General features: G+C 73.2%; 106 protein-coding genes, 1 pseudogene and 2 riboswitches (1 of these 109 cut by a window edge). Of the genes and pseudogenes, 55 read left to right on the forward strand and 52 right to left on the reverse strand.

What is annotated here, in order from left to right; genetic code table 11:
* The first annotated feature begins 116 nt into the window (after window positions 1-116).
* The 10 genes from clsA to JT723_RS25045 all read left to right on the forward strand — a co-directional run bounded on the left by clsA (window position 117) and on the right by JT723_RS25045 (window position 10053).
* A complete protein-coding gene (gene clsA, locus JT723_RS25000) occupies window positions 117-725 on the forward strand; it encodes a cardiolipin synthase ClsA (RefSeq protein ID WP_205047034.1) in 609 nt (202 codons plus the stop codon).
* Between the two features lie 23 nt (window positions 726-748).
* Window positions 749-3244, forward strand: a complete 2496-nt coding sequence (locus tag JT723_RS25005) for a mannose-1-phosphate guanyltransferase (protein WP_205047035.1) — start codon at window positions 749-751, stop codon at window positions 3242-3244.
* A gap of 119 nt (window positions 3245-3363) precedes the next feature.
* Complete coding sequence (locus tag JT723_RS25010; RefSeq protein ID WP_205047036.1) at window positions 3364-4305, forward strand: DUF881 domain-containing protein; 942 nt, start codon at window positions 3364-3366, stop codon at window positions 4303-4305.
* Window positions 4305-4637 (forward strand): small basic family protein, encoded by a 333-nt coding sequence (locus JT723_RS25015; protein ID WP_033175851.1) that lies wholly within the window; start codon window positions 4305-4307, stop codon window positions 4635-4637. Before JT723_RS25010 ends, JT723_RS25015 begins: the two co-directional genes overlap by 1 nt.
* Window positions 4638-4644: 7 nt before the next feature.
* Window positions 4645-5529, forward strand: a complete 885-nt coding sequence (locus tag JT723_RS25020) for a DUF881 domain-containing protein (RefSeq protein WP_205047037.1) — start codon at window positions 4645-4647, stop codon at window positions 5527-5529.
* A gap of 64 nt (window positions 5530-5593) precedes the next feature.
* Complete coding sequence (locus JT723_RS36510; protein ID WP_205047148.1) at window positions 5594-6418, forward strand: double zinc ribbon and FHA domain-containing protein; 825 nt, start codon at window positions 5594-5596, stop codon at window positions 6416-6418.
* Window positions 6419-6464: 46 nt separating this feature from the next.
* Window positions 6465-7211: a transcriptional regulator FtsR gene (gene ftsR / locus JT723_RS25030; protein WP_205047038.1), complete on the forward strand. Its 747-nt coding sequence runs from the start codon at window positions 6465-6467 to the stop codon at window positions 7209-7211.
* A gap of 91 nt (window positions 7212-7302) precedes the next feature.
* A complete protein-coding gene (locus JT723_RS25035; RefSeq protein ID WP_031518684.1) occupies window positions 7303-7776 on the forward strand; it encodes a bifunctional nuclease family protein in 474 nt (157 codons plus the stop codon).
* A gap of 209 nt (window positions 7777-7985) precedes the next feature.
* Window positions 7986-8603: a MerR family transcriptional regulator gene (locus JT723_RS25040; RefSeq protein WP_205047039.1), complete on the forward strand. Its 618-nt coding sequence runs from the start codon at window positions 7986-7988 to the stop codon at window positions 8601-8603.
* Window positions 8604-8673: 70 nt separating this feature from the next.
* Window positions 8674-10053 (forward strand): DNA polymerase IV, encoded by a 1380-nt coding sequence (locus tag JT723_RS25045; RefSeq protein ID WP_205047040.1) that lies wholly within the window; start codon window positions 8674-8676, stop codon window positions 10051-10053.
* A gap of 63 nt (window positions 10054-10116) precedes the next feature.
* Here JT723_RS25045 and JT723_RS25050 read toward each other — a convergent pair whose 3' ends face one another.
* Window positions 10117-10512 carry a PRC-barrel domain-containing protein gene (locus tag JT723_RS25050; RefSeq protein WP_205047041.1) on the reverse strand — a complete coding sequence of 132 codons (396 nt, stop codon included), beginning with the start codon at window positions 10510-10512 and terminating at the stop codon, window positions 10117-10119.
* Window positions 10513-10634: 122 nt separating this feature from the next.
* Window positions 10635-10744, forward strand: a riboswitch (glycine riboswitch).
* Window positions 10745-10866, forward strand: a riboswitch (glycine riboswitch). It begins immediately after the preceding riboswitch.
* 60 nt (window positions 10867-10926) lie between these two features.
* On the opposite strand from JT723_RS25050, the gene gcvP reads away from it, so the two are divergent.
* Entirely contained in the window at window positions 10927-13827 is a 2901-nt protein-coding gene (gcvP, locus tag JT723_RS25055) for an aminomethyl-transferring glycine dehydrogenase (RefSeq protein WP_205047042.1), read from the forward strand.
* Between the two features lie 105 nt (window positions 13828-13932).
* Here the strand turns inward: gcvP and JT723_RS25060 are convergent, their stop codons facing one another.
* Complete coding sequence (locus tag JT723_RS25060) at window positions 13933-14139, reverse strand: DUF5999 family protein (protein WP_205047043.1); 207 nt, start codon at window positions 14137-14139, stop codon at window positions 13933-13935.
* Between the two features lie 313 nt (window positions 14140-14452).
* Window positions 14453-15040 (reverse strand): hypothetical protein, encoded by a 588-nt coding sequence (locus JT723_RS25065; protein WP_205047044.1) that lies wholly within the window; start codon window positions 15038-15040, stop codon window positions 14453-14455.
* A gap of 473 nt (window positions 15041-15513) precedes the next feature.
* On the opposite strand from JT723_RS25065, the gene JT723_RS25070 reads away from it, so the two are divergent.
* On the forward strand, window positions 15514-17001 hold the full coding sequence (locus JT723_RS25070) for a glutamate-cysteine ligase family protein (RefSeq protein ID WP_205047045.1): 1488 nt from the start codon (window positions 15514-15516) through the stop codon (window positions 16999-17001).
* Between the two features lie 102 nt (window positions 17002-17103).
* Window positions 17104-17895, forward strand: a complete 792-nt coding sequence (locus tag JT723_RS25075; protein WP_205047046.1) for a CPBP family intramembrane glutamic endopeptidase — start codon at window positions 17104-17106, stop codon at window positions 17893-17895.
* Window positions 17896-17914: 19 nt separating this feature from the next.
* Here the strand turns inward: JT723_RS25075 and JT723_RS25080 are convergent, their stop codons facing one another.
* Complete coding sequence (locus JT723_RS25080) at window positions 17915-18736, reverse strand: PhzF family phenazine biosynthesis protein (protein WP_205047047.1); 822 nt, start codon at window positions 18734-18736, stop codon at window positions 17915-17917.
* 78 nt (window positions 18737-18814) lie between these two features.
* Window positions 18815-19006 (reverse strand): DUF1059 domain-containing protein, encoded by a 192-nt coding sequence (locus tag JT723_RS25085; RefSeq protein ID WP_205047048.1) that lies wholly within the window; start codon window positions 19004-19006, stop codon window positions 18815-18817.
* A gap of 145 nt (window positions 19007-19151) precedes the next feature.
* Between JT723_RS25085 and JT723_RS25090 the strand changes: the two genes are divergently transcribed.
* Entirely contained in the window at window positions 19152-20243 is a 1092-nt protein-coding gene (locus JT723_RS25090) for a class I SAM-dependent methyltransferase (RefSeq protein WP_205047049.1), read from the forward strand.
* Between the two features lie 55 nt (window positions 20244-20298).
* Window positions 20299-21027 (forward strand): helix-turn-helix transcriptional regulator, encoded by a 729-nt coding sequence (locus tag JT723_RS25095; protein ID WP_205047050.1) that lies wholly within the window; start codon window positions 20299-20301, stop codon window positions 21025-21027.
* A gap of 3 nt (window positions 21028-21030) precedes the next feature.
* Here the strand turns inward: JT723_RS25095 and JT723_RS25100 are convergent, their stop codons facing one another.
* Together JT723_RS25100 and JT723_RS25105 are read right to left on the reverse strand one after the other, a co-directional pair.
* Window positions 21031-21444 (reverse strand): VOC family protein, encoded by a 414-nt coding sequence (locus tag JT723_RS25100; RefSeq protein WP_205047051.1) that lies wholly within the window; start codon window positions 21442-21444, stop codon window positions 21031-21033.
* Between the two features lie 5 nt (window positions 21445-21449).
* A complete protein-coding gene (locus tag JT723_RS25105; protein ID WP_033175865.1) occupies window positions 21450-21875 on the reverse strand; it encodes a helix-turn-helix transcriptional regulator in 426 nt (141 codons plus the stop codon).
* 98 nt (window positions 21876-21973) lie between these two features.
* Here JT723_RS25105 and JT723_RS25110 point away from each other — a divergent pair, with 98 nt between their 5' ends.
* Window positions 21974-22588 (forward strand): PadR family transcriptional regulator, encoded by a 615-nt coding sequence (locus tag JT723_RS25110; protein WP_205047052.1) that lies wholly within the window; start codon window positions 21974-21976, stop codon window positions 22586-22588.
* A 62-nt stretch (window positions 22589-22650) separates the two neighbouring features.
* Here the strand turns inward: JT723_RS25110 and JT723_RS25115 are convergent, their stop codons facing one another.
* Window positions 22651-23676 (reverse strand): LacI family DNA-binding transcriptional regulator, encoded by a 1026-nt coding sequence (locus JT723_RS25115; RefSeq protein WP_205047053.1) that lies wholly within the window; start codon window positions 23674-23676, stop codon window positions 22651-22653.
* A 271-nt stretch (window positions 23677-23947) separates the two neighbouring features.
* Here JT723_RS25115 and JT723_RS25120 point away from each other — a divergent pair, with 271 nt between their 5' ends.
* From JT723_RS25120 to JT723_RS25140, 5 genes are all read left to right on the forward strand, one after another.
* Window positions 23948-26206, forward strand: a complete 2259-nt coding sequence (locus JT723_RS25120) for a glycoside hydrolase family 3 N-terminal domain-containing protein (RefSeq protein WP_205047054.1) — start codon at window positions 23948-23950, stop codon at window positions 26204-26206.
* Window positions 26207-26404: 198 nt separating this feature from the next.
* Window positions 26405-27097, forward strand: a complete 693-nt coding sequence (locus tag JT723_RS25125) for a pyridoxine/pyridoxamine 5'-phosphate oxidase (protein ID WP_251512673.1) — start codon at window positions 26405-26407, stop codon at window positions 27095-27097.
* 101 nt (window positions 27098-27198) lie between these two features.
* Window positions 27199-27747: a Clp protease N-terminal domain-containing protein gene (locus JT723_RS25130; RefSeq protein ID WP_205047055.1), complete on the forward strand. Its 549-nt coding sequence runs from the start codon at window positions 27199-27201 to the stop codon at window positions 27745-27747.
* Between the two features lie 63 nt (window positions 27748-27810).
* Window positions 27811-28776, forward strand: coding sequence for an EamA family transporter (locus tag JT723_RS25135; RefSeq protein WP_205047056.1), 966 nt, complete (start codon window positions 27811-27813; stop codon window positions 28774-28776).
* A 399-nt stretch (window positions 28777-29175) separates the two neighbouring features.
* Window positions 29176-30207, forward strand: a complete 1032-nt coding sequence (locus JT723_RS25140; RefSeq protein ID WP_205047057.1) for a DMT family transporter — start codon at window positions 29176-29178, stop codon at window positions 30205-30207.
* Here the strand turns inward: JT723_RS25140 and JT723_RS25145 are convergent.
* A complete protein-coding gene (locus tag JT723_RS25145; protein ID WP_205047058.1) occupies window positions 30116-30790 on the reverse strand; it encodes a pyridoxamine 5'-phosphate oxidase family protein in 675 nt (224 codons plus the stop codon). The genes JT723_RS25140 and JT723_RS25145 overlap by 92 nt on opposite strands.
* 35 nt (window positions 30791-30825) lie before the next feature.
* On the opposite strand from JT723_RS25145, the gene JT723_RS25150 reads away from it, so the two are divergent.
* Window positions 30826-32160 (forward strand): aminotransferase class I/II-fold pyridoxal phosphate-dependent enzyme, encoded by a 1335-nt coding sequence (locus JT723_RS25150; RefSeq protein ID WP_205047059.1) that lies wholly within the window; start codon window positions 30826-30828, stop codon window positions 32158-32160.
* Here JT723_RS25150 and JT723_RS25155 read toward each other — a convergent pair.
* Complete coding sequence (locus JT723_RS25155; protein WP_205047060.1) at window positions 32151-33155, reverse strand: DMT family transporter; 1005 nt, start codon at window positions 33153-33155, stop codon at window positions 32151-32153. The genes JT723_RS25150 and JT723_RS25155 overlap by 10 nt on opposite strands.
* Window positions 33156-33227: 72 nt before the next feature.
* Between JT723_RS25155 and JT723_RS25160 the strand changes: the two genes are divergently transcribed.
* Complete coding sequence (locus tag JT723_RS25160; RefSeq protein WP_205047061.1) at window positions 33228-34130, forward strand: LysR family transcriptional regulator; 903 nt, start codon at window positions 33228-33230, stop codon at window positions 34128-34130.
* 37 nt (window positions 34131-34167) lie between these two features.
* On the opposite strand, the gene JT723_RS25165 is transcribed toward JT723_RS25160, so the two are convergent.
* Entirely contained in the window at window positions 34168-34680 is a 513-nt protein-coding gene (locus tag JT723_RS25165; protein ID WP_205047062.1) for a Rieske (2Fe-2S) protein, read from the reverse strand.
* Between the two features lie 197 nt (window positions 34681-34877).
* Between JT723_RS25165 and JT723_RS25170 the strand changes: the two genes are divergently transcribed.
* From JT723_RS25170 to JT723_RS25195, 6 genes are all read left to right on the forward strand, one after another.
* On the forward strand, window positions 34878-35696 hold the full coding sequence (locus JT723_RS25170) for a HipA family kinase (protein ID WP_205047063.1): 819 nt from the start codon (window positions 34878-34880) through the stop codon (window positions 35694-35696).
* Complete coding sequence (locus tag JT723_RS25175) at window positions 35696-36079, forward strand: DUF3037 domain-containing protein (RefSeq protein WP_205047064.1); 384 nt, start codon at window positions 35696-35698, stop codon at window positions 36077-36079. Before JT723_RS25170 ends, JT723_RS25175 begins: the two co-directional genes overlap by 1 nt.
* Window positions 36080-36239: 160 nt before the next feature.
* Window positions 36240-37001 (forward strand): 3-oxoacyl-ACP reductase FabG, encoded by a 762-nt coding sequence (fabG, locus tag JT723_RS25180; protein WP_205047065.1) that lies wholly within the window; start codon window positions 36240-36242, stop codon window positions 36999-37001.
* A gap of 20 nt (window positions 37002-37021) precedes the next feature.
* Window positions 37022-37798, forward strand: coding sequence for an SDR family oxidoreductase (locus JT723_RS25185; protein WP_205047066.1), 777 nt, complete (start codon window positions 37022-37024; stop codon window positions 37796-37798).
* 122 nt (window positions 37799-37920) lie between these two features.
* On the forward strand, window positions 37921-38610 hold the full coding sequence (ung, locus tag JT723_RS25190) for a uracil-DNA glycosylase (protein WP_205047067.1): 690 nt from the start codon (window positions 37921-37923) through the stop codon (window positions 38608-38610).
* A 9-nt stretch (window positions 38611-38619) separates the two neighbouring features.
* Window positions 38620-39126, forward strand: coding sequence for a hypothetical protein (locus JT723_RS25195; protein WP_240166161.1), 507 nt, complete (start codon window positions 38620-38622; stop codon window positions 39124-39126).
* On the opposite strand, the gene JT723_RS25200 is transcribed toward JT723_RS25195, so the two are convergent.
* Entirely contained in the window at window positions 39114-39545 is a 432-nt protein-coding gene (locus JT723_RS25200) for a hypothetical protein (RefSeq protein WP_205047068.1), read from the reverse strand. The genes JT723_RS25195 and JT723_RS25200 overlap by 13 nt on opposite strands.
* A gap of 286 nt (window positions 39546-39831) precedes the next feature.
* Between JT723_RS25200 and JT723_RS25205 the strand changes: the two genes are divergently transcribed.
* A complete protein-coding gene (locus JT723_RS25205) occupies window positions 39832-40731 on the forward strand; it encodes a Gfo/Idh/MocA family protein (RefSeq protein ID WP_205047151.1) in 900 nt (299 codons plus the stop codon).
* Here JT723_RS25205 and lnt read toward each other — a convergent pair.
* Both lnt and JT723_RS25215 read right to left on the reverse strand, forming a co-directional pair.
* Window positions 40703-42226, reverse strand: coding sequence for an apolipoprotein N-acyltransferase (gene lnt / locus JT723_RS25210; RefSeq protein WP_240166162.1), 1524 nt, complete (start codon window positions 42224-42226; stop codon window positions 40703-40705). The genes JT723_RS25205 and lnt overlap by 29 nt on opposite strands.
* A gap of 154 nt (window positions 42227-42380) precedes the next feature.
* Window positions 42381-42977 (reverse strand): histidine phosphatase family protein, encoded by a 597-nt coding sequence (locus tag JT723_RS25215; protein ID WP_205047070.1) that lies wholly within the window; start codon window positions 42975-42977, stop codon window positions 42381-42383.
* A 161-nt stretch (window positions 42978-43138) separates the two neighbouring features.
* Here JT723_RS25215 and JT723_RS25220 point away from each other — a divergent pair, with 161 nt between their 5' ends.
* A complete protein-coding gene (locus tag JT723_RS25220; RefSeq protein WP_205047071.1) occupies window positions 43139-44575 on the forward strand; it encodes a dihydrolipoyl dehydrogenase family protein in 1437 nt (478 codons plus the stop codon).
* A 27-nt stretch (window positions 44576-44602) separates the two neighbouring features.
* Here JT723_RS25220 and JT723_RS25225 read toward each other — a convergent pair whose 3' ends face one another.
* Complete coding sequence (locus tag JT723_RS25225) at window positions 44603-45313, reverse strand: SDR family oxidoreductase (protein ID WP_205047072.1); 711 nt, start codon at window positions 45311-45313, stop codon at window positions 44603-44605.
* A gap of 115 nt (window positions 45314-45428) precedes the next feature.
* Between JT723_RS25225 and JT723_RS25230 the strand changes: the two genes are divergently transcribed.
* The 3 genes and pseudogenes from JT723_RS25230 to JT723_RS25240 form a co-directional block, all read left to right on the forward strand.
* The gene (locus JT723_RS25230; RefSeq protein WP_205047073.1) at window positions 45429-46043 is read left to right on the forward strand and encodes a TetR/AcrR family transcriptional regulator; all 615 of its coding nucleotides are present in this window, start codon (window positions 45429-45431) and stop codon (window positions 46041-46043) included.
* Window positions 46044-46340: 297 nt separating this feature from the next.
* Window positions 46341-47609, forward strand: coding sequence for an ROK family protein (locus JT723_RS25235; protein ID WP_251512671.1), 1269 nt, complete (start codon window positions 46341-46343; stop codon window positions 47607-47609).
* Window positions 47610-47789: 180 nt separating this feature from the next.
* Window positions 47790-48533: pseudogene (locus JT723_RS25240) on the forward strand (ABC transporter transmembrane domain-containing protein); the annotation flags it as partial.
* A gap of 422 nt (window positions 48534-48955) precedes the next feature.
* On the opposite strand, the gene JT723_RS25245 reads toward JT723_RS25240, so the two are convergent.
* From JT723_RS25245 to ku, 5 genes are all read right to left on the reverse strand, one after another.
* Window positions 48956-49882 carry an NADP-dependent oxidoreductase gene (locus JT723_RS25245; RefSeq protein WP_205047075.1) on the reverse strand — a complete coding sequence of 309 codons (927 nt, stop codon included), beginning with the start codon at window positions 49880-49882 and terminating at the stop codon, window positions 48956-48958.
* 42 nt (window positions 49883-49924) lie between these two features.
* Window positions 49925-50656, reverse strand: coding sequence for a GNAT family N-acetyltransferase (locus tag JT723_RS25250; RefSeq protein WP_205047076.1), 732 nt, complete (start codon window positions 50654-50656; stop codon window positions 49925-49927).
* 149 nt (window positions 50657-50805) lie between these two features.
* The gene (locus JT723_RS25255; RefSeq protein WP_205047077.1) at window positions 50806-51417 is read right to left on the reverse strand and encodes an acyl-CoA-like ligand-binding transcription factor; all 612 of its coding nucleotides are present in this window, start codon (window positions 51415-51417) and stop codon (window positions 50806-50808) included.
* Window positions 51414-53024, reverse strand: coding sequence for an MFS transporter (locus JT723_RS25260; protein WP_205047078.1), 1611 nt, complete (start codon window positions 53022-53024; stop codon window positions 51414-51416). The genes JT723_RS25255 and JT723_RS25260 overlap by 4 nt, the downstream gene beginning before the upstream one ends.
* A 75-nt stretch (window positions 53025-53099) precedes the next feature.
* Complete coding sequence (gene ku / locus JT723_RS25265; protein ID WP_205047079.1) at window positions 53100-54059, reverse strand: non-homologous end joining protein Ku; 960 nt, start codon at window positions 54057-54059, stop codon at window positions 53100-53102.
* Window positions 54060-54097: 38 nt separating this feature from the next.
* Between ku and ligD the strand changes: the two genes are divergently transcribed.
* Window positions 54098-54982, forward strand: a complete 885-nt coding sequence (ligD, locus tag JT723_RS25270; protein WP_205047080.1) for a non-homologous end-joining DNA ligase — start codon at window positions 54098-54100, stop codon at window positions 54980-54982.
* Window positions 54983-55235: 253 nt separating this feature from the next.
* On the opposite strand, the gene JT723_RS25275 is transcribed toward ligD, so the two are convergent.
* Window positions 55236-55886 (reverse strand): DinB family protein, encoded by a 651-nt coding sequence (locus tag JT723_RS25275; protein WP_205047081.1) that lies wholly within the window; start codon window positions 55884-55886, stop codon window positions 55236-55238.
* A 42-nt stretch (window positions 55887-55928) separates the two neighbouring features.
* Window positions 55929-57092, reverse strand: a complete 1164-nt coding sequence (locus JT723_RS25280) for an ROK family transcriptional regulator (RefSeq protein ID WP_205047082.1) — start codon at window positions 57090-57092, stop codon at window positions 55929-55931.
* Window positions 57093-57245: 153 nt separating this feature from the next.
* Between JT723_RS25280 and JT723_RS25285 the strand changes: the two genes are divergently transcribed.
* The 4 genes from JT723_RS25285 (at window position 57246) to JT723_RS25300 (ending at window position 62271) form a co-directional block, all read left to right on the forward strand.
* Window positions 57246-59426 carry an alpha-galactosidase gene (locus JT723_RS25285; protein WP_205047083.1) on the forward strand — a complete coding sequence of 727 codons (2181 nt, stop codon included), beginning with the start codon at window positions 57246-57248 and terminating at the stop codon, window positions 59424-59426.
* Between the two features lie 126 nt (window positions 59427-59552).
* A complete protein-coding gene (locus tag JT723_RS25290; RefSeq protein WP_205047084.1) occupies window positions 59553-60911 on the forward strand; it encodes a M20/M25/M40 family metallo-hydrolase in 1359 nt (452 codons plus the stop codon).
* 134 nt (window positions 60912-61045) lie between these two features.
* Window positions 61046-61285 (forward strand): DUF397 domain-containing protein, encoded by a 240-nt coding sequence (locus JT723_RS25295; protein ID WP_205047085.1) that lies wholly within the window; start codon window positions 61046-61048, stop codon window positions 61283-61285.
* Between the two features lie 83 nt (window positions 61286-61368).
* A complete protein-coding gene (locus tag JT723_RS25300) occupies window positions 61369-62271 on the forward strand; it encodes a helix-turn-helix domain-containing protein (protein WP_205047086.1) in 903 nt (300 codons plus the stop codon).
* 43 nt (window positions 62272-62314) lie between these two features.
* Here the strand turns inward: JT723_RS25300 and JT723_RS25305 are convergent, their stop codons facing one another.
* The 4 genes from JT723_RS25305 to JT723_RS25320 all read right to left on the reverse strand — a co-directional run bounded on the left by JT723_RS25305 (window position 62315) and on the right by JT723_RS25320 (window position 67474).
* On the reverse strand, window positions 62315-63133 hold the full coding sequence (locus JT723_RS25305) for an SAM-dependent methyltransferase (protein WP_205047087.1): 819 nt from the start codon (window positions 63131-63133) through the stop codon (window positions 62315-62317).
* Window positions 63134-63260: 127 nt separating this feature from the next.
* Window positions 63261-64235 (reverse strand): glycoside hydrolase family 2 protein, encoded by a 975-nt coding sequence (locus tag JT723_RS25310; RefSeq protein WP_205047088.1) that lies wholly within the window; start codon window positions 64233-64235, stop codon window positions 63261-63263.
* A gap of 294 nt (window positions 64236-64529) precedes the next feature.
* Window positions 64530-66374, reverse strand: coding sequence for a pectate lyase-like domain-containing protein (locus JT723_RS25315; RefSeq protein WP_205047089.1), 1845 nt, complete (start codon window positions 66372-66374; stop codon window positions 64530-64532).
* A 536-nt stretch (window positions 66375-66910) separates the two neighbouring features.
* Entirely contained in the window at window positions 66911-67474 is a 564-nt protein-coding gene (locus JT723_RS25320) for a TetR family transcriptional regulator (RefSeq protein WP_205047090.1), read from the reverse strand.
* Between the two features lie 131 nt (window positions 67475-67605).
* Here JT723_RS25320 and JT723_RS25325 point away from each other — a divergent pair, with 131 nt between their 5' ends.
* Window positions 67606-68529, forward strand: a complete 924-nt coding sequence (locus tag JT723_RS25325) for an SDR family oxidoreductase (RefSeq protein WP_205047091.1) — start codon at window positions 67606-67608, stop codon at window positions 68527-68529.
* 69 nt (window positions 68530-68598) lie between these two features.
* Here JT723_RS25325 and JT723_RS25330 read toward each other — a convergent pair whose 3' ends face one another.
* The 3 genes from JT723_RS25330 to JT723_RS25340 form a co-directional block, all read right to left on the reverse strand.
* Window positions 68599-69102, reverse strand: coding sequence for a DinB family protein (locus JT723_RS25330; RefSeq protein ID WP_205047092.1), 504 nt, complete (start codon window positions 69100-69102; stop codon window positions 68599-68601).
* 392 nt (window positions 69103-69494) lie between these two features.
* Window positions 69495-70043 (reverse strand): GNAT family N-acetyltransferase, encoded by a 549-nt coding sequence (locus JT723_RS25335; protein ID WP_205047093.1) that lies wholly within the window; start codon window positions 70041-70043, stop codon window positions 69495-69497.
* Window positions 70044-70167: 124 nt separating this feature from the next.
* The gene (locus JT723_RS25340) at window positions 70168-71082 is read right to left on the reverse strand and encodes a serine/threonine dehydratase (RefSeq protein ID WP_205047094.1); all 915 of its coding nucleotides are present in this window, start codon (window positions 71080-71082) and stop codon (window positions 70168-70170) included.
* An 85-nt stretch (window positions 71083-71167) separates the two neighbouring features.
* On the opposite strand from JT723_RS25340, the gene JT723_RS25345 reads away from it, so the two are divergent.
* On the forward strand, window positions 71168-72103 hold the full coding sequence (locus tag JT723_RS25345; protein ID WP_205047095.1) for a LysR family transcriptional regulator: 936 nt from the start codon (window positions 71168-71170) through the stop codon (window positions 72101-72103).
* Here the strand turns inward: JT723_RS25345 and JT723_RS25350 are convergent.
* The 3 genes from JT723_RS25350 to JT723_RS25360 form a co-directional block, all read right to left on the reverse strand.
* Window positions 72093-72887 (reverse strand): DeoR/GlpR family DNA-binding transcription regulator, encoded by a 795-nt coding sequence (locus JT723_RS25350; protein WP_205047096.1) that lies wholly within the window; start codon window positions 72885-72887, stop codon window positions 72093-72095. The genes JT723_RS25345 and JT723_RS25350 overlap by 11 nt on opposite strands.
* Before the next feature lie 208 nt (window positions 72888-73095).
* Entirely contained in the window at window positions 73096-73530 is a 435-nt protein-coding gene (locus JT723_RS25355) for an SRPBCC family protein (protein WP_205047097.1), read from the reverse strand.
* Between the two features lie 33 nt (window positions 73531-73563).
* On the reverse strand, window positions 73564-74499 hold the full coding sequence (locus JT723_RS25360) for an AraC family transcriptional regulator (RefSeq protein ID WP_205047098.1): 936 nt from the start codon (window positions 74497-74499) through the stop codon (window positions 73564-73566).
* A gap of 264 nt (window positions 74500-74763) precedes the next feature.
* On the opposite strand from JT723_RS25360, the gene JT723_RS25365 reads away from it, so the two are divergent.
* The 4 genes from JT723_RS25365 to JT723_RS25380 all read left to right on the forward strand — a co-directional run bounded on the left by JT723_RS25365 (window position 74764) and on the right by JT723_RS25380 (window position 80792).
* Window positions 74764-76371, forward strand: a complete 1608-nt coding sequence (locus tag JT723_RS25365) for a cellulose binding domain-containing protein (RefSeq protein ID WP_205047099.1) — start codon at window positions 74764-74766, stop codon at window positions 76369-76371.
* 203 nt (window positions 76372-76574) lie between these two features.
* Window positions 76575-77960 (forward strand): cellulose binding domain-containing protein, encoded by a 1386-nt coding sequence (locus tag JT723_RS25370; protein WP_240166163.1) that lies wholly within the window; start codon window positions 76575-76577, stop codon window positions 77958-77960.
* A gap of 347 nt (window positions 77961-78307) precedes the next feature.
* Window positions 78308-79633 carry a right-handed parallel beta-helix repeat-containing protein gene (locus tag JT723_RS25375; protein ID WP_240166164.1) on the forward strand — a complete coding sequence of 442 codons (1326 nt, stop codon included), beginning with the start codon at window positions 78308-78310 and terminating at the stop codon, window positions 79631-79633.
* Window positions 79634-79715: 82 nt separating this feature from the next.
* On the forward strand, window positions 79716-80792 hold the full coding sequence (locus JT723_RS25380) for a methyltransferase (protein ID WP_372441378.1): 1077 nt from the start codon (window positions 79716-79718) through the stop codon (window positions 80790-80792).
* Between the two features lie 87 nt (window positions 80793-80879).
* Here the strand turns inward: JT723_RS25380 and JT723_RS25385 are convergent, their stop codons facing one another.
* From JT723_RS25385 to JT723_RS25425, 9 genes are all read right to left on the reverse strand, one after another.
* The gene (locus tag JT723_RS25385; RefSeq protein WP_205047100.1) at window positions 80880-81605 is read right to left on the reverse strand and encodes a class F sortase; all 726 of its coding nucleotides are present in this window, start codon (window positions 81603-81605) and stop codon (window positions 80880-80882) included.
* A gap of 155 nt (window positions 81606-81760) precedes the next feature.
* Window positions 81761-82180 (reverse strand): hypothetical protein, encoded by a 420-nt coding sequence (locus JT723_RS25390; RefSeq protein WP_205047101.1) that lies wholly within the window; start codon window positions 82178-82180, stop codon window positions 81761-81763.
* Window positions 82181-82369: 189 nt separating this feature from the next.
* Window positions 82370-82699, reverse strand: a complete 330-nt coding sequence (locus JT723_RS25395; RefSeq protein ID WP_205047155.1) for a TcmI family type II polyketide cyclase — start codon at window positions 82697-82699, stop codon at window positions 82370-82372.
* 67 nt (window positions 82700-82766) lie between these two features.
* On the reverse strand, window positions 82767-83237 hold the full coding sequence (locus tag JT723_RS25400) for an SRPBCC family protein (protein ID WP_205047102.1): 471 nt from the start codon (window positions 83235-83237) through the stop codon (window positions 82767-82769).
* 3 nt (window positions 83238-83240) lie between these two features.
* Complete coding sequence (locus JT723_RS25405; protein ID WP_205047103.1) at window positions 83241-83498, reverse strand: acyl carrier protein; 258 nt, start codon at window positions 83496-83498, stop codon at window positions 83241-83243.
* A 61-nt stretch (window positions 83499-83559) separates the two neighbouring features.
* On the reverse strand, window positions 83560-84816 hold the full coding sequence (locus tag JT723_RS25410) for a beta-ketoacyl synthase N-terminal-like domain-containing protein (protein WP_205047104.1): 1257 nt from the start codon (window positions 84814-84816) through the stop codon (window positions 83560-83562).
* Window positions 84813-86078, reverse strand: a complete 1266-nt coding sequence (locus JT723_RS25415) for a beta-ketoacyl-[acyl-carrier-protein] synthase family protein (protein ID WP_205047105.1) — start codon at window positions 86076-86078, stop codon at window positions 84813-84815. The genes JT723_RS25410 and JT723_RS25415 overlap by 4 nt, the downstream gene beginning before the upstream one ends.
* Entirely contained in the window at window positions 86075-86536 is a 462-nt protein-coding gene (locus JT723_RS25420; RefSeq protein WP_205047106.1) for a cupin domain-containing protein, read from the reverse strand. Before JT723_RS25420 ends, JT723_RS25415 begins: the two co-directional genes overlap by 4 nt.
* 80 nt (window positions 86537-86616) lie before the next feature.
* Window positions 86617-87744, reverse strand: a complete 1128-nt coding sequence (locus JT723_RS25425) for a SchA/CurD-like domain-containing protein (protein WP_205047107.1) — start codon at window positions 87742-87744, stop codon at window positions 86617-86619.
* 238 nt (window positions 87745-87982) lie between these two features.
* Between JT723_RS25425 and JT723_RS25430 the strand changes: the two genes are divergently transcribed.
* Window positions 87983-89773, forward strand: coding sequence for an FAD-dependent oxidoreductase (locus JT723_RS25430; protein ID WP_240166165.1), 1791 nt, complete (start codon window positions 87983-87985; stop codon window positions 89771-89773).
* Between the two features lie 137 nt (window positions 89774-89910).
* On the opposite strand, the gene JT723_RS25435 is transcribed toward JT723_RS25430, so the two are convergent.
* From JT723_RS25435 to JT723_RS25450, 4 genes are read right to left on the reverse strand one after another with little or no spacing between them, the layout of a single operon-like run.
* Window positions 89911-92286 carry a beta-xylosidase/alpha-l-arabinosidase gene (locus tag JT723_RS25435; RefSeq protein ID WP_456057499.1) on the reverse strand — a complete coding sequence of 792 codons (2376 nt, stop codon included), beginning with the start codon at window positions 92284-92286 and terminating at the stop codon, window positions 89911-89913.
* Between the two features lie 8 nt (window positions 92287-92294).
* Window positions 92295-93113, reverse strand: coding sequence for a carbohydrate ABC transporter permease (locus JT723_RS25440; RefSeq protein ID WP_205047108.1), 819 nt, complete (start codon window positions 93111-93113; stop codon window positions 92295-92297).
* The gene (locus JT723_RS25445; RefSeq protein WP_205047109.1) at window positions 93113-94069 is read right to left on the reverse strand and encodes a carbohydrate ABC transporter permease; all 957 of its coding nucleotides are present in this window, start codon (window positions 94067-94069) and stop codon (window positions 93113-93115) included. The genes JT723_RS25440 and JT723_RS25445 overlap by 1 nt, the downstream gene beginning before the upstream one ends.
* A 14-nt stretch (window positions 94070-94083) precedes the next feature.
* A complete protein-coding gene (locus tag JT723_RS25450; protein WP_205047110.1) occupies window positions 94084-95382 on the reverse strand; it encodes an ABC transporter substrate-binding protein in 1299 nt (432 codons plus the stop codon).
* Window positions 95383-95524: 142 nt separating this feature from the next.
* On the opposite strand from JT723_RS25450, the gene JT723_RS25455 reads away from it, so the two are divergent.
* The 3 genes from JT723_RS25455 to JT723_RS25465 all read left to right on the forward strand — a co-directional run bounded on the left by JT723_RS25455 (window position 95525) and on the right by JT723_RS25465 (window position 99323).
* Complete coding sequence (locus JT723_RS25455; protein ID WP_205047111.1) at window positions 95525-96559, forward strand: LacI family DNA-binding transcriptional regulator; 1035 nt, start codon at window positions 95525-95527, stop codon at window positions 96557-96559.
* Between the two features lie 71 nt (window positions 96560-96630).
* Window positions 96631-97788 carry a PP2C family protein-serine/threonine phosphatase gene (locus JT723_RS25460; protein WP_205047112.1) on the forward strand — a complete coding sequence of 386 codons (1158 nt, stop codon included), beginning with the start codon at window positions 96631-96633 and terminating at the stop codon, window positions 97786-97788.
* A gap of 251 nt (window positions 97789-98039) precedes the next feature.
* Complete coding sequence (locus JT723_RS25465) at window positions 98040-99323, forward strand: chloride channel protein (protein WP_205047157.1); 1284 nt, start codon at window positions 98040-98042, stop codon at window positions 99321-99323.
* A gap of 20 nt (window positions 99324-99343) precedes the next feature.
* Here the strand turns inward: JT723_RS25465 and JT723_RS25470 are convergent, their stop codons facing one another.
* Window positions 99344-99862 (reverse strand): methylated-DNA--[protein]-cysteine S-methyltransferase, encoded by a 519-nt coding sequence (locus JT723_RS25470; RefSeq protein WP_205047113.1) that lies wholly within the window; start codon window positions 99860-99862, stop codon window positions 99344-99346.
* Window positions 99863-99975: 113 nt separating this feature from the next.
* On the opposite strand from JT723_RS25470, the gene JT723_RS25475 reads away from it, so the two are divergent.
* Complete coding sequence (locus JT723_RS25475; RefSeq protein ID WP_205047114.1) at window positions 99976-100644, forward strand: hypothetical protein; 669 nt, start codon at window positions 99976-99978, stop codon at window positions 100642-100644.
* Window positions 100645-101046: 402 nt separating this feature from the next.
* On the opposite strand, the gene JT723_RS25480 is transcribed toward JT723_RS25475, so the two are convergent.
* Together JT723_RS25480 and JT723_RS25485 are read right to left on the reverse strand one after the other, a co-directional pair.
* Entirely contained in the window at window positions 101047-101745 is a 699-nt protein-coding gene (locus JT723_RS25480; RefSeq protein WP_205047115.1) for a response regulator, read from the reverse strand.
* Window positions 101742-102953, reverse strand: coding sequence for a sensor histidine kinase (locus JT723_RS25485; RefSeq protein WP_251512669.1), 1212 nt, complete (start codon window positions 102951-102953; stop codon window positions 101742-101744). The genes JT723_RS25480 and JT723_RS25485 overlap by 4 nt, the downstream gene beginning before the upstream one ends.
* Window positions 102954-103119: 166 nt before the next feature.
* Here JT723_RS25485 and JT723_RS25490 point away from each other — a divergent pair, with 166 nt between their 5' ends.
* Genes JT723_RS25490 through JT723_RS25500 form a run of 3 tightly spaced genes read left to right on the forward strand, consistent with a single transcriptional unit; the run spans window position 103120 to window position 106396 of the window.
* Window positions 103120-104040, forward strand: a complete 921-nt coding sequence (locus JT723_RS25490) for an ABC transporter ATP-binding protein (protein WP_205047117.1) — start codon at window positions 103120-103122, stop codon at window positions 104038-104040.
* Complete coding sequence (locus JT723_RS25495; RefSeq protein ID WP_251512668.1) at window positions 104037-105632, forward strand: ABC transporter permease subunit; 1596 nt, start codon at window positions 104037-104039, stop codon at window positions 105630-105632. The genes JT723_RS25490 and JT723_RS25495 overlap by 4 nt, the downstream gene beginning before the upstream one ends.
* The gene (locus tag JT723_RS25500; protein WP_251512666.1) at window positions 105629-106396 is read left to right on the forward strand and encodes an ABC transporter permease; all 768 of its coding nucleotides are present in this window, start codon (window positions 105629-105631) and stop codon (window positions 106394-106396) included. The genes JT723_RS25495 and JT723_RS25500 overlap by 4 nt, the downstream gene beginning before the upstream one ends.
* A 314-nt stretch (window positions 106397-106710) precedes the next feature.
* On the opposite strand, the gene JT723_RS25505 is transcribed toward JT723_RS25500, so the two are convergent.
* From JT723_RS25505 to JT723_RS25520, 4 genes are read right to left on the reverse strand one after another with little or no spacing between them, the layout of a single operon-like run.
* On the reverse strand, window positions 106711-107319 hold the full coding sequence (locus tag JT723_RS25505; RefSeq protein WP_205047118.1) for a GOLPH3/VPS74 family protein: 609 nt from the start codon (window positions 107317-107319) through the stop codon (window positions 106711-106713).
* 21 nt (window positions 107320-107340) lie between these two features.
* Window positions 107341-107697, reverse strand: coding sequence for a UBP-type zinc finger domain-containing protein (locus JT723_RS25510; protein WP_205047119.1), 357 nt, complete (start codon window positions 107695-107697; stop codon window positions 107341-107343).
* Window positions 107694-109142, reverse strand: a complete 1449-nt coding sequence (locus tag JT723_RS25515; RefSeq protein WP_205047120.1) for an ATP-binding protein — start codon at window positions 109140-109142, stop codon at window positions 107694-107696. The genes JT723_RS25510 and JT723_RS25515 overlap by 4 nt, the downstream gene beginning before the upstream one ends.
* 22 nt (window positions 109143-109164) lie before the next feature.
* Window positions 109165-110841 (reverse strand): NAD(P)/FAD-dependent oxidoreductase, encoded by a 1677-nt coding sequence (locus JT723_RS25520; protein ID WP_205047121.1) that lies wholly within the window; start codon window positions 110839-110841, stop codon window positions 109165-109167.
* Window positions 110842-111000: 159 nt separating this feature from the next.
* Here JT723_RS25520 and JT723_RS25525 point away from each other — a divergent pair, with 159 nt between their 5' ends.
* Window positions 111001-111474, forward strand: coding sequence for a hypothetical protein (locus JT723_RS25525; protein ID WP_205047122.1), 474 nt, complete (start codon window positions 111001-111003; stop codon window positions 111472-111474).
* Between the two features lie 67 nt (window positions 111475-111541).
* Window positions 111542-111799, forward strand: partial view of an SDR family NAD(P)-dependent oxidoreductase gene (locus tag JT723_RS25530; protein WP_205047123.1) — the 5' end (the start) only. 702 nt of this gene lie beyond the right edge of the window; the window shows 258 of its 960 coding nt (coding positions 1-258); it begins with the start codon at window positions 111542-111544; its stop codon lies off the right edge, out of view.

The following is a 111799-nucleotide window of genomic DNA, read 5'->3' on the forward strand; positions in this document are numbered from 1 at the left end:
ATTATTAGGGGCCTGGCCTCGGATCCTTGATCCGGGGCCAGGCCCTTTTTGTGCCTGGGGTAGAGTCGGCCCGCAACGTTCGTACGTAGTAGTGGATACAGCAGGAGGGGACCCCGGTGGAGGTCCAGGAGACACGGGTCCAAACGGACCGGATCTTCACGATCCCGAACATCCTGAGTATGGCCCGGCTCGTCGGTGTGCCGGTGTTCCTGTGGCTGATTCTGTGGCCCGAGTTCGGTGGTCCCAAGGCTGACGGCTGGGCACTCCTGGTGCTGGCGTTCAGCGGGGTGAGCGACTACCTCGACGGCAAGTTGGCCCGGCGCTGGAATCAGATCAGCAACCTCGGCCGGCTGCTCGATCCCGCCGCCGACCGGCTGTATGTGCTGTCCACGCTGGTGGGCCTCACGTGGCGGGGCATCCTGCCGCTGTGGATCACCGTCCTGCTGCTCGCGCGTGAGGCGATGATGGCTGTGATGCTGCTGATTCTTACGAGGCACCGTTACGGCCCACCCCAGGTGAACTTCATCGGGAAAGCGGCTACCTTCAACCTCATGTACGCCTTTCCGCTGCTGCTGCTCAGCGACGGCAGCGGTTGGCTTGCGACCCTGGCGGCTGTTTTCGGCTGGGCTTTCACAGGTTGGGGTACAACCCTGTACTGGTGGGCAGGGATCCTCTACGTGGTGCAGGTCCGCCGACTTGTGAGGGCGGACACCACGGCTGACTGAGTCACGAGGAGGATGTTTCCGACATGAAAGCGGTTGTTATGGCCGGCGGCGAAGGTACCCGCCTTCGCCCAATGACCTCAAGCATGCCCAAACCTCTGCTCCCAGTCGTGAATCGGCCGATCATGCAGCACGTTCTGACGCTGCTCAAGAGGCACGGACTCACTGAGACGGTCGTCACAGTCCAGTTTCTCGCATCCCTCGTGAAGAATTATTTCGGGGACGGCGAGGAATTCGGAATGGAGCTGACGTACGCGAACGAGGAGAAGCCGCTCGGTACCGCGGGAAGTGTCAAGAACGCCGAGGACGCCCTCAGGGACGACTCCTTCCTGGTGATCTCGGGCGACGCTCTCACGGATTTCGACCTCACCGAGCTGATCGAGTTCCACAAGCGGAAGGGCGGCCTCGTCACCGTCTGCCTGACCCGCGTGCCGAACCCGCTGGAGTTCGGCATCACCATCGTGGACGACGAGGGCAAGGTCGAGCGCTTCCTGGAGAAGCCGACCTGGGGCCAGGTCTTCTCCGACACCGTGAACACCGGTATCTACGTGATGGAGCCGGAGGTCTTCGACTACGTCGAGGCCGATGTGCCGGTCGACTGGTCCGGCGACGTCTTCCCGCAGCTGATGAAGGAAGGCAAGCCCATCTACGGCTTCATCGCCGAGGGCTACTGGGAGGACGTCGGCACCCACGAGAGCTACGTGAAAGCCCAGGCGGACGTCCTCGAAGGCAAGGTCGACGTCGACATCGACGGGTTCGAGATCGCCCCGGGCGTGTGGGTGGCGGAGGGCGCCGAGGTGCACCCGGACGCCGTGCTGCGCGGCCCGCTGTTCATCGGCGACTACGCCAAGGTCGAGGCAGGCGCCGAGATCCGCGAGCACAGCGTCATCGGCTCCAACGTCGTCGTGAAGTCCGGGGCGTTCCTGCACAAGGCCGTGGTCCACGACAACGTGTACATCGGCCCGCAGACCAATCTGCGCGGCTGCGTGATCGGCAAGAACACGGACGTGATGCGGGCTGCCCGGATCGACGACGGGGCGGTGATCGGCGACGAGTGCCTGATCGGCGAGGAGTCGATCATCGCCGGCACCGTACGCGTCTACCCCTTCAAGACCGTCGAGGCCGGCGCCTTCGTCAACACCTCGGTGATCTGGGAGTCCCGCGGCCAGGCGCATCTGTTCGGCGCCCGCGGGGTGTCCGGCATCCTGAACGTGGAGATCACCCCGGAGCTGGCCGTACGGCTGGCGGGGGCGTACGCGACGACACTCAAGAAGGGCGCGACCGTCACCACCGCCCGTGACCACTCCCGCGGTGCGCGCGCGCTCAAGCGGGCGGTGATCTCGGCGCTGCAGACCAGCGCGATCGAGGTGCGCGACCTGGAGAACGTGCCCATGCCGGTGGCCCGCCAGCAGACGGCGCGCGGCAGTGCGGGCGGCATCATGATCCGCACCTCGCCCGGGCGGCCCGACTCCCTCGACATCATGTTCTTCGACGAGCGCGGCGCCGACCTCTCGGCGGCCGGGCAGCGCAAGCTCGACCGGGTCTTCGCCCGGCAGGAGTACCGCAGGGCCTTCCCCGGCGAGATCGGCGACCTGCGCTTCCCCTCGACCGTCTTCGACTCCTACACCGGTGCGCTGCTGCGGGCGGTCGACATCTCCGGTATCGCCGAGGCGGGACTGAAGGTCGTCGTGGACGCCGCCAACGGCAGTGCGGGGCTCGTTCTGCCCTCGCTGCTCGGGCGGCTGGGCGTGGACTCGCTGATGGTCAACCCGGGCCTGGACGAGGCACGCCCCACAGAGACCGAGGAGAGCCGCAGGGCCGGGCTCGTACGGCTCGGCGAGATCGTGTCGTCGGCGCGGGCCGCGTTCGGTGTGCGGTTCGACCCGGTCGGCGAGCGGCTGTCGCTGGTGGACGAGCGAGGGCGGATCGTGGAGGACCACCGGGCGCTGCTGGTGCTGCTCGACCTGGTGGCCGCCGAGCGGCGCAGCGGGCGGGTGGCGCTGCCGGTCACCACGACCAGGATCGCCGAGCAGGTCGCCGCCTACCACGGCACCCAGGTCACCTGGACGACGACGTCGCCCGACGACCTGACCCGGGTCGGCCGCGAGGAGGGCACCATCTTCGGCGGCGACGCCCGCGGCGGCTTCATCGTGCCCGAGTTCAGCAGTGTCTTCGACGGCTCCGCGGCCTTCGTGCGGCTCATCGGCCTGGTGGCCCGCACGCAGCTCACCCTGAGCCAGATCGACGCCCGCATCCCGCAGGCGCACGTCCTCAAGCGGGACGTGCCGACCCCGTGGGCCGTCAAGGGCTCCGTCATGCGCCGGGTGGTCGAGGAGGCCGGCGAGCGCTCGGTGGACACCACCGACGGCGTACGGGTCGTGGAGTCCGACGGGCGCTGGATCATGGTGCTGCCCGACCCGGCGGAGGCCTTCACCCATCTGTGGGCGGAAGGCCCGGACGACGCGTCCGCGCAGGCGTTGCTGGACGAGTGGTCCCAGGTCGTGGAGGGCGCGGGGGAGTGACCCGGCGGTAGGCGGACGGGCCGCCCGGCGCGGGGCCGGGCGGCGGCCCCGCGCGATCGGCCACCCGAACGGCGCGCCGTGAGGGGGCCGTTCGAGTGTGGTGGTTCCGACGTGCGACGATGTGCGGCATGCCGCAGCCGCAACCCGATCGGAGCAGCCCCGCGACCGGGGCTGCTCAGCGGCGGCCCGACGCCTCGATGTTCCTGCTCACCAACGTCATGGAGCACGCGCTCGACGACGGGTACGCCGAGGCGGCGGCCCGCCGCGGCCAGGTGGGCACCTCGCGGCTGCCGACGTCGCTCAGCGGCCGGCTCGGCCTTGCCGCGGGCCTCGTGCTCGCGGCCGTCGTGGTCACCGTGGGCGCGGCCCAGGCGCACCGGGCGGCGCCCACCGAGGCCAGGGAGCGGCAGAAGCTGATCGACAGGGTCCAGGCGGAGACCAGGAGCGCGGACGGCCTCCAGGCCAGTGTGGACAGCCTGCGCGACAGTGTCTCGGCCGAGCAGCGCGCGGCCCTGCAGAACCACGGCGGCGACAACACCGCGCAGCTCGAACTGCTGGCGGGCGCCACCCCGGTGCACGGGCCCGGCGTCAAGCTGGTCGTGGACGACGCCAAGGAGGCCGCACAGGGCGGCACCGGCGGTCCGCGGGAGAGCAGCGGCTTCTCCGACACCGGGCGGGTCCGCGACCGCGACATGCAGCGCGTGGTGAACGGCCTGTGGGCGTCGGGCGCGGAGGCGATCAGCGTCAACGGGCAGCGGTTGACCGCACTGTCGGCGATCCGGGCCGCCGGGGACGCCATACTGGTCGACAACAGACCGCTGGTTCCGCCGTATACGGTGCTGGCGATCGGTGACGGGGAAAAGCTGAGCACGGCCTTCCAGGACAGTGCGGACGGTCAGTATCTGCACGTGCTTCAGGAGAACTACGGGATCCGGGCGAGCGTCACCGTGGAGAAGGACGTCCGCCTGCCTGCCGCGCCCAGCCTGATCGTGCGCTACGCCCGGCCGGTACCGGGCGGCAGCGGGCAGGCGGACACCGCCGCAACAGGGAAGGGTTCGTAGTGATCGCCGTACTGGGCCTCGTCGTGGGAGTCGTGGTCGGACTCGTGGTGCGCCCCGTGGTGCCGACCGGGGTCGAGCCGTACCTCCCGATCGCCGTGGTCGCCGCGCTCGACGCCGTCTTCGGCGGCCTGCGCGCGATGCTCGACGGGATCTTCGACGACAAGGTCTTCGTGGTCTCCTTCCTGTCCAACGTGGTGGTGGCCGCGCTGATCGTCTTCCTCGGCGACAAGCTCGGGGTGGGAGCGCAGCTGTCGACCGGTGTGGTGGTCGTCCTCGGCATCAGGATCTTCTCCAACGCCGCGGCCATCCGCCGCCACGTCTTCCGGGCGTGACCGCGGTATGAGCGACGAGCACGACGACGACGCGCAGGACCGGCGCGCCGACGACCCGCAGGCGCAGGAGCCGCAGGCAGGCGGCGGGCAGCAGGAGCAGGACCCGCAGGACGGGGGAGCGCACGCCGAGGACGCGCCCGAGGAGCCCCGTGAGCCGGCCGCAGCACAGCCCAGCGGGCGGCAGCGGCTGCTGGCCGGGCTGTGGCCGCCGCGGGCCTCACGCGCCCAGCTGACGGTCGCGGTGCTGCTGTTCGTGCTGGGTCTGGGACTGGCCATCCAGGTGAACACCACCAGCGACAACGGCGGCGCCCTGCGCGGCGCCCGCCAGGAGGACCTGGTCCGCATCCTCACCGAGGTGGACAACCGCACCCAGCGCCTGGAGGACGAGAAGCGCGGCCTGGAGACCCAGCGCAGCGAGCTGCAGTCCAGCTCGGACCAGGCGGCGGAGGCGCTCAAGCAGACCCGCCAGAAGGAGCAGCAGCTCGGTATCCTGGCGGGCACCGTCACGGCTGAGGGGCCGGGGATCACGCTGACGATCACCGACCCGCACGGCGGGGTCGCGGCGGACTCGCTGCTGGACACCCTGCAGGAACTGCGGGCGGCCGGTGCCGAGGCGATCCAGATCAACGACGTGCGGGTGGTCGCCGACACGTACTTCACCGACGGTGCGGACGGGGTGCTGATCGACGGCCGCCCGGTGTCCCAGCCGTACGTGTTCAAGGTGATCGGCAACCCGCAGGATCTGGAGCCGGCGCTGAACATCCCGGGCGGGGTGGTGCAGACGCTGGAGAAGGAGCAGGCCACGGCTGATGTGGTGAGGTCGCAGAAGATCGTCGTGGACGCCTTGCGGCCGTTGAAGCAGCCTGACTACGCTCGGTCGTCATCCCGGTGAGGCGGGGGGTCGGGGCGTCGGTGGACTGTTGCGTGGTGGAAACTGTGTGTAGTGAGGGTTCGTCCTGCCTTACGGGCGGGTCTGCGTCTTTCAAGGGGAATCGCCCGTGAAGTTGTTTGGGAAGTTGTTCGGCAAGAGCGCGCGGCAGTCGGGTGACCCGGCGACCGCACGGCACCGCGCGCCACGCGGCACCGCGGAGGACGAGCAGTCCGCCGACCGCCCGCTGTTCAGGAACGACGGGCAGGGCAGGGGCGGCTACGCCGGTGCGCCCGGCGCGGCACCTGTTGACCCTGCGTCCTCCGCTCGCATAGGTTCCGGGGAACCATCGGCCTCGGCCACGGGTGGAGGGTTCGGTTTGCAGGTCTGCGGCAGGTGCGGTTTCCAGAATGCGGCGGCCGGCCGCTTCTGCTCCAACTGCGGCGCCCCGCTGCGCCCGGGCGCAGGCCCCGGCGAGCGCGCGTCGGAGACGACGTCCACGATCTCGATCTCCGGCATCGAGGCGTACGAGGCCGAGGCGACCGGCCAGATCCGCACCCCGTCGCTGTCCCCGGAGGCGCAGGCCGCCGTCGAGGCGCTGCCGCCGGGCTCCGCGCTGCTCGTGGTGCGCCGCGGTCCGAACTCGGGCAGCCGCTTCCTGCTGGACGGCGAGCTGACCACGGCGGGCCGGCACCCGCAGAGCGACATCTTCCTGGACGACGTGACGGTCTCCCGGCGGCATGTGGAGTTCCGCCGCGGCCCCGACGGTTCCTTCACCGTCTCCGACGTGGGCAGCCTGAACGGCACCTACGTCAACCGGGAGCGGATCGACGCGGTGACGCTGTCCAACGGGGACGAGGTCCAGATCGGCAAGTACCGGCTGGTCTTCTACGCGAGCCAGCGGGGCATCTGACGCCTTCCCGGCCCCGGCCGGGGATCCGCCTTCCAGAAGGGTGCTCATGCCGCGAACGCCGGGCGGTGCCGGGGACGGCACCGCCGCCCCGGACGGCGCACTGCTGAGCATCGGGGCGGTGCTGGGGCAGCTGCGGGCCGAGTTCCCCGAGGTCACCATCTCCAAGATCCGCTTCCTGGAGGCGGAGGGCCTGGTCGAACCGCAGCGCACCCCGTCCGGCTACCGCAAGTTCGCGGCGCAGGACGTGCAGCGCCTGGCGTACGTGCTGCGGGTGCAGCGGGATCACTACCTGCCGCTCCGGGTGATCAAGGAGCATCTGGCGGGCCTGGACCGCGGCGAGCAGCCGGTCCTGCCGGGCCGCGCCGCCGCCGCGCCCGACGGGCAGCCGCAGGACGCCCCCGAGAACGCCCTGCGCGGCCCCCAGGAGCTCCGCGTGGGCCGGGAGGAGCTGCTGGCGGCCACCGGGGCGGCAGCGGCGGAGCTGGACCAGTGGGAGGCCTACGGGCTCGTGGAGGCCGGCGGCGACGGCGGCTACGACGCCGAGGCGCTGGTCATCGGCCGGCTCATCGCGGACCTGGGCCGCCGCGGCCTGGAGCCGCGGCACCTGCGGGCCGTGAAGGCGGCGGCGGACCGGGAGGCGGGCCTGGTGGAGCAGCTGGTGGCGCCGCTGCGCCGGCACCGCAACCCGCAGACCCGCCGACACGCCGAGGCAACGGCGGAGGAGCTGGCCGAGCTGTCCGTACGGCTGCATGCGGCCATGGTGCGGTCCGCCCTGCGCCTGCGGCTGCGCTGACCGGGAATTCCCGCCGGTCCGCCGGCACCGGGCGGCGGCCCCCGGGGTGCCCGACTACCCAAACCCGGCGGGCACGTCCTAGGGTTGACGTGTGAACGAGCTCGATGTTGTGGGTGTCCGGGTGGAAATGCCCTCCAATCAACCGATCGTGCTCCTGCGAGAAGTAGGAGGCGACCGGTACCTGCCCATCTGGATCGGGCCGGGCGAGGCCACCGCCATCGCCTTCGCGCAGCAGGGAATGACGCCTGCGCGACCGCTGACGCACGACCTGTTCAAGGACGTACTCGAAGCCGTGGGGCAGACCCTCACCGAGGTCCGCATCACCGACCTGCGGGAAGGTGTCTTCTACGCCGAGCTGGTCTTCGCCAGCGGCGTCGAGGTCAGCGCCCGCCCCTCGGACGCCATAGCGCTCGCACTGCGCACCGGGACGCCGATCTACGGCAGCGACGGTGTGCTGGACGACGCGGGAATCGCGATCCCCGACGAGCAGGAGGACGAGGTGGAGAAATTCCGCGAGTTCCTCGACCAGATCTCGCCGGAGGACTTCGGTACCAGCAACCAGTGACCCGCCTGGGATGGGCAAGGTTGCCACGATGAGACCATTCGGGGAGGCGTTCCCTGTGCCGGTCACATCAAACCACTCGTGGGGTGACTTTCACTCGGCGTGCCGAGTGTGGCGATCGTTGACGCACCCCTGGTGACTGCCTACCGTCGAAGTGGAAAGTCCCGTGGCACGTGCGCGCGGTGTTCGGGACGTGAAGGACGGAGGGCGGCGTGAGAAGCACCGGCGACGGTTCGGCGACCGGCGGCCCGTATCCGACCCGGGGGGCACTGGCCCGTGCCGCGGAGCCGGGGACGGCAGGAGCGGCGGGGGCGGCTCCGGCCGGCGACGCGGAGCCCGAGCAGATCGGCTACCGCGGCCCCACGGCCTGTGCGGCCACCGGCATCACCTACCGGCAGCTGGACTACTGGGCGCGTACCGGCCTGGTCGAGCCCAGCGTCCGCCCGGCCTACGGCTCGGGCACCCAGCGGCTGTACAGCTTCCGGGACGTGGTCGTCCTCAAGATCGTCAAGCGGCTGCTCGACACGGGTGTGTCGCTGCAGAACATCCGGACGGCCGTACGCCATCTGCGCTCGGTCGGCCCCGCGGAACTGGCCAGGATGACCCTGATGAGCGACGGCGCCACCGTCTACGAGTGCACCTCGCCCGCCGAGGTCGTCGACCTGCTCCAGGGCGGCCAGGGCATCTTCGGCATCGCGGTGGGCGTGGTCTGGCGGGACGTGGAGTCCTCGCTGTCCGAGCTGCACGGCGAGCGGGTGGACACCGGCGAGACCCTCGTCGGGCACAACCCGGCCGACGAGCTGGCCAGACGGCGTAACCGGGCGGTCTGACGGCGCCGCCGGCGCCGCTCGCCGTACACGTGTACGGCGATTGTCGGTGCCGTGCGGCACGATCGGTGGTGTGAGAAGTACGCCCACGATCCTCCACCTGGACATGGACGCGTTCTTCGCCGCGGTCGAGCAGGCCTCCAAGCCGAGCCTGCGGGGCAAGCCGGTGGTCGTCGGCGGGCTCGGACCCCGCGGCGTGGTCGCGACCGCGTCCTACGAGGCGCGCGTGCACGGCGTCCACTCCGCCATGGCCATGGCGCACGCCCGCCGCCTGTGCCCCAATGCCGCGTATCTGGTGCCGCGCTTCGGCATCTACCGGCGGATCAGCGACATCGTGATGGCGCTGCTCGCCGAGGTCTCGCCGCTGATAGAGCCGCTCAGCCTGGACGAGGCCTTCGTGGACCTGGAGGCCGGCGACCTCGCCGGCGACCCGCGGGCGGTCGCAGAGCGGCTGCGGGCCGACATCCGGGCCGCCACCGGCCTGACCGCCTCGGTCGGGCTCGCGGGCTCCAAACTGCTCGCCAAGATCGCCTCCGAGCAGGCCAAGCCGGACGGCCTGGTGGTGGTCGAGCCGGGCACCGAGCGCGCGTTGCTCGACCCGCTGCCGGTGCGCACCCTGTGGGGCGTCGGGCCCGCCACTGCCGAGCACCTGCGGCGGGCGGGCATCCTCACCGTGGCCGAGATCGCGCAGGCCGGCGAGCCGGAGCTGGTCAGGCTGCTGGGCAAGGCGCACGGCAGCTCACTGCACGCCATGGCGGCCGGGCTGGACAACCGCCCGGTCGTCGCCGACCGGGACGTGAAGTCGATCTCGGTCGAGGACACCTTCGACACCGACCTGACCGACCGCGCCCGGGTGCGGTTCGAGATCGACCGGCTCGCCGACCGCTGCGCGCAGCGGCTGCGTGGCGCCGGCCGGTCGGGGCGGACGGTGGTGGTCAAGATCCGGCGGTACGACTTCTCGACGCTGACCCGCTCCGAGACGCTGCGGGCGCCCACCGACGACCCCGCCGTGGTCAAGGAGACCGCCCGCAGGCTCGCCGAGGCCGTCGACACCACCGGCGGGGTGCGGCTGCTGGGCGTCGGCGTGTCGGGCCTTGCCGACTTCACCCAGGAGGACCTGTTCGCGCAGGCGGCGCAGAGCCTGCGCGAGGCGGACCCGGGCGCCGGGCAGGGCGGCGGGAGCGGGCCGCAGGCGCCGCAGGAGCTGCCGGTGGCGCCCCCGCCGGAGCCGGAGCGCGCGGAGCGCTGGCTGCCGGGCCAGGACGTGGCGCACACCGAGTACGGCGCCGGATGGGTGCAGGGCAGTGGCGTCGGCCGGGTCACCGTTCGCTTCGAGGTGCCCGCGGACCGCGAGCCGGGCCGGGTGCGTACCTTCGCCGTCGACGACCCCGCCCTCTCCCGGGCGGAACCGCCGGCGCTGACCGGCCCCCCGGCCCCCGCGGGCCGCCCGTGAGCCTGCCGCCGAGCGGGCCGCACGCCGGGAGCCGGTCGCTGCGGGCCGGGAAGGGGCCGCGGGTCAGGCGGGGTCGCCGGGCCGCTGGTCGCCGCCGGCCAGTTCACCGAAGTCCCGCGGGCCGCCCCCGCCGCCGTCCGCGGCGGTCGGCACCTGCATGCCGTAGTGGTGGTAGAGCTGCAGCTCCTGCTCGGGCGACAGGTGCCGCCCCACGCCGAAGTCCGGTGCGTCCCTGATCAGGGACTTCTTGTACGGCACCCGCAGGGTGTCGCCCACCAGCTCGCTCGGCTCCAGCGGTACGAACGCGTCGCGGGTGAAGAGGCCGGTCCGCACGGCGGCCCACTCCGGGGTGCCGGTCGCGTCGTCGAGGTACACCTCGTCCACCGTGCCGATCTTCGTACCGTCCCGGTCGAGGGCGCGGCGGCCGATGAGGCTTCGCGGATCGATGTCGGTCTGCACGGTCCCTCCAACCACGGGCGGCTGCTGTTGGTTACCACCAAAAGCCACATCTGTGGCGATGTCGACCGGAATGTCGGATCGGCCGCCCTCCGAAGCGCGCTGGTAGGCTGGACAGCGGCTGCTGACCCCGTGCGGGAGAGTCCTCCGAGAGCGTGCCGCAGCGGCATCTCGGAGGCGCCGAAGGAGCAAATCCTCCCCGGAATCTCTCAGGCATCCGTACCGCAGGGGCGAGGTCACTCTGGAAAGCAGGACCCGCCCCGGGGCGCCGTTCACGGGACGGGTCTTCACCGAAGGTGAAAGTCGTCCCGCGCAGGGCCGGCGAAGCTCTCAGGTACTGATGACAGAGGGGGAGGCCGTACGGGTGCCCGCGCCGGGCACCCCCGAAGGTCGTCGCAGACCAGGAGGCCTCCGCAGATGACTGATCCGACCGCCCGCCGCACCCCGCTCGCCGATCTCGAAGCCGGCCTGCCCTTCGCCCGCCGCCACATCGGCCCCGACGCCGCGGACCGGGCCAAGATGCTCGCCCATGTGGGGTACGGCTCGCTCGACGAGCTGACGGACGCGGCCGTGCCGGACACCATCAGGAGCGCCGCCGCCCTCGCGCTGCCCGCGGCCCGCACCGAGGCCGAGGTGATCGCGGAGCTGCGCGCCTTGGCCGACCGCAACCAGGTGCTGACCCCGATGATCGGCCTGGGCTACTACGGCACCTTCACCCCGCCGGTGATCCTGCGCAACGTCATGGAGAACCCCGCCTGGTACACGGCGTACACGCCCTACCAGCCGGAGATCTCGCAGGGCCGGCTCGAAGCCCTGATCAACTTCCAGACCGTGGTCGCCGACCTCACCGGGCTGCCCACCTCCGGCGCCTCGCTGCTGGACGAGGGCACCGCGGCCGCCGAGGCGATGGCGCTGTCCCGGCGGGTCGGCAAGGTCAAGAACGGCGTCTTCCTGGTCGACGCCGACACCTTCCCGCAGACCACCGCCGTCATCGGCACCCGCGCGGAGCCGGCCGGCGTCGAGGTCGTGGTCGCGGACCTGACCGGCGGCATCCCGGCCGACGTCGCGGAGCGCGGCGTCTTCGGTGTGCTGCTGCAGTACCCGGGCGCCTCCGGCGCGGTGCGCGACCTGCGCCCGGTCATCGAGCAGGCGCACGGCCTCGGCGCGGTCGTCACGGTCGCCGCCGACCTGCTGGCGCTGACCCTGCTCACCTCGCCGGGCGCGCTGGGCGCCGACATCGCGGTGGGCACCACCCAGCGCTTCGGCGTCCCCATGGGCTTCGGCGGACCGCACGCGGGCTACATGGCGGTGCGCGAGTCCTACGCCCGCAACCTGCCGGGGCGCCTGGTCGGGGTCTCCGTCGACGCCGACGGCGACACCGCCTACCGGCTGGCGCTGCAGACCCGCGAGCAGCACATCCGCCGGGAGAAGGCCACCAGCAACATCTGCACCGCCCAGGTGCTGCTCGCGGTGATGGCCGGGATGTACGCGGTCTACCACGGCCCCGAGGGCCTGGCGCAGATCGCCCGCCGCACGCACCGCTACGCGGCCGTACTGGCCGAGGGCCTGCGCGCCGCCGGGGTGCAGACCGTGCACGACGGGTACTTCGACACCCTCACCGCCCGGGTGCCGGGCCGGGCCGCCGAGGTGGTCGCCGCGGCCCGCGAGGCGGGCGTCAACCTGCGGCAGACCGACGCCGACCTGGTCGGCATCTCCTGCGACGAGACCACCGACCGGGCCGCGCTGACCTCGGTCCTGGCCGCCTTCGGCGCCAGCGGGGACATCGACGTGGACGCGCTGGACGCCGCGGCCCCCGACGCGCTGCCCGCCGCCCTGGTCCGCACCGAGCCTTACCTGACGCACCCGGTCTTCCACCTGCACCGCAGCGAGACCGGGATGCTGCGCTACCTGCGCCGCCTCGCCGACCGCGACTACGCGCTGGACCGCGGCATGATCCCGCTGGGGTCGTGCACGATGAAGCTGAACGCGACCACCGAGATGGAGCCGGTCACCTGGACCGAGTTCGGGGCGCTGCACCCCTTCGCGCCCGCCGAGCAGGCCGAGGGCTACCTGACCCTGATCCGCGGTCTCGAGGACCAGCTCGCCGAGGTCACCGGCTACGACAAGGTCAGCCTCCAGCCGAACGCCGGGTCGCAGGGCGAGCTGGCCGGGCTGCTCGCGGTCCGCGCCTACCACCGGGCCAACGGCGACACCGGCCGCACGGTGTGCCTGATCCCCTCCTCTGCGCACGGCACCAACGCCGCGAGCGCCGTGATGGCCGGTATGAAGGTCGTCGTGGTCAAGACCGGCCAGGACGGTGACGTGGACGTCGCCGACCTGCACGCCAGGATCGAGCAGCACCGCGACGAGCTGGCCGTGCTGATGGTCACCTACCCCTCCACGCACGGCGTCTTCGAGGACAACATCACCGACATCTGCGCCGCCGTGCACGACGCGGGCGGCCAGGTCTACATGGACGGCGCGAACCTCAACGCGCTCGTCGGCCTCGCCCGGCCCGGCCGCTTCGGCGCCGACGTCTCGCACCTGAACCTGCACAAGACCTTCTGCATCCCGCACGGCGGCGGCGGTCCCGGTGTCGGCCCGGTCGCGGTGCGCGCGCACCTGGCCCCGTACCTGCCCAACCACCCGCTGCAGCCCGCCGCGGGTCCCGCGACGGGCGTCGGCCCGGTCTCGGCGGCCCCCTGGGGCTCCGCGGGCATCCTGCCGATCTCCTGGACCTACGTGCGGCTGATGGGCGCCGAGGGGCTCAGGCAGGCCACCCAGCAGGCGGTGCTGAGCGCCAACTACGTCGCCAAGCGCCTGGAGCCGCACTACCCGGTGCTCTACACCGGTCCCGGCGGCCTGGTCGCGCACGAGTGCATCATCGACCTGCGCCCGCTGGCCAAGGAGACCGGCGTCAGCGTCGACGACATCGCCAAGCGGCTGATCGACTACGGCTTCCACGCCCCGACGATGTCCTTCCCCGTCGCCGGCACCCTGATGATCGAGCCGACCGAGAGCGAGGACCTCGCCGAGCTGGACCGCTTCTGCGACGCGATGATCGCGATCCGCGGCGAGGCCGACCGGGTCGGCTCCGGTGAGTGGCCCGCGGACGACAACCCGCTGCAGGGCGCACCGCACACCGCGGCTGCGCTGGGCGGCGACTGGGACCACGCCTACACCCGGCAGGAGGCGGTCTTCCCCGCCGGTGTGTCACCCGCCGACAAGTACTGGCCGCCAGTGCGGCGGATCGACGGCGCCTACGGCGACCGCAACCTGGTCTGCTCCTGCCCGCCGCTGGACGCCTACGACGAGTGAGTGACCCGCCCGGCCGCTGCGGCGGCCGGGCGCACACATGGCGAAGCCGGTTCCCTGGAAAGCGGGGGAACCGGCTTTGTGTGCTGCGGCGCGACGGTGCGGGCGTCAAGCCGCGGTGGTGATGTGCTCGGTGCCGAGCGGGCGGTGCGGTGCGATGATCTGCCCGTCGGGCAGCAGCTCCCCGGTGTCCTCGAAGAGCAGCACGCCGTTGCACAGGAGGCTCCAGCCCTGCTCGGGGTGGTGGGCCACGGTGAAAGCGGCCTCACGGTCAGGGCCTTCTGCGGTCGGGCACTGCGGCTTGTGCTGGCACATGGATCGAGTCTTTCGCTGCGTGAGGTGAGTGGTGCGGTTGGTCGCGCGATCTGATTCCTGCATCTCCGTCCCCCGATTGTGCGTGCGGCCGGTCCCAGTGTTGCCCTCCTGGCGTCAATCCGCAGGGATTTCAGCGAGGCGGTGCTCCAGGGGGGAAGACGCGTCACCCACCCGGGCGGTTGCCGTCACGTTGCGTTCACAACAGCTGCGTGTTCACGCACGAAGCGGTCGTCCCCGCACATGCGCAAGGCGGTGCCCGGCGGCCTCGTACGGCCGCCGGACACCGCCTGTGGGCGTGCCGGGGGTGCCGGGGTCAGGCGGGTGAGCCCATCAGCGGCGGCGGCGCCAGTCGTACGCTCAGCGCCGGCGCCAGCTCGGTCAGCCGGTGCACCCGGTGCGAGGCGATGCCGGGCGGCGCGGGCGCCAGCGGCACCAGCAGGTCGTCCGGGTCGGGCTGGGCGGTCGCCGCCTCGGCCCGCGCGTCGCAGTGCAGCCACAGCGCCAGCATGTAGAGCCCCGGCACCGACAGCAGATGCGGCTGGTACGTCGCCGGCAGCGCCTCCGCCTGGAGCAGCGCCCGCTCGATGGAGACCAGGAACGGCCCCTCGGAGAACCGCGAGAACACCCAGCCGTCGGGGGTCACCACGGTCTCGCCCGCAGCGGCCACCCGGGCACCTGCCCTGATATGGAACCGCCAGCCGGTCAGCCGCGCCTGCGGCAGTGCTCCGGGAACGGCCGCCGGTTCGAACACATGGACAGGCAGCGGGTGTTCGGCGGCCAGCGGCCCTTCTGCGGTGCGCAGCGCCGGTGTCCTGGCTTCCAGGACCGCGGTGGGCGAACTGAGCGCGGCGAGCACGCTCAGCAGGGCTGGGGCAGGTGCTGGGGGAACAAGCAGCGGCATGATGTCGCCTCTCACTGGGAGACACGTGGTGCGGGGAGGGCGGGCGCGGACGGCACGGTCGGTTTCGATGCTCTGCGGGTGACCTGCTCAGGCACGTCCGGCGACGGCGGATGCTTTGCCTTGTGCGCGGAGTTTATACGACCTGTGTTCGCTCCGTGTTTCGTCTAGTCGCTGCCAGTATTACGCGCAAGGCGAGAATTCGCCTTCTTCCGGGGACGTGTCGATGGCATTACCGCAGCGTATGGGGAGGGCGGTGCATATTTCTGCCCGCCACGGACGGCCGGATCCCGACGGTCATTTCACCGGCTCTTCCGCAGGTCCCGTGGCATCGGAATGTGCCGCTGGAACGTGCGCGCTTCTCTCCTACCGCTAGCCTAGCGTTCCCCGGCACGCCGATGTGGCGTTATCGATCATTTGGGTGGGCATCCTCCGATGGGCGGCCGTGCGGCGGCCGACTGAGGAGGGAGGCGTCGATGGGGGAGAAGGTCGTCGCCAGAGGGTTCGACACCGCCGACCGAGGGCGCTACCGGCACAAGCTCCAGCAGTGCCTGCTGGGGCTGGAGCGGCTGTTGGAGGCCAAGCGATTCGACCGGCCGCGCAATCTGATGGGCCTGGAGATCGAATTGAATCTCGCGGATTCCGCGGGACTGCCGCGCATGATGAACGAAGAAGTGCTGGAGCGCATCGCGAGCAACGATTTCCAGACCGAGCTGGCTCAGTTCAACATTGAAGTGAACATAGCCCCGCACCGGCTTTCCGGGCCGGTCCTCGACCGGCTCGCCGAGGAACTGCGGACCGGGCTTGCATACGCCGACCGGATGGCGGGCGACGTCGGTGCGCACATCGTGATGGTCGGAATTCTGCCGACCCTCGAAGCACAGGACCTGGTCTCCGCCAACCTCTCACGCGCCGACCGCTACACCCTGCTCAACGACCGCATCCTGGCGATGCGCGGCGAGGACATCACCCTGGACATCCAGGGCGTCGAGCACCTGGTGTACGCCTCCGCCTCCATCGCCCCCGAGGCCGCCTGCACCTCCACCCAGATGCACCTGCAGGTCACCCCCGGCCGCTTCGCCGCGGTCTGGAACGCCGCCCAGGCGGTGTCGGGGCCGCAGGTCGCCGTCGGCGCCAACTCGCCCTTCCTCTTCGGCCGCGAACTGTGGCGGGAGACCCGCCCGCTGCTCTTCCAACAGGCCACCGACACCCGCCCGCAGGAGCTGCGCGCCCAGGGTGTACGCCCGCTGACCTGGTTCGGCGAGCGGTGGATCGACACGCCGCTCGACCTCTTCGCCGAGAACCTGCGCTACTTCCCCGCGCTGCTGCCGATCTGCGACGACGAGGACCCGCTGCGGGTGCTGGACGAAGGGGGAGTGCCGCACCTGCGCGAGCTGACCCTGCACAACGGCACGATCTACCGCTGGAACCGCCCCGTCTACGCCGTCGTCGACGGCGTCCCGCACCTGCGGGTCGAGAACCGGGTGCTGCCCGCGGGGCCCACCGTCGCCGACGTGCTGGCCAACGCCGCCTTCTACTACGGCCTGGTCAGGGCGCTGGCCGAAGCGCCGCGCCCGGTCTGGCACCGGCTCCCCTTCGGGGCCGCGGCCGCCAACTTCGACGCGGGCTGCCGGGACGGCATCGGCGCGGTCATGCACTGGCCACGCGGGCGCGGCGGCCTGGCCGAGGTCCCCGCCGCCGAGCTGATCAGGGACGAGCTGCTGCCGCTCGCCGCCGCGGGCCTGGACGGCTGGGGCATCGGGCCCGCCGACCGCGACCGCTACCTCGGCATCATCGAGGAGCGCTGCCGGCTGCACACCAACGGCGCCGAATGGCAGTCCGCGTCCTTCCACCGGCTGCTGGAGCGCACCCCCGACCGGCGGGCCGCACTGGCCGCGATGACCCGGCGCTACCGTGACAACAGCTGCGGCGGGGAACCCGTGCACCGCTGGCCCGCGGTCTGAGACCCGGTCCGAGACCCGCGGCTGCTCAAGGGGGTGGCTCCGCGGCCGACGGCGCGATCTTCGTATCTTGTCCGGAGACACCTGCGCCGTTGGAGGACCCGCATGCACACAGAGCCGTACCCGGTGGATGCGGAGCCCGGGCTGCCGGACCGGACGCTGCGCAACGAGACGCTGATCGTGCTCGCGCTCTCGCTGGGCGCCAGCGGCGTCTCCGCGCTGATCAGCTTCACCGGCTCCGTCACCAGGCCCGGCGCGCTCAAGAACCAGGCGGCGACGCTGGTCGGCTCCTACGCGCCGGACCGGCCCTGGCTCGACCTGGCCTGGCAGCTGTTCTACATCGCCACCGCCCTGGCCCCGGTCGCCCTGGTCGCGCACCTCCTGGGCCGCGAGCGGGCCGGGATGCGCTCGATCGGCTTCGACCTGACCCGCCCGCGCCTCGACCTGGCCAGGGGCGCCGTCGTCGCCGCGGTGATCGGCGGAACAGGCCTCGCCTTCTACCTGGGCGCGCGGGCGGCCGGCTTCAACCTGACGGTCGTGCCCGAGTCGCTGCCGAACGTCTGGTGGAAGATTCCGGTGCTGATCGCCTCCGCCGTGCAGAACGCGGTACTCGAAGAGGTGATCGTGGTCGGCTACCTGCTGCGCCGGCTGGACCGGCTCGGCTGGACGCCCCTGGCGGCGCTCGCCGCGAGCGCGGTGCTGCGCGGCTCTTACCACCTCTACCAGGGCATCGGCGGCTTCTTCGGCAACATGGCGATGGGCGTCGTCTTCGTCCTGCTCTACCGCCGCTGGGGCCGGGTGGGGCCGCTGGTCGCCGCGCACGCCCTGATCGACACGGTCGCCTTCGTCGGCTACGCCCTGCTGGCGGGGAAGGTCGGCTGGCTGCCCACCGCCTGACGGCGGGCAGCGCCGCTCGTCACGGCACGGCGTGCAGTTCGCCGTCGACCACCGTCACCGCGGAGCCGGTCAGCCGCACCCGGTCGCCGTCCAGCCGGGTGCGCACCAGGCCGCCGCGGGCAGAGGCCTGCCACCCGGCCAGCTCGGCGCGGCCGAAACGGGCGGCCCAGAAGGGCGCGAGCGCGGTGTGGGCGCTGCCGGTGACCGGGTCCTCGTCGATGCCCACGGCCGGGAAGAAGCCGCGCGAGACGAAGTCGTACCCGGCGGCGGGGTCGGCTGCCGCCGCCGTCGCGATCACCCCGCGCCGCGACAGCCGGGCCAGCGCGGCGAAGTCCGGGGCCAGCGCGCGTACCGCGCCCTCGTCCGCCAGCTCGACCAGCAGGTCGCCGCAGTCGGGGCCGGTGTCGTGCACGCTCAGCGGAGCCGCACCCAGTGCCTGCGCCAGGCCCTCGGGCGCCGGCTCGGGCGTCAGCGGTGCGGCGGGGAAGTCCAGGGTGATCGTGCCGTCGCCGTCGGTCTCGGCGGTCAGGACGCCCGCCCTGGTGCGGAAGGCGATGACACCGCCGGCCGCGCCCGTGGTCCGCAGGACGTGGGCGGTGGCCAAGGTGGCGTGCCCGCACAGGCCCACCTCCGTGGTGGGGGTGAACCAGCGCAGCGCCCACCCGGCGTCCGGCGCGCCCGTCAGCGGGTGGGCGAACGCGGTCTCCGACAGGTTGACCTCGGCTGCGACCTGCTGCAGCCAGCGGTCGGCGGGGAAGGCTCCGGCGTCCAGCAGCAGCACCCCGGCGGGATTCCCGGCGAAAGGGCGGTCGGTGAACGCGTCGACGATACGGATACGCATGGCGAGAGCGTAGGGGACCGGCGGTCGCGCGCGCCGCCGCACGGCCGGGACCGCCGGAGGGCTGCCTGCGGGAGCGGGTCAGGCGTGCTGCGCGACCTCGTCGGTGAGGGTGGAGCGGACCTGCTCGCGCAGTTCCGGGCTGTCGCTGTGCCCGTGCACGGAGACGGCGTGCTCGGTTGCGGCACGCACCACTTCCTCCTCCTCGCCGGAGATGGTGAGGGTGCAGTTGGACTCGCTGGGGAACTGCCTGCAGTCGGCGACCTTGCGCATGGCGCATCTCCTCCTTCTGCTCCTCGCCGAGTCTAGGCCGCGGGCACCCGCCCGCGGCGGTGCTGCGGCGGCCCGTACGGGGAAGACCGTATTGCGCCGCCGCGGGCCGCCCTGCTGGGCTGGGGACAAGGAGGAGGCGAGCGCCATGACCGCTGCCCCGGAGGCCGACACAGCACCGGCGAAGGCCGAAGAAGAACGCGTGATGGACTTCCTCGAGCAGGTGATCACCGACGGGGCCGCCGCCATGGCGGGCCTGTGCACCTCGATCGGCGACCGGCTCGGCATCTATACGGCGATGGCGTCCGCAGGCCCGCTCACCTCCGCGGAACTCGCGGCGAGGACCGGCCTGGACGAGCGCTACCTGCGCGAGTGGCTGGCCGCCCAGGTCGCCGGCGAGTACGTCGGGTACGACGCAGAGTCCGACCGCTACGAGCTCCCGGCCGAGAAGGCCGCGGTCCTGGCCGACCCCGACGCGCCGACGTACGCGGCCGGGATGTTCACCATGCTGCAGGCGCTCTACGGCACCGAGGACGCGCTGCTCGACGCCTTCCGCACCGGTGAGGGGGTCGGCTGGGGCGAGCACGGACCCGCGCTCTTCGAGGGCACCGCGAAGTTCTTCCGGCCCGGATACGCCGCCGCGCTCGTGCCGGAGTGGATCGCCGCGGTCGACGGGATGACCGCCAAGCTGGAGCGGGGCGGCCGCGTCGCCGACGTCGGCTGCGGCTACGGGCACTCCACGCTGCTGATGGCCGAGGCCTTCCCCGCCTCCCGCTTCCACGGCTTCGACTTCCACCGCCCCTCCGTCGAGGCGGCCCGCGGGCTCGCCGCACAGGCCGGGCTCAGCGACCGGGTGGAGTTCGACGTGGGGACGGCACAGGACTTCCCCGGCGGCGACTTCGACCTGGTCACCTTCTTCGACTGCCTGCACGACATGAGCGACCCCGGCGGCGCCCTGCGGCACACCGCGGACGCACTCGCCGAGGGCGGCACCTGCCTGCTGGTGGAGCCGAACATGTCCGCCGACATCCGCGAGAACGTCCACCCGATCGGCCGCGGCATGTCCGCCGCCTCGGTGGCCGTCTGCCTGCCGTCCGCGCTCGCCCAGCCAGGACCCGAGGCGCTCGGCAACCACGCCGGCGAGGAGGCCATGCGGCACATCGCCGACGAGGCGGGCCTGCACCACTGGGCGCTCGCCGCCGAGAGCCCGGTCAACCGGGTCTACGCGCTCGCCCGCTGACCCGCGGCGGCCGCCCCGCCTTGACCGGTGATCCGGCGCTGGTCAGGCTGGATGCATGGGCACGGTCGGGGAGGCCGCACTGCGCCGCGTACTGGCCGTGGTGGACCTGCTGATCGACGCCGACGACGAGGACGCGCTCGTTCCGGTGCTGCTCCCGATGCTGCTCGCGGCCCTGCCGGGTGACAGCGTCGTATGGACCCCGCACCCGGGTTCCGCCGCCCCGCTCACCCTGCCCCGCGACCTGCTCGCCCCGAGCCTGTTGGCCGCCTTCCGGCACGGCGCCGCCGCCGACCCGCTGGTCGTGCACACCACCGGCGGCCCGGGCACACCCGTCCGCCGCTCGGCCATGCAGAGCCGCGCCGAATACCACGCCCTGCCGCTCTACGCGGACGTCTACCGGAAGGTGGGCGCGGACGACCAGCTGGCCATGGCCTTCCCCGCGGGGCGGGAGGGTGGCGCCGAGCGCCGGGTGTGCCTGGCCGTCAACCGCAGCGGCAGCGACTTCACCGACGCCGACCTGGCCGTCGCGGCCATGCTCAGGCCCCGCCTCGCCCGCACCCTCGACCGGCTGCACCGCACCCCGCCGGCCCGTGCCCTGGTCAGCCGCCGCGAGGCGGAGGTGCTGACGCTGCTGGCGCACGGCCTGACCAACGAGCAGATCGGCCACCGGCTGGCGATCAGCCCGCGCACCGTCGACAAGCACCTGGAGCACGCCTACGCCAAGCTGCGGGTCTGCGGCCGGGTGGACGCGGCGAACGTGTGGCTGGCGGGGCCGCGGCCCTGAGCGTCAGCCCTTGGACTGGTTGAACCGCACCTCGTTGCCCGCGGGGTCGCGGAAGGCGCAGTCGCGTACGCCGTAGGGCTGGTCGGTCGGCTCCTGGACGACGTCGGCGCCGGCGCCCTGGACGCGGTCGAAGGTCTGGTCGACGTCGTCGGTCCAGAAGACCACGCGGGCGTAGACGCCCTTGGCCATCAGGTCGGCCACCGCGCTGCGGTCCGCGGGTGACATGTTCGGGTTGGCGGCCGGCGGTTCGAGGACGATGTCGACCTCGGGCTGGGAGGGCGAGCCGATGGTGACCCAGCGCATGTCGCCGTAGCCGACCTCGTTGCGCACTTCGAGGCCGAGCACGTCCCGGTAGAACTCGATGGCCTTGTCGTGGTCGTCGACGGCCAGGAAGGTGTGTGAGAGCTTGATGTCCATGCAGCTCACGCTAGGGCAGGACCCGCACCCCTGGCTTCTTTGTTCCTGACCGGTCGGGTGACCATCTTCGCGACGCAGGCCGGCAGCGCGGACAGCTCCGAGTGGTTGCGGGCGCGGTAGGCGCTCGGCGTCTCGCCCACCAGCTCGGTGAAGCGTGAGCTGAACGAGCCGAGCGAGGAGCAGCCGACGGCCATGCACACGTCGGTCACCGACATGTCGCCCCGCCGCAGCAGGGCCTTGGCCCGCTCGATCCTGCGGGTCATCAGGTATGCGTACGGCGTCTCGCCGAAGGCCGCGCGGAAGCTGCGCGAGAAGTGCCCGGGCGACATCACGGCCTCGCGGGCGAGCGCCGAGACGTCCAGCGGCCGCGCGTAGTCGCGGTCCATGCGGTCGCGGGCTCGCCGCAGTCTCACCAGGTCCGACCTGTCCATGGGGCCAGTATGCCCACACCCTCCGACAGTCCTTGCGTTCCGACCGCTCCCGATATATCGTTGAAGCATCGCGAACGATCACGATAGGAGATTGCGTTATGCATGGACACGGACATGGACACGAGCACGGCCCCTGCGGTCACGACCGCCACGGATGGGGCGAGCACGAGGGCCGCAGGGCCGCTTTCGGGCCGTTCGGACCGCCCTTCGGCGGCGGCCCCTTCGGGCCCGGCGGACGGGGCCGCGGGGGACCGCGCGGCCGGGCCAGGCGCGGTGACGTACGGGCCTCGATCCTGGCCCTGCTCAAAGACCGGCCGATGCACGGCTACGAGATGATCCAGGAGATCGCCGAGCGCAGCGGCGGCGCGTGGAAGCCGAGCCCCGGCTCGGTCTACCCGACGCTGCAGCTGCTGGAGGACGAGGGCCTGATCAGCAGCGAGAGCGAGGGCGGCAAGAAGCTGTTCACGCTCACCGACGCCGGCGCCCAGGAAGCCGAGGCGGGACCCGAGGCGCCCTGGGAGGACGCCGGCCGCGGCATCGACTGGGACGCCATGAACGAGATAAGGAAAGCCGGCGGCGGCCTCGTCGAGGCCTTCCGCCAGGTCTGGGCCACCGGCACCCCCGAGCAGCGCGACAAGGCGCTGACCGTGGTGAACGAGGCCCGCAAGCGGCTCTACCTGATCCTGGCCGACGAGGACACCGGCCGGGACTGAGCCACCCGGCGGCCCGGGGCGGCTCCCCGGGCCGCGGTACCGCGTCGGGCCGGCCGCGGGGATCACACCCCGGGCCGGCTCGATCCGCGTATCAGCAGCCGGGTCGGGATGATCCGCGGCTGCGCCTCGACGGTGTCCACCGTCGTGGAGTCGATCAGCCCGCGCAGCGCCTCCACCGCCGCCACCCCGAGCCCCCGCTGGTCCTGCGCGACCGTGCTCAGGGCCGGCCGCACCAGGGCCGCCGCGTCGATGTCGTCGAAGCCGACCACCGCCAGGTCGCGCGGCACGGAAAGACCGGCGTCCGCGGCCGCGTGAATGGCGCCGATCGCCATCTGGTCGCCCGCCGCGAAGATCGCGGTGGGCCGGTCGGGCACCGACAGCAGCCGCTTGCCCGCGGCCTCGCCGCTGGCCAGGAAGAAGTCCCCCTCCGTCACGTACTCCGGCGGCACGCTCAGCCCCAGCCGGGAGCAGGCCCGCAGATAGCCCGCGAGCCGCTCGGCGGCCGGCGGCAGGTGCAGCGGCCCGGTGACGGTCGCGATCCTGCGGTGGCCCAGCTCGTACAGGTGCTGCACGGCGGCCTCCGCGCCCGCCGCGTTGTCCGAGCTGACCCGGACCGTACGCGGCCCGGTGAAGGCGGTGTCGATGCCCGCGCAGGGCACCGTGGAGTCGGCGAGCACCCGCAGGCAGCGGTCGTCCGGCGGTGTGGTCAGCACGATCACCCCCTCCAGGTTGTGCCGCTGCACCGCCTGCAGGTGCGCGCCGTCCTGGTCCTGCTCGCCCGGTGTGGTCAGCAGCATCAGGTGGTAGTCCGCGTCCGACAGGGCCGTGCGCACCGCGCTGAGCAGGCCCAGCAGGAAGGGGTTGTGCTGGCCCAGCGCCTCCTGCCCGCTGTCCCACACCAGGCCTATGGTGTCGGAGCGGCGGCGTACCAGCGTGCGGGCGGGTTCGTTGGGCGCGTACCCCAACTCGCTGGCCAGTCGCCGGATCTTGGCCCGCGTGGCCTCGCTCACCTCGGCCCGGTCGTTCAGCGCCCGGGAGACGGTGGCGGTCGACACACCGCTGCGGCGGGCGAGTTCACGGATGTTCACGGCATACCCGTTCTGCGCGAGTGGACAGTGGAGACAGGGTCGGGGCGGGGTCGGCGGCGGTGTGGAGGCGGTGGGCAGGTGGTACGGGGGCGGTGCGGAGGAGGTGTGCGCAGGTCGCAAAATGCTTCCTGCGCACAGTCTTGACGATCAGTCGGGGCAAGGACAGACTTCCCGCCGATCGGAAACGTTTACGGCAATCGGCCCCGGTCCGCCGGGGACCCCCAACAGGAACGGGACGCCTGCGATGCCAACGAACGCTCGACGACTACGCATGAGAAGCCTCCTGACACTCGCCACCGCGGCCGCCTGCGTCGCGGCCGTGGCCTCCGTACCGGCACAGGCCGGCGACAACCCGAGCTACACCAACCCCAAGGCCCCCGTCGACGTCCGGGTCAAGGACCTCCTCAAGCGTATGACGCTGGAGGAGAAGATCGGGCAGATGGACCAGATCTCCGTCGTCAGGATGCAGGGCGACTGCGAGTGGAGCGGTGGTGCCTACACCGAATCCTGCATGAAGTCCGTACTGGTCGACAATGCCGCGGGCTCGGTCCTCTCCGGCGGCGGCGCCGGTCCGTCCGTCAACACGCCCCAGAACTGGGCGACGATGGTCAACACCGTGCAGAAGTACGCGATCGACAACTCGCGCCTGCACATCCCGATCATCTACGGCGTCGACGCCGTCCACGGCCACAACAACGTGCTCGGTGCCACGATCTTCCCGCAGGAGATCGGCATGGGCTCCACCTGGGACCCGCAACTGGTCCAGGACGCCGGCGCCTCCACCGCCAAGTCCGTCGCCGCCACCGGCATCGACTGGAACTTCGCCCCCGTCGCCGACATCGCCCGCGACCAGCGCTGGGGCCGCTACTACGAGACCTACGGCGAGGACCCGCTGCTGTCCGGCACGCTGGCGTCCGCCGCGGTCCGCGGCATCCAGGGCGCGGACGGCGCCAAGGACGTCGCCGCCACCGTCAAGCACTTCGCCGGCTACGGCGAACCCGGCAACGGCCACGACCGGGTACCGGGCGACGTCTCGATCCGCTACCTCCAGGACACCCTGCTCCCGTCCTACAAGCAGGCGATCGACGCCGGCGCCATGTCCGTCATGGTCAACTCCGGTGCCGTCAACGGCATACCGGCTACCTCCTCGCACTACCTGCTGACCGACGTGCTGCGCGACCGGTGGGGTTTCAAGGGCGTCGTGGTCAGCGACTGGCAGGACGTCCGCGCCCTGCAGACCAGCTACCACATCGCCGCCGACTACCCCGAGGCCGTCGCCAAGGCCGTCAACGCCGGCCTGGACATGGCGATGGAGCCGTACGACGCGCAGGGCTGGAGCGACGGGCTCAAGACCGCCGTGCAGCGCGGCCTGGTCTCCGTCAAGCGGATCGACCAGTCCGTGACCCGCATCCTGACCATGAAGTTCCGCCTCGGACTCTTCGAACACCCCTACGTCGACGCCGCGAAGGCCGACTCCCGGGTGATCGGCGCCGACACCGCGCTGGCCCGGCAGGCCGCGGACGAGTCGCAGGTGCTGCTGCGCAACGACGGCAACGTGCTGCCCGTGGCGGCGTCCACCAAGAAGATCGTCGTCGCCGGCTCCTACGCCGACGACATCAACGACCAGGCAGGCGGCTGGACCGTCGGCTGGCAGGGCGTGCCCGCGGGCGTGCAGCTGCCCGGCACCACCGTGCTCCAGGGCATCAAGGAGGCCGCGCCATCGGGGACGACCGTGGTCGGCGCGACCTCGGCGGACGACGCGGTCGCCCAGGCCAAGGACGCCGACCTGACCGTCGTCGTGGTGGGCGAGAAGGCGGCGGCCGAGGGCTCGGCCGACTCCCCGCGGCCCGAACTGTCCGCCGACCAGCAGGCGCTGGTCAAGTCGCTCAAGGCGACCGGCAAGCCGGTGGTCACCGTGGTGATCGCCGGGCGTCCGCTGGTGCTCGGCGACGCCGACGGCACCCAGGGCCTGCTGATGGCCTGGCTGCCCGGCAGCGAGGGCGGCCACGCGGTCGCCGACGTGCTCTTCGGCAAGGTCAACCCCAGCGGCCGGCTGAGCGCGTCCTGGCCCAAGGACGTCGGCAACGAGCCGCTGTACTACCAGCAGCTCCCCGGCACCAACAGCGGGCCCGAGTCCGGCTACGACGCCGCCTACCGCTTCGGCGCGGGACTGTCCTACACCACCTACTCCGTCGACTCGGTCAAGGCGTCAGCGGCGAGCGTCCGCTCCCGCGACACCGTCAGCCTCAAGGTCGGCGTCTCCAACACCGGTGACCGCGCGGGCGACATGGTCGTGCCCGTCTACGTCTCCCAGGCATCGAGCGACGTGCTCGCACCGCCCGCGAAACTCGTCGCCTTCACCAAGGTGCACCTGGGCGCCGGGCAGAGCACGACCGTGACGCTCACCGTGCCGCCGAGCCGGCTCGCCGTCACCCCCGGCGACATCGACGGCTCCGGCCCGCAGCAGGTGGCCCGCGGGGCGTACGTCTTCACCGCCGGCGCCCAGAGCACGACGGTGACCGTGCGCTGAACCCGCCCGGCCAGCGGCGTGCGAGTACGCCGTCCTGGCGGCGCTGACATGCGGCGGCCGGCCGTGGCCGGGGTCCACCCCCGGTCGCGGCCGGCCGCAATACGCGTGCGCGGCGAGGGCGCAACGGGAAGGCTTGGCTCGCAAGGCCTGGCCTTTCACGGCTCGGATCACACAGCCGCACACCGCTCTGGAGGACCCGTGCACGCCGAGGACGACGACACCTCCGCAGCCGACAGCGACCTGATGGCGAAGGTCTGGGCCGCGCCGGTGCTCGCCGGGCCGCTGCCCGGCTTCGACCCGGACACCGCCCCCGCCGCGCCCGGGCGGCTCTTCGCCGAATGGCTCGGCAAGGCGCTGGCCGACGGTGTGCCCGAGCCGCACATCGTGACGGTCAGCACCGCCGCCGCCGACGGCACGCCCAGCGCCCGGGTGGTGATGCTGCGCGGCATCGACTCCGCGGACTGCGCCGTCCGCTTCGCCGGCGACCGGCTCAGCGGCAAGGGCCGGGACATCTCGGCGCGGCCCGCCGCCGCACTCACCTGGTACTGGCCCGCGCACGGCCGGCAGATCCGCATGGCCGGACCCGTGGACCTGCTGGGCGCCGAGGCCACCCGCCGGGACTTCCTCGGCCGCTCGCCCCACTCCCGGGCCGCCGCCTTCACCGGCAGGGTCAGCGCCCCGCTGGGCGGGCCCGAGGAGTACGAGCGCGAGCGCCGCGCAGCCGAGGACCTGGTGGCCGCGCACCCCGGGCGGATCCCCGCCAGCCACGCCGTCTACCGGCTGCGTGCCGAGGAGGCCGAGTTCTTCCAGGCCCGCCCGGAGCGGTGGCACCTGCGGCTGCGCTACACCCGCGAGGGCGGCGGCTGGTCCCGCACTTTGCTGTGGCCATGACTCATCCCCGCGGAGGAGGGGCGCGCCGCACGCCCCCCTCCGCGGGCTGACGCGTGAATGCCCCGCTGAGCCGATGCGGCACGCCCGTCCGCCCTGGTGGAATGGCAGTCGTGTACAGCGACCACGGGCCGCCCGTCGACCCGGCCCACCCGGCGGACGACGCCCACCTCACCGCGGAGGTGCGCGCCGTCGCCGCGAGCGCCCGGCGGCGTGCGGTCAGGGACGGCGACCCGCAGGCCGACACCGCCCACCTGTTGCACTCACTGCTGGAGAACGACCCCGACGCACGCGCCGCCTGCGACGCGGCAGCCGGCAGCAGCGCCCGGGTGCTGGGCTACCTGGTGCAGCGCAGCATCGGCTACGGGCTGCGCTGGCGCGGCTCGGTGGAGGACTCCGGTGCGCTGCCCACCCTCACGGTCACGGTGCCCGGCTGGAGCCCCGCCGCGGCTGCGGCCTTCCGCACCGCCGTGCAGCTGGCCGGCCGGCGCGGCGGGGCGCAGGCCGACGGCGTCGACCTGCTGCACGCCCTGGCCGCCGACCCCGACTGCCGGGCCGCCGACGTCCTGCGCTCGGCCGGCCTCGACCCCGACGGCCTCCACGACGGCCCGGCCCCGGGACCAGGCGCCATGCCGGGCCCGCGGGAGCCGTAGGGCTCGCAGGATGTCAGGAATTAAAGGGGTGACGGTCCTGTCGCGTGCTGACATGATGACCTGATGCACGTATCCGGGGCCAGGAGCAGAGGACTTGGGCTCGCCCTGCTGTCCGCCTTCGCCTTCGGCGGCTCGGGCGTCGCCGCCAGACCGCTCATCGACCTCGGCATCGACCCGCTGCAGGTCGTGTGGATGCGGGTGGCCGGGGCCGCCCTCATCCTGCTGCCCGTCGCCCTGCGCTCCCGGGCACTGCCCAGGCAGCGGCCCGGCCTCGTCGCCGGCTTCGGCCTGCTGGCCATCACCGGCTGCCAGGCCCTCTACTTCGTGGCCATCGCCCGCATCCCGGTGGGCATCGCCATCCTGGTCGAATTCCTCGGCCCCGCCCTGCTGCTCGGCTGGATCCGCTTCGTCCAGCGGCGCCCCGTCACCCGGGCCGCCGCATCCGGCGTCGTGCTCGCCCTGGCCGGCATGACCTGCGTCGTCGAGGTCTGGTCCGGCCTCGCCTTCGACGCGCTCGGACTGCTCTACGCCTTCGGGGCCGCGTGCTGCCAGGTCGCCTACTTCGTCCTGGCCGACCACGGCACCGACGCGGACGACGCGCCCGAGCCGATCACCGTCATCGCGCACGGGCTCGCCGTCGGCGCGGTCGTCCTCACGGCCGTCGCCCACCCCTGGACCATGGACTGGTCGGGGCTCGCACACCAGGCCGCGCTGGGCGACCGGGACGTGCCGGCCGTTCTGCTCATCGGCTGGATCGTGCTCGTCTCGACCGTCGTCGCCTACCTCACCGGGGTGCTCGCGGTGCGCTCGCTCAGCCCGCAGGTCGCGGGGGTCGTGGCGGGGCTCGAAGCGGTGGTTGCCACGGTGCTGGCCTGGGTGCTGCTCGCGGAACACCTGGGCGCCGCCCAGGTGGTAGGGGGTGCGCTGGTTCTCGCCGGGGCGCTTGTCGCCCAGACCGCCTCCACCCCCTCCCCTCCGGCTTCGCCGGACCCCCTCCCCACTTCCGATCTGACGCCCAGCGCATCCTGACCTGCCGCCTTCGCGGCGGTACGCAGGTGGGTGCCACTTGCTGTGGCGTTGCTTTCTTTCCGCCCGTTCGGGCTGGGCGCGCAGTTCCCCGCGCCCCTGGTTGTTGCCCTCTTCCCGCAGGGTGAGCGTTTTTCAGGGGCTCGGGGAACTGCGAGGCAGGCCCGCCACCGGGGCGCGGGTGGGAGGGGCGAATCCGGGGGGAGGCCATAGGGTGGGGGCGTGATGAATGGCGTGCTTCCTCCTCCCGCTGCCTGACGCGGGCAGCGGACCCGGCCCCGGCGAGTGACTCAGCCGAGGGCCGGCTCGTGGTGTAGACGCGGACTGGGTCCGCCGATCGGTGCTGCCCGCACACAGCGACGAGCCACCGACCCGAACCCCCCCTTCCCACGGGAGTACTCCGTGTTCTTCAGGCATGCCCCGGCCACCCGGGGCCTGATCTACGTCGTCGTCGCAGCTACCGGCTGGGGCACCGCAGGTGCCGTGGCGGCGGCGCTGTACGGGCCCAGCGGCCTCGGCCCGCTGTCCCTCACCTTCTGGCGTGCCGCTGGCGGCTTCGTGCTGCTGCTCGCCGTGCGCATGGCGCGCCGCCGCCCGGCGCGGGCCGGTGGGCGGGTCGCCGTCCACCGGGTCGTGGCGACCGGCGCGGGACTGACCGTCTTCCAGGCCGCCTACTTCTGCGCCGTCCGCTCGACGGGGCTGGCCGTGGCCACCGTCGTGACGCTCGGCTCGGGTCCTGTGCTGATCGCCCTGGCCGCGCGGCTGACCATGGGCGAACGCCTCGGCCGCGGCGGCGCTTTGGCGGTGGCGGGGGCACTCGGCGGGCTGGCGGTGCTGGTGCTCGGCGGCGGGTCCGGCGGCGCGGGTGCCGTACGCCCTGCCGGTGTCGGGCTCGCGCTGCTGTCGGCTTCCGGCTATGCCGCGATCACCTTGCTGACCCGCTGGTGGGGGCGGCAGGGTGTGGCGGGCGACCCGTTCGACACCTCGATGTGGGCGTTCGGGATGTGCGCCGTCCTGCTGCTGCCTGCGGCCTGGGCCGAGGGACTGCTGCCGCATGCGGCACATCTGGGCCGCACCCTGCTGCTGCTCGGCTACCTGGCGTCGGTGCCCACCGCGCTGGCCTACGGCCTGTACTTCGCCGGTGCGGCGGTGCTGCGCTCGGCGACGGTCTCGGTGGTCGCGCTGATCGAGCCGGTGTCGGCGACCGTGCTGGCGGTCGCGCTGCTGGGGGAGCGGCTGACCGCGGCGACCGTGCTGGGCACCGTGTGCCTGCTGGGCGCTGTGGGCTCGCTGGTCGCCGACGAGGCCCGTGGCATGCGGCGTCTGCCGCGGCAGACGGTGGTCACCGGCGGCGCGGCGCCGGTGGCAGGTAGTCGGGCAGCGGCAGGTCCCGGCCGGGGATCTCGGCGCGTTCCGGAGTCCCGTAGGAGGTGACGACCGGCACCACACCTGACCAGTGGGGGAGTTCGAGGTCCTCGGGCTCCTCGTTGGGCCCGCCGGTTCGGAGCTTGGCGGAGACCTCTTCCAGGTCGAGGCGTATCACGGCGGTCGAGGCGAGTTCCTTCGCGTTCGGCCGCCGTGAGTCGGCGGAGCGGCCGGGTACGGCGTGGTCGACGATCGCGTCGAGGGCCGCGGCCCGCTCGTCGGGGTCGAGGACCTGGTAGGCGGTGCCGTGCACCACCACGGAGCGGTAGTTGATCGAGTGGTGGAAGGCGGACTTGGCAAGGACGAGGCCGTCGACGTGGGTCACGGTCAGGCACACCGCGAGCCCGTCGTCGGCGGCTCCCCTCAGCGGGCGCGACCCGGTGGACCCGTGGACGTACAGCCGTTCGCCGCTGCGGGCGTAGAGCGTCGGGAGCACCACGGGGGCGCCGTCCCGCACGAACCCGAGGTGGCACACATAGCCCTCGTCGAGGATCGCGTGCACGGTCGCGCGGTCGTAGGCGGCGCGCTCCCTGGAGCGGGTGGGGGTGCTCAGGTCGGTAGGGGTATAGCCGGCGGGGGGTGCGGTGGCCATGGCGCATTCCTTTGAACTAGTGCATAATCTGGTTTGTGCTAGGAGAGTATCGAATCACCGGGCGGGGCGCATCGGGTATTGCCGCCGACATCGAGAGCGCGGTCGGCAGCGGTGCCCTGCGGCCCGGTGAGTCGCTGCCGCCGCTGCGCGAACTGGCCGTGGAACTGGACGTCAACCCCAACACGGTGGCGGCCGCCTACCGGCTGCTGCGGGACCGCGGGGTGATCGAGACCGCGGGCCGCCGCGGCAGCCGGGTCAGGGCGCGGCCCGCCACCGCGCCGCGCGAGCAGATCAGGATCGCCGTGCCGCCGGGCGCGCGGGACATCTCCAGCGGCAATCCCGACCCGGCGCTGCTGCCGCCGCTGGCCGAGGCACTCGCCGCGGCAGCCGCCCGGCATGCGCGCTCTCCCGCCCTCTACGGCGGGCCGCCGGTGGACGAGGAGTTGGGCCGGATGGCGCGCGCTGCCCTGGACGCCGACGGAGTGCCCGCCGGGCCGGTCGGTCTCACCTCGGGCTCGCTGGACGCTATGGACCGCGTCCTCACCGCGCATCTGCGGCCCGGTGACGCGGTGGCCGTCGAGGACCCGGGCTGGGGGAGCGTGCTCGACCTCGTGCCCGCCCTCGGGCTGCGGGTCGTGCCGGTCGCCGTGGACGACGAGGGACCGCTGGTCGAGGAGGTCGCGCGCGCCCTGCGCTCCGGGATCCGCGCCCTGGTGGTGACCGACCGCGGGCAGAATCCGACCGGGGCGGCCCTGTCGGCGGCGCGCGCCGCCGACCTGCGCGCCCTGCTGGCCGGCCACCGCGAGGTCCTGGTGATCGACGACGACCACGTCAGCGGCATCGTGGACCTGCCGCTGCACTGCCTGGCGGGCGTCACCGACCACTGGGCGCTGGTGCGTTCGGTGGCGAAGGCGTACGGCCCCGATCTGCGGCTGGCGCTCTACACCGGCGACGCCACCACGGTGGACCGGGTACGCGGCCGGCACCGGCTCGGTGCCGGCTGGGTCAGCCATCTGCTGCAGCACGCCCTGGTCCACCTGTGGCAGACCCACGCCATCGACCCCGCGGCCGTCGCCAGGTCCTACGACGAGCGGCGCCAGGCGCTGGTGGCGGCGCTGGCCGCCCGCGGTGTGCCCTCCCACGGGCGCAGCGGCATGAACGTGTGGGTGCCGGTCAGCGACGAGACCGGCGCCGTCGCGGGCCTGCTCCAGCGCGGCTGGGCCGTCGCGCCGGGTGCCCGCTTCCGTGCCCGTTCGGCACCCGGTGTGCGGCTGACCGTCTCACTGCTCGCGCCCGGCGACATCGAGCCGCTGGCCGACGCCGTCGCCGAGGTGCTGCACGGCGGCCGGGCCGCGGGCCGCTACGGCTGAGGGTCGCGAGCAGGCCGCGGCTTGGGGCGGCGCTGGGTCAGTGCGGCGCCGACCAGGATGACCACCGCGCCGACCGGCTCGTTCCAGTGCAGCGTCTCGCCGAGCAGCACCACACCCGCGGTGGTCGCCACGATCGGTATCAGGTAGGTGACCATGGCGCCGATCGTCGGACCCTTCTCGGCGACCAGGCCGTACTGGATCAGGAAGGCCACCCCCGTGCCCAGCGCCCCCAGCGCCAGCACCGACAGCACCGACTTGGCGGGCCAGGTGTCGGGCATCGAGGTGAAGAAGGGCGTGACCACCAGCAGTTGCACCGTGCCCAGCAGCAACTGGCTCGCCGACACCGCCAGGTGCGAGCTCCCGGTGCTGGTCAGGGTGCGGCGGACGTACGCCCAGCCCACCGCGTAGCTGACCGCTGCGGTCAGCGCCATGAGCGTGCCCTTGGGGTCCTGGCCCGAGAAGCCCTGCCAGGCGCCGAGCACGGTCAGCACCCCGATGAAGCCGACGCCGACGCCCGCGAAGCGCTCCCGCGAAGGCCGGTCCTCCGACAGCGCGACGAGCGAGACCAGCATCGAGAACAGCGGGGTGGCCGCATTGCATATACCGGCCAGCATCGAGGGGATGGTCTGCTCGGCGGTCGCGAAGAGCGTGAACGGCAGCGAGTTGAGCAGGAAGGCCGCGACCGCCAGGTGCCCCCAGGTCCGCGGTGAGCGCGGCAGCCGTTCCCGCTTGACCGCGACCGCCGCGCCGAGCACCGCGGTGCCGAAGACCATCCGGCCCAGCGTGACCTGGAGGGGGGCGAATGCCTCGTTGCCCACCTTCATGAAAAGGAAGCTGAACCCCCAGACCAGACCGAGAGCGGCGAACCGGATCCGCCAGTCCACCGCGGGCCGGCGTGTGCCGGCCTTCCCGTCCACGGGGACGGATGCGGGAGCGGAAGAGGGGGCGGCGGGCGGGGTGGCGGCGACGGGTCGGCTCCGGGCAGGTGCGGTCATGCACCCACGATGACGGCTGGGACCTCGTAGAACAAGCGAGATTTCGTACACAGTCAGCGTAGTATTTCTTACATGTTGAGTCTGGAGCGCCTCCGCATCCTGCACGCCATCGACACCTACGGTTCGGTGAGCGCCGCCGCCGACGTGCTCAGCGTGACCACCTCCGCGGTCTCGCAGCAGATGGCCAAGCTGGAGCGGGAGACCGGCCAGTCACTGCTGGCCAAGAGCGGCCGCGGGGTGCGGCTCACCGACGCCGGGCGGCTGCTGTCCGGGCACGCCGAGCGGATACTGTCGCTGGTCGAGCTGGCGCACGCCGACCTGGAGGCGCACCGCGGGGCCGCGCTCGGCGACCTGATCGCCGGCGCCTTCCCCACCGCGGTGCGCGGGCTCTTCCCCGCGGCCCTCACCGAGCTGCGGCGCGAGCACCCGCAGCTGCGGACGATGGTGCACGAGCTGGAGCCGCACGACTCGCTCGCCCGCCTCAACCGCGGCGACATCGACCTGGCGGTCGTCCTCGACTGGTACAACAAGCCGCTGTCGCTGCCCGGCGGGCTGGCCAAGGCGCCGCTCTTCGACGACATCGTCGATGTGGCGCTGCCGGCCGGGCACCCGCTGGAGGGCCGCTCGCGGATCGACCTGGACGAGCTGGCGGGCGAGTCCTGGATCGCCTGGCCGGACGGCGGCTTCTGCCACGAGTGGCTGCTGTTCACCCTGCGCGGCAAGGGCATCGAGCCGCGGATCGCGCACCACGCGGAGGAGCACGCCACGGTGCTCGCGCTGGTCGCCGCGGGGCTCGGGGTCGCCGTCATCCCGCGGCTCGGCCGCGACCCGATGCCGGAGGGGGTGCGGGTGGTCCCGGTGCGCCACACCATGCGGCGGCACGTCTACGCGGTGTGGCGCGAGGACGCCGACCGCCGCCCGGCGATCCGGGCGGCGGTGGACGCCCTGGGCACGGCGGCGCGCGCCTACGCCTGACGCGGCGCGGCCCGGCGGCCCAGGGGGCTTGGGGGGATCAGCCCATCGTGACGGAGTCACCGGAGACGGCGACCGCCTGCGAGGGCAGCGGGCTGGTGGCCGGGCCGTGGGCCACCGAGCCGTCGGCCGCGTTGAACTTGCTGCCGTGGCAGTGGCAGTTGATGGTGCCGCCCGAGACGTCGGCGACGACGCAGCCCTGGTGGGTGCAGACCGCCGAGAAGCCCTTGAACGTGCCGGCCGTCGGCTGGGTGACGACCACCTTCTGGTCGGCGAAGACCTTCCCGCCGCCGACCGGGATGTCCGAGGTCTTCCCCAGCGGCGTCCCCCCGCCGGAGCCGCCGGAGCCGCCCGACCCGTCGGAGGCGGAGGGCGTGCCGGCGTCGGATGCCGCACCGGACGAGGGTGCGCCGGAGGCGGGCGCGTCCGCGGCCGACCCCGAGTCCGAGTCGGACCCGCACGCGGTGAGGACGGCGGCGAGTCCGGCACCGCCTGCCGCGGCGACGACGGTGCGGCGGGTGGGGGGCATGGAGGAGCCGGGAAATTCGGCCATGAGCTGCATCCTGTCCGCTGGTGGGTGCCGGGCGGCGGAGTTCGACCGCCCGGCGGCGTGAGGGCACGCGTGTCCGTTCATACGGGTGCCCGCGGTGATCCGTTCAACGACGCGCGCGGGAATTCCCCCGGGCGCCGCAGCCGTCACTCCGCCACCAGCCGCACGGACCGCCCCCGGACCGGCGATAACCTGGGGCAATGCTGAGAGACGTGACGGGCATCCGCTATGTGACGCCGCTGCGCGAGGGCGGCTCGGTGCCCGGCGTGGTCGAGGCCGACGACCTGGGCACGTACGTGGTGAAGTTCAGCGGCGCCGCCCAGGGCCGCAAGGCGCTGGTCGCCGAGGTGATCGCCGGTGAGCTTGGCCGCAGGCTCGGGCTGCGGGTGCCGGAGCTGGTCCGCTTCGACTTCGACCCGGTGATCGGCCTCGGCGAGCCGGACGAGGAGATCCAGGACCTGCTGCGGGCCAGCGGCGGCCTCAACCTGGGTATGGACTTCCTGCCCGGCTCCCTCGGCTTCGACCCGCTGGTCTTCGGCGTCGACCCCGCGGAGGCGAGCCGGATCGTCTGGTTCGACGCGCTGATCGGCAATGTCGACAGGTCCTGGCGCAACCCCAACATGCTGGTCTGGCACCGCAACCTGTGGCTGATCGACCACGGCGCCTCGCTGATCTGGCACCACAACTGGAAGACCGCGCAGACCGCGTCCGCGAAGGCCTACGACGCCTCCGACCACGCCCTGTCGCGCTTCTCGCCGCGGCCGGCCGCCGCGGCGGCGGAACTGGCGCCGCAGGTCACGGCGGAACTGCTCGCCGAGGTCACCGCGCTGGTCCCTGACGAGTGGCTGGCCGACGAGCCGGGCTTCGGCACGCCCGACGACGTACGCGGCGCGTACGGCGAACTGCTCGCCGCCCGGGCGGCGGACGTCCACGAACGGATCACGCTGGCACCCGTGCAGCGCGACCGGCAGCCGCCGCCGGAGTGGCTGCGCACCTGGGTCGAGGGGAAGAACGCCTGATGGGCGGGCGCGAGGTGTTCGAGTACGCGCTGGTGCGCGTGGTGCCGCGGATCGAGCGCGGCGAGATGATCAACGCGGGGGTGCTGGTCTACTGCCGTGCGGCGTCCTTCGTCGGCGCCCGGGTGCACCTGGACGAGACCCGGCTGCGCTGCCTGGACGCCGACGTGGACGTCGCGGGGGTGCGGGCCGCCCTGCGCGGCTACCAGGACGTCTGCGCGGGCGGTGAGGACGCGGGACAGGCCGGCGGCGACGACCCGGGCCGGCGCTTCCGCTGGCTGACCGCGCCGCGCAGCACCATCGTGCAGCCCGGGCCGATCCACACCGGGCTGACCGCCGACCCGCGGGCCGAGGCCGACCGGCTGCTCGACCTGCTGGTCCGCTGATCGCGCGCCCGCCCGGGCCGCCGGTGTGCTGAACCACATCGCCCGTGGTGGCGTTGACACTGGGTCACTGTCCTCCTACGGTTTCGGCAACGGGACCTACTAAGCGGTCGCTCATGCGTCGAGACGCGGACCGGCCGCACCACAGGGCTGAGGAGAACAGATGTCCAGCACCGAGCAGCGCGTCGCGATCGTCACCGGCGCCGCCCGCGGAATCGGCGCCGCCACGGCGGTGCGGCTGGCCGAGCAGGGCCGCGCCGTCGCCGTACTCGACCTCGACGAGAGCGCCTGCAAGGACACCGTCGAGACCATCACCGGGGCCGGCGGCCGGGCCGTCGCGGTGGGCGCCGACGTGTCGGACGAGGCGCAGGTCCAGGCCGCCGTGGAGCGGGTCGCCGCCGAACTGGGCAGGCCGACCGTCCTGGTCAACAACGCCGGGGTGCTGCGCGACAACCTGCTGTTCAAGATGAGCGCCGGCGACTGGGACACCGTCATGGGCGTCCACCTGCGCGGCGCCTTCCTGATGACCCGCGCCGTCCAGAGCCACATGGTCGACGCGCACTTCGGCCGGGTCGTCAACCTCTCCTCGTCCTCCGCGCTGGGCAACCGCGGCCAGGCCAACTACGCCGCCGCCAAGGCGGGACTGCAGGGCTTCACCAAGACCCTCGCCATCGAACTGGGCAAATTCGGCGTCACCGCCAACGCGGTCGCCCCCGGCTTCATCGTCACCGACATGACCGCCGCGACCGCCGCCCGGGTCGGCATGGACTTCGAGGACTTCCAGACCGCCGCCGCCACCCAGATCCCCGTCCAGCGCGTCGGCAGGCCCGCGGACGTCGCGGGCGCCATCGCCTTCTTCACCGGCGACGACGCCGGATTCGTCTCGGGACAGGTGCTGTACGTGGCCGGCGGCCCGCTCGACTGACCGGCCGGAGGCCCGACATCATGAACCAGCTCCCCAGCACCACCCCCGCCGCGGACACCGGCAGGGTCGCCCTGGTCACCGGCGCGAGCCGCGGCATCGGCTACGGCATCGCCCAGGCCCTGGTCGCCCGCGGCGACCGGGTGTGCATCACAGGACGCAACGAGGACGCGCTCAAGGAGGCCGTCGAGCGGCTCGGCCCCGACCGGGTGATCGGCGTCGCGGGCAAGGCCCACGACGAGGCGCACCAGGCGGTCGCCGTCGAGCGCACCATGGAGGCCTTCGGCCGGGTCGACTACCTGGCCAACAACGCGGGCACCAACCCCGTCTACGGCCTGCTCGCCGACCTCGACCTCGGCGTCGCACGCAAGGTCTACGAGACCAACGTGATCTCCGCGCTCGGCTTCGCCCAGCAGACCTGGAAGGCCTGGCAGAAGGACAACGGCGGCGCGATCCTCAACATCACCTCGATCGCCGGGCTCGCCCCCTCGCCCTTCATCGGCGCCTACGGCATCAGCAAGGCCGCGATGGTCAACCTGACGGTGCAGCTGGCCGCCGAGATGGCGCCCGGCGTGCGGGTCAACTCCATCGCCCCCGCGGTGGTCAAGACGAAGTTCGCCGCAGCCCTGTACGAGGGCCGCGAGGAGGAGGCCGCGGCCGGCTACCCGCTCGGGCGGCTCGGCGTGCCCGACGACATCGGCGGCGCCGCGGCCTTCCTGCTCGGCGACGAGGCCGGCTGGATCACCGGCCAGAACCTGGTGATCGACGGCGGGCTCTTCCTGCGCGCGGGCGGCGCCTGACCGCCCTGAGCACCCGGCCCCGGGCCGCACCCGGGGCCGGAGGTCCGCCGCGATGCGGGCGTTGTCAGTGCCTGCCGGTACGTTCTGACGCAGTAACGGATCGCGTACCGGAGGTTCCCGACGTGCCCAGCATGCTGCCCGACTCCTGGCAGAGCGTCCTCGGCGAGGAGTTGGACAAGCCCTACTTCCAGCAGCTCGACGAATTCGTGGAGGCGGAGCGGAAGGAGCACCGCATCTTCCCGCCCCGCGAGGAGGTCTTCGCGGCGCTGGAGGCGACGCCCTTCGACCGCGTCAAGGTGCTGATCCTCGGCCAGGACCCCTACCACGGCGAGGGCCAGGGCCACGGGCTGTGCTTCTCGGTCCGCCCCGGTGTGCGGACCCCGCCCTCGCTGCGCAACATCTTCAAGGAGATGCGCGACGAGCTGGGCCACCCCGTGCCCGACAACGGCTACCTGCTGCCCTGGGCCGAGCAGGGCGTGCTGCTGCTCAACGCGGTGCTGACGGTCCGTGAGGCGGAGGCCAACTCCCACAAGGGCAAGGGATGGGAGAAGTTCACCGACGCGGTGATCACCGCGGTGTCCGCGCGCACCGACCCCGCGGTCTTCGTGCTGTGGGGCAACTACGCCAAGAAGAAGCTGCCGCTGATCGACACCGCCCGGCACACCGTCATCCAGGGCGCCCACCCCTCGCCGCTGTCGGCCAAGCTCTTCCTCGGCAGCCGCCCCTTCACGCAGATCGACGCGGCGGTCCGTGCGCAGGGGCACGAGCCCATCGACTGGCGCATCCCCGATCTGGGGGTGCGCGCCGGTTAGCGTCGTCGGATGCGAGGACATCAGGAGGCGCCGATGGGCGACCCGGCGGCCGCGGACGACGCCATGACGGGCAGGATCGGGCAGGTGGTGATGCTGCTGCACGCCGGGGACCGGGACGAGGCGCGCAACCGCTTCACGGCGCTGTGGGCGGAGCTGGGCGAGCAGGGCGACCCCCTGCACCGCTGCACTGTCGCCCACTACCTGGCCGACACCCAGGACGACCCGGAGGACGAGCTGTCCTGGGACCTGCGGGCGCTGCGGGCCGCGGACACCGTGGCCGCCGAGCCGGCGGGCGACGAGCGCAGGGCCGGCCAGGTGCGCGGCTTCTACCCGTCGCTGCACCTCAACCTGGCCGCGGCCTACGCCCGGGTCGGCGAGGACCGGCTGGCCCTCAGCCACCTGGGCCTGGCCCGCAAGGCCTGCGGCGACCTCGCGCAGGACGCGTACGGCGACGGGGTGCGGGCCGCGGTGGGCCGCCTCGAACTGCGGCTGACCGGTTCGGGTCAGCTGCCGTAGGCCCGCGCGCAGATGGTGGCGGCGGCGCTGCCCGCCGCCCAGCCGCCGTACGTACGCCCCAGCGCGCACACCCCGCTCGTCAGGCCGCTCCCGCCGCCCCGCGGTGCCGGGCGGGGCCGTGGCGCCCCCGAGCGGGGCGCCCGGTGCCTGACCGGCGGCGTGCCGTGCGGCTTCGCGGCCGGCCGCCGCCTCTGCGTCCGTACCGCCCCCGACGGGGCTCCGGTGGCGACACGCGCCTCCCCGGCGTCCGGCCGTACGGTCGCCAGCAGCGGCCGGGCCGGCGGTGGCGTCAGCTCAACCACGCCGGGTGCCGGGCGGGTCGGTGCCGGGACGGCGGCGGGCGGGGGAGCGGAGACGGTGGTGCATCCGGCGGCGGCGCAGACCGCCAGCAGGAGCACCGCAGCGGGCAGCAGGCGCACCCCGCCCACACTGCCCGCACGCCACCGGCACCCGACAGTCCCCGCAGGGGTGAAAGGCCCGCCGGCGCATACCCGCCGCTCACCCGCCCGGGTGAGCGCAGCCCCGCGGCACCCCGGCCGGAAGCCGCCCGCGATCAGGCCCGTATGCTGCGGTGACACCCCTGCGGCCAGGGGAAGTACGGCACCAGCACCACGGCACACGGCCACAGCGGCGCCGGCCCCGACGGCCGGCCGCCGCCGCAGCAGACCGGCACAAGGAGCACGGATGGCTTCGGGCAGCGCCCCCCTGAGGATCGGCGTCATCGGACTCGGTGACATCGCGCAGAAGGCGTACCTTCCGGTGCTGACCGCCCAGCCGGGCCTGGAGATCCACCTGCAGACCCGCACCCCCGCGACCCTGGACCGGATCGGCGACGCCTACCGGCTGCCGCACCGGCACACCACCCTCGACGCGCTGCTCGGCCAGGACCTGGACGCCGCCTTCGTGCACGCGCCCACCGAGCACCATGTCGACATCGCCGCCCGCGTCATCGAGGCGGGCGTGCCGGTCTACGTCGACAAACCGCTCGCCAGGGACGCCGCGGGCGCCCGCCGCCTGGTCTCGCTCGCCGAGGAGCGAGGGGTGCCGCTGATGGTCGGCTTCAACCGCCGCCACGCGCCCGGCTACCTGCAGTGCCTGGACCACCCGCGGGACCTGATCTTCCTGCAGAAGAACCGCGTCGGCCTGGCCGACGTCCCCAGCGAGGTCGTCTTCGACGACTTCATCCACGTCGTGGACACCCTGCGCTTCCTCGCACCGGGCACGGTCGAGGAGGTCAGGGTCTCGGCGAAGGTCGAGGGCGGCCTGCTGCACCACATCGTGCTGCAGCTGTCGGGCGACGGCTTCACCGCGATCGGCTCGATGAACCGGATGAGCGGCTCGGTCGAGGAGAGCCTCGACGTCAGCGGCGCCGACACCAGGCGCCAGGTGCTCAACCTCGCCGAGGTCGTCGACCACAAGGGCCAGCCGACCGTGCGCCGCCGCGGCGACTGGGTGCCGGTCGCCCGGCAGCGGGGCATCGAGCAGATCACCCTGGCCTTCCTCGACGCGGTCCGCGCCGGCACCGTACTGGACGCACGCGACGCGCTGGCCACCCACGAGCTGTGCGAACGGATCGTCACCGAGGTACGGGAACAGGCCCTCTGACCGCGCGCGTCAGCTCGTAGGCCGCCGCGGCCAGCACCAGCAGCAGCGCCAGGTGCGGCACCCAGTCGCCGAAGCGCACATACAGGCTGCGGCCCGAGGCCAGCGGCACCTGGTAGACCGCGGTGGTGCTCTGTGCGGTGCCGATCCTGCGGCCGACCCGGTGGCCGTCGGCGGTGTAGACCGCGCTGATACCGGTCAGCGTGGCGTGCACCATCGGGCGCCAGTCCTCCGCGGCCCGCAGGGCGGCGAGTGACGCGTGCTGCGCGGGCGCCCAGCTGTGCTGGAAGGACGACGTGGAGGACTGGGCGACCAGCAGCTGGGCGCCGTCGCCCGCCAGATGGCGGCTCATGTCGGGGAAGGCCGTCTCGAAGCACACCAGTGGCCCGAACCGCAGGCCCCCGGCGTCCATCACCACCTGCCGGCTGCCCGGCTGCCGGTCCTCGCCCGCCGCCTTGCCCACCGAGGTCGCCCAGCCGAGCACCGACCGCAGCGGGATGTACTCGCCGAACGGCACCAGCCGCATCTTGTCGTACGTCGGCCCGACCGGCCCGTCCGGGCCGATCAGCACCGAGGTCTTGGAGATGCCGCTGCCGTCGGCCCGCGCCGCGTCCACGTTGACCAGCAGGTCGGCGCCGACCTGCCGGGACAGCGCGGCCAGCCGGCGGGCCACGTCGGGGCGCGCGCTCAGATCGACGCCGATGCTGCTCTCGCCCCAGACCACCAGGTCCGGGTGGCTGCCGGCCAGTTGCCGGGTCAGCTGCACCTCCCGGTCAAGCCGCGCGTCGCCGGTGGCGACCACCCCCGGCTGCACCACCGCGATCCTGGTGCTGCCCGCCTCCCCGGGGCGCGGTGTCCACAGCCAGACCGCGCAGGTCAGCACCGCGGTGGCCAGCAGCGCCCCGGCGGCGGACCTGCGGATCCCGGGGACGGCCAGCAGCGCGACCACGGCGGTGTTCACCAGCACCACCAGCACGCTGGCCAGCCACACCCCGCCGACCGACACCAGCCGCAGCGCGGGCGCCACCTGCCACTGACTGGCCCCCAGCAGCCCCCAGGGACCGCCCAGATACTGCCAGGACCGCACCAGCTCCACCATCAGCCAGCCGCACGGCAGCAGCACCAGCGCGGGCCCGACCCGCGGCGGCCCCACCGCACCCGCGCCGAGCAGCCGGCGCACCAGCCAGCCCCAGGGCGCCCACAGCGCGCCGAGCAGCAGCGCCAGCACCACGATGAAGACGTTCAGGCTCGGGATCAGCCAGTGGTGGACGGCGAGCATGAAGCCGGCGCCGCCCAGCCACCCGTCCAGCGCGGCCCGGCGCGGACTTGCCGCGGAGCGCGCGAGCAGCATCCACGGCACCAGGGCCACATAGGCCAGCCACCACAGCGACGGTGCGGGAAAGGCCAGCGCGGGCAGCGCCCCGGCAAGTGCCGCGGCAGCGCCGCGGGTCCAGGGCGACGCGAGCCGCGTCCGCTGTTCCTGGGCCGTCACCGTCATACGCGCTCCCTGACCTGTCGGCGAACCCCGCCGTCCGCCTGCCGGGGTGTGGAGCGACCAGTGTCGTCGCTTCCCCGTCTTCCGGTCAGGCGCCGACATGCGGGCGTACGGCGTGTCGGGTGCCCGTCCGGCCGGCGGGCGAGTGCCCCTGCGGTCAGGGCAGCCGGTTCCAGGAGGTCAGCACATGGCGGCCGTGCTCGGAGCCGATCCTGCTGACGGTGCCGGTGGCGAGCTGGAAGAGGGCGCCGTCGGCGGGCGGCAGGCCCAGCCGACGGGCCGTCACCACCCGCAGCAGGTGGGCGTGGGCGACCAGCACCACGTCGCCGCCCTCGCCGTTGGTGAAGGCCGCCTCGACCCGGGCCAGGACCCGGTCGGCGCGCTCGCCGATCTGCTGCGGGGTCTCACCCGGATGGCCCTCGGGTCCCGGGACCACGCCGTCGGTCCACAGGTCCCAGCCGGGGCGCTCGCGCAGGATCTCCCGGGTGGTCACGCCCTCGTAGCCGCCGTAGTCCCACTCGTGCAGGCCCGGGTCGACCCTGGTGTCGTCGAGGCCGGCCAGCTTCGCGGTGTCGCGGGCGCGCTGCATCGGGCTGGTGAGGACGCAGGAGATGTGCCGGGAGGCGAGCAGCGGGGCGAGCGAGCGGGCCTGCGCCTCGCCGTTCGCGGTGAGCGGCAGGTCGGTGTAACTGGTGTGCTGCCCTGTCAGGCTCCACTCGGTCTCACCGTGCCGGATCAGCACCAGTTCGCCCATTGCCGCACCTCCTGCGACGCCGTTCGGCGCCCCGAATTGATCATACGTCGCACGCGTGTGACACGCGGGCGGCGGGAAGGTCTCACCTGTCACGACGGCGTCTTACGATGACCGCGCGCCCCCGACCGCCCCGCCGTCCGCCGACAGCAACAGGAGCTGCCATGAACGACGCCCCCCGCACCTACGACGTGATCGTCATCGGTGCAGGACCGGTCGGTGAGAATCTGGCGGACCGCACCCGTGCCGCGGGGCTGAGCACGGTGGTGGTGGAGAGCGAACTGGTCGGCGGCGAGTGCTCGTACTGGGCGTGCATGCCCAGCAAGGCGCTGCTGCGCCCCGCCCTCGCGCTCGCCGACGCCCGCCGGCTGCCGGGGATCCAGCGCGCCGTGCGGGGGCCGCTCGACACCCCGGCGGTGCTGGCCAGGCGCGACGACTTCACCTCGCACTGGAAGGACGACGGCCAGGTCGGCTGGCTCCAGTCGGTCGACGTGGACCTGGTACGCGGCCACGGCCGGCTGGACGGTCCGCGCCAGGTGGCCGTCACCACCCCCGAGGGCGGGACCGTACGGCTGACCGCGCGGCACGCGGTGGCGGTCTGCACGGGGACGACCGCGGCGCTGCCGCCCATGCCGGGGATCGACGACGTCCACCCGTGGACCAGCAGGGACGCCACCAGCGCCAAGCAGGCGCCGCGGCGGCTCGCAGTGGTCGGCGGCGGTGTCGTCGCGGTGGAGATGGCCACCGCCTGGCAGGCGCTCGGCTCCCAGGTCACGCTGCTGGTACGCGGCAGCGGCCTGCTGGACCGGGTCGAGCCCTTCGCCGGCGAGATGGTCACCGAAGCGCTGCGCGAGGCCGGGGTCGACGTGCGATTCGGGGCGAACGTCGCCTCGGTCGAGCGGGACGGCGCCCACGGCGAGGTGAGGATCGGCCTCGAAGGCGGCGCCCGGGTCAGCGCGGACGAGGTGCTCTTCGCCATCGGACGCGCCCCGCACACCGGCGACATCGGCCTGGAGACCGTCGGCCTCAAGCCCGGTGGCTGGCTGAGGGTGGACGACACCTGCCAGGTCACCGGGGTGGAGGGCGGCTGGCTGTACGCGGCGGGCGACGTCAACCACCGGGCGCTGCTCACCCACCAGGGCAAGTACCAGGGCCGGATGGCCGGCGCGGCGATCGGCGCCCGCGCCAAGGGCGAGCCGGTGGACGACGCGCCCTGGGGCGCGCACGTGGCGACCGCCGACCACTCCGCGGTGCCGCAGGTGGTCTTCACCGACCCCGAGGTCGCCGCAGTCGGCCTGTCCGCGGCCGAGGCGGAGCAGGCCGGGCGCCGCACCAAGGTCGTGGACTACGACCTGGCCCAGGTCGCGGGCGCCAGCCTGTACGGCGACGACTACCGCGGCCGGGCCAGGATGGTCGTGGACCTGGACCGCAACGTCCTGCTGGGCGTCACCTTCGTCGGACCCGGGGTCGGCGAGCTGCTGCACTCGGCGACGGTGGCGGTCGCCGGCGAGGTGCCGGTGGACCGGCTGTGGCACGCCGTCCCGGCCTACCCGACGGTCAGCGAGGTCTGGCTGCGATTGCTGGAGACCTACCGCGGCTGACCCGGCCGGGCACGCCGGGAACTCAGCTCACTTCGTCCCCGCGAGCTGCGGGTAGAGCGCGGTCGGGTCGGCTGCCAGACCCGCCTTGACCTGCTTGCTGAGGTCGTCGGCGAGCACCTCGTGCGCCCCGTCGGCGAGGCCGGCCAGCGCGGTGCGCGCCACGTCCGCGGGGTCCAGCTTGGGCGCGGTGACGGCGGCGGCCATGTCGGTGTCCATGTAGCCGACGTGCAGCGCCGTGACCTGGGTGCCCTGCTCCGCCAGCGTCACCCGCAGAGCGTTGGTCACCGACCACTCGGCCGACTTCGCGGCGGAGTAGGCGGCGGTGTCGGGCAGCGTGACCCAGGACAGCACGGAGAGCACGTTGAGGACCGCGCCGCCGCCGTTGCGGGCCAGGACCGGCGCGAAGGACCGGCTCACGTCCAGGGTGCCCAGCACGTGGGTCTCGAACTCCGTGCGGTACGCGTCCAGTGCGCCGTCGAGGATGGCCGCTCCCGTGGAGCTGCCGGCGTTGTTGACCAGCAAGGTGACGTCCTGCGCCTGCTCGGCCGCGGCCCGTACCGAGGCGGGGTCCGTGATGTCCAGGGCGATCGGCACCGCCCCGGGGACCCGCACGCTCGCGGGGTTGCGGGCGGCCGCGTAGACCTTGGCGGCGCCGGCGTCGAGCAGCGCCTTCACGAACTGCTCGCCGAGGCCCCGGTTGCCGCCGGTGACGAGTGCGACTGCGCCTTCGATCTGCATGACTGGTCCTTCGGTAGGGGTGTGGCTGTGCTCCCGACCGGAGGAAACCGATCGGTTTCCACCCACTGTAAACCGATCTGTTTCCCCTGTCGAGTCCGCGCGGTAGTCTCGGACCATGGCCACCACCACGAAGCACCAGGGGTCGCCCGCACAGGAGCCGGCGCCCGCCGCGAAGGGCTCGTCGCGAGACCGCCTGCTGGACACCGCGTCCGCGCTCTTCTACCGGCAGGGCGTGGGCACCGGGATCGACGCGCTGTGCAAGGCCGCCGGTGTCTCGAAGCGCTCGATGTACCAGCTCTTCACCGGCAAGGACGACATGCTGGCCGCCGCGCTCGAGCGGTCCTCGGCCGGCTACCAGGCCCTGGTCATGCCGCCGCCGGACAGCCCCGCCGAGCCCCGCGCCCGGATGCTGCACGTATTCGAGCGGCTGGAGCAGACCGCGCTCTCCGCCGACTACCGCGGCTGCCCCTTCCTGGCCACCCAGGTCGAGCTGAAGGACCCCGTGCACCCCGCGAGCGTGGTCGCCGCGCGCGGCAAGCAGGTGCTCACCGACTTCTTCCGCGCCGAGGCGGAACGCGGCGGCGCCGCCGATCCCGAGCTGCTGGCCCGCCAGTTGACGCTGGTCTTCGACGGGGGCAGCGCGAGGGCCGGGATCGGCGCCGACACCCTGGAAGGGCTCGCGGTCACCACCGCCGCCGCGCTGATCGACGCGGCGGGCGTCAGGGCCTGAGGCCGCCCGGGACCCGCGGTCCAGCGGTGTTCCACACCGTGGTCATGGCGTCCATCATGTGGGCAGGTGTTTGGCCCGCCGCGCCCGCGCCGGTTACGTTGCGCGGCATGCAGCGCACCACACACCTGACGACGCGAGGTCATGTCGACCTCAAGCGTGTGTGCTCCGCCGCGTGTCACCAGGTCTGACAGCACGGCTCCCCGAGGAGCCCCCACGAGGCTGCCCGCCCGCCCGGTCCACCGCCGGGGCGGACCGCAGGTACGCCCCGCCGCCGTCGGACCGACCTGGAAGGCCACCGTGGTTGCCCTGCCGCCCGAACGCCGCGACACCGCACCGCTGCCCCCCACCCCGCTGCGCCGAGCCGACGCCCGGCCGCCCGCGGGACCGCCGCGCCGCCAGCCGGCCGCCGGCGTCGTGCTCGGCGCGATCCTCGACCACGGCCCGGTCGCCCGCAGCACCGTCGCCCGGCTGACCGGCCTGTCCCCGGCCGCGGTCAGCGGGCACAGCGCGCAGTTCCTGGCCCGCGGGCTGGTCAGGGAGAGCCCGGAGACCGCCGGGCCGCGCGGACTCGGCCGCCCGCACATCCCGCTGGAGATCGACACCAGCCGCCACCTGGTGGCCGGCGCCCACATCGCCGTCGCCCACTCGACCCTGGCGCTGATGGACCTGCGCGGCCGGCTCGCCGCCGTCGAGCGCCGGCCGCACACCGGCACCGACCCGCAGCAGGTGCTCGCCGGGCTCGCCGCCCGGCTGCCCCGGCTGGTCGCCGCCCACGCGCAGGGCCGCACCGTGCTGGGCCTCGGTGTGGCCACCGGCCAGTGGGTGGACCCCGACGCCGGGGTGATCGTGGACCACCCGCGGCTGGGCTGGCGCGACGTGGCGGCCCGTGAGGTCCTGGCCGCGGCCACCGGACTGCCCGTGCACGTCGACAGCCACTCCCGGGCGCTGGCCCGCGCCGAGCAGCTGCTGGGCGCGGTCGCCACCCGCAAGAGCGCGGTGCTCCTCTTCGTCGGCGCCGTCGTGGACGCCGCCTTCGCCACCTCCGGCGGCGTCCACCGCGGCCCCCGCTCGGGCGCCGGCAGCGTCGCCCACCTGCCGGTCGGCCCCGGCGCACCCGAAGCCGAGCCCTGTACGTGCGGCACGCCCGGCTGCCTGCAGTCCGAGGTCTCCGAGCCCGCGCTCGTGCGGCGGGCCGTACAACGCGGCCTGGACGTCCCCGACTTCCGGGCGCTGCTCGACCTCGCGCTGGCCGGGGAGCCGCGGGCGGTCGACCTCTTCCGGCGGCGGGCGCTGCTGGTGGGCCGGGCCGTCGCCCTGCTGCTCGACATGTTCGACCCGGAGGTCGTGGTGGTCGTCGAACCCGGCGCCGGACGGCTCCCCGAGTGTCTGGGCGTGCTGCGCTCCGAGGTCGCCGCCCGCTCCTGGGTCTGCGACGACCCGGAGCGAGCGGTGGTGCCGAGCAGCTTCACCGGCTCCGTCCTGCCGGTCGCGGGCGCCGCGGTGGCGCTCGGGGCGCTCTACGCCGACCCGCTCGGACCGTGGCCCGCGCTGCCGGCCGTGTGCTGAGCAGGTGTCATACCGGCCCGGCCGCCGCAATATCCGACTTAATTCAGGCAGTTGCATTGTTGACCCGGGCGCGAGCCGGAAGCGAGAATGGACACATGAACGGTGAGCAGCGGAATCCGGAGCAGGTGCCGATAGCGGCGCTTTCCTTCCGCTCGCCCGTCGGCAGGGCCGCAGGCACCGCCCATTGTGCGTGTTGTCGCAGCACCGTCGGGGCCTGATCGCCGCCGCGCCCGCCCCTGCATTTCCCGTTCATTCCGGCACGCCCAGCAGGAGGCCGCCGAGGTCGCCGCCACCGTCGAGGCGGCCGTCACCGGCGTCCGGGTCGTCAAGGGCTTCGGGCAGGAGCAGCGCGAACTCGCCGGCCTGGAAGCCAAGGCCAGGCGGCTGTTCTCCTCCCGGCTGCGGGTCGTGCGCTACACCAGCCGCTACACCCCCGCCCTGCAGGCCGTCCCCGCACTCGGCCAGGTCGCGGTGCTCGCGCTCGGCGGCTGGCTCGCCCTGAACGGCCGGATCTCGCTGGGCACCTTCCTGGCCTTCACCAGCTACCTCGGCTCCTTCGTCACCCCGGTCCGCCAGGTCGCCACCCTGCTCACCGTCTGGCAGCAGGCACGGGCCGGCACAGAACGCGTCCTGGAAGTCATCGACGAGGCCCCCGTCATCACCGACGCGCCCGACGCCGTCGACCTGCCCGCGGGACCCCTGTCGATCAGCCGGCAGGACGTCACCTTCGGCTACGGGGCAGGCCGCGAACCGCTGCTGCGCGACTTTTCCCTGGACATCGCCCCCGGCGAGACCGTCGCCCTCATCGGCCCCGCGGGCTCCGGCAAGTCCACCGCGGCCGCCCTGCTGCCGCGCTTCTACGACGTGGCGTCCGGCTCGGTGAAGGTCGGCGGCACCGACGTACGCGACCTGCGCCTGGCGGCCAGCCCTCGTCCACGACGCAGCGGGCCAGACGCAGACGACCGGTCTCGGTCAGAGGTGCATTACGGTGTGGCATGAGGGCCTTCCGGGCCGGTGGGACGTCGCAATCCACACCGAACCCGGAAGGCCCTCACCCGTTCAAGATCACACGACCGTGATCATCACCACTGTCCACAACCTCCCAGGACAGAACACCTAGCGGTGCGTTCGCCTTCCCCGCCGTCGTGGCTTGTCGCGCAGTTCCCCGCGCCCCTGAAAAACGCTCACCCTCCTCCGTGGGGGCAACCACCAGGGGCGCGGGGAACTGCGCGCCCCGCCCGAACGGGCGGAAAGAAGGCACCGTCACAGCAAGTGGCAATCACCCCGGGGCGCGGGGAACGGCGCGGGGAACCACGACGCACCCGGGGGCAAGCGCACCGCAAGGGTCAGGGGCGCGGGGGGATCGTGAGGGCGATTTTGCCGCGGGTGTGGCCGGATTCCACGGCCCGGAGGGCCTGGTCCGCCTCCGCGAGGGGGTACGTGCGGGTGACGTGGGGGTCGAGGGCGCCGTCGAGGACCAGGGCGGCAACCGCCGAGAGGACCGCGCCCGTACGGGCGCGAACGATGGCGCTGCCGCCCAGCTCGACGGCCAGCGCCTTGTCCGCACCGCTGACCAGCCGGGACCGCTCACCGACCAGTGGCGCAAGTTCGCGCAGCGAGTCACCGCCGACGAGGTCGAGCAGCCCGTCGACCCCGCCGGGGGCAGCGGCGCGGACGCGGTCCGCGACACCCGGCCCCGAGGCCACCGGGATCACGCCGAGGGACTTCGCGAAGTCCCCCTTGGCGGCGCTGGCCGTGCCGACCACCGTGAGCCCGGCGTGCCGGGCGATCTGCGCGGCGGAGACGCCGACACCGCCGCCGACGCCGTTGACCAGCAGGGTCGCCCCGGCGGGCAGGCCGAGCTGGACGAGGGCGTCGTAGGCGGTGGCCGCCGCCACCGGCAGGGTGGCCGCGTCGGTCCAGGACAGGCCGGCCGGCTTGTGCGCGGTGCCGGCCGCGGGCAGCAGCGTCAGTTCGGCGTAGCCGCCGGTGTCGGTGCTGCCGAAGACCTCGTCGCCGGGCGCGAAGCCCTCCACGCCGGGGCCGACCTCCTCGACCACGCCGGCGGCCTCGCTGCCGAAGACCGACGGCAGGTCGGTGGGCGGGCCGCCGGCCCGCCGGTAGCCGCCGCGCCGCTTCCAGTCGACGGGGTTGACGCCCGCGGCCCTTACCGCGATGAGCAGCTGGCCGGGTCCCGGCACCGGCCGAGGCAGGTCGGCGAAGGCCTCGGTCTCGGGGCCGCCGAAGGCGGTGTGGAGGTAGGCGGTGGGCATGGCGTGCTCCTGGGGGTGCGGATCAGTGCGGGTCGGCGCGGGTCAGCGGTCGCCGGGGACCTGGAGGAAGTGGAAGAGCGTGCTGCGGCGCAGCGTGAAGCCGAGCGACTCGTACAGCCGTATCGCACCGGTGTTGACGGCGGCGGCGTGCAGGAACGGCGTGTCGCCGCGGGCGCCGATACCGGCTGCGGTGTGCAGCACGAGCCGGGAGGCGAGCCCTTGGCCGCGGTGCTCGTCGTCGGTGCAGACCGCGCTGATCTCGGTCCAGCCGGGCGGCCGGAGCCGCTCGCCGGCCATCGCGACGAGCCGGCCCCCGCGGCGGATGCCGTAGTAGGCGCCCATCTCGACGGTGCCGGGCAGGAAGGGTCCCGGCTTGGCCCGCTCGACGAGGGCGAGCATCTCCGGCACGTCGGACGGGCCGAGCCGCTCGGCCTCGGGGTCGGTGCGGGCCTCGACGGCTGTTGCGACCATCTGGACGCCCTGCCCCGACTGGCCGGTGTCCCAGCCGTCGGGCAGCGTCTGCACCCCGGCGATGGCGAAGGAGTTGCCCGCGCCGACCAGGTCGGCCAGGTCCGCCCAGGACTGCGGCTGCCCGGGGTCGGCGACGGCCACGAAGGGCGACACGTCGGTGCGGTACCGGGCGGCGGAGCCGACGGTCTGCGCCAGGTGCCGGTGCGGGCCGTTCAGCGCGGCCCAGGCGGCGTTGTCCAGGACGTGCGGCTCCGCGGACTCCCGCGGCGGCGACGGGTGCGAGGGATCGAGTCGGGTCGACATGATCGGGGTGCTGCTCCGTTTCTGCGCCGGGGGCGCCGGCGCTCACCGTGGGCAACCCGATCACGCGGCGGGAAAATCCCGCAGCCGGCACCGTCTCGGCCCTTGGGAACTCCCGCTGCCCGGGTCCGTACCCGCTCGCGGGCCGGGGGTCAGAAGCGCACGCCCGCGGCGAGCAGGGCGAACTGCCGGTCGTAGAGGGCGACCAGGTCCACCTTGCCGTCGTGCCGCACCCAGTGCCGTACCACCGCGGTCGCAACGGCGATGAGCGCGGCGGCGGCGCAGTGCACGTCGAGGTCGTCGGGGTCGCGGCCGGTGCGCTCGCTGATCACCGCGGCCACCACGTCCTGGCTGCGCTGCAGCTCGTCCCAGGAGCGCGCCCTGATCGCCGGGTCGGTGAAGCCCAGCCGGGTGCGCAGCAGCAGTTCGTCGTGGTCCTCCTCCAGCAGCCGCCCGAGCGAGTCGGTCAGCGCGTACCGGATCGAGTCGATGATCGGCTCGCCCTGCGGCCTGGCCCGCAGCGCCTCCACGAGCGCGGGGTCGTACTCGTCGCGGAGGACGACGTCCTCCTTGGTGGGGAAGTAGCGGAAGAAGGTACTGGGGGAGACCTCGGCCGCGTCGGCGATCTGGTCGACGGTGGTGGCCTCGTAGCCCTGGGCTGCGAAGAGGCGGTAGGCCTCGCGCCTGATGGTCTGCAGGGTGCGCTGCTTCTTGCGCTCCCGCAGGCCCGGCTCCGGCACGGTCGGGGTCTCCTTGGCGTTCATGCCAGCGATTGTCCGTTGTCGGCGGCGGATATGGCGACCTCGCGCGCGGCCGGTGCCTGGGCGTCGGACACGGCCTCGCTCGCGGCTGCGTCCGCCGCCTTGCCCGGCAGGAGGAGCGCCGCGAGGACGGCCGCGGCCAGCGCGATGGCCGCGCACACCAGCAGCGCGAGGCTCATGCCGTGCACGAAGGCGCGGTGCGCCGAGTCCAGCAGGCCGGGGTCGCCCAGCCGGGCGGCCACCGCGCCTGCGCCGCTGACCGAGTCGCGGGCCGCGGCGGCGTCCTGCCCGTGCAGCCCGCCGGTGCTCAGCCGGGCCAGGTAGCCCGCGCTCAGCAGACTGCCCAGGCCCGCGACGCCGAGCACCCCGCCGACCTGCTGCACGGTCTCCAGCAGGCTGGTGCCTCGGCCGGACCGCTCGGCGGGCAGCGACGCCATGACCAGGCTGGTCGCCGGGACCACGGCCAGCCCGAAGCCGAAGCCGGTCAGGGTCAGCCACAGCGCGGCATAGCTGTATCCGTCGCCGCTGCCGGTGGCCGCGCCGGCCAGGGTGCCCGCGGCGAAGACCAGCAGCCCGGCCGCGACCACCACCCGGGCGCCGAGCCGCGGCACCAGCGTCTCGCCGAGTGTGGCGGCGGCCATCAATCCGCCGATCAGCGGCAGGATGCGCAGCCCGGTGCCGAACGCGTCGTGCCCGAGCACCTCCTGCAGGTACTGCGGGACGACGAACATGATGCCCATCAGGGCGAAGTTCACGAACACCGCGATCAGGGTGCCCCAGCGGAAGCGCGGGTCGGCGAACAGCCGCAGGTCCACCAGCGGGTGCGCGTACCGCCGCTGCCACCAGCCGAAGACGGCGAGCAGTGCCGCACCGCCGACGACACCGCCGAGCACCTTCGGGCTGCCCCAGCCGTCGTCGGGGACCAGGATCGTGCCGTAGACGAGGGCGGTGATGCCCAGCGCGCTGAGCACGGTGCCGACGGTGTCGAAGGGCGCGGGCTCGGTGCGCTGCCTGGTGCGGTCCGACGGCAGCAGCCACACCGAGGCGGCCAGGGCGAGCACGACGACGGGGACGTTGAAGAGGAAGACCGAGCCCCACCAGAAGTGGTTGAGCAGCCAGCCGCCCACCAGCGGTCCCACCGGCATGCCCACCGCGGTCGCCGCGGTCCACACGCCGATCGCCTTGGGCAGTTCCGCGGCGCCGAAGACCCGGGGGAGCACGGCCATCGACACCGGCATGATCATCGCCGCGGCCAGGCCCAGGACGGTGCGCACCGCTATCAGCTGACCGGGCGAGTCCGCCTGGGTGCCGGCCAGCGACGCCAGGCCGAACAGGGTGATGCCGCCGACCAGGACGCGCTTGTGGCCGTAGCGGTCGCCGAGCAGCCCGACCGGCAGCATCGCCACCGAGAGGGCCAGCAGGTAGCCGCCGTTGATCCACTGCAACTGGGCGCTGTCGGCGCCCAGTTCGCCTGACAGCGTGGGCAGCGCCACGGTGATGACGGTGCCGTCCAGGGCGATGATCAGCACGCTCAGGGTCAGGGCGGCCAGCGCCCACCAGCGGCGCGGGGAGTCCGCGAGCGGGGGAGGAGCTGCTACGGGGACGGACATGACGCCTCCTGGAAGTCGACTGCTTAAAGACAGTAACTCCCAGGAAGCTGTCTCATGTCAAATGACAGTAAGCTTTCAGTTTGCCTTGCGGTGGCCCGCCGCCTTCTTCGCCGGCTTCTTGGCCGCGGTCTTGCGTGCCGCGGTCTTCTTGGCGGCCGTCTTCTTCGCCGCCTTCTTGGCGGTGCGCTTGCCGGACGTCCCCTCCCGGTCGCCCTTGGAACTCAGCTCGGTGACCGTCGCGTGCCGCCCCTCCCCGCCGCCGCGGCTGTCCTTGGCCTGGTCCACCGAGGCCTGCAGCGCCGACATCAGGTCCACCACCTGCCCGCCGCGGCCCTCCCCGCCCGCGGCCGGCGGCTCCGCGCCCTCCAGCTTCGCCGTCACCAGCGCCTCGACCGCGGCCGCGTACTCGTCGTGGTACGCCGACAGGTCCGCCTCGCCCAGCGCCTCGATCAGGGTGTCGGCCAGCTGCAGCTCGTTGTCGCTGATGTTGACCTTGCCGCGCGGCACCGCGTCGGCCGCCGAGTTCAGCTCGTCCGGCCAGCGCAGCGTCTGCAGCAGCAGGATGTCGTCGCGTGCGGTGATCAGCGCCAGGTGCTCGGAGTTGCGCATCGCGAACTTGCCGACCGCCGCCTTGCCCGAGCGGGCCAGCGCCTCGCGCATCAGGACGTACGGCTTGTTCGCCGTCGGGGAGGACGGCGCCAGGAAGTACGGCGTGTCCAGCTGCATCGCGTCCACCGAGGCCGCCTCCACGAAGCCGCTCACCTCGATGGTCTTGGCGGTCGGCAGCGGCAGCGCCTGCAGGTCGGCGTCGGTGACCTCGACCAGCTGGTCGTCCGGAGTCTCGAAGGCCCGGCCGATGTCCGCGGAGGTCAGCACCTCCTCGTCCAGCTCGCAGGTCTTCTGATAGCGCACCCGGCCCTGGTCGGCCAGATGGATCTGCCGGAAGCTGATCTTGTGGCTCGACACCGCGGATCCGAGCTTCACCGGGATGGAGACCAGGCCGAAGGCCAGGGTCCCGCTCCAGACGCTGCGCATAGCGTGTCCTTTTTGTGGGGCTATGGGATCTTTATGGTATGCCGATCACCGAGGTCGAGGGCCGCCAGATCAAGCTCAGCCACCTCGACCGGGTGCTCTGGCCGGAGACCGGAACCACCAAGGGCGAGCTGCTGCACTACTACGCGAGCGTCGCCGAAGTCCTCATCCCGCACTGCTCAGGACGCCCCGTCAGCTTCGTGCGGACCCCCGACGGCGTGCAGGGCCAGCGCTTCTTCCAGAAACGCCCGCCCGCCGGTACGCCCGACTGGGTGACGACCGCGGAAACGCTCAGGAGCAGCGGCGAACTCATGCCGCAGGTCCAGGTCAACGACCTCGCCACCCTGATGTGGGCGGCCAACCTCGCCTGCGTGGAGATCCACACCCCGCAGTGGCGCTCAGCGGCGCCGGGAACCGCCGACCGCCTGGTCGTCGACCTCGACCCCGGCCCCGGCCGCACGGTGATCGACTGCTGCGAGGTGGCGCTGCTGCTGCGGGAGCGGCTCGCCGCCGACGGCATCGAGACCTGGGCCAAGACCAGCGGCTCGAAGGGCCTGCACCTCTACGCCGCGCTGAGCGGCGCCGACTCGCGGGAGGCCTCCGCCTACGCCCGGCGCGTCGCCCAGGAACTGGAACGCGCGCACCCCGACCGGGTGGTCTCCCGCATGGCGAAGGCGGACCGGGCCGGGCGGGTGTTCATCGACTGGTCGCAGAACTCGGCGAAGAAGACGACGGCGACGCCGTATACGGTACGGGCCCGGCCTTTTCCGACGGTCTCCACGCCGCTGGCATGGTCCGAGGTGGCCTCCGCGGCCACCCCCGCGGAGCTCACCTTCACCCTCGCCGACCTCCCCCCGCGCCTCGCCACCCACGGCGACCTCCTGTCCCCCCTCCTGTCCGCCGACGCGGCGGCCCCGCTCCCTTAGGTGATTGCCCCTTGCTGTGGCGTTGCGTCCTTCCCGCCGTGGACGGGGGCGCTCCGTTCTCCCCCAGAGGGGGGTACCCCCACGCGCCCCTGAGGGGTGCCCTCTCCCGCAGAGGTGGCGCTTTGAGGCGGTGCCGTCTGCCTGCGAGGGTGAGCGTCTTCCAGGGGCGCGGGGAACTGCGCGTGCAACCCGCCACGCACCGGAGGGTGCAAGGCCAGCGCAAGGGGCACCCTCGCGCGCCCGGCCCGGAGAGCTATGAGCTCGGCTCTCCGTGCCAGCGCCAGCTGGATTGCCGGGCGAGGCCCGGGAGCGTCGTGCGGCCCGTGGACCACAGCAGCGCGGGCCACGGCTCGGCGTCGGCGGGCGCGTCGGGGAAGAGCCGGTGCAAGACCCTGGCGCAGAGCCCGGCCGGCGGCTCGAAGGGCAGCCCGTGCCCGGAGACGATGTCATGGGTGTGGACGAGCGTCTCGACCACACCCATCGCCCCGAAGCCCGCGGGGTCCGACACCCCGAACACGTGGTGCGAGCGCACGGCGGGCGAGGTGGTGCGGACCATCGAGGTCAGCAGCGCGCCGCAGGCGTCGAGCACCTGGAGCAGGCCCGCGCCGCCCTCCGCCCGGTCCACGAAGACCGTGCTCGCCGGGCCGCCCGGCGTCTCCCGGCGCCAGGTGACCGGCACGTGCGTGGTCAGCGGGGGCTTTCGCGGCCCGAGTTGGAGCGCGTACGCGAAGAGGTCGTCCGCCAGGTGCTCCGCGGTCTGCCAGCAGGTCCACTCCAGGGTGCCGGCCGGCTGGTCCCAGCCGCTGTCGGGGACGTCCTGCAGGGCGGCCACCGCGAGCTGTACGGCGAGGTCGACGTCGTCTGCGGTCACGGGTCCCGGGAGGTCCTTCGGTGCGGAAGTCATGCCGGGACGGTACAACCGCCGGGGGCCGTACGGCCCACCGCGTCAGGGCGCGAAGATCCGCTGGGCGGCAACCGCGGCGCCGCCGCGCGCCCAGGCCTCGAACGGCAGCGGCCGCACCACCAGGTCGCAGTCGGCCGCGGCGCCGAAGGCCTGGGCGCGGAAGGCCGCGCGGACCGCGTCGGCGAACAGGTCGTAGGAGGCCACGCCCTCGCCGGAGATGACGATGCGCTGCGGGCCGACCAGGTTGGCGATCGAGGCCATGGCCAGGCCGAGCGCCCGCCCGGCGCGGGCGAAGACCTCGCGTACGGCCGGGTCGCCGGCGTGTGCGCGCCGCACCGCGGCGGCCATGGTCAGCTCCGGGTCCCCGGTGGCCTGCCTGGCCTGCTCGGTGATCGCGTGGGTGGCGGCGACCGCCTCCACGCACCCGGTGTTGCCGCAGGTGCAGACCCGGTCGCCGCCGACCGGCAGGTGCCCGGCCTCGCCCGCGACCCCGTAGGCCCCCGACACCACCCGGCCCTCGACCGCGATGCCGCAGCCGATCCCGGCGCCGACGGTGACCAGCGCGAAGGACGACAGGCCCGCGCCCGCGCCGAACCACTGCTCGGCCACGGTCAGCGCCCGCACGTCGTTCTCGACCACGGCCGGCACACCCGCGGCACCTTCGACCAGCCGGGCCAGCGGCACCTGCCGCCAGTCGAGGAAGGGCGAGTACTGCACGGTCCCGGCCCGCGCGTCGATGTCGCCCGCGAGGGTCACGCCGATGCCGTGCACCCCGCCAGGGGACTCGGCGCCGGCCTGCGCCGCCGCCCCGCCGTCCGCCCGCAGCCGGGCCACCAGCCGGGCCACCGCACGTACCGCGCTGTCGACGTCGCGCGAGGCCAGCGGGGCGCGGCGGGCGGCGAGCGGGGCGGCGGTGAGGTCGGTGAGGACCCCGATCAGCTCGTCGCCGGTGACCTTGACCCCGACGAAACGCGCGCGCTCGGGCCGTACGGCCATCGGCGTCGCGGGCCGGCCGCTGCCCCGCTCGCCCTCGGGGCGGCCCAGTTCCGCGATCCAGCCGTCGGCCAGCAGCGGAGCGGCGACCTTGGTGACCGCACCGGGCGACAGGCCGGTGCGGCGCCCCAGCTCCGCCCGGGTGAGGGGGCCGTGCACCAGCAGTGTCCTGAAGACCAGGGCGGCGGCCGGCGGCCGCCCGGCGAGCGTCATGCGGCCGACCTTACCTTTCCACCGGAAAACAGCAAGGTGTCCGACAGGCCCGGCCCCGTATCCCTGACCTGCTGTCAGCAGGCTGTGAATATGTTGACCACGGAAGGAAACTCAGCCTAGATTCGGCCGGGACCCGAGGAGAGGACCCCCGCCATGCAGAACGCCACCGCACGGACCGCCACCCTGCGCGCGGCGGGGACCGCCCTGGTCCTGGAGCTGACCGAGCCGGTGCCGCGGGTCCTGCACTGGGGCGCCGACCCCGGCGAGCTGTCGGACGCCGACGCGGCGGCCCTCGCCCTCACCGCGGACGGCGCCGTCCTCAACAACGCCATCGACCAGCCGCGCCGCCTGACCGTGTGGCCGACCGAGGCCGACGGCTGGTCGGGCACCCCCGCCCACGAGGGCCATCTCGCGGGCGGCGCCGCAGCCCCGGGCCCGGTGCTCACCGGCAGCGCCCAGCGCACCTTCGACGCCGGCGGCGGCGAGGTCGAACTGACCCTCGCCGACGCCGCAGCGGCCCTCGACATCACCGTCACCTACCGCCTGGAGCCCTCCGGGGTACTCGGCGTGAGCGCGCAGCTGGCCCGCAGGTCCGACGCGGGGCCAGAACCGTATGACCTCGCCCGCGTCTCCACACTGCTGCCGCTGCCGGCCCGCGCCAGCGAGGTGCTGGACTTCACCGGCAAGTGGAGCAGGGAGCGGCAGCCGCAGCGCCGCCCGCTCGGCCACGGCTCCTACGTCCGCGAGGTGCGGCGCGGCAAGCCCGGCCTGGACTCGCCGTACCTGCTGGCCGCGGGAGTGCCCGGGTTCGGCTTCCGGGACGGCGAGGTGTGGGGGGTGCACGTCGCCTGGAGCGGCGACCAGCGCTACCTGGTCGAGCAGCTCCCAGAGGGCGCGGGCGTGCACGCGGCGGTCCTCGGCGGCGGCGAGCTGCTGCGCGCGGGCGAGATCCGGCTCGCCCCGGGCGAGACCTACCGCACCCCGGTCTGCCACTTCGGCTGGTCGGCCGACGGGCTCGACGGCCTGGCCGACCGCTTCCACGCCCTGCTGCGCGCCCGCCCCGGCCACCCGAGCACCCCGCGCCCCGTGGTGCTCAACAGCTGGGAGGCCGTCTACTTCGACCACGACCTGGACCGGCTGCGCCGCCTCGCCGACCGGGCCGCCGAGGTCGGCGTGGAGCGCTTCGTGCTGGACGACGGCTGGTTCACCGGCCGCCGCTCGGACAACGCGGGCCTGGGCGACTGGTACGTCGACCCGCAGATGTGGCCGGAAGGCCTCGGGCCGCTCGCCGACCACGTCAGGGCGCTCGGCATGGACTTCGGGCTGTGGTTCGAACCCGAGATGGTCAACCCGGACTCGCGCCTGGCGCGCGAGCACCCCGACTGGATCCTGGGCCCCGCCCGCGGGCGCGGCCCCACCTCGCGCCACCAGTACGTGCTGGACGTCTCGCACCCCGGCGCGTGGGCGTATCTGCTGGAGCGGCTCGACACCCTGGTGGCCGAGTACGGCATCGCCTACATCAAGTGGGACCACAACCGGGAACTGCACGAGGCGGTGCACGGCCCGGGCGACCGGCCCGCCGGGCACGCCCAGGTCGAGGCCTTCTACCGGCTGCTCGACGCGCTGCGCGAACGGCACCCGGCACTGGAGATCGAGAGCTGCGCGTCCGGCGGCGGCCGGATCGACCTGGGCGTGCTCGCCAGGACCGACCGGGTGTGGACCTCGGACTGCAACGACCCGGTCGAGCGGCAGACCATCCAGCGGTGGACCGGCCAACTGCTGCCGCCCGAGCTGATCGGCGCGCACGTCGGGGCCGCCGAGAGCCACACCACAGGACGGGTCACCGCCGACACCTTCCGCATGGCCACCAGCCTCTTCTGCCACCCCGGCATCGAACAGGACCTCACCCGCTGCGACGCGGGCGAGCTGGCCAGGATCACCGCGTGGACCGCCCTCTACCGCGAGCTGCGCCCGCTGCTGCACAGCGGCCGCCAGGTGCGCGCCGACCTGCCGGGTGAGGCCGTCCTGCTGCACGGCGTCGTCGCCGCCGACTCCTCGGCCGCGCTCTACTGCTGGGCGCGGCTGGCGACCTCGCCCGAAGGCCAGTCGGGCCGGGTGCGGCTGCCGGGCCTGGCCCCCGGCGCGGACTACCGGGTCCGGGTCCGCACCGACCTCGGGCTGCCCTCGCTGCACCAGACCTCGGGCCCCGCCTGGTTCACCGCGGCCCTGGAGGACTGGGTGCCGCTGCCCGGCACGGTGCTGTCGCTGGCCGGTCTGCCGATGCCCACGCTGAACCCCGCCCACGCCCTGCTGCTGGAGGTGCGCACGGCCTGAGCGGCAGCGGGCCTCGTCCGTTCGGCCCACCCCGGCTGCGGCGGCGGCGCCCGGTGGACAGGGTGCAGAGCGAGGGACCGGCGGGCGGACCCGGCCGGACGACGACGGGATCAGGGAGCACACCCGATGGACCTCAGCAGCACCGTGGACGGCCTGATGGACGGCCTCACCGCCGACCTGGTGCGGCTCGCGGAGATCCCCTCGATCGCCTTCCCCGGCTATCCGCGCTCGGAGGTGATCAGGGCGCACGACCTGCTGGTGGCCCTGCTGCGGGAGGCGGGCGTCGAGCACGTCGAGAGCATCGACCTGCCCGGCACCTCGCCGGTGATCTACGCCGAGGTGCCGCCGCCGGACCCGGACGCGCCGACCGTGCTGCTCTACGGCCACTACGACGTGCAGCCGCCGGGCGACGAGTCGCTGTGGCTGTCCCCGCCCTTCGAACCCACCCCGGTCGAGGGCGGGCTGCGGGCGCGCGGCATCGCGGACGACAAGTCCAACGTCATCGCGCACCTGGGGGTGCTGCGGGCCTACGGGGGCCGGCCGCCCACCGGGCTGAAGATCGTCATCGAGGGCCAGGAGGAGTACGGCAGCGCCTTCGACGACCACCCGCCAACCGACCCGGATCGCTTCGCCTGCGACGCCATGGTGATCGCCGACATGGGCAACCTGCGGCCCGGCACCCCGACCCTCACCACCGGGCTGCGCGGTGTCGCCGAGGTCGTGGTGGAGGTGCGGACGCTGGCCGAGGCCCGGCACAGCGGCGGGTTCGGCGGCGCCGCCCCCGACGCGCTGCTCGCCCTGGTCCGCGCACTGTCCGGGCTGCACGACGAGCGGGGCGACGTGGCGGTGCCCGGGCTGCGCCGCGAGGAGTGGGACGGGGCCTCGTACACCGAGCGGGAGTTCCGCGAACTGGCGGCCGTGGCCGACGGGATGCCGCTGACCGGCAGCGGCAGCCTGGGGGAGCGGCTGTGGAGCGGACCGGCGATCACCGTCATCGGCCTGGACGCCCCGTCCGTCGACGGCGCCGCCTCCGCGGTCGTCCCCTACGCCCGCGCCAAGCTCAACCTGCGGGTCCACCCGCGGCAGGACCCGCGGGAGGCCACCGGTGCGCTCGTCCGCTTCCTGCGCGAAAGCCGCCCGTACGGCATCGAGTTGACGGTCACGCCGAGCGACGCGGGACCCGGCTTCGAGGCGGCGACCGGCGGCCCCGCCTACCGGGCGGCCCGCACCGCGCTGCGCGAAGGCTGGGGCGCCGAGCCGCAGTTCGCGGCGAGCGGCGGATCCATCCCGCTGGTCAACGGCCTCGCGAGGGCCGCGCCGAACGCGGAGGTGCTGCTGTTCGGCGCCCAGGACGGCCTGTGCGCCCTGCACGCGCCCAACGAGCGGGTGCTCCTGTCGGAACTGCGCGGCGCGGTGATCGCCGAGGCCGCTTTCCTGCGCGAGTACGCCGCCGCCTTCCGTGCTCAGCGCGGCACCCCGCGCTGAGCCCGCAACCAACGAATGCAATTGCATCGGGAATTGCAGATGCAGTTGCCGGGTAGAGGTGTGTGTGAGTGCCGCGGTCCGCGGTGCTGGAGCGACGGACGAGCCCGGTGGACTCAGGAAAGAGGCGATGCCCTGTGGAGCAGTCGATCGGCAACGGAGTGCAGGCCAGCAGCATTTCCGGGGTGGAGTGGACCAAGAGCGCCCGCAGCAACCAGAGTGGCAACTGCGTCGAGGTTGCCCAACTGCCGGGCGGCGGCGTGGCAGTTCGCAATTCACGCTTCCCTGACGGCCCTGCTCTGGTATACACGCAGGCAGAGATGGCCGCATTCGTCGAGGGCGCCAAGGACGGCGACTTCGACGCTTTTACGGTGTGAAGCCCGCTGTTTGACGTCCAGGAGGACGAACTGCGGGCTTCGCGGTGCAATACTGGCCCGTCCAGTATGACTCGGGAGCTCGCATGTCCGCTCAAGCGCAGCCCGTATCGCCGTTACCGTTGTTCGAACGCCGCCCCGACATGGGCGCGCGGGCCATGTCCAGGGTGCTCGGCAACTACCTGCGCGCCCTGCGGGAGAGCCGCGGCTACAGCCCCGCGGCGGCCGGCAGCCACATCCGCGCCCACGCCTCGAAGATCAGCCGCATGGAGACCGCCCATGTCTCCCTCAAGACTCGCGACGTCGAGGAGCTGCTGCAGCTCTACGGCGTCGGCGACCACGAGCGCGGCCAGATCTCCCAGCTGGTGCAGCGCGCCGCCAGCCCCGACTGGTGGCAGCCCTACGGCGAGGTCGTCCCCGACTGGCTGCAGGCGCTGATCGGCCTGGAGCGCGACGCGCACCTGGTGCGTACCTACGAGACCCAGTTCGTGCCCGGCCTGCTGCAGACCGTCGAGTACGCCCGGGCCGTCGTGGACAGCGGGCACCGGCTCGCCCCCGCCGCCGAGAACGCCCAGCGGGTGGAACTGCGCCTGGAGCGCCAGCGCAGGATGGCCGAGCCCGGCGCACCGGTGCTGTGGGCGCTCATCGACGAGGGAGTGCTGCACCGCCCGGTCGGCGGCGCCGAGGTGATGCGCGGCCAGTTGTTGCACCTGCTCGACGTGCTGCGCCAGCCCGGCGTCAGGCTGCAGGTCGCCTCCTACGCGGCGAGCGCCGCCGCCACGCCGGGGGCCGCGGTGACCTATCTGCGGTTCGCCCAGGGCTTCCTGCCCGACGTGGTCTACCTGGAGCACATGACCAGCGCGGTCTACCTCGACCGGCTCGACGACGTCGACCGCTACCGTGCCGCGCTGGACGAGCTGAGCGCGCTCGCGGCGACTCCCGCCGCCAGCAGGGCGATCCTGGAGGAGGCCCTGCGCCGCTACCGGTGAACTGGTGCGCACAAGGGGCCTCCCCGCGGCCGGCGGGTCCGGGTCAGCCGACGATGCGGCCGACCCCGCCGAACTCGATCCACTCCATGCTCGGCTGCTTCGGCGCCAGATCGGTGTCCGGGCGCCAGGTGGACACCTCCACCAGGCCGGGCTCCAGGATCTCGGTGCCTTCGAGGAACCGCAGCACGTCCTGCTCGCGCCGGACCTCGCCCCAGTTCCCCCCGGTGCTCTCGGCCATGAACTCGGTGACCCCGCGCCGGGTCTCCTCGTCCTCGCTGACCAGCTGGCACACCACGAGGAAGCTGCCGGGCGGCACCTTGGCCGCGGCGCGCCGCACCACGTCGGCCGGGTCGTCGCGGTCCGGGATGCAGTGCAGCACCGACACGAACAGCACCGCGACCGGCTCGTCGGTGTTGATCAGCCGGGTGACCTCGGGGCTCGACCAGATCTTCTCGGTGTCGCGCATGTCCGCCTGTATCACGGCGGTGTTCTCGTTCTGCTCCAGCAGCGCCCGGCCGTGCGCCAGCACGATCGGGTCGTTGTCGATGTAGACGACCCGGGCCTCCGGGTCGACCCGCTGCGCCACCTCGTGGACGTTGTCCTGGGTCGGCAGGCCCGAGCCGTGGTCGACGAACTGGCGTATGCCGTAGTCCTCCGCGAGCCTGCGCACCACCCGGCGCAGGAACGCCCGGTTGTTCAGTGCCAGCACCTTCGTGCTGGGCACCTGTTTGAGCAGCTCTTCCGTGGCCGCGCGGTCCGCCGGGTAGTTGTCCTTCCCGTCCATCAGGTAGTCGTACATGCGGGCCACGCTGGGCACCGTCACATCGATCTTGTCCGTCAGCGGTACATCCCCGTTGTCCATCGGGTTCCTCACGGCAGCGTCGGCCTGGTACAGGCGAGTTGGGAGTGATCTGGAGCACACCCATCCTAGGCAGACGACCCGTCACGGTCGAGACCGCGGTCACAACAGTGCGTGAGCGCCGCCGACTTCAGGCGGCGGCGGGCAGTGCGTTGTACGCCTGCGCCACCACGGCCGGACGATCGCCCGCGTGCCCGCCGGGCCGCCAGCGCAGCGTGACCTCGCGGGACTCGCCGGGCAGCAGCCACAGGCAGTTGTCGTCGGCCAGTGCGGGCAGCGCGGGCCCGTCGGGCGCGGCGGCCAGCGAGAGGCGCACCATCGCCGCCGGTGCGCCGCCGGCGTTCGCCACCGCCGCGGTGACCGCCTCCGCACCGGCCGCGCGCACGGCGACCGACAGGGGTACGTACGGCAGGCCGTTGAGCGCGCGCATGTCCGACGGGGTGCGGCAGCGCCAGTAGTCGTTGGCCGACAGCAGCCGCCCGTCCGCGCCGGCCAGCCGCAGCCGCAGCAGGTGGGTGGCCGGCAGCGCCCGCGCGAAGGGCACCGCGAAGGCCGCCGTGACACCGCCGGCCGGGAGGTCGGCGGTGTGCCGCGACGGCTCGCCGATCGGCCGCCCGCCCAGGTCGTACAGCTGGGCCTCGACCGCCGCGCCCCGTACCGCGGCCGCGGTGTGGTTCGCCGCGAGCACCGTGCCGTCCGCCGGGTCGGCCTGGACGTGCAGCGGCTCGCAGCCCTTGCGGGCGCCGTAGTAGCCGCCGCCCACGTCCAGGCCGTGCCCGCACACCGGCCACACCGGGGTGTGCAGCGCCGGGTGCGGCAGCGCGGCGGGCAGTGCGCCCGCACCGCGCCACATCCGGGTGTTCCACGCCTCGAACATCGCCCGCATGCCCTCGTAGTCGACGAACTGCGCCTTGCGGCTCAGCTCGCGCGCCGAGGTCGCGCTGCCCAGGCGCTCCTCGACCGCGCGCCGGAAGGCGTCGCCGCGCACCGCCGCGCCCGGTGCCCCGCGCCCGACCGTCTCGCCGCCGTGCCGCCCGGCGGGGGCGGTGCGCACCAGGGCCGCCGCGGCACCGGGTCTGCTCGGGGACGTCGGGATGTTCGGCATGGGCACCGCTCCGTTCAGGAATGAGGGTCACGAGGCTGGCGAGCGCGGCGGGCGCGCGGATGTGCAGGACTCCGCCCGCCCCGGAGGAACGGGGCGAACGGGGCGAACGGAGTCTGACAACGTTGCCACGTCGCATTGACAACGTTGCCAACGCAGTCTGCTCCGCCTCGGCCGACAGTTCAAGCCGGTCCGGAGAATATCCGCACGCCATCCTTTTCCGGCCCGACGCGGACATGACGAAGGGGGCCGACGGCCGCCGCCGTCGGCCCCCTCGCGGATGGGCCGGCCCGCCGGTCAGCCGGCCGGGTAGCCCACCACGTCCACCGGCACCGTGGCGGTGCCCTGCGCCGCGGCTCCGTAGTCGTTGATCACATGCTCGATCACGCCCGCGCCGTTCAGCGACACCGTCAGCAGGTCGTGGAAGCGCACGTCCTTCCTGACCGGCGCCTCGAAGCTGCGGGTCACACGGATCGTCGGGTCGACGGTGAAGAAGCAGTAGCTGCCCAGGCCCCAGGCCTCGTGGTGGCGCACCGAGTCGCCCACCTTGTAGGCCGCCCAGCCGTCCACGCCGTGGTGGCGGTAGGCGGCCTGGTTCGGCGGGTCGTACGGCAGCTCGTTCTGGAACATCACCGTCCTGCCGTGGTCGCCGTTCCAGACCACGTTGTACTTCTGGAAGTGCTCCACGAACAGCCCCGTGGCCAGCACGTTGTCGCCGTTGACCACGACGCCGGACTCGGCGGTGTTCACCGTCCAGCCCACCCCGCTGCCGTGGTCGGCGCGCCAGGCCCAGATGTGGTCGAGCAGCACGTTGTCGCTGTTGACCACCAGTGCGGTCCCGGTACGCCCGGGGCCCGCGCCGCCGACCCGGAAGAACACGTCCTGCACCGACGTCGGGTTCTGCGGGTCGCTGCGCCGCCCGTGCCCGCCGCCGACCTCCAGCAGCGACCGCGACTCGGTCTCGCCCGCGTCGAAGAGCAGGCCCGCGATCCGCACCCCGCGCACGTCGTCCACCCGCATCGCGACCGCGCCGCTCACCGGGGTGAGGGTGGCGAAGCCCAGCCCGAGCACCACCGTGCCCGCCCACTTGACCTTGATCGTGCCGGTCAGCCGGTAGATGCCCGGGGTCAGCAGCAGGTGCCTGCCCTGCGCCAGCGCCTTGTTGATGGTGCGCACCGAGTCCGAGGGCTTGGCGATGAAGAACTGCTCGATCGGGATCGAGCTGCCGGGGGTGTGCCCCGCGCTCCAGCTCGCACCCGCGGTGTCGCGCCGCAGCGCGGGCAGGAACACCCGGTAGCGGCCGGTCGCGTCCACGTACAGGAAGGGCTTCTCGCGGCTGACCGGGGTGGTCGGCAGCGTGGTGTACGGCGGGTCGGGGAAGGACTGCTCGGGGGCGCCCGCGACGCCCGAGAAGACCTGGTTCCACACGCCGTTGGACCAGCCGCCCACCGCGCTGTCCCGGGTCAGCCACTGCTGCTGCGAGGCGTTGACGACCTCCCCGTCGACCACCGAGTCGGCGATGAAGCCGCCGCTGGAGAAGCCGCCCTGGCGCGGGAAGAGGAAGAGCTGCCCGCGGATGTGCACCCGGCGCAGCGGCGCCGCCTGCGACACCGCCCACCAGTTGATGCCGTCGGACGGAACGACCGCGAGGTTCTCGGCGGAGCGCCAGAAGTTGGTCAGCGCGCTGTCGCCGCCGCCCGGCTGCGGCTGACCCTCGACGCGGACGGCGCCGTTGATCGTGACGTCGTCGGGAGACAGGCCGAGCCCTGCGACCGAGGTGTAGTAGCCGAGTTGGGCGTCCACGTCGTAGGTGCCCGGCTTGAACAGGAAGGCGAAGCGGCCGGTGCCGAACTCGCTGGTGACCTGCTGCTGGGCGGCGGCGTTCAGGGCGGCCTGGATGTCGGCGGCCGGGGTCGCCGGGTCGAAGACCCGGACATGGGGGCCGAAGTCCGGCTCCGCGGGGGCGGGCGGGCGCCCGTGGCTCCCGCGTGCCGACGCGGGCGCCGCGGCGGCGCCCAGCGGTACGGCGGAGGCCAGGGCCGCGGTGGCGATGAACGAACGCCGGCTCAGCGCGCTGTCGGCGGGAGCGTCCTGCGTTTCCTGGTCGGTGAGTTCACTTCCTGCGGCCCTGAACGAAGACATGAGCGATGACCACCTTCTACCCCTGACGCCGGCCGCCCGACGGGACGCGGACAACCTGAGAGCGCTCTCTCGCAGACGTACCCTGGGGCGTGGCGGGCGAGCTGTCAAGATCTGTGAGAGCGCTCTCTTCCGTGCCTGGCCACGCACCTCACAGTCGCAACACGCGCCACGACGCGGGCTTTTCGCGTGCTGCGCGCATGGCTGCCGGGTTGCGGGCGTCTGTGCCGCCCGCACGGCTGTGACCTGCGGCTCCGCCGCCGGGGCGGGCCGCAGGCCGGGGGACGGCGGGGGCCGCGCGAGGGGTACGGGCGGGGCGCCGGCGGGCGGTCACGGTGTCGTAACTGTTGCGTGTGCGTCGGGTCGCGGGCGCGTGCCGGCCGGAGCGCGGTGGGGTGGTGCGGCTCTCGCGGGGGCGGTGGCGGGCCGCTTCCGGGCAGTGCGGGTGTGGGGGTACGGCCTGGTGTGTGGGCGTCCGGCGCGGTGGCGTACGCCTGTTGTGCGTCGGGCGCGCCGAGGCCTGGTGCGGGGCGGCGGGGTCAGGAGGCGGAGGTGACGGCCTTGAGTTCGGCCAGGGAGTCCTTGATGAACCGGCGCAGCTCGCCGTCGTCCGGGCCGCCGATCCAGCGCTCGAAGGAGACGCGGAAGACCGCGATGCCCGCGTCGGCCGCGAGGGTCGCCGCCGGTTCCTGTACACCGCGCCCGCGCAGGGTGTCGGCCACCGCGGTGGAGAGCGTGGCGAGTTTGGCCAGCTCGCGCTCCTGGAGCTCGGGGTTCGCCGAGATGACGGACTGGCGGCGCCGGGAGCGGGGGAGGTCGCGCAGCACTCCGCCCATCGCGTCGAGTCCCGCGGCGACCGCATCGATGGGAGCCGCCTGCTCGGGCGCGCCGGCCACGGCGCCGATCAGGACCTCCTGGAGTTCCGCCGAGCCGGAGAACAGCACCTCGCGCTTGTCGGCGAAGTAGCGGAAGAAGGTCCGCTCGGTGAGCCCGGCCTGCCGGGCGATCTCCGTGACCGTCGTCTGAGCGAAGCCGCGCTCGACGTACAGCTCCAGCGCGGCCTGTTCGAGCCGTCCCCGCGAGTTCGGCTGCCATCTACCCATGGCTGAATTCTACGTGATGGCAGGGACTGACATCGTGGTGCTACCGTTGATGTCAGGAGCTGACATCGCTGGCCGCGGGACGGAACCGCGGCCGGGACTGCCGGCTCACCCCTACCGGAGGTTCGTAGCTCATGCGTGTTTTCGTCACCGGTGCGTCCGGCTGGATCGGTTCCGCCGTGATTCCCGAACTCATCGCCGCCGGCCACCAGGTCGTCGGCCTCGCCCGCTCCGACGCGGCGGCGCTCACGGTCAGCGGGGCGGGCGCCGAGGTGCTCCGCGGCACCGTCGACGACCTCGACGTCCTGCGGGACGGCGCGGACGCGTCCGACGGCGTGATCCACCTCGCCTTCAAGCACGACCTCGCCTTCTCGGGCGGCTTCGAGGCCGCGGCCCTGGCCAACCAGGCCGCCGTCGAGGCCATGGGCGAGGCGCTGGCCGGATCGGACCGGCCCTTCGCCCTCGCCTCCGGCGTGCTCGGGCTCGCACCGGGCCGTGTGGCGACCGAGGCGGACGGCCTCGGCGCCGACGCCGAGGGCTCCACGCCGGGCGGCGGCCTGAGCCTGCGGCGGGCGACCGCCCGCTACGTGGTGGACCTGGCCGAACGCGGCGTCCGCTCGTCCGTCGTCGGCCTGGCGCCGTCCATCCACGGCGAGGGCGACCACGGCTTCATGGCCTCACTCGTCGCCGTGGCGCGGGACAAGGGCCTCGCCGGCTACCTCGGCGACGGCTCACAGCGCTGGCCCGCCGCCCACGTCGCGGACGCGGCACGCCTCTTCCGGCTCGCACTGGAGAAGGCCCCGGCCGGCTCGCACCTCTTCGGCGTCGCCGACCAGGGGGTGCCGATCCGTACGATCGCCGAGGTGATCGGCCGCCACCTCGACCTGCCGGCCGCCTCCGTGCCGGCGGAGGACGCGGCCGGGCACTTCGGCTGGCTGGCCCCGCTGGTGGCTCTCGACAGCCCCGCCTCCAGCGCGGCCACCCGCGAACTGCTGGACTGGCAGCCGGTGCAGCCGGGCCTGGTCGAGGACCTGGAGAAGGGCCACTACTTCCGGTAGCCGCCGCCCGCACCTCCGCACTTCCGTACGCCGGGCGGCGCTCCGGGGGGGGTGCCGCCTGTGCGGCCGTCAGGAGGCGGGGAGCTGGCGTCGGATGTCCTGGGTGTGGTGGACCAGCTCGTGGAGGGTGTGCTGCGCCAGCCAGCGCAAGGTGCGCTCCTGGCGCTCGGGGTAGGTGTAGATGAGGGTGCGGTCCCAGTCGGCGGGGGACAGCCGGGTCAGAGTGCCGGCGAACAGCAGTGCCGCGTCGCGGAGCTGCCGGGCGACGTCGGCCGGGTCCTGGCCGGCGTAGCCGTCGTGGCCGACGCGCTCGTCGCGGCCCATCGGCTCGGCGACCGGCGTGTCCAGGCGCCGGGCGGCCAGCACCCTTTCCCGCTGGACGAGCAGCATGTCCCGCAGATGGCAGGCGTACTCCAGCGGCGACCACACGTCGGGTGCCGGCCGCCGGCGCAGCACGGCGGGCTCCGCCCGCAGCAGGCCGGCGACGGCGTCCGCACGGCTGCGAGCCGACGCGGGGACCGCGGGAGCGAGGGTGAGGTCGTAGGTGAAACCGCATTCGGCGCAAGTCGTCACGCCTCACGCTAACAAGTCCCCCCGGCCGGGCGGGATCTGCCGGCTCGGCCCGCCGGGTCGGCCGCGTCCAGCCGGCCAGCCGGGGTGTACGCCGCTGGGCAGTTCGCGCGGGGCGGGTATTGGCGGTTCGGTTCGCCGGGCCGGGTGCGTTCAACGGGAGTTCGTAGCGGCTCACCCGGGTGAGGGGGCCGTTGTCGGCGGGTCGGCCGGGGCGCGCCGCCGAGGGGTGCGTCGGCGCAGTGTACGAAGGTGTGGGCTTCGTAGTTGGCCCGCAGCCGGGTGTTCGCTGCTGGGCGGGTTTTGCCCGGTTCGGTTCGCCGGGTCGGGTGCGTCGTAGCGGTGTATGAAGGCGTGGGCATCGTGGTACGAGCGCGGCCGGGCGGGATCTGGCTTCAGTTCGCCGCAGCGGGCGCGTTCAGTGGGAGTTCGTAGCGGCTCACCCACGTGACGGGGCCGTGGTCGGTGCGTTGGCCGGGGGCGCCGCCCACGGGGGCGTCGCCGCGGTGCATGAAGGCGTGGGACTCGTAGTAGGCGCGCAGCCGGGTGTTCGACGCGACGCAGTCCAGCCGCAGGGCGTCCGCGGCCTGCGTCCGGGCGGTGTCCGCCGCCCAGGCGAGGATCACCGCGCCCAGACCCGCGGCGCGTCGGCGTACCGCCATGCGGTGGACGTACGCGGCGGGGCCGGGGGAGTCCGCCCACAGCGGGTCGGACCGGTCGAGGGTGACCGTGCCCGCCGCCTCGCCCGCCACCTCGACGAGCCAGGTCTCGCCGCGGGATATCGCCCCCTCGACCCATGCGGCCTCGAAGCGCGGCGGCCACTGGCTGACGCCCTGCGCGGCGAGCCACTGCGCCGCCTCGTCCAGGACGTCGAGCACGGTCGCCGTGCTGTCGGCGGTGGCCCGGCGGAAGCGGACGGTATCGCCCCGCCACTTGGCTGCCATGGTCCCGATTCCCGTCCCTCGGCCTGTCATCCGGTCCCGTGCGGCACGTCGAGCACCGTCGCCGTGCCGGCGGCGGAAGTCGACCGTACCGCCTGCCGTTCGGCAGCCGTGGTCGAGACTCCCGTCACTCGGGCCGCCAGTCGGTGTTCGCGCCGCAGACCACCAGGCACGGGAGGTCGCCGGGGACCCGGCCCGCCAGCCAGGCGGCGAAGGGGGCCGCGGCGGCGGGCTCCACGGCGATCCTGCACTCCTCCCACAGGCGGTCGCGGGCCTGGACGATCTGGGCGTCGGTGACCAGGACGGAGGCCACCTCGTGCGACGTGAGGATGTCGAAGGGGATCGCGCCCACCCGGGTCGCGCCGGTCGCCGACGCCGCCACGGACGTCACTGCCGAGTCCACCGGGCGGCCCGCGGCCAGCGCGTCGTGCAGGCAGGGGCAGCCCTCGGGCTCGACCGCCACGATCCGGCGCCCGCCGGCCGGCAGCGCCGTACCGGCGGCCAGCCCGCCGCCGCCCACGGCGACCGCGAGGGTGTCGACGGCCGGCGCGTCCGCCAGGATCTCGGCCGCCACGGTGCCCTGCCCCGCCACGACGGCCGGGTCGTCGTACGGGTGCAGGAAGCGGTGCCCGGGACGCTGCGCGAGCTCCGTCGCAGCGGCGGCCGCCGCTGCGAAGTCGGCACCGTGCCGCACGAGTCGCGCCCCCGCGGCCTTGATGCGCCGCGCCTTGGAGGCCGGGGCCGACTCGGGTACGTACACGGTGGCGCGGACGCCGAGCAGCGCCGCGGCCGTCGCCACCGCCAGGCCGTGGTTGCCGCCCGACGCGGACACGACGTGGTCGTCCAGCGGCCCGGACAGCATCGCGTTGAGCGCGCCGCGCAGCTTGAACGAGCCGCTGCGCTGCAGGTGTTCCAGCTTCAGCAGGACGCGCCGGCCGTCGATCTCCACGTCGAGGAGCGGGGTGCGGCGCGCATAGGGGCGGATACGGTCGGCCGCCGCCAGGACGTCGGCGGTGGTGAGCAGTCGGGTGCGGGTCGTCATGCGCCCATACTCCGCGGCCCACCGCCGTAAGCACCAGCAACGGTCGATGGCCTACCGTTAGCAGCACTTACGGCAGGGAGGCAGCGTGCGCGAGCTGGACGTCAACCGGCTGCGGGTGCTCGTGGAGGTCGCGCACGCTGCGTCCATCGCGGAGGCCGCCCGCAGGCTGGCCTTCACGCCCTCGGCGCTCTCGCAGCAGATCGCCAAGCTGGAGGCGGAGTTGGGCGCCCGGCTGCTCGAACGCCGCCCGACCGGCGTCACCTTGACCCCGGTCGGCCAGGTCCTGGTCGGCCACGGGGAGCGCGTGCTGGGCGAACTGCGGCAGGCGCGGGCCGCGGTGGAGGCCGCACTGGGCAACCAGCCGCAGCGCCTGGCCCTCGGCACCTTCGCCACCGCAGGCCAGGTTCTGGTGCCCGCCGCCCTCGCGGCACTCCAACGACGCCACCCGCGCGCGGAGTTGTCGCTGCTCGACCTCGAACCGCCGGACGGCTACGGGCTCGTCGCCGCGGGCGACCTCGACGCGCTCATCACCCACCGCTACCCCGGGGTGCCGCCGACCCCGCACCCCGGGCTCGACCGGCAGGCGCTGCTCAGCGACCCGCTCGTCCTCGCCCTGCCCGGCGGCCACGCGCTCGCCGACGCGCCGCCCGGCGGCATCCGCCTCGACCGGCTCGGCGGCGAGACCTGGATCTCCGGGGCGCCGGGCATACCCAACCGGATCTGCCTGGAGACCCTCGCCGGCCAGGCCGGCATCGCACCGCACGTCGCCTACGAGTCCGCCGACTACCACGTCATCCTCGCCCTGGTCGGCGCGGGACTCGGCATCGCGCTGGTCCCGCGGTCCGTGCTCGCCGGCGCCGCCCACCCCGGTCTCGCGGTCCACCACCTCCGCGACCTCGCGCCCGCCCGCGCCGTCAGCATCCTGCACCGCCGCCGGCCGCCCGCGCTCGTACGGGAGCTGACCGCCTACCTGCTCAGCGCGGGCAAGGACGCGGCCGGGCACGCGCGGCTCAGACCGTGACCACCTCGACGCCGGCCTCCTCGAAAGCCGCGACCGCCGCCGCGGGGGCGGCGGTGTCCGTGACCAGCGTGTCGACCGCGCCGGTCGCGCAGATACGGGCGAAGGCGCGGCGGCCGATCTTCGAGGAGTCCGTCGCCACCACCACCCGCCCGGCGCGCTCGGCCAGCAGCCGGTTGGTGTCCGCCTCGTCCTCGTGGTGGGCGTAGACGCCCTCGACGGGGTCGATCGCGTCGATGCCGAGGACGGCGACGTCCAGGGTGATCTGCCGCAGGACGCCACCGGCCAGCGGGCCGGTCAGCTCGTAGGACTGGGGGCGGGCGACGCCCCCGGTGACCACCAGCTTGATCTGCGGGCGGATCACCAGCTCGGCGGCGATGTTCAGGGCGTTGGTCACCACGGTGAGCGCCGGCGCCCGGCCGGCGCCACCCGCCTCGGCCAGGTCGCCGCGCAGCGCCAGCGCACGGGCGATCTCCGTCGTCGTCGTGCCGCCGGTCAGCCCGACGACGTCGCCCGCCGTGACCATCGCGGCCGCCGCGGCCGCGATGCGCTGCTTCTGCGGGGCGTTGCGTGCGGTTCTGTACCGCAGCGGCAACTCGTACGACACGCCGTGGGTGACGGCGCCGCCGCGGGTCCTGACCAGCATCTGCTGCTCGGCGAGCTGGTCGAGGTCGCGGCGGATCGTGGCGGTGGAGACGTTCAGTGAGGCGGCCGCCTCGTCTACGTCGAGGCGGCCCTGTTCGGCCAGCAGGTCGAGCAAGGAGCTCCACCGCGCGTCCCGCGACACGCCCCCACCTCCTCCTCGCACCTACGGTGCCCCCACCCTCCCACACGATGTCCCTCGCGGTGGCGTTCACCTGTCCGCCGGTGGGGGCTTGTCGCGCAGTTCCCCCCGGCCGCTTCGGCCCTGCCCCTTGCGGTGGGCGGGCGACCAGCCACGACGTAGCGGAAGGTGCAGGCTCGCCGCAAGGGGCGACAGCCCCACCCGGGGGCAGTCAGGGGGCGGGGCGGGTGGAGGCAGCGGCGAGGCCGGCTGCCTCCATGGCCAGGTAGCGACGGATCGTGCGGGCCGCCAGGAAGGCGAGGGGCCAGGCGAGGACGCCGGACTGGTCGATCGTGAGGGTGAGGCGCGTGCTGGAGCCGGCCGGCTCCAGGCGGTGCGTGCCGCGGGTGCGGACACCGGGCGCGTGCGACTCCCAGTCGAAGGCGGTGCCTTCGACGAGCCGCGTCACCGTCCACACCGCCGGCCGCAGCCTGGGCTGCCGCACCTCGAAGCGTGCACCGAGCACGGGTCGCGGGCCGTCGAGACCGCGTACCGACGTCATCGAGGCGGTCAGTTCCGGCCAGTGCTCCACGTCGGTGAGGACCTGCCAGACCCGCTCGGCGGGGGCGTCGACGGTCGTTGCGTTCGTGTACGTCGGCATCGGCATCGTGCACTCCTTCAGGCCGGGACGGCGTCCACCCTACTGACCGTGGACCCTGCGGTAGCGCCCCGGCGCCATGCCGCACCACCTCTTGAAGGCGTGCGCGAAGGCGAACTCCGAGGTGTAGCCGACCTGCGCGGCGACCGATGTGAGCGGCAGCGCCGACGTGGCCAGCAGCCGGGCCGCGAGCGTCATGCGCCACCACGTCAGGTAGCCGAGCGGCGGTCGGCCGGCCAGTGCGGTGAAGCGCCGGGCGAAGGCGGCGCGCGACAGGCCGGCCTCCTGGGCGAGCCGTTCGACGGTCCAGGGCGCCGCCGGGTCGCGGTGCATGGCGTGCAGGCCCGCTGCGACGGGCGGGTCGTTGAGTGCGGCCGCCCAGCCGGTGGGCGTGCCGCGGTGCCGCAGCGGCGCGTCGTCGTACCACGCACGCAGGACGTACACGAGCAGTGTGTCGAGCAGCGACGGCACGACCGCGTCGGTGCCGAGCCGCGGCCTTTCCAGTTCGCCGGCCAGCAGGCGTACGGCTGCCGCGAGGTCGGGGTGCCGATTGGGGGAGGCGGGAAGGTGGAGCAGGTCGGGGAGTTCGGTGAGCAGGGGGTGGCCGCGCTGCGGGTCGAGCCGGTAGGTGCAGGACAGCAGCAGGGCCGCCGGGTCGCCGCCCCCGCCGCCGGCCGCCGCGGGCGCCTGCGCGAGGTGCGGCTCGCTGGGCGGCGCGGTCACCGCGGTCACCGCGCTGTCGGCCAGCACGTGCCGGGTGCCGCGCGGTACGAGTACGACGTCGCCCGGGCCGGCGTCGACGCCCTGCCGCGAGGTGGCGGCGGGCCGCAGGACGCATGTGCCGCGCAGCACCACGTGCAGGCAGGCGGAACCGGGCGCGGGTGCGAACTCCTGTGCCCAGGGCGCGTGATGGCGCACCAGTGCCGACCGCGGGCGTCCGGTGCGCAGCACCGCGACCACATCGCTGAGTACGTCCACTCCGTGACGCTACCCAGCGGCGAGACGGACACGCAGAAAGCCGGCGCGGGCGCGTACGCCCCGTCTCCGGCGGCCGCGAGGAAGGAACCCGTGGCGGGGTCCGCCGCACCGTCGCGCAGGCCGCCGCGGCGAAACCCTTGACAACGCGTCAACCCCCGGTAGCTTCTTGGTGCTTAACCGGTACAGCGCCCGCCGCCATCCGGCCCCGCTGTCGCCTTTGCAGCCTTCCTGTCAGGGAACGTCCGGACATTCCGAGGAGAATGCATGAGACTCCCAGCACGACGCACTTGGCTGGCGGCCCTCGCCGCGGTGACGACGGCACTGATGATGGCACTGCTCGTCATCGCCGTCCCCGGCCCCGCCAGGGCCGCGGCAGCCGGCTTCGTCCAGCGCTGCGGCACGCACTTCTGCGTCAACGGCAAGACCGCCTACTTCGCCGGCGCCAACTCCTACGACCTCTTCACCTTCGGCAGCGGCTCGGGTGACACCGAGACGCAGTACATGGACAAGGCGGCCATCGACAGCGAGATGGCCAACATGGCGTCGGACGGCGTCACCGTCGTCCGCACCTGGATGTTCGACCACGAGACGTGGCACGGTTTCGAGCCCGCCAAGAACACCATGAACGAGCAGCAGTGGGCGGAGTTCGACTACATCCTCTACTCCGCCGCCCAGCACGGCCTGCGGGTCGTGCCGACGCTGGAGAACTACTGGACCGCCTATGGCGGGGTCAACGCGGTGCTGGGCTGGGAGGGCGTCTCGACCGCCAACTCCGGCTACTTCTTCGACTCCACCAAGTGCCCCGGCTGCCTTGCGGACTACGAGTTCTACGTGAACTACGCGCTCAACCGGGTCAACCACTACACGGGGGTGGCGTACAAGAACGACCCGACCATCTTCTCCTGGGAGATGATGAACGAGCCGCGCTACCAGGACGTGAACCCGGCGGACAACACCGTCGGCGCCACCTTCCGCGCCTGGGAGGACAAGGTCGGCGCGTACATCAAGAACATCGACCCCAACCACATGGTCGACAACGGCATCGAGGGGCAGGGCAGTTCGTACGGCTACGGCAGCGACAACGGTGTGCCGTACACCTACGAGTGCCAGTCGCAGTACATCGACTTCTGCTCCGCGCACATCTACCCGACCGAGGGCTGGGCCAACCTGTCGGTGAGCGCCACCCAGGCGCTGGTCGCCAAGTACATCACCGACGCCCACACGGGGGCGGGGAAGCCCTTCTTCCTGGGGGAGTTCAACACCTCGGCCGGCACCCGCAGCACGTACTGGCCGGCCATCTACACCACGATGGAGTCCGGCAACGGGGACGCCGACGCCTTCTGGTGGTACATGAACTCCAGCAAGGACGGCAACTACGGGGTGATGCACGGGGATGCGGCACTGGCCTACTTCACCGCGCACTCCGACGTCGACAAGTCCAAGAGCGGTGACACCACCCCGCCGACGACCCCGCCGACCACGCCCCCCACCACACCCCCGACCACGCCCCCCACCACTCCGCCCACCACGCCCCCGACGACCCCGCCGGCCGGCGGCTGCTCGGTCAACTACCACATCGACGACTGGGGCAGCGGCTTCAACGCCAACGTGACCATCACCAACGGCGGTTCGACCGCCATGAACGGCTGGTCCCTGGTCTTCGCCTTCCCCGGCGCGCAGAAGGTCACCAACATCTGGAGCGCGTCGGCGACGCAGAGCGGCAAGCAGGTCACCGCCACCAACGCCTCCTACAACGCGGCCATCCCGGCCGGCGGCAGCGTCTCCTTCGGCTTCAGCGCCAGTTCGACGGCCGGCACCAACGGGGTGCCGTCCTCCTTCACCCTCAACGGCATGCCCTGCACGGTGTCCTGACCCCGGGCGGCACCGACGTACCGCGAACGGCCCGCAGCCCCCGCCGCTCCACGGCAGCGGGGGCTGCGGCCTTCTCCCGCGGCGCCGGGTCACCACTTATCCGGTTCAGCCACCGGATTTCTCCCGCCGACCGCCCGTTGACGCCGACGACTCGGCGCCGGAGTATGGGAGCGCTCCCATACCCCCACGCCAAGGAGCCGTCCATGCGCAGATCCGCGCACCCCCACCGCTCGCACCGGCCGCCCCGCAGACTGCTCGCGGCGCTCGCCACTGCCGTGGCAGCCGCGCTCGTGTACGTACTGACGATGCTGCCCGCACCCGCGGCCACCCCGGCCGCGGCCCCCGCCGCCGCCCAGGCCGACGTCGTCGGCAACGCCACCCACTTCGACGGTCTCGGCCAGCCCTACGGCGGCTGCGGCATGCCGCAGTCCCAGCTGGACTCGCAGGACTTCGTCGCCCTCAACGTCTTCGACACCCCCGGCGACTATTCCAGTTACCCGCGCCCGGTGCCGCCCTCGCAGAGCTCGATCATCGGCGCCTGGGACAACGGCCACAACTGCGGGCGCTGGGTGCAGGTCACGATCGGCGACTACTGCAACGGCACCAATGACGGAGCCCCCAACCAGCCGTTCTGCCGCAACGGCAGCTGGGTCCAGGACTCATACAACGGCGCCACCCTCACCATGCTGGTCGCCGACAGCTGCGCCGACTCCAACGCCTGGTGCCGCGACGACCCGAACCACCTGGACCTCGACACCGCCTCGCTCGGCCGCTTCACGCAGAACGGCAGTACGGTGACCGGGCTCGCCGACCACTGGAACAACCGCCACGTGTCGTGGAGTTACGTGCCCGCGCCCGGCTACACCGGCGACATCAAGATCGGCTTCCTGCAGGGCGCCCAGCGCTACTGGGGCGCGGTCTCGGTGTCGCACCTGCCCAACGGCATCCACGGCGTGGAGTACTACTCGGGCGGGGCCTGGCACGACGCCCAGATGAACAGTGACATGGGCCAGTCGTTCATCCTCGACCCGCTCACCACCGGCGGCACCGACTTCCGCATCCGGGTGCGTGACGTGGACGACGCCTACGTCTTCGGCGGCAGGACGTACGACTTCTCGCTGCCCACCGCCTGCTCCGGCACCTGCTCGCAGCCGTACACCGGCGTCGACTACACGACCACGGGCGGCGGTACGACCCCGCCGACCACGCCCCCGACCACCCCGCCCACCACACCTCCGACGACGCCGCCCACCACGCCCCCCACCACTCCGCCGACCTCGGGGTCGGGCGGCTGCAGCGCGGCCGTGCACGTCACCAACTCCTGGTCAGGCGGCTTCCAGGCCGATGTGACGGTGCAGAACACCGGCACCAAGCAGACCACCGGCTGGGCCGTACGGCTGACCCTGCCGTCGGGCGTGACGATCAACAGTGCGTGGAACGCCGCCGTCGACTCCTCGGCGCCGGCCACCACGCTGCGCAATGTCGCCTACAACGGCACCCTCGCCCCGTCGGCCAGCACCTCCTGGGGCATGACCCTGAGCGGCTCGAACACCGATCTGGGCACCCCGGTGTGTACGGCATCGGGATGACGTCCCGCGGATCCGTGTGAAGAGTGCCCCCTGATACGGCGCGCCCACTGCGATCACCGTCGGTGACCGTCAGGATGGGCGGTGCCGGACGGCCGTCCCGTTGCTGCGTACGGGACGGCCGTCCGGTCTGCCACGGCGGCACCACGGATGCCGGAGCAGAAAATGCGGGCAGGCCGAGCCGACCATAGCTTCGAATCGCGCGGGCTCCGCCCCCTCGCCGAAGGGGCGTTGGCGAGTGCAATCCGAAGTCAGGTACTGGGACCCGTCGCAGCGCTCATGCTCTGCCGGGTCGAGAAAGGCAGGTCAGGGCGATGCCCGTACGGCACAGCAGGTATATCGCAGGAGTCATGACGGTCGCGGCGCTCGGAGCGGGGGTCGCCATGGCGCCCGCCGCGCACGCGGAGTGGGGCGTGCAGCTGGTGCACGAGGGACAGTCGATCCAGGCGGCGGTCGACGCGGCCGCCGACGGCGACACCGTTCTCGTGATGCCCGGCACCTACCGGGAGAGCGTGCAGATCACCAGGAACGTGACGCTGGAAGGCGTCGGCTCCGGCCTGGTCACGATCACCGCCCCGGCAGGGCAGGGCGTCCAGGCCGCACCGGCCGCCCCGAGCCCCGCCCCCGGCACCGCCCCCGCGGCGGCTCCGGTCACCGGCCCGACCGGCACGCAGTCCGCTGCGGCCGCCGCGACCCCGAACGGGACGGCATCGGCCGCCGCGAAGCCGGGCGCCGCGCAGTCCCACACCTCCACCACGGGCGCCGACATGCCGGCCGCCGGTGCGTCCGGCGCCGGCAAGTCCGACGCAGGCAAGTCCGACGCAGGCAAGTCCGACGCCGCGAAGACCGAGACCTCCACGACGGTCACCGGCACCACCACCCAGGCGGCCTGCGCCGCCGCCGGGCACGGCATCTGCGTCACCGGCGCCGACGGCCACGCGCTGACCGCGGTCCGCATCGAGTCCGTCACCGTGACCGGATTCCGCGCGAACGGCATCGACGTGTCCGGCACCGACGGCATGGTGGTCCGCCGGGTGACGGTGAAGAACAACGGCCAGCAGGGCATCAGCCAGGAGAAGTCCACCCGGGCGGTGCTGCGCGACAACGAGGCCGTCGGCAACGGCCAGTCCGGCATCTTCGTGTCCAACTTCGTCAACGCCGAGGGCGGCGCCCTCGACACCCGGGGCACGGTCATCGCCGGCAACACCCTGTCGGGCAACCGCATCGGTGTGACGGTCCGCCGGGCGCGCGTGCTGGCCGTCGAGAACAACACGGTCACGGGCAACTGCGGCGGCGTCTTCGTCGTCGGCGACGAGAACAACCCCAAGGCCGGCGACCTCGACATCCGGCAGAACAAGATCACCGACAACAACAAGTTCTGCGCCTCCAACGGCCGGCTGCCGGCCATCCAGGGCACCGGCGTGCTGCTCACCGGCGCCGAGGACACCCGGGTCACCGACAACACCATCACCGGCAACTCCGGCACCTCCCCGATGTCCGGCGGTGTCGTGCTCTACCCGAGCGAGGTCGGCGTCGCCAACCTGCGCGACCAGGTCAGCGGCAACACCCTGACCGGCAACAGCCCGGCCGACCTGGCCGACCGGGACACCAAGGGCACGGGCAACACCTTCAGCGCGAACTCGTGCAGCGTCTCCGAGCCGGCCGGCCGGTGCTGACCGGCAGGTACGCCGGCCCGCCGCGCGCACCACGCCCCCGCCCGTTCCCGGCACCGACCCGGCATGACCAGAAGGGCCGAACATGACGATGACCCAACCGGCCGCCGCGCCACCTGCGGCCACCCCCGCACCCCCGCAGCACGCGCCTGACCAGTCGGTGATGCGGCTGCGCGAGCTGGTCTTCGGCGCGGCCTGCGCCGCCGCCATCCGGGCCGCGGCCCGGATCGGCGTCGCCGACGCGCTGGAGGAGGAGCCGGCCACGGCCGAGGAACTGGCCGCCGCGCTGCGGACCGAGCCCCGGCCGCTGAACCGGCTGCTGAGGGCGCTGTCCAGCTACGGCATCTTCGCCGAGCAGCCCGACGGCCGTTTCGTGCACACCGGGATGTCCCGGATGCTGCGCGAGGACGCGCCCGACTCGTTGCGCAACATCGCCCTGTGGTGCACCGAGCCGTGGACCTGGGAGGCGTGGCCGCGGCTGGACGACGCGGTGCGCACCGGCCAGGACGTCTTCGCCGACCTGTACGGCAAGCGGTTCTTCGACTACCTGCACGACGACGCGCCCGAATCGGCGGCCGTCTTCGACAAGGCGATGACCCGTTCCAGCATGCAGTCCGCCCGCGACGTGGTCGACAGCCTCGACCTCACCGGCACCACCACCGTCGCCGATATCGGCGGCGGCCAGGGCCACGTGCTGGCCGGCCTGCTGGAGAAGCACCCGGCGCTGCACGGCACCCTGCTCGACCTGCCCAAGGTCGTGGCGAACGCCGACCCCCGGCTGCGGCCGGGCGGTGCGCTGGCCGACCGGGCCACCCTGCTGCCCGGCGACTGCCGGCGGGAGATCCCGGTCGACGCGGACCTCTACATCATCAAGAACATCCTCGAATGGGACGACGACAGCACCCGCAGGACGCTGCGCAACGTCGTCTCCGCGGCCCGCCCCGGAGCCCGGGTGCTGGTCATCGAGAACCTGGTGGACGACAGCGTGTCCATGCGGTTCACCACCGCCATGGACCTGCTGCTGCTCCTCAACGTCGGCGGTCAGAAGCACACCAGGGAGAGCCTGGTCACCCGGATGACCGAGGCCGGCCTCGCGGTCGGCGACGTGCGCCCGGTCAACCCCTATCTGCACGCCTTCGACAGCACCGTCCGCGGCTCCTGACCCCAGGTCAGCGGTTGCGGCACAGGACGGCCGGCCCGGGTGAACCGGGCCGGCCGTCGGCTGCTGTCCGCGGGGCTGCGCGGCCCCTCAGGCCTTCCGCGAGGAGCTGAGGTGCGCGAAGACCACCACGTTGTCGGTGTAGTCCTTCTTGGAGCGGTCGTAGGAGCCGCCACAGGTGATGATCCGCAGCTGCGGGTCCGGTGTGCTGCCGTAGACCCGCTGGTCGGGGAACTTGCCCTTGGAGAACATCTCCACCGAGTCGACGGTGAAGGTCGCCACCGTGCCGTCCGCCCTGCTGATGTCCGCGGTCGCGCCGGGCTTGAGCAGCCGCAGCATCAGGAAGACGGCAGGGCCGGTCTTGGTGTCGACGTGCCCCGCCACGATCGCCGGGCCGCGCTCGCCGGGCGTGGGACCTTCGGCGTACCACCCGACGAGGTTGGTGTTGCCGGCCGGCGGCGCTTTGAGGTTGCCGGCCGCGTCCAGGTGCAGCGGGGTGAAGGGCGCGTCGACCGCGATGCTCTTGATGGTCAGCCGGGTCGGGTTGGAGTGCGGCAGGCCCGGCAGACCGACCGTCGGCGCGGATGCCGCAGGGGCGGGGCCGATGGCGGTCGCGGGCGTCCTGGCCGTGGCGCTGGGCGGCGCCGCCGCGGACGGCGGCGGACCGGGCAGGCCGGTACCCGAGGAGTCGACCGAGTTGTAGATCATCAGGGCGCCGAGGGCTGCCGCGGCGACCGCCCAGCGCAGCACGCGGGAGCGTGGGCCGGGCGCGGCGTCCGCCGGCCCCGGGGGAGGCGGCGGGTACTGCTGGGACATGGGGCGATGCCTTTCATCGGCTCGCGGACAGTGCGTTCGGCACGGGGGCCGGATGTTGCCGTGGCCACCGCCGCGGGAAGCGGCGGTGGCCACGGCAGGACACAGCGTGGAACTGGTGCGGCGGTCTTTCAGCCGGTCACCGGGCGGACCCGGTGTCAGACCGCGAGGCCGCCAGCGGGCGTACGGCGACGGCGCAGCGCCACCGCACCGGCGCCGAGGCCGCCGAGCAGCAGGACGGAGCCGGCCGCCATGCCGCCGCCGGACAGCGCCATGCCGCCGCCGCCGGTGTGCACGCCGCCGTGCGGGCGCTTGCCGTGCCACGAACCGGCGTCACCCTGCTGGGCGGTGGCGTCGTCCGAGGCGGTGCTGTCGGAGGTGGTGGCAGAGCTGTCGGCGCTGCTGTCCGAGGTGGTGGCGCTGTCACCGGAGGCGGCCTGGTGGTTGGAGGAGTGCGACGAACCGTGGCTGCTCGGGTCGTACGCGTTGACGGCACCCGTCGCGTGGGCGGCCGGGGCGGCGATGGCGAGGACTGCGGAGAGAGCAGCTCCGGCGAAGAGGGTGCGGGCAGTGCGCATGGTGAGGGTTTCCTTCCGTCGCGCATGCGTCGGATGACAGGTCGTCATCCGAGGGTGCGCAGTAGCGACATGTTCACCGTCAGTCATGCACCAGTGGCGCGCCACCGGAGAGGGCCGCAAGGGGGTGACCCTTGCGCCCTCCGGGTGGCGCGCTGCGCCGCACGGGGGACCCGCGGCGGCCGGCGGCCGTCAGCCGCCGCTGCGCTCCCAGCGGTAGAACTCCCGCGCCATGGCGTCCTTCGGCGACCGCCAGGTCGCCGGGTCATAGGCGCTGACGTGCGACGACAGCCGCTCGCTGATGTTCTTGAACTCCGGGTGCGAGGCGTGCTGGGCCACCGCGGGCCCGGGCGGGCCGTCGGCCTCGATCAGATGGAAGTAGAGGTCGCCGAACTGGAACAGGCTGCGGCCGCTCACCCCGATCAGCCGGGGCAGCTCGCCGCGGTCGGATTCGGTGAAGACCTCGGCGATGTCGTCCGCCGAGCCGGGTGCCATACGGGCGACGATCAGTGCGCGGTGCACGGTCACGTCCTCTCCTGCTTGCGTGTGCGGGGGAGCCCGGGCAGGCACGGCCCGCCCGGGCACGGCGTCAGTTGGCGACCGCGACCTGCTCGCGGGCGCGCTGCTCGATCTTGTCCCTGATCAGCTCCAGCTGGACGGCGGAGTTCGCGTTGATCCGCGCGGTCATGCCCGCGTCGTCCACCGGAGCGTCCGGCTTCATCGCGAAGTCCTGGACCCAGCGCATCCGGGTGCCGCCGGGGACCTCGTGGTAGCTCCAGAAGATCTCCATGAAGTCGAAGGGACCGGTCTCGACGCGGCGGGCGGTGACCGTACGGGTCTCGGGCACCGGCTCGCGCTCGGAGACCCAGCTCCACACCTTGCCGTTCTCGTCCGGGTGCATCGTCAGCCGGAAGGTGGTCTTGCGGCCCTGGCGCTCCAGGATCTCCACCGACGCGTACTCGCTGAACAGCTGCGTCCAGTGCTCCAGGTCGTTCGTCATGTCCCACACCAGGTCCAGCGGGGCGTTGACGGTGATCTCGTTCTCGGTGTGCGCTGCCATGGCTCAGGCCCTCGCCTTCAGCACGTCGTTGACGACGTCGAGCAGCTCCCGGGGGGTCCGGCAGGCGTCGGCGTCGGCGGGGATGGTGGCGCCGTGCTCGTTCTCCAGCGCGCCGACGATGCCGAGCAGGCCCAGCGAGTCGAGGCCGAAGTCGGCGAAGGGCGTGTCGGACTGCAGCTCCAGGTCCGCCGGGTCGACGATGACGCCGGCCCTGCGCTCCATGAGGGAGGCCAGTTCCGCGTAGGTGAGTTCGGTGTGCATGAGCGGCTCCTTACGAGGAGAGGGGGATGTGCGGGGGAGTGGGGACGTACGGTCGGACGGGTCAGGGACGTGCGTCGGCGCCGTGCCGCAGCACCAGTGCCGAGTTCGAGCCGAGCAGCCCGCGGCTGAGCACCAGGGCGGTGCGCAGGTCGGCCTGCCGGGCGTGGCCGGTGACCAGGTCGAGGCCGCCGCTCACGTCCGTGACGTTCGGGGTGGGCGGCACCGTGCCGTGCTCCATGGCCAGCACCGCGCACGCGGTGTCCAGCGCGGAGGCACCGCAGTAGGCGCGCCCGGTACCGGTCTTGGGGGCGGTCACCGGGACCCGGGCCGCGTGCCGGCCGAGCGCGTCGGCCAGCGCCAGCGCCTCGGCCCGGTCGGCGGCCGGCACCCCGAGGGCGTCGGCGAAGACCACGTCGACCTCCTCGGGCGCGACCCCGGCCTCGTCGAGCGCGCCGCGGATCGCGTAGGCCAGGCCCTCCCGGGAGGCGGCCCAGTCGGCCGAGCCGGTGAAGGTCGCGGCGTGCCCGGCGATCACCGCCCGGGCGGTGACACCGCGTTCGCGGGCCGCCGTCTCCTCCTCGGTGACGAACATCGCGCCGCCCTCGGCGGGGACGAAACCGCAGGCCCGGTCGGTGAAGGGCAGATACGCCTGCTGCGGTTCGCGCACCAGGCTCAGCTCCGGGTAGCCCAGCTGGCACACGACCGAGTACGGCGCCAGCGGTGCCTCGGTGGCGCCGACGACCATCGCGTCGGTGCCGCCGCGGATGCTGCGGGCCGCGTGGGCGAAGGCGTCGAGACCGCCCGCCTCGTCGCCCGCGACCACCCCGCAGGGGCCCTTGAAGCCGCCGCGGATGGATATCTGGCCGGTGCTCGCCGCGTAGAACCAGGCGATCGACTGGTAGGGGCCGACGAACTTCGGGCCGCGGCCCCACAGCTGCTGCAGCTCGCGCTGGCCGAACTCGCCGCCGCCGGAGCCGGCCGCGGTCACCACGCCGATGGCGAACTCGCCTGCGCCCGCGGCGTCCAGGGCGGCGTCGCCCAGCGCCATGTCGGCCGCGGCCATCGCGAAGTGGCTGAAGCGGTCGGTCTGCACCAGGAAGCGCTCCTCGACCAGTGCTGCCGGGTCGAAGCCGTGCACCTCGCCGGCCACCGCGAGCGGTAGTTCGCGGCACCCCTCCCTGGTGACCGGGCCGAGCGCGCTGACGCCCTCCTTGGTGGCCTTCCAGTACTCCTCGGTGCCGATACCCGTGGGGGCGACCACGCCCATCCCGGTGATCACCGTACGGCGCTCGTCCGGCCTGCTCGGCTTGGCGGTCATCGGCTCGCCTCCTCCCGGTTGAGGACCACGGCGGACTGGAAGCCGCCGAAGCCGCTGCCGACGGACAGCACGGTCCGCAGCGGCAGCTCGCGCGCGGTCCTCGGCACGTAGTCGAGGTCGCACTCGGGGTCGGGCGTCTCGTAGTTGGCGGTCGGAGGCACCACGCCGTGCTCCATCGCCAGTGCGCAGGCGGCCAGTTCGATGGCGCCGATCGCACCCAGGGAGTGCCCGACCATGGACTTGATCGAACTCATCGGGGTCCTGCGGGCGTGCTCGCCCAGCGACCGCTTGACCGCCGCGGTCTCGTGCCGGTCGTTCTGCTTGGTGCCCGAGCCGTGCGCGTTGACGTAGTCCACGGCCGTGCGGTCGATCCTGCCGTGCGCCAGTGCACGGTCGATGGCCCGCGACATCTCCAGGCCCTCGCGGGTCAGCCCGGTCATGTGGTGGGCGTTGCCGAACGAGGCGTAGCCCCTGACCTCGCAGTACACCCGGGCGCCGCGCGCCCTGGCGTGCTCCAGCTCCTCCAGCACCAGCACCGCGCCGCCCTCGCCGAGGACGAAGCCGTCCCGGTCGGCGTCGAAGGGGCGGGAGGCGTGCTCCGGGTCGTCGTTGTTGGGCGAGGTCGCCTTGATGGCGTCGAAGCAGGCGACCGTGATCGGCGAGATCGGCGAGTCCGACGCGCCGGCTATGCAGATGTCGGCCCGGCCCTCCTCGATGCTCTGGAAGGCGTAGCCGACCGCGTCGAGCCCCGAGGTGCAGCCGGTGGACACCGTCTGGACCGGGCCGCGCGCGCCGACCTGCTCGGCGACCTCCGCGGACAGCGCGCTGGGCGTGAACGCCCGGTGCAGATGCGGCAGGGCCGGCCTGTGGTCCACGTCCCAGCGCTCACCGCCCGCGCTGACCAGGGCGTAGTCCTGTTCCAGCCGGGTCGTGCCGCCGACCGCGGTGCCCAGCGACACCCCGATCCGCCAGGGGTCCTCGGCGCCCGGGTCGAGCCCCGCGTCGTGCAGCGCCTCGTCGGCCGCGGCCATCGCGAACTGCACGTAGCGGTCGGCGCGGGCCAGCCGGTCGGGGTCGAGGCCGCAGGCGGCCGGGTCGAAGTCGCACTCTGCGGCTATTCGGGACCTGAATCCCGAGGCGTCGAAGCGGGTGATCCCCCGGGTCGCCGTGCGCCCCGCGGTGAGCAGGTCCCAGAACGCGGGCACGCCCACCCCGCCAGGGGCGACGACGCCGACCCCGGTCACCGCGACCCGCCGGGTCACGAGACCGCCCCCGCCGCTTCCGGCGGCCGTCCCGCACGGGCCTTGGCACCGTCGGCGACCAGCGGGTTGCCCGCCGCGTCCTCGGTGTCGACGTGCCCCAGCTCGGGGCGCGGCGCGAGCGGGCCGAGGTGGAAGACCATCCGCGCCTCGGTGTCGCCCACGTTGCGGAAGCGGTGCCGTACGTCCTTCGGGATCAGCAGCCCGTGGTCGGCGCCCAGCACGTACGGCGTGCCGTCGAGGTCGACTTCGAGGTCGCCGCTGACGACGAAGACGAACTCCTCCGAGTAGGGGTGGTAGTGCTCGGCGATGCGCTCACCGCGCTGGATCATCGCCACGCCCATGAAGCCGCTCGTCGATCCGCTGACGGTCGGGGTGAGCATGGCGCGCAGATCACCACCGCGGCGCCGGTTGGGCTCGATCTCGTCCACGTGCACGATCCGGGGGGGCTGAGCGGTCATGACGGGTGCCTCCAGGTGAAGTCACACCGGCCGCGGAAGAGCGGCGGCCGGCCCGCGCGTGCGGGAAAGCGGGCTTGCGGTCACGCGTCCTGTGCGTGGCGGTCGGTGACCAGGGTCATCTCCAGGTGCGCCAGCAGCTGCCTGCGGCCCTTGTCGTCGCCGAGGTCGCCGACGGCGTCCGGCAGTTCGAGCAGCCGGCTCAGCTCCGCGGCCAGGTCGCGGTCCGCGGTGCCGGTGGTCAGCGCCAGGTCCTCGTCGGCTGCGCCTGCCAGGTCGATGACGCGTACGACGATGTCGTCGCGCTGGAAGACGGTGCTGCGCACCAGCGACCCCGTCGGGTCGGCCGCCGCCAGCTCGTCGGACCTGGCCAGCACCCGGGCCGCCGCGGCGCCGCTGCCGCCCCGCACCGGGTAGTGCAGCGCGTACCGGCGCACCTGGCCGGTGCGGTCGGCCTCGGCCACCGCCTCGTGCACCGCCGGGAGCCCCGCCCTGGTGAAGAACGCCCGGGCCGCCTCCGGGTCGGTCAGGTCGCGCTCCTCCTCCAGGTACGGGTTGATGGCCTCCTCGACCGCGCGCACCTCGGGCTGCTGGGCCACGTGCCGCAGCGCCGCGACGAGGTTGCCGCTCACCTCGACCGCGCGGACCACCCGGTTGCCGTGCATGAACAGCGAGGTCCTGCACAGCCGGGTGGCCGAGTCGACCCGCGCGGACGGCGAGGCGTAGTCGGCCAGCAGCTTGGCGACCTTGTCCTCGCTGCCGGGGCGGACGGTGAAGGTGATCGCGTGCCGGACGCGGCCGTCACCGGCCCGCTCGGGGCGCGGTGCCCGGGTGCCGGTGTGCCCGGCGACCGACGTCTCACGCAGCACGTCGAAGCGCAGCGAGCGGGTGTCGTTGACGCAGGCGTGCATCGGCTTGACCATCTCGCGGTGCTCGGGGCTGTCCACCCACGCCAGGAAGGGCTCCGAGCTCTCCCACTCGCTGGTGATCAGCCACTGCGAGGGGTCCTCGATGGACTGGCACAGCTGGTCGCTGACGTGCCCGGGCACCGAGGCGACCTGGCTGCGCAGCAGTTCGTACGCGTCGAGGAAGCGCTGCTGCGCCCCCTTCTGGATGTCGAGCAGCAGCACCACGCGGAGCCGCGCGGGCTCGGTTTCCTGTGCGCCGGCCGCGGTGCCGGCCGTCCCCGGCTGTCCGGACAGGGTCGTCATCTTCCACTTCTCCCTCTGCTGGTGATCGCCCGGTCCGCACCCGTGTGCGTTTCCGGTGCCCTGAGCCCGATCGTGCTTCGATCCCACCAACGCCGCGAGATCTGCGGTCCATGCGGGCGAATGCGCCGCCAGGACACCGCCGCGCGGCGCCGACCGGGCATGGAGAGAGCGGGACCGGACGACGGTGTTCCGGACCCCGGCGCCGCGCCTCGTGTGCCCGTACAGGCTGGAGCAACAGATGCAACCGACGTCAGACGACCGGGTACCGGTCCTCATCACCGGCGGATCCCTGGTGGGGCTGTCGACCTCCCTCTTCCTCGGCCGGCTCGGCGTGGACCACCTGCTGGTCGAGAAGCACGCCGCGACCTCGCACCACCCGCGCGGCCGCGGCAACAACGTGCGCACCATGGAGCTGTTCAGGACCGCGGGCATCGAGCCGGCGATCCGCTCCGCCGCCTCCGTGCTGTCCCGCAACCACGGCATCCTGCAGGCCGAGTCGCTGACCGGCGACAACCAGCGCTGGCTCTTCCGGGAGATCGACCCGGGCGGCGGACTCGCCGCGTTCAGCCCGTCCGGCTGGTGCCTGTGCAGCCAGAACGACCTGGAGCCGGTCCTGCTCAAGGAGGCCCGCGCGCTGGGCGGCGACATCCGCTTCGGTGTCGAACTGCGGTCGTTCGAGCAGGACTCGGACGGTGTGACCGCGGAACTGCTGTACCGCGAGACCGGCGAGACCCGCACGGTCCGGGCCGGCTACCTGGTCGCCGCTGACGGGCCGCGCAGCCCGGTGCGCGAGCGGCTCGGCATCGGCCAGACCGGCGCCGGCGAGCTCTTCCACAACGTCAGCGTCACCTTCCGGGCCAAGCGCCTCGCCGAGGTCGTCGGCGACCGGCACTTCATCGCCTGCTACCTGACCAACCCGGACGCCGACGGGGCGCTGCTGCCGGTCGACAACGAGGCCGAGTGGGTCTTCCACCTGCCCTGGCACCCCGAGCGCGGCGAGCAGCTCGACGCCTTCACCGACGAGCGGTGCGCGGCGCACATCCGCACCGCGGTCGGCGTGCCGGGCCTGGAGGTCGAGATCACCGGAAAGGCCCCCTGGCACGCGGCCGAAAGAGTGGCGGAGCGCTACTCGCAGGGCAGGGTGCTGCTGGCCGGCGACTCCGCCCACGAGATGTCGCCGACGGGTGCCTTCGGCTCCAACACCGGCATCCAGGACGCCCACAACCTGGCCTGGAAGCTCGCCGCCGTCCTCGGCGGCTGGGCGGGTCCCGGCCTGCTGGAGACCTACGGCGCCGAGCGGCGGCCGGTCGCGGTGGCCACCAGCGCCCGCGCCTCCGAGCGCTCGGCCGAGCACAGCCACCCGGGTTACGACGCCGCCCCGGCCGGCGGCAACCGGCAGAGCGGGGTGCTGACCGTGGCGCTGGGCTACCGCTACCCGGCGGGCGCCGTCGTCGGCGTCGACCCCGACCGCCCGGTCGTCCCGACGCCGCCGCCCGGCCCCGGCGGCACGGGCGGCCCCGTCGTCCCCACCGTCCCGGACCGGGACGGCGCCCCCGCCGCCCCGCAGCCCGGCGGCCCCGCCGTTCCCGTGCACCCCGAGGCCCGGCCGGCCGGCCGGCCCCCCGCGGGCCGCGGGCCGCGGCTGTGGGTGGGGGAGCCCGGGACCCGGGCGCCGCACATGTGGGTCACCCGGGAGGGTGAGAAGGTCTCCACGCTCGACCTGTACGAGCGGGTGCCGGTGCTGCTGACCCGCGCGGGGAGCACGGCCGGGGCTGCCTGGCACAGCGCGGCGGCCCGCGTCGGCGACGACCTCGGCGTACCGCTGGAGCGCTACCGGGTCGGCGCGGGGCAGGACGCCGACCTGGTGACCGAGCCCGGCGAGGACTTCTCCGCGGCGCACGGCACCGGCGAGGACGGCGCGCTGCTCGTACGCCCCGACGGCTTCGTGGCCTGGCGCGCCACCGCGGGCTGCGCCGACCCCGCGGCGGAACTGTCCGCGGTGCTGCGCCAGGTGCTCAGCCTGGACTGACCCGGCGGGCGGCATGCGGACGCGGCGACGGCCGCCGGTCGAGCACCGGCGGCCGTCGCCGCGTTCCTCGCGTGCGGGCGGCCCCCCCTCCGGGCCGCCCGTGCGGGCGGCCCCCCTCCGGGCCGCCCGCTGCCTTGTCACGCCACCGGCAGCGGCTCCGGGGAGGTGCTGAAGGCCGCGTGCAGTCGGCGCGTGTGATCCAGCTCGCGCACCTGTCCGGTCAGCGTGGCCGCGACGGTCAGCCGCAGGTCCGTGGACGACGCGCCGAGCCGCAGCTCCAGCTCGCCGGGCTCCACGATGCGCCGGCCGCCGCGCCCGGTGAAGGACGCCAGGTCGGCCGGCACGGTGACCTCGACCCGGGTGGCCTGCCCCGGCTCCAGGTCCACCCGGCGGTAGCCGATGAGCCGCTGCACCGGCTGCACCACGGAGGCGACCGGGTCGTGCAGGTACAGCTGCACCAGCTCGGTGCCCGCGCGCTCACCGGTGTTGCGGACGGTGAAGGACAGACGTATCTCGCCGTCCGTGCCGGCCTGCAGGTCCGGCACGTCCAGGTCCGTCCACTGGAAGGTGGTGTACGTCAGACCGTGGCCGAAGCCGAACGCCGGCGTCGGGTCGATGTTGGACGACTCGCCGGCCTGGCCGAGCTTGGCCGCCAGATACGTGGTCGGCTGGGTGCCGGCCTGCCGCGGGATGCTGACCGGGAGGCGGCCCGAGGGCGCCACCCGGCCCGACAGCACACCGGCGACGGCGCCGGTGCCCTCCTCGCCGGGGAAGAACGTCTGCACGATCGCCGCGGCCTCGGACACCGCACGGCCGAGCACGTAGGGGCGTCCAGCCAGCAGCGTGACGACCACCGGGGTGCCGGCGTCGAGCAGGGAGTCGAGCAGCTGCTGCTGGACACCGGGCAGCCTGAGGGTCTCGGCGTCGCAGCCCTCACCGCTGGTGCCGCGGCCGAACAGGCCCGCCCGGTCACCCAGGGCGAGGACAACGATGTCCGCGTCGGCGGCCAGCTGCAGGGCCTCGGCGAAGCCCTCGGTGCTGTCGGTGTCGATCCCGCAGCCCGCGGCCGTGACGATCTCGCTGCCGGGGAACTCCGCGGCCAGCGCCTCGCGCAGCGTGGGCAGCTCGATGCCGAGCGGCACCTCCGGGTGCTGACTGCCGACGTGCACGGGGAAGGAGTAGCAGCCGAGCACCGCGGTGGGGACCTCGGCGTTGGGGCCGATGACCGCGATCCTGGCCGGGCGCTCCAGCGGCAGGGTGCCGTCGTTGCGCAGCAGCACCACGCTCTGCTCGGCGATCTGCCGGGCGACCGCGCGGTTCTGCGCCGAGTCGAGGTCCACGATGCCGCGCAGCGCGGCGGTGTCGTCGAGGTCGGCGTCCGCCAGGGCCTCGGGCACCGGGTCCCAGTCCGGGTCGAGCAGCCCGAGCTGCACTTTCTGGACCAGCACGCGGCGCAGCGCACGGTCGACGTGCGACTCGGAGACCTGGCCGTCGGCGAGCGCCTTGAGCAGCGGTTCGCCGAACGCCTTCACGGTGGGCAGCTCGATGTCGACGCCCGCGGCCAGTGCGGCGCCCGCCGCCTCGCCGAGGGTGCCGGCCACACCGTGCAGGGTCTTGAGGAAGGCGACGCCGAAGTAGTCGGCGACGACCGTCCCGGTGAAGCCCCAGGTGTCGCGCAGCAGCCCGGTCAGCAGCTCCTCGTCGGCGGCCGACGGGATGCCGTCGGTGTCGGTGTAGGCGTGCATGACCGAGCGGACGCCGCTCTCGCGCAGCGCCATCTCGAACGGCGCCAGCATCACGTCGGCCCGCTCCCTGGTGCCCATGCCGACCGGCGCGAGGTTGCGGCCCGCGCGGGAGGCGGAGTAGCCCACGAAGTGCTTGAGCGTCGCGACGATGCCGGCCGACTCCAGGCCCTGGACGTAGGCGGTGCCGACCGTGCCGATGAGATACGGGTCCTCGCCGATGGTCTCCTCGACCCGCCCCCAGCGGGCGTCGCGCACGACGTCGAGTACCGGGGCCAGGCCCTGGTGCACGCCGACCGCGCGCATGTCGCGCCCGATCCTGGCCGCCATGGTGCGGACCAGCTCGGGGTCGAAGGCGGCACCCCACGACAGCGGCACGGGGTAGGCGGTGGCGCCCCAGGTCGCGAAGCCGGCCAGGCACTCCTCGTGCGCGACGGCCGGAATGCCGAAACGGTTCGCCGCTGCGATACGGCGCTGGGTGCGCAGCAGGGACAGCGCGCCGAGCGCCGGGTCGACGGGCGCGGTGCCGTACGACCTGGTCAGCTGGCCGAGACCCTGCGGCAGCAGGCTCTCGAGGGTGACCGGTTCCTCCATCTCGTGCTGGTACGGGGCGACCTCGCCGCCTTCGTCGGATGCACCCACCCAGATGCCGAACAGCTGCGCGACCTTTTCCGGCAGGGTCATCGCCGCGATCAGCGCATCGGCCCGGTCTTCCGGGGCGAGGGAGGTGTTCCTCCACGGGGGAGTAGCGGACTTGTTGTCTTCGGCCACGGTGCCGGTCACTTTCCTCCGACGCCCATGAGTCCCTGGACCAGGGCACGGCGGGCGAACAGGTAGACGATGAAGATGGGCAGCATCGACAGCACGACCGCGGCCAGCAGGCCGGGGACGTCGATGCCGTGCTCGGTCTGGAAGTTGAAGAGGCCGAGGGTGATGACCTTCGACGAGTCGGACTGGGTCAGGACCAGCGGGAAGAGGAAGCCGTTCCACGCCTGGAGGGCGGAGAAGACCACGATCGTGGACAGGCCGCCCTTGGACAGCGGCACCACCAACTGGAAGAACGTGCGCATCGGCGTGGCGCCGTCCATGGCCATGGCCTCGTACAGCTCGGAGTTGATCTCCCGCATCACACCGGTGAGGACCAGTGCGCAGACCGGCAGCGAGAACGCCGCGGTCGGCAGGATGACGCCGATGAGGTTGTCGTACAGACCGGCCTTGGTGATGAGGTAGAACATCGGCACGATCACCGCCTGCGACGGGATCGCGAGGCCCAGCAGGAACAGCCGGAAGACACCGGTGGTGGTCCTGCCCTGGTTGCGCACGATCGCGTACGACAGCGGCGGGATCAGCAGCAGCACGATGGCCACCACGGCCAACGTGACCAGGAGGGTGTTCAGGAAGTAGTGCCCGAACCCGTTGGAGAAGTCCTGGGTGTAGTTGGACAGCGTGAAGTGCTTCGGCCATGACAGCGGACCGTTGGACGAGTAGTCCGGGCGGCTCTGCAGGGTCGCCGCGAGCATGACGTACAGCGGCAGGCCGATCAGGACCAGCCAGACGAGTGAGCCGAAACCGGCCAGGTAATTGGGACGGCGCTTCATCACAGTCCCTCCGACGAGCTGCGCATCTTGTCGTATCCGGAGAACTTGACGATGACGAGCGAGATGATCGTGGCGATGACCACCAGGATCAGGGCGATGGCCGAGGCGTAGCCGAACTGGAAGTCCTTGAAGCCCTTGACGTACGAGTAGTACGGCGTGGTCGTCGTGTCGGTGCCGGGGCCGCCCTGGGTCAGGATCAGCACCGTGTCGAACACGGTCATGCCGCCGACCACCATGAGAATCATCGAGGTGACCATGGTGGTGCGCAGCTGCGGCAGGGTGATGGACCAGAACTGCCGGATGCGGCCGGCACCGTCGATCGCCGCGGCCTGGTAGAGCACCTGCGGGATGGCGCGGGTGGCGCCCTGGTAGATCAGGGTGTGGAACGGCGTGTACTGCCATGCGCCGACGAAGATCAGCACCCCGATGGCCGTGCTCTGGTGACCGAACAGGTTGCCGTCGCCGAACAGCCACCGGGCCTGGGACGGCACGCCGAAGTTCGGGTCGAGCAGTGCCCGCCACAGGATGGAGATGGCGGTCGCCGACAGCAGCAGCGGGACGAAGTAGATCGCGGACAGGACCGCCCGGTTGCGCTGCTTTCCGGCCGCCCACACGCCCAGCAGGATGCTCAGGGGCGTCTGGACCACGACGCCGAGCACCGTGGTGAGCAGCGTGAGCCAGATGCTCTGGAGCATGACGTGGTCGTGGACCAGCGTCTTCCAGTTGTCCACGCCGGTGAAGGAGAGCGCATCGACGCCGTCCCACTCGGCGAAGGACAGCACCGCGACCATGATCAGCGGCAGGACGGCGAAAAGAGTGAAGAACAGGGTGGCGGGCGCCGCCCAGGCAAAGCCTGGGCGGGCCACGGAGGCGCCGGACCTGCGGCCCGGCCAGCGGGCGCCGGCCCGGAGTGCGGGCCGGCGCTTCCCCACCCTGGATGAATCAGTGGTGGTCATTTCTGGATCCCGGTTCAGGATGTGGGCAGGGCCTGCATCGCCTTGATGAAGCCGTCGGCGTCGATCTTGCCGTCGAAGAACTGCTGTACCGCGGTGTGCATCGCGTTGCTGGCCGACTGCGGGTAGGCCTGGTCCCACGAGAGCTGGAACGAGGGAGCGCTCTTGACCAGGTCGTACTGGAACTTCGCGTAGTCCGGGATGGCCGCGGTGTCCAGGAAGTTCACCGTGTTGGTGGTGGTCGGCAGGTTGCCGATCGCCATGTGCGCCTTCACGAACTCGTCGCTGTACTGCAGCTTCAGGAACTGTGCGATGGCGTCGGCGTACTTGGTCTTCTTCAGGACCGAGTAGTAGTTGTTGGTGTTGCCGACGATGTCCGTCGGGTCACCCTTGCCGCCGTCGACGGTCGGGAAGGAGCTGTAGCCCAGACCGCTCTTGGCGAAGTCGGGGTTGTCCTGCTGCTGCTGGGAGTAGTACCAGGAGCCCATCAGCTCGAACGCGGCCTTGCTCTGCGCGACCAGCGCCACGGAACCGCCGTCGGTGTACTTGACGGAGTCGTAGTTGGTGCCGAAGGCGCCGGCGTCGATCAGTTCCTTGAGCTTCGCCAGTGCGGCGCGGCTGTCGGCGCTGTCCCATGCGGACTTGTCGCCGCCCATGGCCTTCTCGAACAGGCCAGGGCCCGCGATGCGGTCGTACATGTACTCGTACCACATCAGGGTCGGCCACTGGTCGCCGCCGCCAAGCGCGATCGGGGTGACGTGCTTGGCCTTGAGGACCTTCACCGCGTTGAGCAGGTCGTCCCAGGTCTTGGGGGCGGTGAGGCCGTTGTCGGCCAGGACCTTCTTGTTGTTGAAGAGCATGACCGGCTGGGTGCCGCGCATCGGGATGCCGTACGACTTGCCGTCCACGACCGCGCCGTTGAAGACCGAGGGCAGGAAGTTGGACTTCAGCCCCGGGTCCTTGGCGATCATGTCGTCGAGCGGGAGGAGGAGACCGGCCTTGACGAAGGGCGCGATGCTGCCGCCGCCCCAGTTGAAGAAGACGTCCGGGGCCTGCTTGGTGTTGATGAGCGTCTGCAGCTTGGTCTGGTAGTCGGCCCCAGGGATGGTCTGGAGCTTCGCCTTGACCTTCGACGTCTTGTTGAACGTGTCGATGATCTGCTTTTCGACCTTGTTGCTCGCGTCGCCGTACACGAGAACCGTGAAGCTGCCAGAGCCACTGCTGCTGGAGCTGCCGCCGCCGCAAGCGGCCAGCGTCAGCCCGAGGGCGAGCACCACACTGCCGGCCACGGCACGGGGAAGCCATCTCTTCTTCATCGTCCAGCCTTTCGAAATATTTCGGCACCGTCGCCGAAAATTGCTGCGCGGTGTGACGCTAAGGTGCACGTACGAAAGGGTCAACCCTCGGGCTGTGGGTTATCAAAGCGTTACGCGGAGATGTGCCGTACGCTGCGCTCTTATGGATGAAGAGGTGGACGAGGGTCGGGTCACGCTCGCCCAGGTCGCCGAAACTGCCGGGGTCTCGATCTCGACAGTTTCGAAAGTGCTGAACGGCCGTCAGGACGTCTCGGCCCTGACTCGGTTGAAGGTCGAACGACTGCTGGAGCTGCACGGCTACCGGCGGACGTCCCGCGGCGCCCCCGAGGCGCCACTGATCGAGATCGTCTTCCACGAGCTGGACGCCATCTGGGCGATGGAGCTGATCCTCGGCGTCGAGAAGGTCGCCAAGGAGATCGGCGCCAGCGTGGTGCTCACCGAGAGCGGCACCCGCCACTCGCCGGGCACCGAGTGGATCGAGGGAGTGCTGCGCCGCCGGCCGCTCGGCGTCGTCCTGGTCTTCTCCGCGCTGCCGCACGAGTTCAAGCAGCAGCTGCGCTCCCGGTCCATACCGTTCGTGATCATCGATCCGGCCGGCGACCCCGAGCCGGACGTGCCCTCCGTCGGCTCCGCGAACTGGTCCGGCGGCCTGGCCGCGACCCGGCACCTGATCGAACTCGGCCACCGCCGTGTCGGAATCATCACAGGCCCCGAGGACATGATGTGCTCGCTGGCCCGGCTCGACGGCTTCCGCTCGGCCATGACCACCGCCGGCATCGAGATCGACCCCGACCTGATCGCCTTCGGCGACTTCCACGTCGAGGGCGGCTACGAGCAGGCCATGCGGATGCTGGGCAGGCCCGACCGCCCCACCGCGATCTTCGCCGGCAGCGACCTGCAGGCCATCGGGGTACTCGAAGCCGCCGGCGCCCACGGGCTGCGCACCCCCGCCGACCTGTCCGTCGTCGGCTACGACGACGTCGCCGTCGCCCAGTGGTCCCGCCCCGCCCTGACCACCGTCCGGCAGCCGCTGCGCCGGATGGCGGAGGAGGCCTCCCGGATGATGCTGCGGCTGCGCGCCGCACCCTCCACCACGTCCACCACCCGGATGGAACTCGCCACCAGCCTGGTGATCAGACGCAGCACAGCGCCACCCCCGTCAGCCGCGCGGGCCTGACCTGCACCGATCGGCCGCCGCAAGCGCCCTTCGGACAGGTGGGCCGCGCCGTGCGGCGGTAGTTTTGTCCTATGGCACGGAGCGGCACCACCGACGGGCCGCGCGTGCCGGGGCTCGTGCGCTCCCCAGCGGCCCGGCTCGCGGCGCCGCTGCTGCTGCTCGTCCTGCTGGTCGTCATCGACGAGGCCGCGGGTCCGCAGATCAGGATCGGCGGGCTCATGCTGGCCGTGCCGGCGCTGTCCGCGGTCTTCCTCAGCCCCCGCGCGGTCGTCGTCGTGGCACTGGTGACGCTGCCCTGCCTGGTCATCGCCGCAGACAGCAACAACCAGCTGGACTCCGTCAACTTCCCCGTCACCCTGTCCACCAGCGTCCTCATCGGCGTCGCCTCGGTCCTGGCGGCCCGGGTGCGCGCCCGCCGCGAACGCGAACTGGCACAGGCCCGCTGGGTCGCCGGCGTCGCCCAGCGGACCCTGCTGCGCCCGCTGCCGCAGCGGCTGGGCCGCTTCGCCATCGCCTCGACCTACATGGCAGCCGACCGGGAGGCCGCCATCGGCGGCGACCTCTACGCCACCGCCGACCTCGGCGGCGGCCGCATCCGGGTGCTCGTCGGCGACGTCCAGGGCAAGGGCATGGCCGCGGTCGAGGTCGCCAGCATGCTGCTCGGCGCCTTCCGCCGGGCCGCCCGGCAGCACGTCCCGCTGCCCGTCCTGCCCCGCTACCTCGACCGGAACCTGCGCGAGGACCTCACCGACCTCGGCTCGGCGCCGCCCCCGCCGCCCGGCAGTACGGCCCCCGCCGCACCCGCATCCGACGGCCCCCTGGAACGCTTCGTGACCGCCGTCGTCGTGGAGGCCGCCGCCGGCGGCGACTCACTGGACATCGTCAACTGCGGCCACCCCCCGCCGATCCTGCTGCACCGCGACCAGGTGGTAGCCCTGGACGCCGGGCAGCCCGCCCTGCCGCTCGGCCTCGGCGACCTCGGGCCGGAGGAGGAGCAGGTCGACCGGCACGAGCTGGCCGTCGGCGACGTCCTGCTGCTCTACACCGACGGCGTGATCGAGGCCCGCGACGACGACGGGGCCTTCTACCCGCTGACCGAGCGGCTCGCCGGCTGGCTGCGGCTGCCGCCCGGCGAACTCATCGACGTGCTCACCGCCGACCTGCTCCATCACGCGGGGCGGCGGCTCGGCGACGACGTGGCGATCGTCGCCGTCCAGCGGGTGTCCTGAGCGCCGCCCTGGCACCCCCGGATCACCCAACCAGCGGCTTTCCCGGCCCCACCGCGTGGCAAGGACAGGCCGCACGGCCCGCACCGACTAGTGTCGCGCTGCCGCCGGACGCCGCCGTACCGCCCGTGCGTACCGGCGAACCCGCCGCGGCACCGAGCCGAGCCAGGAGAAGTCCCATCACGCAGCAGCAGCCGGCCCCCGCCGACGCACCGCCCGGCAACCAGCCGAAGGAGGCCGACGAGCTGCGGGCCATACTGCGCCGGCCCGAATACCGGCGGGCACTGGTCTTCAGCGGGCTGATCGGCATCCCCGTCTCGCTCGTCGCCTTCTTCTTCCTGGCCGGGCTGCACGAGCTGGAACACCTCATCTGGACCAGCTGGCCGCACCACCTCGGCCACCGCAACCCGCCCTGGTGGTGGCCGCTGCCCATGGCCGCCGTCGCGGGCCTGGGGACCAGCCTGGTCGTGCTGCGCTTCCCCGGCCGCGGCGGGCACATCCCGGCGGCCGGGCTGCACTCGGGCGGCGCCACCAAGGCCGCACTGCCCGGCGTCGTCCTCGCCGCCGCGTGCTGCCTGCCCTTCGGCGTCGTCCTCGGCCCGGAAGCCCCGCTCATCGCCCTCGGCACCGGCCTCGCCCTGCTCTTCCGCGACCTGGCCCGCGCCCCCGCGACGCAGGCGAGCACCACACTGCTCGGCGCGGCGGGTGCCGCCGCGGGCATCGCCGCGATCTTCGGCAACGCACTGGTCGCCGCCGTCCTGCTGATGGAGGTGGCCGGTGTCGGGGGGCCGCAGCTCTTCGCCGTCATGCTGCCCGCACTGCTGTCCAGCGGGGTCGGCGGCATCGTCTTCACCGGCTTCGGCCACTGGACCGGCCTGAAGACCGGCAGCCTGGAGATCGGCCTGCCCGCCCCGCCGCTGCTCGACACCGGCGACGTGGTGTGGTCGGTGCTGATGGCCGTCGTCATCGGCACAGTGATCCACTACGTGATGACGGCCGGCCGCCACATCGCCGTCCTCGTCGCCGCGCACACCCTGCGCACCACCCTGGTGTGCGCCCTGGCCGTCGGCGGCTGCGCCGCCGCCTACGCCGGGATCACCGGCCGCTCGCCCACCGACGTCGCCCTCTCCGGCGAGGCCACCCTGTCGCAGCTGGCCGCCGACCCGCACTCCTGGCCGGTGAGCGCACTCGTCGCGGTGCTGGCCTTCAAGTCCGCCGCCTACGCGATCAGCCTCGGCAGCCTGCGCGGCGGCCCCGTCTTCCCCTCGCTCTTCCTCGGCGCCGCCGCCGGGGTACTGCTGGCCCCGCTGCCCGGCCTCGGCGTGATCCCCGGCATGGCGGCCGGCATGGCCGCGTCCACCGCCGCGGCCCTGCGCCTCCCGGTCAGCACGGTCGTCCTGGTCGCCCTGCTGCTCGGCCACACCGGCTCGCTGCCCGTGGTCATCCTCGCAGCCGTCACCGCCTTCGTGACCACGGAACTCCTCCCCGAGGGTCCGTCGATCCCGCCCTTCCCGCCCCGCCGCGGTCAGCACCCCTGAGCGGCCCGGCGCCCTCAGCCTCAGCCCAGCATCGGCTGCAGGGCGCCTTCCAGGGTCAGCAGTTCGCGCTTGCGCTCCAGGCCCCCTGCGTAGCCCCTGAGCGACCCGTCGGCACCGATCACCCGGTGGCAGGGCCGCACGATCGACACCGGGTTCGCGCCGATCGCCGCACCCAGCGCACGGATCTCGGCCCGCGGCACGCCCAGCCGGCGGGCGATCTCGCCGTACGTCGTGGTCGTCCCGTACGGAACGGCCATCAGCGCGTCCCAGACCCGCTGCTTGAACTCCGAGCCGGTGCCGCTGTCCGCGAAGGGGACGTCGAAGCCGGTCAGCTCACCGGCGAAGTACGCGTCGAGCTGCGCGGTGATCCCGGCGAACGCCGCGGGACGGTGCTCCCACTCCGGGCGGATGGCCGGCGCGTTCTTCTGCCCGGCCATCGTCAGCCAGGCCAGTGCGGTAGGCCCGCCCGGCTCCGCCGACACCTCGCCGACCAGCAGCAGCGGGCCGATCGGGCTGTCGAACGTGGTGTGGACTGTCACGGTGGTTCCCTTCGTACGCCCTACTGTCTCACCCCCGACAATGCCTTGACGCGGGCGGCAATGCTGGCGGAAATCGGACGGCATGCTGCGGGCCGCGCGCTAGCCTGGAGCGCATGCTCACCGCACAGCAGGAACAGCAGCGGCAGCGGCTGATACGCCGTCAGCGCCGGTCGAACCGCCTGCTGCCGCCGGTCGTCCGGCGACTGGTCGCAGGACGCGACCCGCAACCGCCGTGGCTGCCGCGCCGGCTGGCCGCCGTGGTGGCCTGGGACCTCGACCCGGACGCCGGCGTCGCCGTCGTCCGCGTCGTGTGGCGCCCCGGCTCCGCCCAGTCCGAGACCTTCGACGGCGTCGTCGAGCGCACACCGGCCGGGACGTGGCAGGAGACGGGCGGCGGCGGCATCGACGACGCCGGTGTGCCCGGTCCGCGGCGGTCGCTCGGCCGCGACGGGCAGATCGGCGTCATCGAGGTGCTGACCAGCAACGGGCTGCTCAGCCGGGCCGCGATGACGTCCCGTCCGGGCCGCGTGCACGAGGCGCCGTGGGTCGGCACCACGGAGTTGCGGGTCGCCGCGGAGGCGAGCCACCTCCTGGTCGGCGACCGGCGGGTGGCCGTGCCCCCGCACGGCACGGTGCTCCTCGCCTGGACCTCCCCACCCGCGGCGGTGGCCCGCCGCCCCGTGATCCGGGCCATGGCCTCCGACGGCACCGAGGTCTCGCGGCTGGAGCCGCACGATTCCCTCGACGCCCACACGTTGCGCCTCCTGGACATCCCCTCCTGACCTCCCCTTTGCGGGGGGCGAGGTGATTGCCACGTGCTGTGGCGTTGCTTTCTTCCCGCCGCTCGGGCTGGCCGCGCAGTCCCCGCGCCCCTGGGTGATTGCCACGTGCGGTGGGCTCGCACCTTCCGGTGCGTCGTGGCTTGTCGCGCAGTTCCCCGCGCCCCTGGGGGTGCCCTCTGTGCGCAGGGTTGGCGCTTTCAGGCGGCGCCCACTGCCTGCGAGAGTGAGCGTTTTCAGGGGCGCGGGGAACTGCGCGCCCGGCCCGAGGAGCGGGAAAGAAGCAACGCCACCGCACGTGGCAGCCACCTGGGGGGCGCGGGGACTGCGCGGCCAGGCCGAACGGGCGGGAAGAAAGCAACCGCCACCGCAAGTGGCAGCCACCTGGAAGCCGCCCCGCAGGGGTCAGGCCGGGGGGCGGGACGGGGTCACGAGGCCGGACTCGTAAGCGGTCACGACGGCCTGCGTCCTGTCACGCAGGCCGAGTTTGGTGAGGATCCGACTCACATGCGTCTTCACCGTCTCCTCCGACACCGTCAGCCGCAGCGCCACCTCCCCGTTGGACAGTCCCTCGGCGACCAGCCGGAGGACCTGCGTCTCGCGGGGCGTGAGCACCGCGAGTTCGGGGGCGGGGCGAGCCCCGGGCCGCGGCGGCCCCAGCCGGATCCGGGCGAACTCCGCGATGAGGCGCCGGGTGACACCCGGCGCCAGAAGCGCTTCCCCCGCCGCGACCACCCGCACCGCCTCGAAGAGGCGTTCCGCGGTCGCGTCCTTGAGCAGGAATCCGCTGGCCCCCGCGCAGAGCGCATCGTAGACGTACGCGTCCAGGTCGAAGGTGGTGAGGATGAGGACGCGGGGCGGGCTCTGCGCCTGCCCGGCGAGCCGCCGGGTCGCCTCGATCCCGTCCATGACGGGCATCCTGACGTCCATCAGGACCACGTCGGGGGTCAGTTCGCCGCACGCGGCGACCGCTTCGGCACCGTCGCAGGCCGTGCCGACCACGGTGAAGTCCTGCTGGGTGTCCAGCAGCGCGGCGAACCCGGTCCTGACGACGTGGTGGTCGTCGGCGACGAGGATCCGTACGGGCGCAGGCGCGCTGGTCACCGGACCGCCTCCCGCGCCCCGACGGGCAGTGCCGCCTCGATCAGGAAGCCGCCGCCGGACGCCGGGCCGGTGCGCAGGGTGCCGCCGGCCGCCGCCGCGCGCTCGCGCATGCCGGGCAGGCCGTGGCCGCCGGCCGCCGCGCCCGGGGCGGGACCCGGGCCGTTGTCGCGGACCCGCAGCCGCAGCGTGTCGGCGCCGTAGTGCAGTTCGACGTCGACCGCGGCTCCGCGGGCATGCCGCCGTACGTTGGTGAGGGCTTCCTGCACGATGCGGAAGGCGGCCAGTTCGACGCCCGGGTCGAGCGTGGCGGGCGGCCCTGAGACGATCAGCCGGACCCCGGCACCGGAGGCGCACCTGGCCTCGTCGACGAGTTCGTTGAGCTGCTGCAGCCCCGGCTGGGGGCGCCGCTCTGCGGTGGTGGCCTCGGCGTCCTGCCGCAGGACGCCGAGCAGCCGCCGCATCTCGGTCAGCCCTGCGCGTGCGGTGTCGCCGATCTCCGAGAGCCGCGCGGCGCCTGCCGGGGGCATCCCGGGGGTGGTGAGCCGCGCGGTCTCCGCCTGGACGGCGATCACCGAGATGTGGTGCGCGACGACGTCGTGCAACTCGCGTGCTATGCGGGCGCGTTCACCGCGGGCGGTGTGTTCGAGCAGGCTCTGCGCGCTGATCTGGCGTGCCGCACCGTGCACATGCGCCTCGGCCCTGGCGGCGGTGACCGCCCCTGCCAGTGCGGCGGCCGGGGCCGCGGCCGCGGTCAGAACGGCCAGTACACGGGCCTCTCCTGCCAGGCCCAGGCCGAGCAGGGCGATGACGGTGAAAGGCAGGGCGAGGGCCAGGCCCTGCCGGAGCCTGCGGGCCGCCGAGCCGCCGCCCGGCGCGGGGCGTGAGGTCAGGTGGTGGAGGCTCAGCGCCAGCGCCACGGCGCCGGCCGCGGTCAGGGTCCGGAAGGCGGTCAGGGACAGCGCCGCCGCGGACGCGACGGCCAGCGCGGCGGTGGGGGCGGACAGGAAGGCCGGGGGGAGGGTCGTGCTCAGGGCCAGGACGGCGGTGGCGAGCAGGCCCGTCGTCAGGGTCTGGCCGTAGACGCCGGTGACCGCCGCCCGCACGGCCGCCTCGGTGACCGCGGCCGCGGCGAGCAGCGCCGCGGTCACCGCCTGAGCGTGCGGGGACGCGGCGAACTCCCGCGCCCACCCGGTGTCTGTCAGCCTCACTCCAGCATTGTGGCCGCCCGCACCCGTCCACCGCGTCCTCCTGGCCAGGGACATCCGCGTACTTCTCAGGGGGGACACCGGGCGGTGCCGTCCCCCGTGGCGGTGACGGCGAGGACCGCTCCCCGGCGGGACGATCCGGCGGCCCGCCGTCCCTAGCCTTCACCGCATGGAAGCAACCATCGAAGTCTCGGGCCTGCGCAAGCGGTTCGGGCCGACCCCGGCGCTCGACGGGATGACCTTCACGGTCGCACCCGGGCAGATCACCGGGTTCGTCGGGCCGAACGGCGCGGGCAAGTCCACCACGATGCGGGTGATACTCGGCCTCGACGCGGCCGACGAGGGCACCGCCCTGATCGGCGGCCTGCGCTACCGGGCGCTGCGCAACCCGCTGAGCCATGTCGGCGCGCTGCTGGACGCCGGTGCGCTGCAGCCCAGCCGCAGCGCCCGCGGCCATCTGCTGTGGCTGGCCCACTCGCAGGGCCTGTCCGCCCGCCGCGTCGACGAGGTCGTCGAGTACGCGGGCCTGGCGTCGGCGGCCCGGCGCAAGGCGGGCGGCTTCTCGCTCGGCATGCGCCAGCGCCTCGGCATTGCGGCCGCGCTGCTCGGCGACCCGCCGGTGCTGATCATGGACGAGCCCTTCAACGGCATGGACCCGGAAGGCATCGTGTGGATGCGCGGCCTGCTGCGGTCGCTGGCCGCCGAGGGCCGTGCGGTACTGGTGTCGAGCCATCTGATGAGCGAACTGCAGGACACCGCACAGCACCTGGTCGTCGTCGGCCGCGGCAAGGTCATCGCCGACACCAGCGTCGCCGACCTGATCGCGGCGGCGTCCGGCGACCGGGTCACGCTGCGCACCACCGCCCGCACCCAGGCGATGACGGTGCTCGCCCAGGCCGGCGCCGTCGTCGCCGCCACGGGCGCGGAGACCCTGACCGTGTCCGGCATGGACTCGCAGAGTGTCGCGTCACTGCTCGGCCGGGCCGACGTGCCCTTCTCCGAGATCGGTGCGCACCGGGCGAGCCTGGAGGAGGCGTACATGGAACTGACCCGTGACGCCGTCGAGTTCAAGGCCGGGGGCACCAGGTGACCACCACAACCGCCACCCCCTACCGCTCGACCCAGGCCGCGGCACGGGACGGCTTCCTGCGGCTGCTGCACGGCGAGTGGACGAAGTTCAGGACCGTACGCGGCTGGGTCGTCGGCATGGTGACCGCCGCCCTGGTCACCGTCGCCGTCGGGCTGCTCGGCGCCGCGGGCAGCAGCATCTCCTGCTCAGGGCCGCACGGCGGCAAGTGCGACCACAGCGTGCCCAAGGGCCCCGGCGGCCAGGAGATCCGCGACGCCATGACGCTGGTCCACCGGCCGCTCACCGGCGACGGCAGCATCACCGTCCGGATCACCTCGCTGACCGGCCGCTATCCCGAGGGCGGGCGGCAGCCGGCGGACGGCGATCCCGGCGCGACGATGCTGTCCGGGGTGCAGCCCTGGGCCAAGGCCGGCGTCATCGTCAAGGACGGCACGAAGCAGGGCTCCGCCTATGCCGCGGTCGCGCTCACCGGCGCCCACGGGGTGCGCATGCAGGACGACTTCACGCACGACGTCGCCGGCATACCGGGAGGGGTCTCCGCGGCCTCCCCGCGCTGGCTGCGGCTGACCCGCGCAGGCGACACCCTCACCGGCTACGACTCCGCCGACGGCACCCACTGGCACACCATCGGCACCGCCCGCCTTGCCGGGCTGCCAGAAACCGTGCAGGCCGGGCTGTTCACCACCTCGCCCGAATACGTCGTCACCAGCAACTCGCTGGGCGGCTCCAGCAGCAACGGCGCGCCCAGCAGGGCCACCGCCGTCTTCGACTCGGTCGACCTGCACGGCAAGGCCGGGGCCGCATGGGCCGCCGACGTCCTCGGCGGCGGCGGACCCGACGCCCCCGGCGCCGCGGACCTCGGCTACCGGCAGGCCGGCGGCACCTACACACTGACCGGCAGCGGCGACGTCGCCCCCGAGGTGCCGGGGCGCGGGTCGCCGGCCAAGACCGTCGAGAACAGCCTCATCGGCGTCTTCGCCGGGCTCGTCGTGGTGACCGTGGTGGCCACGATGTTCGTCACCGCCGAATACCGCCGCGGCCTGATCCGTACGACACTCACCGCGAGCCCCCGGCGCGGCCGGGTGCTGGCCGCCAAGGCCGTCGTCATCGGCGCGGTCTCCTTCCTCACCGGGCTGGTCGCGGCGGCGGCCGCGGTGCTGGTGGTCGGGGCGGTCGAGCGGAGCAAGGGCTTCCCGACGTACCCGACGCCGTTCGCGACCAGCGTCCGGGTGGTCGTCGGGACGGCGGCGCTCTTCGCGGTCACCGCGGTCCTCGCGCTGGCCCTCGGCACGGTGCTGCGGCGCAGCGCGGGCGCCGTCACCGCGGTCGTCGTCGCGATCGTGCTGCCGTACATCCTCGCGGTCGCCGCGGTGCTCCCGGCCGGGCCGTCCCGCTGGCTGACCCGGCTCACCCCCGCCGCCGCCTTCGCCGTCGAGCAGAGCGTCCACCAGTACGCGCAGGTCGCCGCGGACTACACGCCCGCCGACGGCTACTTCCCGCTGGCGCCCTGGGCCGGGCTCGGGGTGCTCTGCGCGTACGCTGCCGCCGTCGTCGCCACCGCGGCGGTCCTGCTGCGCAGGAGGGACGCGTGAGGACGCTGCGGCAGGCCGTGCACGCGGAATGGACCAAGGTGCGTACGCTGCCGGGCCTGCTGTGGCTGCTGGCCGCGGTCGTGGTGCTCACCGCGGCGGTCAGCGCGGGCACGGCCGCCGCCGTCCGCTGCCCGGCAGCCGGCTGCACCCAGGACCCGGGCAGGATCAGCCTCACCGGCGTCCAGTTCGGGCAGGCCGGGGCCGCGGTCCTCGCCGTGCTGCTGATCAGCGGGGAGTACGGCACCGGAATGATCCGTACGACGGTCACCGCGGTGCCGCGCAGGACCGTGGTCCTGGCGGCGAAAGCCGCGGTCCTGGCCGGGCTGCTGCTCGTCGCCGGCGTGCTCGCCGTGGGCGGCTCCGTGCTGGCCGGGCGGCTCATCCTGCCCGGCCACGGATTCACCGGCTTCTCGCCCGCGCACGGCCCCGTGTTCAGGGCTGCCGCCGGCTCCGTGCTCTACCTGGTGCTGGTCGGGCTGCTCAGCCTCGGTGTGGCCACCGCGGTACGTGACGCCGCTGCCGCGGTGGGGGTCGTGCTCGGGCTGCTGTACCTCTTCCCGATCCTCGCGTCGGTCGTGTCCGACCCCGACTGGTACCGGCGCCTTGAGCAGGTGGCTCCCATGACGGCCGGGCTCGCGGTCCAGACCACGATCACTTCTTCCGGCGCCCCGATCGGCCCCCTCGCGGGGCTCGCCGTCCTCGCGGCGTGGTCCTCCACATCCCTCCTGACGGCCCTCACCACCCTCCACACCCGGGACACATAGTCCCGGCTGCGGTTCCTCCCCCCTGCGGCGGTCGGCTTTCCCGCCGCGGTGGCTGGGCTCGCAGTTCCCCGAGCCCCCCGGGGCGGTGGCTGCCGTCTCCACACGACGGTTCGCGATGGCTGGGCGCGCAGTTCCCCGCGCCCCTTAAAAACGCTCACCACCGCGGGTAGAGGGCGCCGCCTGAAAGCGCCAGCCCTGCGGGCAGAGGGCACCCCCAGGGGCGCGGGGAACTGCGCGACCAGCCCCCACCCGGGGAAAGGCGATCGCCCACCGCAAGGGGCAGGGACGGGGACGGGGCCGAGGCCCGGAGGGGGTCAGAAGCCGCGGCGGACGGAGGTTTGGCGGGCATCGTCAAGACGATGCGCGCGCCGCTGGCGCTCCGCGGCAAGCTCGTCGACGGCGTGCCGCACGCCGGCGACGACGGTGGCGTCGGGCCCCGGCCCCGGCTCGGGCACGGGCGGTGGCCCGGAAATACCGACGGCGTCCGCCAGCGCGAGCAGAACGGGCTCGTCCGCGGCCCAGCGGTGGGAAGCCCGCCGCCGCCCGGGCGAGTCGGCGAGCACCATCCGGCTGGTGCGCAGCACGAGGAAGCGGCGCCGTTCCTCCCGCCCGAGCAGCCCGTCCGCTTCGAGCGCAGCGAGGTACGTGTCGGACAGCCCGCGCCCGCGGCGCCACAGCCAGTCCTCGACGGTCTCGCCGTCGGCGACCGGGGCGAGCGCGGACGCGGCCTGGCCGAGCTGCGGGTCGGCGGTGTCGCTCAGGCCGGTGGGCAGCACGTACTCGCCGTCGAGCCTGGCGGCGCCGAGGCCGAGCAGGTCGATCAGCTCGGCCCCGGCAAGCGCCAGCGACAGGTCGCCGCGTTCCAGCGTCCTGGTCGAGGGCATGTCCATGGCCACGAACAGCAGGTCTCGTGCGGTGGTCATCCGGGCGTGCTCCACACAGCGTCAGTTCAGCCGGGCCTGCCAGTCGCGGGGTACCCGCTCGGCGGGTCCCGGGGTCGACTGGCCCATGGGGTGGTTGAGCGGCGGGGCCAGGTCGGGGCCGTCCTCGACGTAGCTCTCGGTCACATAGTTCCAGAACCAGCTCTCGCCGGGTTCGTAGGTCCTGATCACCGGGTGCCCGGTGGCGGCGGCGTGCGCGGCGGCGTGCTGCGCGGGGGAGCTGTCGCAGCAGCCGACGTGGCCGCACGCGGCGCACCTGCGCAGGTGGAACCACCAGCCGCCGGCCTTGTCGCACTCCGCGCAGCCGTCGCCGCTGGGCGGCACTGTCGGGTCGATCCCTGGGATGTCGGCGGTGCTCATTCGGCGGCCTCCTCGGCGTTGGGGTTGCTGGCGGTGAGCGGCAGCCTGACCCGGAAACGGGTGTTGCCCGGCTCCGACTCGACGTCCAGGTCGCCGTGGTGCTTGTTGACCACGATCCGCCAGGAGATGTCGAGCCCGAGCCCGGTGCCCTGGCCCACCGGCTTGGTGGTGAAGAACGGCTCGAAGATCCGCTGCCGGATCTCGTCCGGGACCCCGGGACCGGTGTCCTGGAAGTCCACCACCAGCCTGCCGTGGCTGCGGGAGGTGCGCACGGTGAGGGTGCCGACCCCTTCCATCGCGGCGACCGCGTTGTCGATGAGGTTGGTCCACACCTGGTTCAGCTCGCCGGGGTAGGCGGGGATCTTCGGCAGCGTGTGGTCGAACTCCTTGACCACGGTCACCTCGGGGCCGATCTTCCCTGCGAGCATCTGCAGGGTGCTGTCCAGCAGCTCGTGGATGTCGACGACCTGGAAGGGCGCCCGGTCCAGCTGCGAGTACTGCCGGGCGGCGTTGACCAGGCCGGAGACCCGGGAGGTGGAGTCCTCGATCTCGTTCATCAGCAGCTCGGTCTCGACGGTGTAGTTCAGCCACCGCACCGCGCTCTCCAGCAGTTCCGCGTCGACGGCCGCGGCGACCTGCTCCAGCCACTCCTCGTCCAGGCCGGCCTGGACGAAGACCGGTGCCAGGTCCCAGCCGCCGGCGATGTCGTGGCTGTCGAGCCAGTCGGCGACCGCGTCCTCCTGGTCGGCGGCCTCCATCGGGCTCAGCTCCTGCGCCTTGGCGATCCGCTCGACGGCCCGCTCCTGCACCCCGATCAGGGTGTCCAGGTCGGACTGCCGGTACGGCCCGCCGGCCAGGATCTTCAGCTTGTGGCGCATGCCGGCGACCCGGTCGCGCAGCGCCGAGGTGGCGCGCAGCGCGGCGGCCGCGGGGTTGTTCAGCTCATGGGTCAGACCCGCGGACAGCGACCCCAGGGCGAGCAGCCGCTCGCGCTGGCTGACCACCTGCTGGAAGGTCTGGTTGCCGAAGAAGAGGCCCTCCAGCAGGTGCACGGCCATCGGGAACCAGTCGCGCATGATTTTCGCGAACTCGTCGGCGGCCAGCACGTAGAAGCGCGACGGCTCGGTGACCCGCATGGAGTTGGTGTAGAGCTGCGGGACCCGGTCGCCCAGGTAGGCCTGGAAGGCCCCGGCGTAGACACCGCGCTGCGAGGTGCGGTTGACCTCTATGTCGTCGGTGCCGACCCGCCGCGAGGTCACCACGGTGCCCTCGAGCAGGACGTAGAAGCAGGTGGCGGCGTCGCCCTCGGCGTACACCGGGCCTTCGTCCCAGGCCTCGATGCGGCCCGCGCCGCACAGCCGGGCCAGCTGCTCGGGTGACAGGTGCTCGAACAGGAAGAGCGACCGCAGCTCCGCCGGGTCGCAGGGCAGCGTCGAGGCGGTCACGGCCCCTCCAGACTTGAGACGTTCACAGCCCCTCCAGGTAGCGGTGTACGAGCATGACGGCCATCGCGCCCTCACCGACGGCGGACGCGACGCGCTTGGCGGACTCCGAGCGCACGTCGCCGGCTGCGAAGACCCCGGGAATGCTGGTCTCCAGGTGGTACGGCGGCCGGTCGGGCTCCCAGCCGGGCGGCCGCTCGCCCTCGGCGGCCAGGTCGGGCCCGGTCAGCACGAAACCGTGTGCGTCCCTGGCCACCACCCCTTCCAGCCACTCGGTGCGGGGCGCGGCCCCGATGAATACGAACAACCGCTGGGCGTCCACCATTTCCGTGCCGCCGTTCGCGGTGTCCCGCAGCGTCAGCCCCTCCAGGTGGTCGTCGCCGTGCGCGGCGTCGACCACGGTGGCGGTACGGACCCGGATGGTGGGTATCGCGGCGATCTGCTGGATCAGGTAGTGCGACATGGACGCCTCCAGGGAGGGGCCGCGTACCAGCAGCGTCACCGACTTCGCGCCGCGCGAGAGGTAGACCGCGGCCTGCCCCGCCGAATTCGCGCCGCCGACGATGTAGACGTCCTGGCCCTCACAGCCGGCGGCCTCGGTCAGCGCCGAGCCGTAGTAGATGCCGCGGCCGGTCAGCTCGGCCAGCCCCGGCACGTCCAGCAGCCGGTAGGCCACCCCGGTGGTGAGGATGACGCTCTGCGCGGAGACCGAGCTGCCGTCGGCGAAGCGCACGGTACGGGCCGGGCCGCTGACCTCAAGGCCGGTGACCTCGCACGCGGTGAGCAGTTCGGCGCCGAAACGGGTCGCCTGGCGGCGGGCCCGGTCGGTGAGCTGGGCGCCGGAGACCCCGTCGGGGAAGCCGAGGTAGTTCTCGATCCTGGCGCTCTGCCCGGCCTGCCCGCCGGTCGCGGTGCGCTCGACCAGGACGGTGTTGAGGCCCTCGGAGGCGCCGTAGACCGCGGCGCCGAGCCCCGCGGGTCCCGCGCCGATCACCACCAGGTCGTAGAACTCCTCCGCCGGGGTGGTCGCCAGCCCCACCTGCGCGGCCAGGTCCTGGTCGGACGGCTCGACCAGCACCTCGCCGCCGGGCGCGATCACCAGCGGCAGCCGCATCCCGTCGTGCCCGGCCGCGTCCAGCAGCCGCCGGCCCTCGGACTGGTCGGACAGGTACCAGCGGTACGGGATCTGGTTGCGGGCGAGGAACTCCCTGACCCCGGAGGACCGCGCCGACCAGCGGTGCCCGACGACCTTGGTCTCCGGCACCGGGCGGTGGTCGGAGGCCAGCCAGCTCTCCAGCAGGTCGTCGACCACCGGGTAGAGCTTCTCCTCCGGCGGGTCCCACGGCTTGAGGAGGTAGTGGTCCAGGTCCACGACGTTGATCGCGTCGATCGCGGCCCCGGTGTCGGCGTAGGCGGTGAGCAGGATCCGCCGGGCGCCGGGATAGACGTCCATGGCCTGCTCGAGGAACTCGATGCCGTTCATCTGCGGCATGCGGTAGTCCGCCAGGATCACCGCGACCAGGTCGCCGCGCAGCTTCATCTGCCGCAGTGCGTCAAGTGCCGACTCGCCGGACTCGGCCCGCACCACGCGGTACCGCTCGCCGTACCGCCGCCGCAGGTCGCGGGCGACGGCACGGGAGACCCCCGGGTCGTCGTCGACGGTCAGGAGCACGGCTCGGCGTGTGCTGTCCGGTGTTGTCATGGGCATCCCCGTCCCCATCTGCTGCCTGCCCGTTTCGCTCCGCGCAGGTCCGCCGTTCAGCCTAGTGGCCGGATCACCGGCCCGCAGTGCGCGCAGGCCCCGGCATGCGCGATGATCGCGGAGCGCGTAAAGAGAACGCGCGGGCAGAGGGGGGATCCGATGCTGATCCGAGTGCGGTGGGCGGTCACGGCTGCCGTCGCGGTGGTGTGTGCGGTACCGACCGCGGCCGACGGTGCGCAGGCGGTGGCCGGCGGGGTGCCGGACGTGGCACCGCTGAGCAAGGGCGAGGTCCAGGCGCAGGTGCAGGAGGTGGTCGCCCGGGCGGGGCTGAGCAGATGGTCGGACCACCTCGCCGCCATCACCCTGACCGCCCGGCAGGACGGCAGGCCGGTGCCGCAGGAGTGCACCGCCGACTGGCCGGACGCCGTGTCCGGCACACCGCAGCAGGTCGCCCGGCTGCTGGCGGAGCTGGGCCGGGCCGGCTGGCACCAGGTCTCCCGCCACGACGAGGCCCGCTGGCGCTCGGTGACGCTCGACCACGGAGGGTGGCGACTGTCGGTCCTCGACATGCCGCCGCCGGTTTCGAGCAGCACCGACGACCTGTTCGTCACCGCGATGCGGCGCGGCTGCTGAGCACGCACCCGCGCGCCGCGCGGGGCGCACTTGCGTTGGAGGGCACTCCAGCTCCTAGCCTCGGAACATGACTACGCCACAGAAGCCGATCGCTTCGGGGTTCGGCGCCCACAGCACCGCCGACGAGGTCCTCAGCGGCATCGACCTGACCGGGAAGCTCGCGCTCGTCACCGGTGGCTACTCCGGCATCGGCCTGGAGACCACCCGGGCACTGGCGAAGGCGGGCGCCCACGTGGTGGTGCCGGCCCGCCGCCCGGAGACCGCGGCGGAGGCGCTGGCCGGGATCGACGGCGTCGAGGTGGACCGGCTCGACCTGGGCGACCTC

The sequence above is a fragment of the Actinacidiphila bryophytorum genome (assembly GCF_016916835.1).
Lineage (GTDB): Bacteria > Actinomycetota > Actinomycetes > Streptomycetales > Streptomycetaceae > Actinacidiphila > Actinacidiphila bryophytorum.

Coding starts and splice junctions, on each gene's coding strand:
- JT723_RS25005 (WP_205047035.1), top strand. CDS start 749: ATGAAAGCGGTTGTTATGGCCGGCGGCGAAGGTACCCGCCTTCGCCCA.
- JT723_RS25010 (WP_205047036.1), top strand. CDS start 3,364: ATGTGCGGCATGCCGCAGCCGCAACCCGATCGGAGCAGCCCCGCGACC.
- JT723_RS25020 (WP_205047037.1), top strand. CDS start 4,645: ATGAGCGACGAGCACGACGACGACGCGCAGGACCGGCGCGCCGACGAC.
- ftsR (WP_205047038.1), top strand. CDS start 6,465: ATGCCGCGAACGCCGGGCGGTGCCGGGGACGGCACCGCCGCCCCGGAC.
- gcvP (WP_205047042.1), top strand. CDS start 10,927: ATGACTGATCCGACCGCCCGCCGCACCCCGCTCGCCGATCTCGAAGCC.
- JT723_RS25060 (WP_205047043.1), bottom strand. CDS start 14,139: ATGTGCCAGCACAAGCCGCAGTGCCCGACCGCAGAAGGCCCTGACCGT.
- JT723_RS25065 (WP_205047044.1), bottom strand. CDS start 15,040: ATGCCGCTGCTTGTTCCCCCAGCACCTGCCCCAGCCCTGCTGAGCGTG.
- JT723_RS25070 (WP_205047045.1), top strand. CDS start 15,514: ATGGGGGAGAAGGTCGTCGCCAGAGGGTTCGACACCGCCGACCGAGGG.
- JT723_RS25075 (WP_205047046.1), top strand. CDS start 17,104: ATGCACACAGAGCCGTACCCGGTGGATGCGGAGCCCGGGCTGCCGGAC.
- JT723_RS25080 (WP_205047047.1), bottom strand. CDS start 18,736: ATGCGTATCCGTATCGTCGACGCGTTCACCGACCGCCCTTTCGCCGGG.
- JT723_RS25085 (WP_205047048.1), bottom strand. CDS start 19,006: ATGCGCAAGGTCGCCGACTGCAGGCAGTTCCCCAGCGAGTCCAACTGC.
- JT723_RS25090 (WP_205047049.1), top strand. CDS start 19,152: ATGACCGCTGCCCCGGAGGCCGACACAGCACCGGCGAAGGCCGAAGAA.
- JT723_RS25095 (WP_205047050.1), top strand. CDS start 20,299: ATGGGCACGGTCGGGGAGGCCGCACTGCGCCGCGTACTGGCCGTGGTG.
- JT723_RS25100 (WP_205047051.1), bottom strand. CDS start 21,444: ATGGACATCAAGCTCTCACACACCTTCCTGGCCGTCGACGACCACGAC.
- JT723_RS25105 (WP_033175865.1), bottom strand. CDS start 21,875: ATGGACAGGTCGGACCTGGTGAGACTGCGGCGAGCCCGCGACCGCATG.
- JT723_RS25110 (WP_205047052.1), top strand. CDS start 21,974: ATGCATGGACACGGACATGGACACGAGCACGGCCCCTGCGGTCACGAC.
- JT723_RS25120 (WP_205047054.1), top strand. CDS start 23,948: ATGAGAAGCCTCCTGACACTCGCCACCGCGGCCGCCTGCGTCGCGGCC.
- JT723_RS25130 (WP_205047055.1), top strand. CDS start 27,199: ATGGCAGTCGTGTACAGCGACCACGGGCCGCCCGTCGACCCGGCCCAC.
- JT723_RS25135 (WP_205047056.1), top strand. CDS start 27,811: ATGCACGTATCCGGGGCCAGGAGCAGAGGACTTGGGCTCGCCCTGCTG.
- JT723_RS25145 (WP_205047058.1), bottom strand. CDS start 30,790: ATGGCCACCGCACCCCCCGCCGGCTATACCCCTACCGACCTGAGCACC.
- JT723_RS25155 (WP_205047060.1), bottom strand. CDS start 33,155: ATGACCGCACCTGCCCGGAGCCGACCCGTCGCCGCCACCCCGCCCGCC.
- JT723_RS25160 (WP_205047061.1), top strand. CDS start 33,228: ATGTTGAGTCTGGAGCGCCTCCGCATCCTGCACGCCATCGACACCTAC.
- JT723_RS25165 (WP_205047062.1), bottom strand. CDS start 34,680: ATGGCCGAATTTCCCGGCTCCTCCATGCCCCCCACCCGCCGCACCGTC.
- JT723_RS25170 (WP_205047063.1), top strand. CDS start 34,878: ATGCTGAGAGACGTGACGGGCATCCGCTATGTGACGCCGCTGCGCGAG.
- JT723_RS25175 (WP_205047064.1), top strand. CDS start 35,696: ATGGGCGGGCGCGAGGTGTTCGAGTACGCGCTGGTGCGCGTGGTGCCG.
- fabG (WP_205047065.1), top strand. CDS start 36,240: ATGTCCAGCACCGAGCAGCGCGTCGCGATCGTCACCGGCGCCGCCCGC.
- JT723_RS25185 (WP_205047066.1), top strand. CDS start 37,022: ATGAACCAGCTCCCCAGCACCACCCCCGCCGCGGACACCGGCAGGGTC.
- JT723_RS25195 (WP_240166161.1), top strand. CDS start 38,620: ATGCGAGGACATCAGGAGGCGCCGATGGGCGACCCGGCGGCCGCGGAC.
- lnt (WP_240166162.1), bottom strand. CDS start 42,226: ATGACGGTGACGGCCCAGGAACAGCGGACGCGGCTCGCGTCGCCCTGG.
- JT723_RS25215 (WP_205047070.1), bottom strand. CDS start 42,977: ATGGGCGAACTGGTGCTGATCCGGCACGGTGAGACCGAGTGGAGCCTG.
- JT723_RS25220 (WP_205047071.1), top strand. CDS start 43,139: ATGAACGACGCCCCCCGCACCTACGACGTGATCGTCATCGGTGCAGGA.
- JT723_RS25225 (WP_205047072.1), bottom strand. CDS start 45,313: ATGCAGATCGAAGGCGCAGTCGCACTCGTCACCGGCGGCAACCGGGGC.
- JT723_RS25230 (WP_205047073.1), top strand. CDS start 45,429: ATGGCCACCACCACGAAGCACCAGGGGTCGCCCGCACAGGAGCCGGCG.
- JT723_RS25245 (WP_205047075.1), bottom strand. CDS start 49,882: ATGCCCACCGCCTACCTCCACACCGCCTTCGGCGGCCCCGAGACCGAG.
- JT723_RS25250 (WP_205047076.1), bottom strand. CDS start 50,656: ATGTCGACCCGACTCGATCCCTCGCACCCGTCGCCGCCGCGGGAGTCC.
- JT723_RS25255 (WP_205047077.1), bottom strand. CDS start 51,417: ATGAACGCCAAGGAGACCCCGACCGTGCCGGAGCCGGGCCTGCGGGAG.
- JT723_RS25260 (WP_205047078.1), bottom strand. CDS start 53,024: ATGTCCGTCCCCGTAGCAGCTCCTCCCCCGCTCGCGGACTCCCCGCGC.
- ku (WP_205047079.1), bottom strand. CDS start 54,059: ATGCGCAGCGTCTGGAGCGGGACCCTGGCCTTCGGCCTGGTCTCCATC.
- ligD (WP_205047080.1), top strand. CDS start 54,098: ATGCCGATCACCGAGGTCGAGGGCCGCCAGATCAAGCTCAGCCACCTC.
- JT723_RS25275 (WP_205047081.1), bottom strand. CDS start 55,886: ATGACTTCCGCACCGAAGGACCTCCCGGGACCCGTGACCGCAGACGAC.
- JT723_RS25280 (WP_205047082.1), bottom strand. CDS start 57,092: ATGACGCTCGCCGGGCGGCCGCCGGCCGCCGCCCTGGTCTTCAGGACA.
- JT723_RS25285 (WP_205047083.1), top strand. CDS start 57,246: ATGCAGAACGCCACCGCACGGACCGCCACCCTGCGCGCGGCGGGGACC.
- JT723_RS25290 (WP_205047084.1), top strand. CDS start 59,553: ATGGACCTCAGCAGCACCGTGGACGGCCTGATGGACGGCCTCACCGCC.
- JT723_RS25300 (WP_205047086.1), top strand. CDS start 61,369: ATGTCCGCTCAAGCGCAGCCCGTATCGCCGTTACCGTTGTTCGAACGC.
- JT723_RS25305 (WP_205047087.1), bottom strand. CDS start 63,133: ATGGACAACGGGGATGTACCGCTGACGGACAAGATCGATGTGACGGTG.
- JT723_RS25310 (WP_205047088.1), bottom strand. CDS start 64,235: ATGCCGAACATCCCGACGTCCCCGAGCAGACCCGGTGCCGCGGCGGCC.
- JT723_RS25315 (WP_205047089.1), bottom strand. CDS start 66,374: ATGTCTTCGTTCAGGGCCGCAGGAAGTGAACTCACCGACCAGGAAACG.
- JT723_RS25320 (WP_205047090.1), bottom strand. CDS start 67,474: ATGGGTAGATGGCAGCCGAACTCGCGGGGACGGCTCGAACAGGCCGCG.
- JT723_RS25325 (WP_205047091.1), top strand. CDS start 67,606: ATGCGTGTTTTCGTCACCGGTGCGTCCGGCTGGATCGGTTCCGCCGTG.
- JT723_RS25335 (WP_205047093.1), bottom strand. CDS start 70,043: ATGGCAGCCAAGTGGCGGGGCGATACCGTCCGCTTCCGCCGGGCCACC.
- JT723_RS25340 (WP_205047094.1), bottom strand. CDS start 71,082: ATGACGACCCGCACCCGACTGCTCACCACCGCCGACGTCCTGGCGGCG.
- JT723_RS25355 (WP_205047097.1), bottom strand. CDS start 73,530: ATGCCGATGCCGACGTACACGAACGCAACGACCGTCGACGCCCCCGCC.
- JT723_RS25365 (WP_205047099.1), top strand. CDS start 74,764: ATGAGACTCCCAGCACGACGCACTTGGCTGGCGGCCCTCGCCGCGGTG.
- JT723_RS25370 (WP_240166163.1), top strand. CDS start 76,575: ATGCGCAGATCCGCGCACCCCCACCGCTCGCACCGGCCGCCCCGCAGA.
- JT723_RS25375 (WP_240166164.1), top strand. CDS start 78,308: ATGACGGTCGCGGCGCTCGGAGCGGGGGTCGCCATGGCGCCCGCCGCG.
- JT723_RS25380 (WP_372441378.1), top strand. CDS start 79,716: ATGACGATGACCCAACCGGCCGCCGCGCCACCTGCGGCCACCCCCGCA.
- JT723_RS25385 (WP_205047100.1), bottom strand. CDS start 81,605: ATGTCCCAGCAGTACCCGCCGCCTCCCCCGGGGCCGGCGGACGCCGCG.
- JT723_RS25390 (WP_205047101.1), bottom strand. CDS start 82,180: ATGCGCACTGCCCGCACCCTCTTCGCCGGAGCTGCTCTCTCCGCAGTC.
- JT723_RS25400 (WP_205047102.1), bottom strand. CDS start 83,237: ATGGCAGCGCACACCGAGAACGAGATCACCGTCAACGCCCCGCTGGAC.
- JT723_RS25405 (WP_205047103.1), bottom strand. CDS start 83,498: ATGCACACCGAACTCACCTACGCGGAACTGGCCTCCCTCATGGAGCGC.
- JT723_RS25410 (WP_205047104.1), bottom strand. CDS start 84,816: ATGACCGCCAAGCCGAGCAGGCCGGACGAGCGCCGTACGGTGATCACC.
- JT723_RS25420 (WP_205047106.1), bottom strand. CDS start 86,536: ATGACCGCTCAGCCCCCCCGGATCGTGCACGTGGACGAGATCGAGCCC.
- JT723_RS25425 (WP_205047107.1), bottom strand. CDS start 87,744: ATGACGACCCTGTCCGGACAGCCGGGGACGGCCGGCACCGCGGCCGGC.
- JT723_RS25430 (WP_240166165.1), top strand. CDS start 87,983: ATGCAACCGACGTCAGACGACCGGGTACCGGTCCTCATCACCGGCGGA.
- JT723_RS25440 (WP_205047108.1), bottom strand. CDS start 93,113: ATGAAGCGCCGTCCCAATTACCTGGCCGGTTTCGGCTCACTCGTCTGG.
- JT723_RS25445 (WP_205047109.1), bottom strand. CDS start 94,069: ATGACCACCACTGATTCATCCAGGGTGGGGAAGCGCCGGCCCGCACTC.
- JT723_RS25450 (WP_205047110.1), bottom strand. CDS start 95,382: ATGAAGAAGAGATGGCTTCCCCGTGCCGTGGCCGGCAGTGTGGTGCTC.
- JT723_RS25455 (WP_205047111.1), top strand. CDS start 95,525: ATGGATGAAGAGGTGGACGAGGGTCGGGTCACGCTCGCCCAGGTCGCC.
- JT723_RS25460 (WP_205047112.1), top strand. CDS start 96,631: ATGGCACGGAGCGGCACCACCGACGGGCCGCGCGTGCCGGGGCTCGTG.
- JT723_RS25475 (WP_205047114.1), top strand. CDS start 99,976: ATGCTCACCGCACAGCAGGAACAGCAGCGGCAGCGGCTGATACGCCGT.
- JT723_RS25490 (WP_205047117.1), top strand. CDS start 103,120: ATGGAAGCAACCATCGAAGTCTCGGGCCTGCGCAAGCGGTTCGGGCCG.
- JT723_RS25505 (WP_205047118.1), bottom strand. CDS start 107,319: ATGACCACCGCACGAGACCTGCTGTTCGTGGCCATGGACATGCCCTCG.
- JT723_RS25510 (WP_205047119.1), bottom strand. CDS start 107,697: ATGAGCACCGCCGACATCCCAGGGATCGACCCGACAGTGCCGCCCAGC.
- JT723_RS25520 (WP_205047121.1), bottom strand. CDS start 110,841: ATGACAACACCGGACAGCACACGCCGAGCCGTGCTCCTGACCGTCGAC.
- JT723_RS25525 (WP_205047122.1), top strand. CDS start 111,001: ATGCTGATCCGAGTGCGGTGGGCGGTCACGGCTGCCGTCGCGGTGGTG.